Raw genomic sequence first — 96,840 nt, 5'->3', positions numbered from 1 at the left:
GCAGTGAAACCGCTCAGCGCCGATGGTAGTGTGGGGCCTCCCCATGCGAGAGTAGGTCATCGTCAGGCATTTATCCCGGAAACCCCCGTTGGCCCAGGCCAGCGGGGGTTTTTTCGTGGGCGGGTGGCGCGCCGTTTGTCGGGGACAGCTCCCGCACGGCCGCCGATTTGTTGCGCTTTGGTCGGGCACGCTCCCCCGGCGAGCCGCATTTCGTTAGAATGTCGTTTTTTCCCGACGGGGACGACCGGAATGACGATTGGCGACTTGATTCGTCTGCTGAGCGACGGCGAGTACCACTCCGGCGAACAATTGGGCGAAAAGCTCGGCGTGTCGCGCACCGCAGTGTGGAAGCAGCTCAAGAAGCTGGAATCCATGGGGCTTCAGCTCGAAGCGGTCAAAGGGGTGGGATACCGTCTGACCGCACCGTTGGACCTGCTTTCCGGCCCGGCCATCATAGAAAGGCTGCCGGCGGAGCCTCGTCATCACCTGACGCGCCTGTTCGTCGAAGACGAGCTCGTGTCGACGAACAGCTTCCTGCGCGAACGTTTCCAGCAGGGTGCCGGACATGCCGAGGTATGCTTGGCGGAGAGCCAGACCGCTGGCCGAGGCCGGCGTGGACGCGACTGGCTCTCCCCGTGGGGACGTGGCCTGGTGTTTTCGCTGGGGTGGCGTTTCGACGAGGGGGCCTCGGCGCTGGAGGGCTTGAGCCTGGCGGTCGGCGTGGTATTGGCGGAAGTGCTGGAGCAGCTTTCGGCACCGGTGGCGCTCAAATGGCCCAACGACGTCCTGCTGTGTCGAGAGCAGGGACCTGCCAAGCTGGCAGGCATACTGCTGGAGGTCAGTGGTGATGTGGCCGGTCCTTGCGAGGTGGTGATCGGCATCGGGCTCAACGTCGAGCTCCCCGACAGTCTTCGCGAGAGCGTGGATCAGCCCATCGCGGCATTGCGCGACGTAGTGCCGAGCGTCTCGCGGAATGCCCTGGCCGCCTCCTTGATCGAAGCCCTGCTGGGCATGCTGCCGCGTTTCGAGACGCATGGTTTCGAGCCATGGCGTGATGCATGGAATCGTCGCAATGCCTATGCAGGGCAGGAAATCGATGTCCACCAGGGCACGCAGGCCTATGTGGCGGTGGCCGAGGGGGTGGATGATACCGGCAACCTGCGCGTCAACGTCGACGGACAAGCCCGGCTCCTGGCCGGTGGTGAAATCAGCCTGCGCCTACGCTCATGATTCTGGACCTGGATATCGGCAATACGCTTTCCAAGTGGCGCCTGAAGGATGTCGCAAGCAGCGAGATCCGCTCACGCGGTGCCGTGTGGACGCGCGAGGAGTGGCGCCCGGGTGCCGACATACCGGACCTCGATGTGGTCGAGGCGGTACGGATATCGAGCGTGGCTCGGGCCTCGGTGCTGCGCGATACGGTGGCGCTGTTGCGTCGGCAGGTCGGCGCCGTGCATGTCGCGCGCTCGACGCCGGAGGCCCTGGGCGTCAGCTGCGGGTATGAAGAGCCCGCCCGCCTGGGGGTCGATCGCTGGATGGGAGTGCTCGCCGGCTATCAGCTGACGGGCGGTTGCTGTAGCGTCGATTGCGGCAGTGCGATCACCATGGACTTCGTGCTGCCCGGTGGCCGTCACCTGGGGGGGTACATCATTCCCGGGCTGCGCTTGATGAAGGAAAGCCTCAAGTTGGGGACGCGCAACGTGGCCATCGATCCCGACAGCGAGGCGGACGAGCTGCTGGCCCCCGGCCGCAATACCGTCGAGGCGGTCAATCACGGTATCTACATGTCAGCGGTGAGTGCCGTCAATCGTATCTACAGTGAAGTGTGCGATCGCGAGGGTGTGGCGCTACCGCTGTTGCTCACGGGCGGGGATGCACGGGTCGTGTCGCGGGGACTGCGTGTCCCTCATGCGATATGGCCCGACATGGTCTATGCAGGACTCGAAACCTGCTTCCCGATGACGGCCGCCGAGCGTGCCGGGCGACTGTCCGGTGCGCCGCCCCCGCCGCCAGCGCCGCCATTGGAAAAAGTGCGTGCCAGCCTTGCATTCTCGATGCTGCTTTGACACAATGCTGCGCGTTTCGGGCCGACGGAGTCGCGGCGAGAGAAAAAGCATTGTAAAATAAGTGCTTGACACATCTCTCAAAAGCCGTAGAATTCGTCGCCACGTTGGAGGGGTTCCCGAGTGGCCAAAGGGAGCAGACTGTAAATCTGCCGCGAAAGCTTCGAAGGTTCGAATCCTTCCCCCTCCACCAGATTTGATGCTTGATCGTCAGCCTGTGGACGCAAGCGAAGAGTGGGCAGGCGGGCATAGTTCAATGGTAGAACCTCAGCCTTCCAAGCTGATGATGCGGGTTCGATCCCCGCTGCCCGCTCCAAGTTGAATGCTCATGTAGCTCAGGGGTAGAGCACACCCTTGGTAAGGGTGAGGTCGACGGTTCAAATCCGTCCATGAGCTCCATAATTGGCGAGAGTCTCTCGCTCAGGTGTTACACAATTGGGTTGCCTTCCTAGTTGTCGTTAGCTATCATGGCGCGCGCTGTAGCAAATGCGCTGCCAGCAAGCGTCAGGTTGCAGAGTATAGGCCAGTAGCTCAATTGGCAGAGCAGCGGTCTCCAAAACCGCAGGTTGGGGGTTCGATTCCCTCCTGGCCTGCCAGCCTTCCTCAGCGCTGGTTCTTCCTTTATTCTTTCTTGTTACGCTTGCCGCGCCTTTAGGAGTCCCTTTCCATGAAACAAAGCGCCGAGGTGCAAGGGTCGCGCTACGATGTCGCCAAGTGGGCGCTCGTCGTCATTCTTGTCGTTCTGGCGGTGGCAGGCAATGCATATTTTGCCGATCAAGCGCTGCTGTATCGCGTGCTGGGCGTCGTGGCACTGGGTGTTGCCGCCGCTGCGGTCGCCTTGACCACCACCAAGGGGCGTGCCCTGGCCGAGCTGGCACGTGGTTCTCGCAAGGAGATTCGGCGCGTGGTATGGCCGACGCGCCCCGAGACCATCCAGACAACCGCCATCGTCCTGGTCGCCGTGCTGCTGGTCGGCATCATGCTGTGGCTGATCGATACGCTTCTCGGCTGGATCATGTCCGGCATCATAGGTTAGGAGTTTTCATGTCCAAGCGTTGGTACGTCGTCCACGCCTACTCCGGCTTCGAAAAGCATGTGATGCGCTCCCTGATGGAGCGCGTCAAGATGTATGGCATGGAAGACCAGTTTGGCGAAATTCTGGTGCCGACCGAAGAAGTCGTCGAGATGCGCGATGGCAAGCGCCGCAAGAGCGAGCGCAAGTTCTATCCCGGGTACGTGCTGGTCGAGATGGAAATGACCGATGCGTCCTGGCACCTGGTGAACGAAACGCCACGCGTGATGGGGTTCATCGGCGGTACGCCGGAAAAGCCGGCGCCGATCACGCAGAAGGAAGCCGATGGCATTCTGCGTCGTGTGCAGGATGGCACGGACAAGCCGCGCCCCAAGACGTTGTTCGATCCGGGCGAGACCGTGCGTGTCGTGGATGGCCCCTTTGCCGACTTCAACGGCGTCGTGGAAGAGGTCAACTACGAGAAGAGCCGTCTGCAGGTCAGTGTGCTGATCTTCGGGCGTTCCACGCCAGTGGAGCTCGAGTTCGCGCAGGTCGAGAAAGACTGAATTCAATGCGCCGGCTTTCGTGAGCCGGTGCATGTCGTGGAGGCCTCCGGGCCTCGCTGAACCGGGGAGCCGCAAGGCGCTAACACCCAACTGGAGTTAAACATGGCGAAGAAAGTACAGGCCTATATCAAGCTGCAGGTTGCAGCGGGCAAGGCCAACCCGAGTCCCCCCGTGGGCCCCGCGCTGGGTCAGCACGGCGTCAATATCATGGAGTTCTGCAAGGCGTTCAACGCCGAGACCCAGGATATCGAGCCCGGACTGCCGACACCGGTCGTCATCACGGTCTATTCCGACCGCAGCTTCACCTTCATCACCAAGACGCCGCCGGCGGCTGTGCTGTTGAAGAAGGCAGCGGGTATCAAATCCGGCTCCGGCGTGCCGAACAAGACCAAGGTCGGTACCGTGACACGCGAACAGCTGGAAGAGATCGCCAAGACCAAGGAGCCCGACTTGACGGCTTCCGACCTTGATGCGGCTGTCCGCACCATTGCAGGCAGTGCCCGTAGCATGGGCCTCAACGTGGAGGGTCTCTGATCATGGCCAAGCTTACCAAGCGCGCGCAGATGCTCCGCGAAAAGGTCGACACGTCCAAGGTCTATAACCTGGAAGACGCCGTCGCTCTGCTGTCCGAAGTGTCTACGGTCAAGTTCAAGGAATCCGTCGAAGTCTCCATCAACCTCGGCGTCGATCCGCGCAAATCCGACCAGGTCGTGCGTGGCGCTACCGTCATGCCCAACGGCACGGGCAAAGATGCCCGCGTTGCCGTCTTCGCGCAGGGCGCCGCCGCTGACGCCGCGAAGGAAGCCGGTGCCGATGTGGTCGGCATGGAAGACCTGGCCGAAGAAGTGAAGAAGGGCAACCTGGACTTCGATGTCGTGGTCGCCGCTCCCGATGCCATGCGCGTCGTCGGCCAGCTGGGTCAGATCCTCGGCCCGCGCGGCCTGATGCCGAACCCCAAGGTCGGCACCGTGACGCCCGATGTCGCCACGGCCGTCAAGAACGCCAAGGCGGGTCAGGTACGTTTCCGTACTGACAAGAACGGCATCATCCATGCTGCGATCGGCAAGGTCGATTTCGATGCCAGCGCCATCAAGGGCAACCTGGATGCACTGGTGGGCGACCTCAAGCGTCTCAAGCCCAGCACGTCCAAGGGCGTCTACTTCAAGAAAATCACCCTGTCCACTACCATGGGGCCAGGGCTGACCGTGGATCACAGCGCTTACGTGTGATTCCCGGTAACAGGCAGTAACTTTGCGGTCCCCGTGCGCGACGTCAAGGCGTGACGGCGGGGCACCGTCAAAGACCGCAGGTGCCGTGCTTCGTGCGCGAAGCCGGCTTAATCGACCTGAAAAGGTGCCTGCGCAGATGGTGTTGCCGCCAGTCTTCTGGTGAGCACCATCACCCAGGCCCCCCACCGCCGCAAGGACCGGAGGGGGGAGATGGTAACCACCGGAACGCCCGGCAGGGCTTCCGGCACGAAGGAGTGATCACTGTGCCACTAGCACTCGAAGGCAAGAAAGCGATCGTTGCCGAGGTCAGTGAAGCCGCACAAGATGCGCTCTCCGTCGTCGTTGCCGATTCTCGTGGTGTGGCTGTCAGCGCGATGACCGAATTGCGCAAGCAGGCACGCGAGAATGGCGTGCAGGTCCGTGTTGTGCGCAACACCCTGGCACGCCGCGCCCTCGAGGGCACTCCCTGGGAGTGCCTGAACGAGACCTTCTCGGGCCCGACTCTGTTGGCCTTCTCCTATGAGCACCCGGGCGCTGCCGCTCGCTTGTTCAAGGAGTTCGCCAAGAACGAGAAGGACTTCGAGGTCAAGGCGCTGGCATACGAAGGCGAGTTCATCCCGGCTTCCGAACTCGACCGCCTGGCGACGCTGCCGACTCGCGACGAAGCCATCGCCAAGCTGATGTCCGTCATGAAGGAAGCATCGGCCGGCAAGCTGGTTCGTACTCTCGCTGCGTTGCGTGACCAGAAACAGGAAGAAGCCGCCTGATCGGCGAGCCTTCCGACACTCTGGCACGAACCCTGTATCAATGAGCCCGCTGATCGCGAGGCTCCCGCAAAGTTAGGAATGTGACAATGGCACTGACTCAAGAAGACATCATCAACGCCGTCGCCGAAATGTCCGTGATGGAAGTGGCTGAACTGATTTCCGCCATGGAAGAAAAGTTCGGCGTTTCCGCTGCTGCAGCCGTCGTGGCTGGCCCGGGCGCTGGTGGTGAAGGCGAAGCTGCCGAAGAACAGACCGAATTCGACCTGGTGCTGACCGGCGCTGGCGACAAGAAGGTCAACGTCATCAAGGTGGTCCGCGAGATCACCGGGCTGGGCCTCAAGGAAGCCAAGGGTGCCGTCGACGGCGTCCCGGCGACCCTCAAGGAAGGCATGTCCAAGGAAGATGCCGAAGCAGCCAAGACCAAGCTGGAAGAAGCTGGCGCATCCGTGGAACTCAAGTAACTTCGGTGACCATGGCTCTACGCGCTGCGTAAGCTTCATGGCTGGCGGCGGGCTCTCCCGCTGCCGGCCTTTTTCTGTTGCTGCTAGCCAGAATGCCACGTGTCTGACTAGACGAATTCCGACGGCGAGCTCTTTTGGGGGCTTGCCGTCAGCGCCTGACGGGGAGTCCCTTCAGGCGGCGCCGACCACGCACCGGTCACCCAAGGTGAACAAGCTGGGGAATACAGATGGCTTACTCATACACTGAGAAAAAACGCATCCGCAAGGATTTCGGCAAACTGCCCCAAGTGATGGATGTGCCTTACCTGCTGGCCATTCAGCTTGATTCCTACTTCGACTTCCTCCAGCAGGACCGGGCGATCGAAGAACGTCTCGACGTCGGCTTGCATGCTGCTTTCAAGTCCGTGTTCCCGATCGAGAGCTTTTCCGGCAATGCCGCTCTCGAGTATGTCAGCTATCGCTTTGGCACCCCGGCGTTCGACGTCAAGGAATGCCAACTGCGTGGCGTGACCTATTCGGCGCCGCTGCGGGTCAAGGTGCGCTTGATCATCTATGACAAGGACTCGTCCACCAAGGCGATCAAGGACATCAAGGAGCAGGAAGTCTACATGGGGGAAATCCCCCTGATGACCGAGAACGGTACCTTCGTCGTCAACGGTACCGAGCGCGTCATCGTCTCCCAGCTCCATCGCTCGCCGGGTGTGTTCTTCGACCACGACAAGGGCAAGAGCCACTCGTCCGGCAAGCTGCTGTACTCCGCGCGTATCATTCCGTATCGCGGTTCCTGGCTGGATTTCGAGTTCGATCCCAAGGACAACGTCTACGTGCGTATCGACCGTCGCCGCAAGCTGCCGGCCACGGTGCTGCTGCGTGCGCTGGGCATGAGCGCCGAGGAGATCCTCGAGACATTTTTCGACACCAGCACCTTCCATATCGAGAAGTCGGGCTTCAGTGTCGAACTGGTGCCTTCGCGGCTGCGCGGTGAAACGGCCACCTTCGACATCAAGGATGGCGAGGGCAACCTCATCGTCGAGGAAGGTCGCCGGATTACCCAGAAGCACATTCGCCAGATGGAAAAAGCCGGCCTCGAGCGTCTCGACGTGCCGATGGAGTACCTGTTCGGCAAGACCCTGGCCAAGGATCAGGTCGATCCGAACACCGGCGAGCTGGTCTGCGAATGCAATACCGAGATCACCCCCGAGCTGCTCGAGAAGATCGGGCAGGCGGGGATCACGACGCTCGAGACGCTGTATACCAACGACCTCGACACGGGGCCGTTCGTCTCCGATACGTTGAAGATCGACACCACGCACTCTCAGCTCGAGGCGTTGGTCGAGATCTATCGCATGATGCGTCCCGGCGAGCCGCCCACCAAGGAAGCGGCCGAGACGCTGTTCCACAACCTGTTCTTCACCGAGGACCGTTACGACCTCTCGGGCGTCGGTCGGATGAAGTTCAATCGCCGCCTGCGCCGTGAAGGCGACACGGGCTCCGGCGTGCTCGACAACCAGGACATCCTCGATGTCATGCGCGAGCTGATCAATATCCGTAACGGCTTCGGCGAAGTCGACGATATCGATCACCTGGGCAACCGCCGCATCCGCTGCGTCGGCGAGATGGCCGAAAACCAGTTCCGCGTGGGCCTGGTGCGCGTCGAGCGTGCGGTCAAGGAGCGTCTCTCCATGGCGGAGAGCGAAGGCCTGATGCCGCAGGACCTGATCAACGCCAAGCCGGTGGCGGCCGCGGTCAAGGAGTTCTTCGGCTCCAGCCAGCTGTCGCAGTTCATGGACCAGAACAACCCGCTTTCCGAGGTCACGCACAAGCGTCGCGTGTCCGCGCTCGGGCCAGGTGGTCTGACCCGCGAACGCGCCGGTTTCGAGGTCCGCGACGTTCACGCGACCCACTATGGTCGCCTGTGTCCGATCGAGACGCCTGAAGGCCCCAACATCGGCCTGATCAACTCGTTGGCGACCTACAGTCACACCAACAGCTATGGTTTCCTCGAGACGCCGTATCGCAAGGTGGTCGACCGCCAGGTCACCGATGAGGTCGTGCATCTGTCGGCCATCGAGGAAGGCGACTTCATCATCGCCCAGGCTTCGGCCACGGTGGATGAGTCCAACAAGCTGACCGACGACCTGGTGCAGGTCCGCCACAAGGGCGAGACGACCTTCATGGCACCAGACAAGGTCACCCTGATGGACGTCTCGCCGCGTCAGGTGGTGTCCGTGGCGGCGGCGCTGATCCCGTTCCTCGAGCACGATGACGCCAACCGCGCCCTGATGGGCTCGAACATGCAGCGTCAGGCGGTGCCGACCCTGAAGGCGGAAAAGCCTCTGGTGGGGACGGGCATGGAGCGCTTCGTGGCACGCGACTCCGGTGTCTGCGCGGTAGCCCGGCGTGGCGGCGTGATCGACTCCGTCGATGCCAAGCGCATCGTGGTGCGGATCAACGAGGACGAGATCATCGGCGGCGAAGCGGGCGTCGATATCTACAACCTGACCAAGTACGTGCGCTCCAACCAGAACACGTGCATGAACCAGCGTCCGATCGTGCGTCCCGGCGATGTAGTGGCGCGCGGCGACATCCTCGCCGACGGTCCGTCCGTCGACATGGGGGACCTGGCGCTGGGTCAGAACATGCGCATGGCCTTCATGCCGTGGAATGGCTACAACTTCGAGGACTCGATTCTGATCTCGGAGCGTGTGGTCGAAGAGGACCGCTTCACCAGCATCCACATCCAGGAGCTGACCTGTGTGTCGCGTGACACCAAGCTGGGCGCCGAAGAGATCTCCTCGGACATCCCCAACGTCGGTGAGGCGGCACTCGGCAAGCTCGACGACGCGGGCATCGTCTATATCGGTGCCGAGGTCGGCGCGGGCGACATCCTGGTGGGCAAGGTCACGCCCAAGGGCGAGACCCAGCTGACGCCGGAGGAAAAGCTCCTGCGTGCGATCTTCGGCGAGAAGGCGTCCGACGTGAAGGACACCTCGCTGCGTGCGCCGACCGGGATGAAGGGTACGGTCATCGACGTGCAGGTCTTCACCCGTGACGGGGTCGAGAAGGATTCGCGTGCGCTTTCCATCGAGCAAAGCCAGCTCGACGAAGTGCGCAAGGACCTTCAGGAAACCTATCGCATCGCCGAAGAGGCGACTTTCGAGCGTCTCAAGCGCGCCCTGATCGGTCAGCCGGTCAACGGCGGGCCCAAGCTCAAGAAAGGCGACACCCTCGACGAGGCTTACCTCGACGAGCTGCCGCGCAGCCAGTGGTTCAAGCTGCGCATGCAGGACGAGTCGCTCAACGAGCTGCTGGCCCAGGCCGACGAGCAGCTGGAGAACCGTCGCAAGGAGATGGACGAGCGTTTCGAGGACAAGAAGCGCAAGTTGACTCAAGGCGATGACCTGGCGCCGGGCGTGCTCAAGATCGTCAAGGTCTACCTGGCCGTCAAGCGTCGCATCCAGTCCGGCGACAAGATGGCGGGCCGCCACGGCAACAAGGGTGTCATTTCGTCGATCATGCCGATCGAGGACATGCCGTTCGACGATAACGGCGAGCCTGTCGATGTGGTGCTCAACCCGTTGGGCGTACCGTCGCGCATGAACGTCGGTCAGATTCTCGAGACCCACCTGGGCATGGCCGCCAACGGCCTCGGGGTCAAGATCGACCGCATGCTGCGTGATGCGCGTCAGCAGCAGGTCGCCGAGATTCGTGACTTCCTGGGGCAGGTGTACAACACCGCCGAAACGCGCCAGGAGGATATCGACTCGCTCAGCGATGACGAGATCATCACGCTGGCCAAGAACCTGCGCAGCGGCGTGCCGGTCGCGACACCGGTGTTCGACGGGGCCAAGGAGCATGAGATCAAGCATCTCTTGACCCTGGCCGACCTGCCGGATTCCGGTCAGATGACGCTCTACGACGGGCGTACGGGCGATGCCTTCGATCGCCAGGTGACGGTGGGCTACATGTACATGCTCAAGCTCAACCACCTGGTCGACGACAAGATGCACGCGCGTTCCACCGGTTCGTACTCGCTGGTCACTCAGCAACCGCTGGGCGGCAAGGCGCAGTTCGGTGGCCAGCGCTTCGGCGAGATGGAGGTCTGGGCGCTGGAAGCCTACGGCGCGGCCTACACCTTGCAGGAAATGCTGACCGTCAAGTCCGACGACGTGGAAGGGCGTACCAAGATGTACAAGAACATCGTCGACGGCGACCACTCGATGCAGGCGGGCATGCCGGAATCCTTCAACGTATTGGTGAAGGAAATCCGCTCGCTGGGTATCGATATCGAGCTGGAAGGCTGAGCGTCTCACGCTGACGAATGACGGTCCGCGGGGCCTGCGGGCCCCGCTCATGACAACTCCGCTACGGAGCCGACCCCATGAAAGATTTGGTGAAAGTCCTCAAATCGCAGGCACAGTCCGAAGAATTCGACGCGATCAAGATCACGCTCGCGTCGCCGGACATGATTCGCTCGTGGTCTTACGGCGAAGTCAAGAAGCCTGAGACCATCAACTACCGTACGTTCAAGCCCGAGCGTGATGGCCTGTTCTGCGCCAAGATCTTCGGTCCGGTCAAGGATTACGAGTGCTTGTGCGGTAAGTACAAGCGCATGAAGCATCGTGGCATCATCTGCGAGAAGTGCGGCGTCGAAGTGACCAAGGCCGCCGTGCGTCGCGAGCGCATGGGGCACATCGAGCTGGCCGCCCCGGTCGCGCATATCTGGTTCCTGAAATCGCTGCCGTCGCGCATCGGCATGTTCCTCGACATGACCCTGCGTGACATCGAGCGTGTGCTGTATTTCGAAAGCTTCATGGTCATCGATCCGGGCATGACCACGCTGGAGCGCGGCCAGCTGCTCAACGACGAGCAGTATTTCGAAGCCCTCGAAGAGTTCGGCGACGACTTCGATGCCCGCATGGGTGCCGAGGCGGTTCAGGCGCTGCTCAACGACGTCGATCTCGACGAGGAAATCGAGCGCCTGCGTGAAGAGATTCCGCAGACCAACTCCGAAACCAAGATCAAGAAGCTTTCCAAGCGCTTGAAGCTGCTGGAGGCCTTCCAGAAGTCCGGAAACGATCCGGCCTGGATGATCATGGAGGTGCTGCCGGTACTGCCGCCGGACCTGCGTCCGCTGGTGCCGCTGGATGGCGGTCGTTTCGCGACCTCGGATCTCAACGATCTGTACCGTCGCGTCATCAACCGCAACAACCGCCTCAAGCGTCTGCTCGACCTCAATGCGCCGGACATCATCGTGCGCAACGAGAAGCGCATGCTGCAGGAATCCGTCGACGCATTGCTCGACAACGGTCGCCGTGGTCGTGCCATCACCGGTTCCAACAAGCGTCCGCTGAAGTCGCTCGCCGACATGATCAAGGGCAAGCAGGGTCGCTTCCGTCAGAACCTGCTGGGCAAGCGTGTCGACTATTCCGGCCGCTCGGTCATCACCGTCGGTCCGACGCTGCGTCTGCATCAGTGCGGTCTGCCCAAGAAGATGGCGCTGGAGCTGTTCAAGCCGTTCATCTACTCCAAGCTGCAGGCGGGCGGTCAGGCGTCCACCATCAAGGCGGCCAAGAAGATGGTCGAGCGCGAACTGCCGGAAGTGTGGGACATCCTCGCCGATGTCATCCGCGAGCATCCGGTGCTGCTCAACCGCGCGCCGACGCTGCACCGTCTGGGCATCCAGGCGTTCGAGCCGCTGTTGATCGAAGGCAAGGCGATTCAGCTGCACCCGCTGGTGTGTGCCGCCTACAACGCCGACTTCGACGGCGACCAGATGGCCGTTCACGTGCCGTTGACGCTGGAAGCCCAGCTCGAGTCGCGCACCCTGATGATGGCCACCAACAACGTGCTGTCGCCGGCCAACGGCGAGCCGATCATCGTGCCGTCCCAGGACGTGGTGCTTGGGCTGTACTACATGACGCGCGAGAAGATCGGGGCGCCGGGCGAAGGCATGGTGTTCTCCAACCTCGACGAAGTCGAGCGTGCATTCGGTACCCAGTCGGTGTCGCTGCATGCACGGGTGAAAGTGCGTCTGACCGAGTACGATCGCGACGAAGACGGAGGGGAGTGGACCTCGAGCACCAAGATCCATGACACCACGGTCGGGCGTGCCTTGCTGTACCGCATTCTGCCCAAGGGCATGCCGTTCGAGCTGGTCGACCAGCCGATGAAGAAGAAGGCGATCTCCGGGCTGATCAACGCCGTGTATCGCCGTTCCGGTCTCAAGGACACGGTGATCTTCGCCGACCAGTTGATGTATACCGGCTTCCGTCTGGCGACCTGGTCCGGCGCTTCGATCGGTGTCAACGACTTCGTCATCCCCGACTCGAAGAAGGAAATCGTCGACGGGGCCGAAGAGGAAGTGAAGGAAATCGAGAACCAGTTCTCCTCGGGCCTCGTGACGGCCGGCGAGAAGTACAACAAGGTCATCGATATCTGGTCCAAGGCCAACGACAAGGTGGCCAAGGCGATGATGGCGGGCATTTCCAAGGAAACCGCCATCGATCGCGAAGGCAACGAAGTCGAGCAGGACTCGTTCAACAGCGTCTTCATCATGGCGGACTCCGGGGCGCGTGGTAGCGCTGCCCAGATCCGTCAGCTGGCGGGCATGCGCGGTCTGATGGCCAAGCCGGACGGCTCGATCATCGAGACCCCGATCACCGCCAACTTCCGTGAAGGCCTGAACGTCCTGCAGTACTTCATCTCGACCCACGGCGCACGTAAGGGCCTCGCGGATACGGCGCTGAAAACCGCCAACTCCGGTTACCTGACACGTCGTCTGGTCGATGTCTCGCAGGACCTGGTCATCACCGAAGAAGACTGCGGCACCGAAGACGGTCTGACGCTGCATCCGGTGATCGAGGGCGGTGATGTCATCGTCTCGCTGGCACAGCGCGTGCTGGGTCGCGTCGTGGCCCAGGATGTCGTCGATCCGGCGACCGACGACGTGTTGATCGCGCGTGGCACGCTGCTCGATGAAGCCTGGTGTGCGCGTCTCGACACCATGGGCGTGGACGAGATCGTCGTGCGCAGCGCCATCACCTGCGAAACCGCGCATGGCGTCTGCTCGGCGTGCTACGGGCGCGATCTGGCGCGTGGCCACCAGGTCAACGTCGGTGAGGCCGTGGGCGTCATCGCCGCGCAGTCCATCGGCGAGCCGGGCACCCAGCTCACCATGCGCACGTTCCACATCGGTGGTGCGGCATCGCGTGCCTCGGCGGTGGATAGCGTGCAGGTCAAGCATGGCGGCACGGTGCGTCTGCACAACATCAAGCACGTCGAGCGCAGCGACGGCAAGCTCGTCGTCGTCTCTCGCTCCAGCGCCCTGGCCGTCGCCGACGAGCATGGTCGCGAGCGCGAGTACTACAAGCTGCCGTACGGTGCCGAGCTGTCGGTGCGTGACGGTGACATGGTCGAAGCGGGAACGCCGGTCGCCAAGTGGGATCCGCACACTCACCCGGTCGTCGCCGAGGTCGAGGGCAAGGTCCAGTTCAGCGATATGGAGGAAGGTCTGACCATCCACCGTAGCGTGGACGAGATGACCGGCCTGTCGAACATCGAGGTGATCGAAAGCGCCAGCCGTCCCGCCTCCGGGCGTGACAAGCGCCCCATGATCATGCTGCTCGACGAAAACGGCGGGCATGTCACGTTGCCGGGCTCCAACACGCCGGTTCAGTACATGCTGCCGGGCAAGGCGATCATCTCGGTCGAGAACGGCGGCCAGGTGGGCGTTGGCGAAGTCATCGCGCGCATCCCGGTGGAAGCGTCCGGCAACAAGGACATCACCGGGGGTCTCCCGCGTGTCGCGGATCTGTTCGAGGCGCGCAAGCCCAAGGAACCGGCCATCCTCGCCGAGGTCACAGGTACCATCAGCTTCGGCAAGGAAACCAAGGGCAAGCGTCGTCTGACGATCACCCCGGAAGAGGGCGATCCGCTCGAGATGCTGATCCCCAAATGGCGTCAGATCGGGGTGTTCGAGGGCGAGACCGTCGAGAAGGGCGAGGTCATCTCCGATGGTCCCAGCAACCCGCACGACATCCTGCGTCTGCTGGGCGTGGCCGAGCTGGCCAAGTACATCACCGCCGAGATTCAGGACGTCTATCGTCTGCAGGGCGTGGTGATCGATGACAAGCACATCGAGGTCATCGTGCGCCAGATGCTGCGCAAGGTAGAAATCACCGATTCCGGGGATTCTTCCTTCATCACGGGTGATCAGGTGGAGTTCGTCCGCGTGCTCGAGGAGAACCAGCGCCTGGCTCAGGAAGACAAGTTTCCGGCCAAGTACGACCGGCTGCTGCTGGGTATCACCAAGGCAAGCCTGGCCACCGAGTCGTTCATCTCCGCGGCTTCGTTCCAGGAGACCACGCGCGTGCTCACCGAGGCCGCCGTCACCGGCAAGCGCGATTATCTGCGCGGTCTCAAGGAGAACGTCGTGGTGGGTCGCCTGGTGCCGGCCGGCACGGGCCTGGCCCACCATGCCGAACGCCGCCGCCGGCGCGAGGATCCCGAGAGCACGGCCAACCCGTCGGCCTTCGACGTCGAACAGGAGCTGGGTGCCCAGCTTACCGCGTTGGATGCCGAGGACGACGACCTCTAGGTGTGACGCCGCCAGGACCGGCGCCCACGCGGCGCCGGACTTGACGCGGCTCCCCGCCAGACATTAGAATGCGCAGCCTTTAACAGTGGGGTGGGTGCGTCCTGTCGCATTGTTGAAAGGTTTGGCAACCACTGGAGTCAGCTACAGATATGGCAACGATCAATCAGCTCGTGCGCAAGCCGCGCAAGCGCCCGGTCGCCAAGAGCGACGTGCCGGCGCTGCAGTCTTGCCCGCAAAAGCGTGGGGTCTGCACCCGCGTCTACACTACTACCCCGAAGAAGCCGAACTCGGCGTTGCGTAAGGTTTGCCGTGTGCGCCTGACCAACGGCTACGAAGTGGCTTCCTACATCGGCGGTGAAGGCCACAACCTTCAGGAGCACTCCGTGGTCCTGATTCGCGGCGGTCGCGTAAAGGACTTGCCGGGTGTGCGTTATCACACCGTGCGTGGTGCTCTGGATACCTCGGGTGTTCAGAACCGTCGTCAGGGCCGTTCCAAGTACGGTACCAAGCGTCCCAAGTCTTGAGCGTAAGGCGGTCGGGAATCCATCTGTTGTCGGTCTGATAAGAGTAAGGTCGAGCGCGCGATGCGTCGTCTCGAGTTTACCTGAAGGACCCTTCGAAACGAGGGCTTATCATGCCTAGAAGAAAAGTTGTAGCCAAGCGCGAAATTCTGCCGGATCCGAAATTCGGAAGTGAGCGCCTGGCGAAGTTCATGAACCACCTGATGGTCAGCGGCAAGAAGTCTGTAGCTGAGCGTATCGTTTACGGTGCGCTGGACAAGGTTGCCGAGCGTAGTAAGGATGAGCCGCTGGAGATCTTCGACAAGGCGCTGGAAACCATCCAGCCGATGGTCGAGGTCAAGTCCCGCCGTGTCGGCGGTGCGACCTATCAGGTGCCCGTGGAGGTTCGTCCCTCACGCCGTCAGGCGCTGGCCATGCGTTGGCTGGTGGATGCGGCGCGCAGCCGTGGTGAGAAGACCATGGTGCAGCGCCTCGCTGGCGAAATGCTGGACGCCGCCGAAGGCAAGGGTGCTGCTGTGAAGAAGCGTGAAGACGTGCATCGCATGGCAGATGCCAACAAAGCCTTCTCTCACTACCGCTTCTAACCAACGGGGTATTCCAACGTGGCACGCAAGACTCCGCTTAAGCGTTACCGCAATATCGGTATCGTGGCACACGTCGACGCCGGGAAGACCACCACTACCGAGCGTGTCCTGTTCTACACTGGCCTCTCCCACAAGGTCGGCGAGGTCCATGATGGTGCCGCCACCATGGACTGGATGGAGCAGGAGCAGGAGCGTGGCATCACGATCACCTCTGCGGCAACCACCTGCTTCTGGCAGGGCATGAACAAGCAGTTCGACGAGCACCGTATCAACATCATCGATACGCCGGGACACGTTGACTTCACCATCGAGGTCGAACGTTCACTGCGTGTTCTCGACGGTGCCGTCGTCGTGCTGTGTGGTTCCTCGGGCGTTCAGCCGCAGACCGAGACCGTCTGGCGTCAGGCCAACAAGTACGAAGTGCCGCGCATGGTGTTCGTCAACAAGATGGACCGCGCCGGTGCCGACTACTTCATGGTGCTCGACCAGCTCAAGCAGAAGCTGGGCGCGAACACCGTCCCGATCCAGATCAACTGGGGCGCGGAAGATGACTTCAAAGGTGTCATCGACCTGATCCAGATGAAGGGGATCCTCTGGGACGAGGCCAATCACGGCATGAACTACGAGCTGGTCGAGATTCCCGACGAGCTCAAGGAATCCGCCGCGAAGTATCGCGAGCAGATGGTCGAGGCCGCGGCCGAGGCGTCCGAAGAGTTGATGGACAAGTATCTCGAAGAGGGTGACCTCTCCGAGGCGGACATCAAGGCTGGCTTGCGTCGCCGCACCCTGGACAACGAAATCGTTCTGGTGACGTGCGGTAGTGCGTTCAAGAACAAGGGCGTGCAGGCAGTGCTCGACGGCGTGATCGAATACATGCCGTCGCCCACCGAGGTCAAGGCCATCGAAGGTGAGCTTGACGACAAGGACGGCACCATCGCCACGCGTGAAGCTGACGACAGTGCCCCCTTTGCCGCTCTGGCCTTCAAGATCGCTACCGACCCGTTCGTGGGGACGCTGACGTTCATTCGCGTCTACTCGGGCGTGCTCAAGTCCGGCGACAGCATCTTCAACTCCGTGAAGAGCAAGAAGGAGCGCGTGGGCCGTATCGTCCAGATGCACTCCAATTCACGTGAAGAGATCAAGGAAGTCTACGCTGGCGATATCGCCGCCTGCATCGGGCTCAAGGACGTCACCACCGGTGATACCCTGTGCGACCTGAATGACAAGATCATTCTCGAGCGCATGGAGTTCCCGGATCCGGTGATCTCGGTCGCCGTCGAGCCGAAGTCCAAGCCCGACCAGGAGAAGATGGGGACTGCGCTGGGCAAGCTGGCCCAGGAAGACCCGTCCTTCCGCGTCAAGACCGACGAGGAAACCGGCCAGACGATCATCTCCGGCATGGGCGAGCTGCACCTCGACATCATCGTCGATCGCCTGCGTCGCGAGTTCAAGGTCGATGCCAACATCGGTAAGCCGCAGGTGGCCTACCGTGAGACGATTCGCGCCAGTGTCGAGCAGGAAGGCAAGTTCGTGCGTCAGTCGGGCGGTCGCGGCCAGTACGGTCACGTGCTGCTGCGCATTGAACCGCTGACGGCCGAAGACAAAGGCGAAGATGAAGACATGACCTTCAAGTTCGCCTCCGAAATCGTCGGCGGCGTGGTTCCCAAGGAATACGTGCCGGCCGTCGAGAAAGGGGCCTATGAGCAGCTGCAGAACGGGGTCATCGCGGGTTACCCGATGATTGACGTCAAGGTCACGCTGTTCGATGGTTCCTACCATGACGTGGACTCGAACGAGACTGCGTTCAAGGTTGCCTCTTCCATGGCGATCAAGGAAGGCGCACCGAAGGCCAAGGCCGTGCTGCTGGAGCCGGTGATGAAGGTCGAGGTCGTGACTCCCGAAGAGTTCATGGGGGATGTCATGGGTGACCTTAACCGCCGCCGTGGCCTCGTTCAGGGCATGGATGACTCGCCGTCCGGCAAGATCATTCGCGCCACGGTACCGCTGGCTGAGATGTTCGGTTACGCGACCGATTTGCGTTCTCAGACCCAGGGCCGCGCAAGCTACACTATGGAGTTTGCGGATTACGAAGAGGCGCCCTCCAGCGTCGTTGAAGCCGTCATCAACCAGAATGGTTAACCGTTAGCTAACGTAAAGAGGTTATAGCAGTGGCTAAGGAAAAGTTTGAACGTAATAAAGCGCACATCAACGTTGGCACCATCGGTCACGTCGACCATGGCAAGACCACGCTGACTGCGGCACTGACTCGCGTTTCCGCGGAGGTCTTCGGCGGCGACTGGCGCGAATTCGACACCATCGACAACGCACCGGAAGAGCGTGAGCGCGGTATCACCATCGCCACCGCTCACGTCGAGTACCAGTCCGAAGAGCGCCACTACGCGCACGTCGACTGCCCGGGGCACGCCGACTACGTCAAGAACATGATCACCGGTGCCGCTCAGATGGATGGCGCCATTCTGGTCTGTTCCGCAGCTGACGGCCCCATGCCGCAGACTCGCGAGCACATCCTGCTGTCTCGCCAGGTCGGCGTTCCGACCATCGTCGTGTTCCTGAACAAGGCCGACATGGTCGACGACGAAGAGCTCCTCGAGCTGGTCGAAATGGAAGTTCGTGAACTCCTCAACGAGTACGACTTCCCGGGCGACGACTGCCCGATCATCACCGGTTCCGCGCTGATGGCGCTGGAAGGCAAGGACGACAACGGCATGGGTACCACTGCCGTCGCCAACCTGATCAAGGCCCTGGATGCCTACATCCCGGAGCCGGAGCGTGCCATCGACCAGCCGTTCCTGATGCCGATCGAAGACGTGTTCTCGATCTCCGGCCGCGGTACCGTCGTGACCGGTCGTGTCGAGCGCGGTATCGTCAAGTCTGGCGAAGAAGTCGAGATCGTGGGTCTCAAGGACACTGCCAAGACGACCGTTACCGGTGTCGAGATGTTCCGCAAGCTGCTCGACGAAGGTCGTGCCGGCGAGAACATCGGCGCGCTGCTGCGCGGCACCAAGCGTGACGACGTCGAGCGTGGCCAGGTGCTGGCCAAGCCGGGCACCATCACGCCGCACACTGTCTTCGAAGCCGAAGTCTATGTGCTGTCCAAGGAAGAAGGCGGTCGTCATACGCCGTTCTTCAAGGGCTATCGTCCGCAGTTCTACTTCCGGACCACTGACGTGACCGGTACCTGCGAGCTGCCGGAAGGCGTCGAAATGGTCATGCCGGGCGACAACGTCAAGATGACCGTGACCCTGATCGCGCCGATCGCCATGGAAGACGGCCTGCGCTTCGCTGTTCGCGAAGGCGGTCGTACCGTAGGCGCCGGTGTCGTCGCCAAGATCGTCCAGTAAGGGTTTCGCCCTTCGATGATCGAAGGGGGCTCCTTTGAGGAGCCCCCTTTCTGTGCATGTTTGACAGTCACTGTCAGCCTGCCTATAATGCGCATCCTTTGAATGCGTGGGTAGACGGCTCGCGCCGTCGACATCCATTGGAGTTTAAGGCTAATGCAGAACCAGAAGATTCGCATTCGGTTGAAGGCCTTTGACCATCGCCTGATTGACCAGTCCGCGCAAGAAATCGTGGATACCGCGAAGCGCACTGGTGCACAGGTCCGTGGTCCGATCCCGCTGCCGACCAATCGCGAGCGCTATACCGTGTTGATTTCGCCGCACGTCAACAAAGATGCGCGCGATCAGTACGAGATTCGCACTCACAAGCGTGTGCTCGACATTGTCGAACCCACGGAAAAAACCGTAGACGCGCTGATGAAGCTCGATCTCGCCGCTGGCGTTGACGTGCAAATCAAGCTCGACTAACCACACTAGTCACTAGCGGCTTTCACAAGTCGCCACGCCGGGACGGCGTCACACAATGTGCTAGTGGAATGCTCTGGAAAGGGCAGCCATAGCGGGTGATAGCCCCGTACACTATAGGAGACTGAACATGACTATCGGTTTGGTCGGTAAGAAGAGCGGCATGACCCGCATCTTCACCGAGAATGGCGCCTCCGTGCCCGTAACCGTTATCGAAGTCGAGCCGAATCGCGTGACCCGCGTCAAGACCGTCGAAAGCGACGGCTACAGCGCGGTTCAGGTGACTTCGGGTTCCCGCAAGGCCAAGCATCTGACCAAGGCCGCCGCAGGCCAGTATGCCAAGTCAGGTGTCGAGGCCGGTCGTTCATTGATGGAGTTCCGCCTCGCAGAAGGCGAAGAAGCTCCGGAAGTGGGCGGCAACATCACCGTATCCCTCTTTGAAGCCGGTCAGAAAGTCGACGTGACTGGTACCTCTAAAGGCAAGGGCTTCCAGGGCGCCGTCAAGCGCTGGAATTTCCGTACCCAAGACAATGGTCACGGCAACTCGCTCGCGCACCGCGCACCGGGCTCCATCGGTCAATGCCAGACGCCGGGTCGCGTCTTCAAGGGCAAGAAGATGGCCGGTCAGCTGGGCAACGAGCGTGTCACAGTCCAGAGCCTGGAAATCGTGCGCGTCGATGCCGAGCGTAATCTGCTGCTGGTCAAGGGCGCCGTACCGGGCGCGACTGACTGCGAAGTCATCGTACGCAGTGCCGTCAAAGCTCGCTGAGGGGTATGAGACCGATGAATTTGAATCTCGCAGGTGCTGATGCCGGCACCGTCGAAGTGTCCGACGCTACCTTTGGTAAGGAGTTCAACGAGTCGCTGGTTCACCAGGTCGTGACGGCGTATTTCGCAGCCGGCCGCCAGGGTACCCGTGCTCAGAAGACTCGCTCCGAAGTGCGTGGCGGCGGCAAGAAGCCGTGGCGTCAAAAAGGCACCGGTCGTGCACGCGCCGGTACCATCCGCTCGCCGCTGTGGCGCAGTGGTGGCGTGACGTTTGCGGCGCGCCCGCAGGATTACACCCAGAAAGTCAACCGCAAGATGTACCGCGCCGCCATGCGCTCGATTCTGTCCGAGCTGGTGCGTCAGGAACGTCTGGTCGTCGTTGACAGCTTCGAGGTGGACGCCCCCAAGACCAAGCAGCTGGTTGCCAAGCTGAAGGACCTGGATCTCGAGAAAGCGCTGATCGTCACCGAAGACATCGACGAAAAGCTGTTTCTCGCCGCGCGTAACATTCCCTACGTCGACGTGGTGGATGTCGCGGCTGCCGATCCGGTGAGCCTGGTTGCCTTCGACAAGGTGCTGGTCACTGTTTCCGCTCTGCGCAAATTCGAGGAGAAGCTGGGATGAACCAGGAACGCGTATTCAAGGTTCTGCTCGGGCCTCACATGACCGAGAAGGCCGCATTTGCCGCCGAAAACAACCAGTACGTGTTCAAGGTGGCCCAGGACGCGACCAAGCCCGAGATCAAGAAGGCCGTCGAAGCGCTCTTCGAAAAGAAGGTAGCTGGCGTGCAGGTCTTGAACGTCAAGGGCAAGACCAAGCGCACGCAGCACGGTCTCGGTCTGCGCAAGGGATATCGCAAGGCGTACGTCACACTGGCGGCCGGCGAGACTCTCGAAGACTTCTCTGGCGCCGAGTAAGGCAGGAGTACGGATCATGGCAGTTGTAAAGACCAAACCCACGTCCGCCGGTCGTCGTCACGTCGTCAAAGTCGTCAGCGACGAACTCCACAAGGGCCGCCCTTATGACGGTCTGCTGGAGAAGAAGTCCAAGAGCGGCGGTCGTAACAATAACGGTCGCATCACCACGCGCCATGTGGGTGGTGGGCACCGTCAGCACTATCGTGTGGTCGACTTCAAGCGCAACAAGGATGGCATTGCCGCCACCGTCGAGCGCCTCGAGTACGACCCCAACCGTAGCGCCAACATTGCGCTACTCAAGTACCTGGACGGCGAGCGTCGTTACATCATCGCGCCCCGCGGCGTGAAGGTGGGCGACAGCCTGGAATCCGGCGTGAACGCAGCCATCAAGCGCGGTAACGCCTTGCCGCTGCGCAACATTCCGGTGGGTTCCACCGTGCACTGCATCGAGCTGAAGCCCGGCAAGGGTGCTCAGATCGCGCGTAGTGCCGGTGCCAGCGCCCAGCTGGTTGCACGTGAAGGTAACTACGCCACCGTGCGTCTGCGCTCCGGCGAGATGCGCAAGATCCTGGCGGAGTGCCGTGCCACCCTGGGTGAAGTGGGCAATTCCGAGCACAGCCTCCGTCAACTTGGCAAGGCCGGTGCGAAGCGCTGGAGAGGCGTGCGTCCGACGGTTCGCGGTGTTGCGATGAACCCGGTGGATCACCCGCATGGTGGTGGTGAAGGCCGCACTAGCGGTGGTCGTCATCCGGTGAGCCCGTGGGGTATCCCCACCAAGGGCCACAAGACCCGTAAGAACAAGCGCACCGACAAGCTGATCGTTCGTCGCCGCAAGGCCAAGTAACAGACATTAAGAGGTAACGGCTGTGCCACGTTCACTGAAGAAAGGTCCCTTTATTGACCTTCATCTGCTGAAGAAGGTTGAGACTGCAGTGGAGAAGAGCGACCGCAAACCGATCAAGACCTGGTCGCGTCGCTCCATGATCCTGCCGAACATGGTCGGGCTCACCATTGCAGTCCATAACGGGCGTCAACATGTCCCGGTGCATGTCTCCGAGGAAATGGTTGGCCACAAGCTGGGCGAATTCGCTGCCACCCGCACCTACCGCGGTCATGCGGCGGACAAGAAAGCCAAACGGTAAGCCAGAGAGGTTAGAGAGATGGAAGTCACAGCAAAGCTGCGTGGCGCTCGTTTATCCGCCCAGAAGGCCCGTTTGGTGGCTGACCTGGTGCGCGGTAAGCCGGTCGCCGAAGCACTGGATGTGTTGGCCTACTCGCCGAAGAAAGCGGCAAAGGTGGTCAAGAAAGTGCTTCAGTCCGCCATCGCGAATGCGGAAGAAAACAATGGCATGGACATCGACGAGCTGCGTGTCTCGACCATCTGCGTCGATGAGGGCATGACGCTCAAGCGCATCCAGCCTCGCGCCAAGGGCCGTGCGGATCGCATTTTGAAGCGCACTTGCCACATCACCGTCAAGGTAGCCGAGAAGTAGGAGTCGACCAGATGGGTCAGAAAGTAAATCCGACAGGTATTCGGCTAGGTATCGTCAAGGACCACCGCTCCGTCTGGTACGCTGAGCGTGGTGCTTATGCCGATAAGCTGAATAATGACCTCGAAGTGCGTCGTTTCCTGGAGCAGCGTTTGAAGAACGCCTCCGTGAGCGACATCACCATCGAGCGTCCAGCCAATAACGCACGCATCACCATTCACACTGCCCGTCCGGGCATCGTGATTGGCAAGAAGGGCGAGGATGTCGATCGCCTGCGTCGCGATGTCTCCGAGATGATGGGCGTGCCGGTTCACGTCAACATCGAAGAGGTGCGCAAGCCCGAGCTTGACGCACAGCTCGTCGCGCAGAACGTCTGCGGCCAGCTCGAACGCCGCGTGATGTTCCGTCGTGCCATGAAGCGCGCCGTACAGAACGCCATGCGCCTGGGCGCTGGCGGCATCAAGATCCAGCTGTCAGGGCGTCTTGGTGGTGCGGAAATCGCGCGTACCGAATGGTATCGCGAAGGTCGCGTGCCGCTGCATACGCTGCGCGCCGACATCGATTATGCCACTTACGAAGCGCATACCACCTACGGCGTTATCGGCGTCAAAGTGTGGGTCTTCAAGGGTGAGATCCTCGGCGGTATCGAGGAAGTGCGTGCCAAGCAGAAGCAGGCTCAGGCACCGGCGCCCAAGAAGAAAGGTTCCAGGTAAGGGGAGAGTAATCGATGTTACAACCCAAGCGTACGAAATTCCGCAAGGTGCAGAAGGGCCGTAACCGCGGCCTCGCGCATCGCGGAAGCAAGGTGAGCTTCGGCGAATATGGCCTGAAAGCCACCGGTCGCGGCCGTATCACCGCTCGCCAGATCGAAGCTGGCCGTCGTGCCATCACGCGTCACGTCAAGCGTGGCGGCAAGATCTGGATCCGTGTCTTCCCGGACAAGCCGATTACCGAGAAGCCGCTGGAAGTCCGTATGGGTAAGGGTAAGGGCTCCGTCGAGTACTGGGTCGCCCAAATCCAGCCCGGCAAGGTGCTCTACGAGATCGAAGGCGTTTCCGAGGAACTGGCTCGTGAGGCATTCGACCTGGCGGCCCAGAAGTTCCCGGTCTCCACCACCTTTGTGAAACGGACGGTGATGTGATGAAAGCCCAGGAAATTCGTGAAAAATCAGTCGAAGCGCTTCAGCAGCAGCTGCTCGAGCTCCTACGGGAGCAGTTCAACCTGCGCATGCAGAAGGCCACCGGTCAGCTGAGCCAGACCCATCTGCTCAAGCAGGTGCGTCGCGATATCGCTCGCGTTAAGACTGTGCTCAATGAGAAGGCAGGTGACTGAGATGGCTGAAGAAAACAATGCCCGTACACTGACTGGCAAGGTCGTGAGCGACAAGATGGACAAGTCCGTCGTCGTTCAGATCGAGCGCCGTGTCCGGCATCCGATTTACGACAAGTACGTGAAGCGCTCCACCAAACTGCACGCCCATGACGAGGCGAACCAGGCGCGAGTCGGCGATACGGTTTCCATCGAGGAATGCCGGCCGATCTCCAAGTTGAAGGCCTGGACGCTGGTCGAGGTGGTCGAGCAGGCCAAGGGCTGAGCGGGCCAGAGCCTTTCACCAGTGCAGTCAGTTTAGGTTTGGAGAAAACCGATGATTCAGACGCAGACAATGCTGGATGTCGCCGACAACAGCGGCGCGCGCCGGGTGCAGTGCATCAAGGTGCTGGGCGGTTCACACCGCCGTTACGCGCGTGTTGGCGACGTCATCAAAGTAACGGTCAAGGAAGCAATTCCTCGTGGCAAGGTCAAAAAAGGCCAAGTCCTCAAGGCCGTTGTTGTACGTACCAAGAGTGGTGTCCGTCGTACGGACGGTTCACTGATCCGCTTCGATGGAAATGCGGCCGTTCTGTTGCACAACGCCAACGAGCAGCCGATCGGTACCCGTATCTTCGGGCCGGTTACGCGTGAGCTTCGCAACGAGAAGTTCATGAAGATCATTTCCCTGGCGCCTGAAGTGCTGTGAGGAGCGAGGCGGATATGCGTAAGATCAAACGTGACGACGAAGTGATCGTCATTGCCGGCAAGGACAAGGGCAAGCGCGGCACGATTAAGCGCGTCCTGCAAGACGGATGCTATGTCGTGTCCGGTGTGAACATGATTAAACGTCACACCAAGCCCAACCCCATGCAAGGCAAGCAGGGGGGTATCGTCGAGCGTGAGGCCCCGATTCACGCGTCCAACGTGGCCATCTTCAATCAGGAGACCGGCAAGGCGGATCGCGTCGGCTTCCAGATTCAGGAAGACGGTACCAAGGTACGTATCTACAAGTCGACGCAAAAGCAGATCGACGCCTAACGCGAGTCGGGTAGCAAAATGGCGAACTTGAAAGAACGTTATCAAAACGAGGTGGCAGCTCAGCTCCAAGAGCAGTTCAGCTACGCCAACGTGATGCAGATCCCTCGGATCACCAAGGTGACCCTCAACATGGGCATCGGCGATGCGACCAGCGACAAGAAGCTGATCGACAATGCCATGGGCGATCTCGAGAAGTTGTCCGGCCAGCGCCCGGTGATTACCAAGGCGCGCAAGTCCATCGCGGGCTTCAAGGTCCGCGAAGGCTGGCCGATCGGCATCAAGGTGACCCTGCGAAGCGAGCGGATGTGGGACTTCCTCGATCGTCTCGTGAACATCGCGATTCCGCGTGTTCGTGACTTTCGTGGTCTGAACCCCAAGTCCTTCGACGGGCGTGGCAACTACTCCATGGGTGTGCGTGAGCAGATCATCTTTCCCGAGCTCGAATATGATAAGATTGACCGTATTCGCGGGTTGGATGTCACTATCACCACTACTGCCAACACCGATGAAGAAGGCCGTGCGCTGCTGAGCGCGCTGAACTTCCCGTTCAAGAAATAAGGGTGGGATCATGGCAAAGAAAAGCATGATTGAGCGTGAGCTCAAGCGCGCAAAGCTGGTAGACAAGTACGCGGCCAAGCGTGCCGAGCTCAAGGCCATCATCTACGACGTGAACGCTTCTGATGAAGAGCGCTTCGACGCCCAGCTGAAACTTCAGCAGTTGCCGCGCGACTCCAGCCCGGTGCGCCAGCGCAATCGCTGCCGCGTGACCGGCCGTCCGCACGGCTTCTACAACAAGTTTGGCTTGGGCCGCAACAAACTGCGTGAAGCCGCCATGCGTGGCGATGTCCCTGGGCTCAAGAAGTCCAGCTGGTAAGCCACGCGAGAATCAGGAGCGCAACGTAATGAGCATGCAAGATACTCTAGCGGATATGTTTACCCGTATCCGCAATGCGCAGATGGCCACCAAGGAGACGGTCACCATGCCGTCCTCCAACCTCAAGACCGAGGTGGCTCGCGTATTGAAGCAAGAGGGCTATATCAACGACTTCACCGTCACTGAAGGCGCCAAGCCCCAGCTGGCCGTCACCCTCAAGTATTTCGAAGGGAAGCCGGTCATCGAGCACATCCAGCGCTTTTCAAAGCCGTCCTTGCGCTCTTACAAGGGCAAGGATGCGCTGCCGAAAGTCGCGGATGGCCTGGGTATCGCGATCGTGACCACCTCCCAGGGCGTGATGACCGATCGTGCGGCGCGTCAGGCCGGTGTCGGTGGTGAAGTCATCTGCACCGTATTCTAGGAGTCTGGAATGTCCCGCGTAGCCAAATATCCGGTGAAACTGCCGAGTGGCGTCGAGGTCAAACTCGAAGCCAACAAGCTGACCGTCAAAGGTGGCCAGGGCACGCTCTCCATGACCGTGCATTCCGATGTCACCATCGGCCAGGAAGAAGGCCAACTGACGTTTAATCCGAGCGAGTCTGCCAAGAGCTGGGCGATGGTCGGTACCACCCGTGCGCTGGTGCAGAACATCGTCACCGGCGTCTCCGAAGGCTTCACCAAGTCCCTGGAGATCAACGGTGTCGGTTACCGCGCGCAAGCAAGCGGCAACACGCTCAACCTGACACTAGGCTTCTCGCACCCGGTCGAGTACAAGCTGCCTGAAGGTGTGACGGCGGAAACGCCGAAGAACACCACCATCGTGCTGAAGAGCGCGGACAAGCAGCAGCTCGGCCAGGTCGCAGCGGAAATTCGTGCCTTCCGTCCGCCCGAACCCTACAAGGGCAAGGGAATTCGGTATGGCGACGAAGAAGTCCGCCGCAAAGAAGCCAAGAAGAAGTAAGGCAGGGTTATGAACGCGAAGAAAGAAGCTCGTCTCCGTCGTGCCCGCCGCGCTCGCGCCAAGATTCGCGAGCAGGGCGTGTCTCGCTTGAGCGTCAACCGTACGCCGCGCCACATCTACGCGCAGATCATTTCGCCGGATGGTGGTCAGGTTCTGGCCAGCGCATCCACGCTCGACAAGAGCCTGCGCGAAGGATCCACGGGCAACTCGGACGCCGCCGCCAAGGTGGGCGCCCTGATTGCCGAACGCGCGAAGGAAGCGGGCATCACCGAAGTGGCTTTCGACCGTGCCGGGTTTAAGTACCACGGTCGCGTCAAGGCCCTGGCTGATGCCGCTCGTGAAGGCGGTCTGGAATTCTAAAGGGTTTTACGATGGCGAATAACGAACAGAAGGGCGGCGATCTGCAAGAGAAACTCGTGCAGGTAAACCGCGTCGCCAAGGTAGTGAAAGGTGGTCGAATCTTCGGCTTCACCGCACTCACCGTCGTTGGCGATGGCAGCGGTCGCGTCGGCTTCGGACGGGGCAAGGCACGTGAAGTGCCTGTCGCGATCCAGAAGGCGATGGACCAGGCCCGCCGCAACATGGTCAAGGTCAGCCTCAGTGGCGCCACGCTGCAGTATCCTGTGAAGGCCCGTCACGGTGCCTCCAAGGTGTTCATGCAGCCGGCGTCCGAAGGTACCGGGATCATTGCTGGCGGTGCCATGCGCTCCGTGCTCGAATTGGCAGGCGTCCATGACGTTCTCGCCAAGTGCTACGGTTCCACCAACCCGGTGAACGTGGTGCGCGCGACCATCAAAGGTCTCGCCTCCATGCAGTCTCCGGAGGACATCGCCGCCAAGCGTGGTATGTCCGTCGAAGAGATCGCGGGGTAAGGCATCATGGCATCAGCAACGATCAAGGTTACCCAGACGCGTAGCACCATCGGCATTCTGGAAAAGCACAAAGCCACCATGCGTGGCCTTGGCTTGCGCCGCATCGGTCATACGGTCGAGCTGGAAGACACCCCCGCCGTACGCGGTATGGTCAACAAGGTTAACTACCTTGTGCGCGTTGAGGGAGAGTAATCCATGAAACTCAATAACCTGAGCCCGGCACCGGGCTCCAAGCACGCTGAGAAACGCGTCGGTCGTGGTATCGGCTCCGGTCTGGGCAAGACCGGTGGCCGTGGCCACAAAGGCCAGAAGTCACGTTCCGGTGGGTCAGTGAAGCCAGGTTTCGAAGGCGGTCAGATGCCGTTGCAGCGTCGTCTGCCGAAGTACGGCTTTACCTCCGCCAAGTCACTGGTGTCCGAAGAAGTGCGTCTGGCCGAGCTGGCCAAGGTCGATGGCGAGATCGTCGACCTGGAAAGCCTGAAGAAGGCCAACGTGCTCAAGGACAACACCCAGTACGCGAAGGTGATTCTCTCCGGTGAACTGAACAAAGCAGTCACGGTCCGTGGTCTCAAGGTCACCAAGGGTGCCCGTGACGCGATCGCAGCTGCCGGTGGCAAGGTAGAGGACTAATGGCTAAGTCAGGAAACATGCCGGCCAGTGGAAGTGGTCTGAGTGAACTTTGGGCGCGTCTGCGTTTCGTGTTCATCGCCATCGTGGTGTACCGCATCGGTGCCCATATCCCGGTGCCTGGCATCAATCCTGACCAGCTCGCTGCCTTGTTCAGGGAAAATCAGGGCACCATCCTGGGCATGTTCAACATGTTCTCGGGTGGTGCGCTGTCGCGCATGAGTATTTTCGCGCTGGGGATCATGCCTTACATCTCCGCGTCGATCATCATGCAGCTCCTGACGGCGGTCTCGCCTCAGCTGGAACAGCTGAAGAAGGAAGGTGAGGCTGGCCGGCGCAAGATCAACCAGTATACGCGCTACGGCACGGTGGTGCTGGCATTGATCCAGGCGACCGGCATGGCAGTCGGTCTGGTCGGACAGGGTGTCGCCTATAGTGGCGATCTCAGCTTCTACTTCACCGCAATCGTGACGTTCGTCGCGGGTGCTGTGTTCCTCATGTGGCTGGGCGAGCAGATCACCGAGAAGGGGATTGGCAACGGCATTTCCCTTATTATCTTCGCGGGTATCGTCGCAGGCCTGCCCAGCGCCATCGGCCAGTCGTTTACACTGGCGCGCAACGATGGGGCCTGGAATATCCTGCCGCTGCTGGCGTTGGCAGTGCTTGGGATCGCTACCGTGGCCTTCGTGGTCTTCATCGAGCGCGGTCAGCGTCGCATCACGGTGAACTATCCGCGTCGTCAGGTAGGCAACAAGATGTATGCCGGGCAGAGCAGCTATCTGCCGCTGAAGGTGAACATGGCCGGCGTCATTCCGCCGATCTTCGCTTCCAGCATTCTGCTGTTCCCCGCGTCCATTGGCCAATGGGTCGGTGAAGGCCAGAACATGGCCTGGTTGCAGACGGTTTCCCAGGCGATGGGGCCGGGTCAGCCGTTGTACATCTTGCTTTTCGCCGCGGCGGTGCTATTCTTCTGCTTCTTTTACACGGCGTTGGTCTTCAACCCCAAGGATGTGGCCGACAACCTCAAGAAGTCAGGTGCATTCCTGCCGGGTATTCGCCCGGGCGAGCAGACGGCCCGCTATGTCGATAAGGTCATGACGCGTCTGACGCTTTTCGGCGCCTTGTACATCACTGCAGTCTCCCTGATGCCTCAGTTCCTCGTGGTGGCATGGCAAGTGCCCTTCTATTTCGGCGGCACTTCATTGCTCATCGTCGTGGTGGTGGTCATGGACTTCATGGCCCAGGTGCAGTCGCACCTGATGTCCAATCAGTATGAGTCGGTGATGAAAAAGTCCAACCTGAAAGGCTATGGCAGCGGCGGCATCCTGCGCTAAACGAGCCCCGCTAGGTTTTTTGGAGAGAACGATGAAAGTTCGAGCTTCCGTCAAGAAAATGTGCCGTAACTGCAAGATCATTCGGCGCAATGGCGCGATTCGTGTCATCTGTACCGAGCCGCGGCATAAACAGCGTCAGGGCTGAGCCCGCGCTGAATTAAAAGCGGGTGTAGGTGTACCCCTTGTCTCCCCGGAGACAAAGGGGTATGCTATTGCGCCCTTTATGGACGACTAAACGAGCAAGCCGCTCAACATTCGGAGTAAGCTGATGGCCCGTATTGCAGGCGTCAATATCCCGGACAACAAGCATGCGGCGATCTCGCTGACCTACATCTTCGGGATTGGCCGCACACGTGCGCAGGAAATCTGCGCCGCTACCGGCATCGCGCCGACCGCGAAAGTACAGGATCTCTCCGCCGAAGAGGTGGATACCCTGCGTAACGAAGTCGGCAAGTATACCGTTGAAGGCGACCTTCGCCGTGACACGACGCTGAACATCAAGCGTCTCATGGACCTGGGTTGCTATCGTGGTCTGCGCCATCGTCGTGGTCTTCCGCTGCGTGGTCAGCGTACCAAGACCAACGCGCGTACCCGCAAGGGTCCGCGTAAGCCGATTCGCAAATAACACGCACGTTCTGGCGTTAAGACAGGAATAGACATCAACATGGCTAACCCGCGTAGTAACCGTAAAAAGGTGAAAAAGCAGGTAGTGGATGCGGTTGCCCACATCCATGCCTCTTTTAACAACACGATCGTGACGATCACAGACCGCCAGGGCAACGCCCTTTCCTGGGCGACTGCCGGTGGTTCGGGTTTTCGTGGTTCTCGCAAGAGCACCCCGTTCGCTGCTCAAGTGGCAAGCGAACGTGCAGCGACCGCTGCAGCCGAGTATGGTGTGAAAAACGTCGACGTGCTGGTCAAGGGCCCCGGTCCCGGCCGTGAATCCGCCGTGCGTGCGCTCAATGCCGCGGGTTTCCGTGTGCAGAGCATCACCGACGCGACGCCCGTTCCCCATAACGGCTGCCGTCCGCCGAAGAAACGCCGCGTTTAAGGAGACAGATTCATGGCACGTTATATTGGACCGAAGTGCAAACTGTCTCGTCGTGAAGGCACCGACCTCTTCCTGAAGAGCGGTGTCACTCCCTTCGAGAAAAAGTGCAAATCCGAGCAGATCCCGGGTGTCCACGGCCAGCGCCGTCAGCGTCTTTCCGACTACGGCTTGCAGCTTCGCGAGAAGCAGAAAGTGCGCCGCATGTATGGCGTACTCGAGAAGCAGTTCCGCAACTACTACAAGGAAGCCGCTCGTCTCAAGGGCGCGACCGGTGAGTTGTTGCTGCAGCTTCTCGAATCCCGACTGGACAATGTCGTCTACCGTATGGGCTTCGGCTCAACGCGCTCCGAAGCGCGTCAGCTGGTCAGCCACAAGGCAATTGCCGTGAATGGCCGTACCGTCAACGTGGCTTCCTATCAGGTCAAGCCCGGTGACGTGGTGTCCGTTCGTGAAAAGGCCAAGAACCAGGCGCGTATTCAAAATGCCCTGGGGATCGCCGCCAACCGTGGCGATGTGGCTTGGATCGACGTCGACTCCAAGAAGATGGAAGGCACTTTCAAGGCTGTCCCGGAACGCGGCGACCTGTCTGCCGACATCAACGAAAACCTGATCGTCGAGCTGTACTCGAAGTAATCGTGCAGCCATTGCGCGATGCCGCCAGGCCCCATGCCAGGGCCTGGTTTCGAGTACCGAGTATCCGTTTGGCAGCCTGAAAGGTGTTCTTATGCAGCGTTCAGTGACAGAGTTTCTCCGTCCTCGCGACATCAAGGTCGAAGAGATCAACGCGAATCATGCGAAGATCGTGCTCGAGCCGTTCGAGCGTGGTTTCGGCCATACCCTGGGGAATGCTCTGCGTCGCATCCTGCTGTCTTCCATGCCCGGTTGCGCCGTTGTGGAAGCGGAGATTGAGGGCGTTCTGCACGAGTACAGCGCCATCGAGGGCGTCCAAGAGGACGTCATCGAGATTCTCCTGAACCTCAAGGACGTTGCCGTCAAGATGCACGGTAACCGTGACGAGGTGGTTCTGGCGCTGAGCAAGCAGGGGCCGAGCGTGGTCACCGCTGGCGATATCGCCGTCGATCATGACGTCGAAATCGTCAACCCGGATCACGTCATCGCGCACCTCAACGACAGCGGCGAGCTGAAAATGCAGCTCAAGGTGGTTCGCGGTCGTGGCTACGAGCCGGCGGATACCCGTGCTTCCGAGGAAGACGAATCGCGTGCGATCGGCCGCCTCCAGTTGGATGCGACCTTCAGCCCGGTACGTCGTGTGTCCTACTCCGTGGAAGCCGCGCGTGTCGAGCAGCGTACCGACCTCGATAAGCTGATTATCGACTTGGAAACCGACGGCACCCTGGACCCGGAAGAAGCGATTCGCCGCAGTGCGACCATCCTGCAAGAGCAGCTGGCCGCGTTCGTCGACCTCGAAGCCGATAAGGAACAGGAAGTCGAAGAAGAAGAGGATCAGATCGATCCGATTCTGCTGCGCCCCGTAGACGATCTCGAGTTGACCGTCCGCAGCGCCAACTGCCTGAAGGCCGAGAATATCTATTATATCGGTGATCTGATTCAGCGTACCGAAGTGGAGCTGTTGAAGACCCCGAACCTCGGCAAGAAATCCTTGAATGAAATCAAGGACGTTCTGGCAGCGCGCGGTCTTTCCCTCGGCATGCGGCTGGAAAATTGGCCGCCGGCGAGCCTGAAGGACGACAAGGCCTCTGCGTGAGTGCCGACTCGAGTCCCAGTTTGGTAAGGAATTTCAACCATGCGTCATCGTAAGAGTGGTCGTCACCTCAATCGTACGAGCTCGCATCGCCATGCCATGTTCAAGAACATGTGCGTGTCGCTGGTCGAGCACGAAGTCATCAAGACTACCCTGCCCAAGGCCAAGGAACTGCGTCGTCATATCGAGCCGCTGATCACCCTGGCCAAGCAGGACAGCGTCGCCAACCGCCGTCTGGCCTTCAACCGTACCCGCTCGAAGGAAGCGGTCGGCAAGCTCTTCAATGAGCTGGGCCCGCGTTACGTCGAGCGTCCGGGCGGCTATGTGCGTATTCTCAAGTGCGGTTTCCGCGCTGGTGACAATGCGCCGATGGCTTATGTCGAGCTGGTCGACCGTCCGGTCGTCGAAGAAGCCGCCGAAGAGTAATCTTCGCCAGGCTTTGCCATCTCGGCACGAGAAAACCGGCCCCATGGGCCGGTTTTTTTATGCCTGTCGAAAGCGTGCAGCGTTCAGGTCTCGAGCGTGCTTGGGGTGCGTGCCTTGTTCGCTGGCGCCGTGCGCTTGTCCAGCAAGGGCTTGAGAAAGCGCCCGGTGTGGGACTGCTCGAGCTTGGCCACCTGTTCCGGGGTGCCCTCGGCAATGATGCGGCCACCGCCTGAGCCTCCCTCGGGGCCAAGGTCGATCAACCAGTCCGCCGTCTTGATGACATCGAGGTTGTGTTCGATGACCACGACGGTATTGCCATGGTCGCGCAGGCGGTGCAGGACCCCCAGCAGTTGCCGAATATCCTCGAAATGCAGCCCGGTGGTGGGCTCGTCGAGAATGTAGAGCGTCTTGCCGGTGTCGCGCTTGGCGAGCTCGCGGGCGAGCTTGACGCGCTGCGCTTCGCCGCCGGAAAGCGTGGTCGCGCTCTGCCCAAGGCGAACGTAGGACAAGCCCACGTCCATCAACGTCTGCAGGCGCCGGGCGATCGCCGGGACCGGGCTGAAGAATTCCAGGGCCTCCTCGATGGTCATCTCGAGTACCTCGTGGATGTTCTTGCCCTTGTAGTGGATCTCCAGCGTCTCGCGGTTGTAGCGTTTTCCCTGGCACACGTCGCAGGGCACGTAGATGTCGGGCAGGAAGTGCATCTCGACCTTGATCATGCCCTCGCCCTGGCAGGCTTCGCAGCGCCCGCCCTTGACGTTGAAGCTGAAACGCCCCGGCTTGTAGCCGCGCGAGCGTGCTTCCTGGGTGCCTGCGAAGAGCTCGCGTATGGGCGTGAAGATGCCGGTATAGGTGGCCGGGTTGGACCGCGGCGTACGCCCGATCGGACTCTGGTCGATGTCGATGACCTTGTCGAGCAGATCCAGCCCCTCGATGTGCCGGTAGGGGGCGGGTGTCAGTGACGTGGCGCGATTGAGTTCGCGGGTGGCTACCGGCATCAACGTGGAGTTGATCAGTGTCGACTTGCCCGAGCCCGACACGCCGGTGACGCAGACGAACAGCCCCAGGGGCAGTTCGAGCGTCACGTTCTGCAGGTTGTTGCCGTTGGCGCCGGTGAGTCGCAGCATCTTTTCCGGATTGCCCGGGATCCGATGGGGCGGGATCTCGATGCGCCGCTGGTCGGAGAGGTACTGGCCGGTCAGCGATTCCTCGCTCTGCTCGATCTGCTGGGGCGTGCCCTGTGCGACGATGCGTCCCCCGTGCACGCCGGCCCCGGGCCCGATGTCGAGCACATGGTCGGCGGCACGGATGGCGTCTTCGTCGTGCTCGACGACGATGACCGTGTTGCCCAGGTCGCGCAGGCGTTCGAGCGTCTTGAGCAGGCGGTCGTTATCGCGCTGATGAAGACCGATGGACGGCTCGTCGAGAATGTACATGACCCCGACCAGGCCCGCACCGATCTGACTGGCCAGGCGAATGCGCTGGGCTTCGCCCCCCGACAGGGTGTCGGCACTGCGTTCCAGGGTCAGGTAGTCGAGCCCCACATTGACCAGGAATTCCAGCCGTGAGTGGATCTCGTGCACGATCTTGACGGCGATCTCGCCCTTGCGTCCCGACAGCTCGAGTGTCGCGAAATACTGCCAGGCCTCGCCGATCGGCAGGTGTGCCACCTCGGGCAGCGGGCGGCCGTCGACATAGACATGGCGCGCCTCCTTGCGCAACCGAGTCCCCTCGCAGGAGGGACAGGGCTGCACGGCCAGGTACTTGGCCAGGTCTTCGCGCACCATGCTCGATTCGGTTTCGCGATAGCGCCGTTCCATGTTGGGCAGGACACCCTCGAAAGCATGCTCGCGGGTGACCTTGCGGCCCCGGTCGTTGACGTAGCTGAAGGTGATCTGGTCATGACCGCTGCCGCGCAGCACCACCTCGCGCTCGTGCCGCGCGAGATCCTGCCATGGGGTCTCGAGCTTGAAGCGATAATGCTCGGCGACTGCCTGCAGCTGGTTGAAGTAATACACGCTGCGCCGGTCCCAGCCCTTGATGGCACCTTCTGCCAGAGACAGTTCGGGATGGCTGATCAGCTTGTCGGGATCGAAGTACTGACGCACGCCGAGGCCGTCGCAGGTCGGGCAGGCGCCGGCGGGATTGTTGAACGAGAACAGCCGCGGCTCGAGCTCGGCGATCGAATAGCCGCATACCGGGCAGGCGAAGCGTGCCGAGAACACGATGTCGTCGCGTTCGCCGTCCATGTCATGGACGACGGCGATACCGTCGGCCAGACCGAGCGCGGTCTCGAAGGACTCGGCAAGACGCTGAGCGAGTCCGTCGCGGACCTTGACGCGGTCGACCACCACGCTGATGTCGTGCTTCTTGTTCTTCTCGAGCGGTCCGAGCTCGTCGAGCTCGACGGCCTGGCCATCGGCCATGGCGCGGACATAACCCTGAGCGCGCAGCTCGGTCAGCAGTTGCTGGTGCTCGCCCTTGCGCCCGCTGACCACCGGTGCCAGCAACATCAGCTTGCTGCCCTCGGGCAGCGCCAGCACCTGGTCGACCATTTGCGAGACGGTCTGTGCCTCGAGGTCGATGCCGTGCTCGGGACAGCGCGGCGTCCCGGCGCGTGCGTAGAGCAGGCGAAGATAGTCGTAGATCTCGGTGATCGTGCCCACGGTCGAGCGCGGGTTGTGCGAGGTCGACTTCTGTTCGATGGAAATCGCCGGCGACAGCCCTTCGATGTGGTCGACATCGGGCTTTTCCATCATCGACAGGAATTGGCGGGCGTAAGTGGAGAGCGATTCCACGTAGCGCCGTTGTCCCTCGGCGTAGAGGGTGTCGAAGGCCAACGACGATTTGCCGGAACCGGACAAGCCGGTCACGACGATCAGCTTGTTACGCGGAAGTTCGACGTCGATGTTCTGCAAGTTGTGGGTGCGCGCACCCCTGACCAGAATTCTGTCCATGCCCACCTCGTGCCGGTTGCGCCGTGGCGGTGGCGCGGTCAAAGGATCGATTATAGAGCGTGCAACGGAGTCCGGGCAAAGCGCGTCCTTTCCTTGACGGGGACGCAGTCGGTAAAATGCGCATGAAAGGCGCCTCCCCACTCGCGATGCGCCGGCTTGTCTGTTCGTCACGGTCCGCTCCTGCGAGCCCTTCGGACCGATTTCGGTATCGAACGTTTCTTTTCCTCAACGACGCGACTCAATCATGTCTTCATCTCTACTTCGTACCGAGCGGCGCGCCATTTTCGGCCTCGCCAGCTTATACGCCACGCGCATGCTCGGTCTGTTCATGGTATTACCGGTCCTGGCGGTCTATGCCGAGGACCTGGATGGCGCCACGCCCCTGCTGGTGGGCATGGCGTTGGGCGGTTACGGTCTGACGCAGGCGATTCTGCAGATTCCCTTCGGGCTCATGTCGGATCGCTTCGGCCGCAAGCTCATCATCAGCGTGGGATTGCTCCTGTTTCTGCTGGGCAGCGTGATCGCGGCGCAGGCGACCTCGATCGGCTGGGTCATCGCCGGCCGCTGTCTGCAAGGCAGCGGCGCGGTCGCCGGTGCGATCATGGCGTTGCTCGCCGACCAGACGCGGGAGGAAGTCCGCACGGCGGCGATGGCGACCATCGGGCTGTCCATCGGTATCGCCTTCGGCGTGGCGATGGTCGTGGGTCCCCTGGTCGCCGACCCTTTCGGCCTGGCCGGCGTGTTCTGGTTCACGGCCGTGCTGGCGGTGGTCGGTCTGCTGGTGCTGTGGCGTCTGGTGCCGCGGGCGCCACGCTTGATGGCACACCGTGACGTCGGACTCGATCGCACGCAGTTGCGCGCGATGCTCGCGCGGCATGATCTGCTGCGGCTGGATTTCTCGATTTTCGCACTGCATGCCATTCTCACCGCCTGCTTCGTGGCCGTGCCCTTCCGGCTGGAAGCCCTGGGCATCGCCCCGGCACACCATGGCTGGGTCTATTTGCCGATCATGGCACTGGCCTTCGTGGGCATGGTTCCGCTGGTGATCGTGGCCGAGAAATACCGCAAGATGAAACCCACCTTTCTCGGGGCAGTGGCCTGGCTGACCCTCTGTCTGGCCGGGCTGGTGGAGTTTTCCGACGGCCGCTGGAGCCTGTTTGCCCTGCTCTGGGGCTTCTTCGTGGCATTCAACCTGCTCGAGGCGACGCTGCCGTCGATGATCAGCAAGCTGGCACCGGCGGGTGCCAAGGGCACGGCGATGGGCGTGTACTCCACCAGCCAGTTCCTGGGGGCGTTCCTGGGCGGCACCGCGGGCGGTTTCCTCTCGCAGCACTACGGGCTGAGTGCCGTCTTTCTGGGCGCCGCCCTGCTGGGTGCGGTATGGTTGGCGATTGTCTGGAAGATGCCGGCACCCCGCCATCTCTCGAGCGAGATCGTCGCCCTGGACGAGCGCTCCCTGGGCACAGTGGATACACTGATGGACCGCTTCGCCGCCGTGGCCGGTGTCGAGGATGTCATGGTAGTGCCCGACGAGCGTGTCGCCTACCTCAAGGTCGACCGGCAGCGGCTGGACGCGGAGGCGCTGGCCCGCGTTCTGGGTACCGAACCGGATCACAAGCGCGCCTGACGACGGGCGCTTAACTATTTCAAGGAGACTCACATGGCTCGCGGCGTCAACAAGGTCATTCTGATCGGCAACCTCGGTCAGGACCCGGAAGTTCGCTTTCTTCCCTCCGGCAACCCGGTATGCAATCTGCGTATCGCGACCACCGACTCGTGGACCGACCGCCAGAGCGGTCAGCGTCAGGAGCGTACCGAATGGCACACGGTGGTGATGTTCAACAAGCTGGCGGAAATCGCCCAGCAGTACGTGAAGAAAGGCTCGCGCATCTATATCGAAGGCCGCCTGCAGACGCGCAAGTGGCAGGGGCAGGACGGTCAGGATCGCTATTCCACCGAAATCGTCGCCAATGACATGCAGATGCTCGATTCGCGCAGTGGACAGGGAGGCGACTACGCCCAGCCCTCGCAAGGCGCGCCTCAGCAAGGCATGGGCCAGCCCGGTGGCGCGCCCCAGCAGGGAGGCGGCTACGGTCAGCCTCAGGGCGGTCCGCCGCCGCAGCAGCGTCCCCAGCAGCAGCCGCCGCAACAGGGCGGGCAGCAGGACAATTATGGTGCTCCCAATCCGGGCAACTTCGATGACTTTGACGACGAGATTCCGTTCTGAGTCGATCGTCTAGCGCTTGAGTCCCAGACGTTTGGCCAGGCGATGCAGGTTGCCGCTGTCGGTGCGCAAGGCACGGGCGGTGGCGGCCCAGTTGCCGTCGTGTGTGTCCAGCGCGCGGGCGATATGCTGACGCTGGAAGGCCTCGACTGCCTCGCGTAATGGCATGGAAGGGGCTGCCTCGGTCGCGGTGACGACGTTCGCGTCCGCCGGACGCGGTATCGGTGCCTCGCTCGAAGGCAGCTCCAGGTGGTGCGTGGCGATGCGAACCACGGCATCGCGGCGCGCGTGCCGTGTATCTCGGGGGCGCTCGCCGAAGGCGCGCAGCGCGGCACGCCCCAGCGTATGCTCCAGCTCGCGGATGTTGCCTGGCCAGTGCCAGGCCAGCAGGGCGCGCTCGGCCTCGGGCTCCAGGCGCAGGTTGGCGACCCCCAGGCGGATGCGGTTGTCCTCCAGAAAGCCCCCGGCCAGCAACAGTACGTCGTCGCGACGCTCGCAGAGTGGCGGCACACGCAAGGGGAAGACGCTCAGGCGGTGATAGAGGTCTTCCCGAAAGCGTCCGGCGGCGACCTCCTGGTCGAGCGCACGGTTGGTGACCGCGATGACCCGCACGTTGACGCGCTGGGGCGTTTCGCTGCCCAGCGGCTGAATCTCCCCCTCCTGCAGCACGCGTAACAGCTTGGGCTGCATGGTCAACGGCAATTCCCCGATTTCATCGAGCATCAGTGTGCCTTCGTGAGCCATGGCGAAGTGGCCGCGATGATCGCGTACGGCACCGGAAAACGCGCCGCGCCGATGCCCGAAAAGTTCGCTCTCGATCAGAGCCTCGGGCAGAGCCGCGCAGTTGACGCGTACCAGCGGTCCTTTGCGGCGCGAGGAAAGCGCATGCACTCGCCGGGCGAGCCGCTCCTTGCCGACCCCCGTCTCCCCGTGGAGCAATACGCTCATGTCGGTCGGCGCGACCAGCGCCAGGCTCTCGTCCAGTTGTCGCATGGCGGGACTGTGCCAGGCCGGCTCGCTGTGTCGAGGCGCGTCATGATCGAAGGTCTGGTCGAGCGCCTGGTTGAGACGCGAGCGGGTGTCGCTGAGCTGCTGGGCGAGCCGCAGGCAGGTCGCCATCAGGCCTGCCGCGGCGAGCAATTCGTCGTCATCGATGGCGGCCAGGCAACCGGGCGTCAGTGCGTCCAGCGTCAGCATGCCGAGCAGGCGGTCACCGTCGCGCAGGGCGACCCCCATGCAGTCGTGCACGTGACTCGAGGCGTCATCGAGCAGTCCATCGAAGGGATCGGGCAGCGTCGAGTCGAGAGGGAAACGGCACACGCCGGGATGGGCGGCGATCGCAGCCAGGCGCGGGTGTGCGTCCAGGGCGAAACGCCGGCCGCGGACCTCGTCGTCGAGCCCGAGCACCGCGACGGGCTGCAGGCCGTCGTCATGCGCGACCATCAGCGTGCTGGCATCGGCAGGGTAGCTGCCGACCAGTGCCGCCAGGAGCCGGGCCCAGCGTTCAGGGAGCGGGTCACGAGAATGGCCGGCGCTGAGGTCGGCGAGCAAGTCGCGCAGGGTATGCAGAAACGCTGTCATTTTCACACTCTTTCGGTGAATAGTGTCACATGGACAGGCTTTGTCGATGTCATTCTGACATCTGTCGTGCCCGGGGCAAGCCGAGGTGGCGGGCAGCGACGGAGTGGACAGGACATGAGCCCGCCTGTGACAAGGCCTGCAAGGCGAAGGCGTGGCACGATGTCGCGGTGGCGGCGCGCCGGGCCAGCTTGGCACTCTGCTTGCGATAGAGGGAATGCATCTTGTGCAGAACCTTTATCCAAGGAGTCGTCATGCTTACATCCGCCCAGGAATCCGTCATTGCTGCCACCACGCCCGTCGTCGCCGAACACATCGAGGCCATCGCGCAGCGCTTCTATCCGCTGATGTTCGCGCGCTATCCGGAAGTGAAGACGCTGTTCAACGCCACTCATCAGCATACGGGCGGACAGCCCCGGGCCCTGGCGGGCGCCGTCGTCGGCTATGTCCAGCTGCGCCACACGCCGCAGCGCCTCGACGAAGTGCTGGGCATCATCGTCGACAAGCATGTCTCGCTGGGCATACGGCCCGAGCACTATCCGATCGTCGGCGAATGCCTGATGGCGGCGATCGGCGAGGTGTTGGGCGATGCGGTGACGGACGAGGTCGCCGATGCCTGGGGGGCGCTATACGAGGAACTGGCGGGCTTGCTGATCGAGAAGGAAGCCCGCCGCTATCGCGACTTCGCCGCGCAGCCGGGGGGCTGGGAAGGTACGCGGACCTTCCGTATCGCCGCCAAGCGCCCCGAAAGCGCCGTGATCACCTCCTTCGTGCTGGCGCCGGTGGACGGCGGCCCCGTCGCCGCGCATCGCCCTGGGCAATACATCGGCTTCAAGCTGACGATCGACGGCGAGATCGTGCATCGCCACTATAGCCTGTCAGCCTCGCCCGACGGGGAGACCTACCGCGTATCCATCAAGCGCGAGGAGGGGGGCAAGGTCAGCCGCCATTTCCATGATCGCCTGGCCGAGGGCGATACGCTGGAGCTGTTGCCGCCGGCCGGCCATCTGACGCTGGACGAGGGCACATCGCCGGTGATGTTGATCAGCGCGGGCGTCGGCCAGACCCCGATGGTGCCGCTGGCACGGCAGGCGCTCGCCGCCGGGCGCCGGGTGGTCTATCTGCACGCCGCGCGCGATGGGGCGGTGCATGCCTTCGCGGACGAACTGGCGCGACTCGAGGCGGATTACCCGGCGTTGCTGGAGGTGATCACCGTATATTCGCAGCCACGGGCGGAAGATGCACCGACGCACGGCGGTCATGTGGACGCCAACCTGCTGTCGCGCTATCTGCCGCGCGACGCCCAGTGCTACCTGGTCGGGCCGGCGGGGTTCATGCGCAACATGGAGGCTGCGCTGAGCGCGCTCGGTGTCGCGGCCAGCCGGCGGCATCATGAGTTCTTCGGGCCCGCCGAGCCGTTGGACAGCGCCGCCTGAGAAGGCCGCGCTCCTGAACGCCACGCCAGCCGGCGTGGCGTTTTGCATGGTGGCGAGTGTCTCAGGGCGCGGGACGATACGCACATGGAGGCATGCCACGCAGGCCGGGTTCGGTCACGAACAGTGAGCCTGCCTTGGGTTCGTTATCGCGGCCCACGGCTGCGGTGGTAACATACAGGCGTGACAGGTCGTCGCCGCCGAAGGTGCAGCAGGTCACGCGCGAGGCAGGCACCTCGATGTGCCGGTCGCGCGTGCCGTCAGGCCGGAAGCGTGTCACGCGGCCGCCGTCCCAGTGGGCGATCCACAGGCCGCCCTCGGTGTCGCAGGTCATGCCATCGGGATAGCCGTCCGCCTCGCCGAAGCGCAGATGCACCCGCTTGTCGCTCAGGGTGCCGTCGGTGTGCCGTGTGAAGGCATACACGGTGCGCGCGGGGCTGTCCGTATGGTACAGCGTCTGGCCGTCCGGGCTGATCGCGGGGCCGTTGGTCACGGTATAGGGCGTGTCGAGTGTCTGCAGGCCGCCGGCATCGAATCGCCAGAGGGCGCCGCTGGCGTGGCGTTCCGCGTCATCCATGGTGCCGAACCATAGACGTCCTTCCGGATCGGCCTTGCCGTCGTTGAGGCGTTGTCCGGGGCGATCGGCGACCGGATGCGCCAGGGTCTCGAGCACGTGTGGGCCGCCTTCATCCAGTTGCAGGCGGACCAGGCGCGAGCGCAGGCCGGCGACGAAGCCGCCGTCATGGTGGGGGGCCAGCCAGCAGCAGGCTTCCTCGAGCGACCAGCAGTGCGTGGTGTCGTCGTCGGGCATGTAGGCCATCAGCCGGGCGCCGAGGATGTCGACGAATACCAGGGCCTGCAGTTCGCTGGACCAGAGCGGGCCTTCACCCAGTTGAGCGCGGCCATCCCACGCTTGGCGCACGGCGAGTGTCATGGAGCGTTCTCCTTGTCATGTCTCGACGCGCCGGGCGTGCGCGTCCTGTCGGCGGGAATGAGGATGACAGACAATGCGACGATGGGCGAGTATGTGCCCCTGCCGACGGCATTGCCGGCGAATCGAAACGACAAGCATGCGAGAGGAGAGACCGTGAAGCTGTTGCTGGCGGATGCGGGACACTGTTTGAGCCTCGCCCTGGCGCGCGAGGCGAACCGGCGCCGGGATACCGAGTTGGTCATCGTCGAAGGGACGCAGGTCACGGCTCGGATACTGGCCGAGGCGAAGCCGGATGCCTTGATCGTGCCCCCGCTGGCGGCCCCGGCGCGGCTGGCGCCCGCCGAGGTCATGGCGCATGCCGATGCGGTCGAGGCCAATCTCGAGTTGTGCCGCGAGTACGGCGTGCCGCTGGTGTGGTGCGTCTCCGACGAACTGTACGAGGACGGCGGCGATGGGACGCTCGACGAGCATGTCACGCCCGCGCCCCGTGACGAGAGCTTGAAGCGCTTGATCGTGGCCGGCGACAGCGTCCGTCAGCGCTTGCCGCGGCATCTCATCGTGCGTCTGGGACCTTTGTTCGCGCTCGAGGGCGCGCATGCCTGGCTTCCCGGGCTGATCGACACCCTGCTGGCCGGGGAGACGGTGCGTGCCGCAGAGGACGTCATCCTGTGTCCGACCTCGGCGGACGCCGTGGCCATGGCGCTGATCGGCATGTTGCAGCAGCAAGGGTGCGGGGCCGAGGCATGGGGAGCCTACCATCTGGCGGGCACCGAGCCGGTCAGCCCCTATACCTTCGCCTCCGTGGTGCGTACCCAGCTTGCCACCCATCTGGAACGCCAGGGGCGCGACCTGACGCTGGGGACCTTGCAGGCCCTGCATCATCACCATGATCACCCCTTGCGGCGCGTGCTCAACTGCCGTCGCGTGCTGGATGCCTTCGGCATACATCAGAAGCCATGGCGGCTCGAGCTGAGCCGGATGCTGGACGACTGGTGTCGGCTGCACGACAAGGAGGCGGCGACATGAATGTGCTGCGCAGCGTGTTGTTCTACGCCGGTTATTTTCTGGCCTTGCTGGTCAGTGGCCTATGCCTGCTGCCGATCGCACCCCTGGTCCCGCTGTTTTCGCGGTTTCGACTCCTCAACCTGCATAACCGCTTCATTCTGCGCTGGTTCGCGATCGCCTGCGGGGTCCGCTACCACGTCAGGGGGCGCGAGAACGTGCCGGAAGGCCCTTGCGTCGTGCTGGCCAATCACCAGAGCGAATGGGAAACCCTGTTTCTGCAACTGCTCAAGGTGCCCATCTGCACGGTGCTCAAGCGCGAGCTGCTCAATCTGCCGGTCTTCGGGTGGGGGTTGCGCTTGATCAAGCCCATCGCGCTGGATCGCTCGCGGCCGTCGCGGGCCATGCGCATGGTACTGGAGCAGGGCATGCAGCGGTTGTCGGAGGGGCTCTCGGTGCTCATCTTCCCGGAAGGCACTCGTGTGGCGCCGGGGCAGCGCAAGCGCTACAACAAGAGCGGCGTGGTGATCGCCTGTCGCGCCGGCGTGCCGGTCCTCCCGGTGGCTCACAACGCCGGCGAGCACTGGCCGGGCAAGCATTGGGTCAAGAAGCCGGGACATCTGAATGTGGTCGTGGGCGCGCCGATCGAGACGCAGGGGCGCTCGACCGAGGACGTGCTGGCCGAGGTGGAGCACTGGATCGAGGCGCAACTCACCGAGATATCGGCGGTACCGCGCCCCGCCGCCGAGGGGGAGGCTGCCAAGGTTCCCGCTTGATGGCCACGCGGCGAGATCCCGCGGATGATCAAACGCAAGGGGCGCCTCTCGAGAGGCGCCCCTTGGCATTACGCGACCGCAAGCGGTATGGCGCCGATCAGTCCCGGTAGCGTTGCAGGACCAGACAGGCGTTGGTGCCGCCGAACCCGAAGCTGTTGGACAGCACGCGCTCGATGGCGGCGTCGTCGCGCCGCGTTTTCACGATATCGAAGCCCTGCGCGGCATCGTCGAGTTCGTCGATGTTGGCCGATGCGGCGATGAAGGCGTGCTCCATCATCAACAACGAGTAGATGGTTTCCTGCACGCCGGTGGCCCCCAGCGAGTGGCCGGTCAGCGACTTGGTGGAGCTCATGGCCGGCGTGGTGTCGCCGAACACTTCGCGTATCGCCTTGAGTTCGGCGATGTCGCCTACGGGCGTGGACGTGCCATGGGTGTTGATGTAGTCGATGGGGCCGTCCACTGTCGCCATGGCCTGGCGCATGCAGCGGGCGGCGCCTTCACCGGACGGTGCGACCATGTCGTAGCCGTCGGACGTGGCGCCGTAGCCCACGATCTCGGCGTAGATCTTGGCGCCGCGTGCCTTGGCGTGCTCCAGCTCCTCGAGAACGAGCATGCCGCCGCCGCCGGCGATGACGAAGCCATCGCGCGAGGCGTCGTAAGGGCGTGATGCCGTCTCGGGGGAATCATTGTAACTGGTCGACAGCGCACCCATGGCATCGAACAGGCAGGACAGCGTCCAGTGCTCTTCCTCGCCGCCGCCGGCGAAGACCACGTCCTGCTTGCCGAGCTGAATCTGCTCGACGGCACTGCCGATGCAGTGAGCCGAGGTGGCGCAGGCGGAGGAAATCGAGTAGTTGACGCCCTTGATCTTGAAGGGCGTCGCCAGGCAGGCGGACACGGTGCTGCCCATGGTGCGCGTGACGCGATACGGCCCGACCCGACGCAGCCCCTTTTCGCGCAGCACGTCGGCGGCCTCGACCTGGTTGGCGCTGCTCGCGCCGCCGGAGCCGGCGATCAGGCCGGTGCGTTCGCTGGATATGTCACTCTCTTCGAGTCCCGCGTCGCGGATGGCCTGGTCCATGGAGACATAGGCGAAGGCCGCCGCGTCGCCCATGAAGCGGCGTAGCTTGCGGTCGATCAAGGTATCGAGATCGATGTCGACCACGCCGGCCACGTGGCTGCGGAATCCGCGTTCGGCGTATTCGTCCTTGAAGCGAATACCCGAGCGTCCGTTGCGCAGCGCGTCCAGTACCTGTTGCTGGTCGTTGCCCAGGCAGGACACGATGCCCAGGCCGGTGACTACCACTCGTCGCATGGAAGCCTCCCGATCAGAAGTTCGCAGTGGAGGTAAACAGGCCGACGCGCAAATCGTTGGCCTGATAGATTTCACGACCGTCCACGGAGACGGTGCCGTCGGCAATGCCCAGGATCAGGCGGCGCGTGATTACCCGTTTCATGTGGATATGATAGGTAACCTTGTTGGCATCCGGCAGGATCTGGCCCGAGAACTTGACTTCGCCACAGCCGAGCGCGCGTCCGCGTCCGGGGTGACCCAGCCAGCCCAGATGGAAACCGACCAGCTGCCACATGGCATCCAGGCCGAGGCATCCGGGCATGACGGGGTCGCCGGGAAAGTGGCAGTCGAAGAACCACAGGTCCGGGTGGATGTCGAGTTCGGCGATGAGCTCGCCCTTGCCGTAATGGCCGCCTTCTTCGCAGATGCGGACGACACGGTCGAGCATCAGCATGTTGGGAGCCGGCAGTTGTGCATTACCGGGGCCGAAGAGTTCGCCCTGGCTGCATTGCAGCAGCTCCTCACGCTCAAAAGAGTGTTGCTTGGTCACTGAGTCGTTCCGAGAGTCGAAATTGTGGTGCGTCGCAGAGCACGGACGCCCTAGTCTACTGGCAGTGCCGGATGAATGCACGCCGAGCCAGCCTACCGGGCGCGCTCATCGGGTGCAATCCGCGGATGGGTGCGGGTTGCGCCCATCGCAAGAGAAGGGGCATGATGCCTGCAATTCAACGAACCTCCATTTGATTCGAGCCGATAACACGCCATGTGGTCCGTCTTCACGCTCAACCGTCCCCTGGTCTGGACGGGCATTGCCGCCATGGCTTCCATGAGCCTCTTGCCGACGCTGATGTTGCGAATGGCGGCATTGGTCGTGGTGCTGGTGGGAGGATGGGACGCCTGGCGGCAAATCCGTCTGGAAGCGACGCGTCGTCGCTTGACCGAGACGGCCCTCACCTTGTCGCCCGATGGCGTGTTGATCTCCAACGCCCAGAACCGTATCCAGGCGGTGAACCCGGCCTTCACGCAGATCACCGGTTACAGCGTCGACGAGATTCGCGGCCTCGACCCTTCGGTACTGTCGTCCGGACGCCACGACAAGGCCTTCTACGAACGATACTGGCAGACCCTCAATGCCACCGGGCAGTGGGAGGGCGAGGTCTGGAATCAGCGCAAGCATGGCGACGAGTTCCCCGAGTGGTTGCGGGTGCACGCCGTGACCGATGCCAAGGGACGCGTGACGCACTACGTGGGGCTGTTTACCGACATCAGCCGCCACAAGGCGCGGGAGCAGGATCTTCAGCGCATCGGCTTCGAGGACCCGTTGACCGGGCTGCCCAATCGGCGGCGCTTGCACGACTTGCTGGCATCACGCCTGCAGCGCCTGCGGGCGGGGGAGGAGCTGGACATCGCGCTCATCGATATCGACGGCTTCAAGGCGGTCAACGATGCCATGGGCGTCGACAAGGGGGACCGTCTGCTGTCGCGTTTCGGTCAGCGGCTCGCGGCCTTCGTCGCCGGGGGCGTGGTGGGACGCCTGGGGGGCGACGAGTTCATGGCCATCCGCACCACGACCTTCGATGATCACGAGCAATGGGTGGAGGAACTGCGGGGACACCTCAGCGAGCCCTTCGAGATCGGCGAGACGCCGCTGCGCCTGGGGCTCACCATCGGCAGTTGCCGGTCCCCCGACGATGGCCGCGATGCCGGGGTCCTGTTCCAGCGGCTGGAGTCGGCGCTGTATGCCGCCAAGCGTCATGGGCGCAACCACAGCCGTCGCTTTCGTCCCTCGCTGGAGGTGGAAGGCGATCCGCAGCTCGAACTGCTCAACGAATTGCGCCAGGCGCTGGCGCATGGCACGCAACTGGAGCTTTTCTACCAGACACAGCACTATCTCGACGATGGACGGCTGGCCGGGATGGAAGCCCTGCTGCGCTGGTACCATCCGACACAGGGCATGATTTCGCCGGCCAGCTTCATTCCCCTGGCCGAGCGTCACGGGTTGATGAGCGCGCTGGGCGACTGGGTGATCGAGCGCGCCTGCGCCCAGGTGGCGGCCTGGCGCCAGCAGGGGGTGTCGTTCGTGCCGGTGTGGATCAACATCTCCGCGGTGCAGCTCATCCAGGGCGACCTCGAGGCCAAGCTGTCCGCCAGTCTGGCCAAGTATCACGTGCCGGCCGCCATGCTGGGGCTGGAGCTGACCGAATCGGTACTGCTCGACGAGCGGGCCGGGGATATCTCGGCGCGACTCGTCGCTCTGCGCGACAAGGGCCATCCGATCGCCATCGACGATTTCGGTACCGGCTATTCCTCGATGGCGTATCTCAAGCAACTGCCGGTGGACAAGCTGAAACTCGACCGGGCCTTCGTGCGGGCCCTGCCCGAGGACAGTGCCGACGCGGCGATCACCTCGGCGGTACTGGCCATGGCGCGGGGGCTGGAGCTGGACGTGGTCGCCGAGGGCGTGGAAACCGAGGAGCAGCGTGACTTCCTCCTGGCCCAGGGGTGCGCCATGGTACAGGGCTTCCTCTATGCGCGCCCCGAGCGGGTTGCCGATGTCGAGGCGCGCCTCAGGCGCGACGCCGAAGTGTCGCTGCCCTGAACGCCAGCCAGCCGCACAGGCTACCCCACACCAGGGCTTGTACCGCCACCGCCCAGGGCGCCAGCGTGACCTCCGCCAGACGTGCCCCGCCGAGATAGGAACTGGGGCCACCCAGCACACCGCCCAGCACGGCCAGCCATGGGTGTGACCAGAGCCAGGCCAGCGAGTGGTGGATGGTGGTCGCGAAGAGCGGCCAGAGCAGCCACAACCACAGCGGGAGTCCCGCGCTCCCGGTAAACCGCATGCCTCCTGCGTAGGTCAGGGCGCCGTCCACGAGGGCGCCGAGCAGCGCGAAGCCCATCAGCCAGCGCCATTCGCCGGGTCGCCCCAGCCATGCCAGGTGGAGTGTCACGATCACGCCGACCGCAGGGATCGCCCACGAGGTCCCCCCGAGCACGCAGGCCAGCCAGCCGACTTGAAACGCCAGGGCGTTGATGACCTTGCCGAGCATGGCTCAGAGCGCGCCGGTGAGCGGCGCGCGACGGTTGCCCGGCTTGGCCAGCAACCATTGCGAGGTGCCGATGGTACGTTCCAGAAAGCCGCCTTCGCAGTAGCACAGATAGTAACGCCACATGCGCATGAAGCGTTCGTCGTAGCCCAGTTCGCCGATGCGCTCGAGGCTGGCCTCGAAACGCTGGCGCCACTCGCGCAGCGTGCGCGCGTAGTGGGCCCCGATCTCGTCGAGGTCGAGCACGTTGAGCTGGGTACGCCGTGTCATGCTGTCGAGCATTGCCTGATGCGAAGGCAGGAAACCGCCGGGAAAGATGTAGCGCTTGATGAAGTCGACATCGCGCTTGGCGGCGGCATAGCGCTGGTCACGGATGGTGATGGCCTGGATCAGGGCCAGGCCGTCGTCCTTCAGCAGTCGGTCGACGGTGGCCAGATAGGTATCCAGATACTGGTGTCCCACGGCCTCGATCATTTCCACCGAGACCAGGCGGTCGTAGCGTCCCTCCAGCGCGCGATAATCCTGCTTGAGCAGCGTGATGCGGTCCTCGAGACCGGCCTCGCGGATACGTCGAGCGGTATGCGCGTATTGCGCCTCGGAAATGGTCGTGGTGGTGACATGGCAGCCGCGAGTGCGCGCTGCATAGAGCGCCAGCCCGCCCCAGCCCGTGCCGATTTCCAGTACGTGATGCTCGGGACCGATATCGAGCTTGTCGAGGATGACGTCCAGCTTGTAGGTGGAGGCGTCTTCCAGACTGGCATCTGCGTGGGGGAAGATCGCGCTTGAGTAGAGCCAATGCTCGCGGTCGAGGAAGGTCTCGAACAGGTCATTGCCCAGGTCGTAGTGCGCCGCGATGTGCCGCCTGGCACGTGCGGTGGTGTTGCGACGCAGTGCGTTGAGGGCGCTCAGCGCGCTCTGGGCCAGTCGCGCGGGGCCTTTTTCCAGGCCGCCGTTGACGTGTTCCAGGTTGCGCGCCAGCAGGCGGATCAGCGTGACCAGGTCGTCGCATGTCCAGAGCCCGTCCATGTAGGCTTCGCCCGCGCCGACGCTGCCGCCCAGGGCAACGCGTCGCCACGCACGTGGATCGTGGATGCGAAGCCGGGCCGTCAAGGGGCCACCCCGCCCGAGACGGTGCGTGCAGCCGTCCTCTTCGACGATCAGCACGCCACCGTCGAGCGTGGCGAGCTGCTGCAGCAGGCGGGGCTTGAGCCAGCGTGTGAGACGGGCATCGAGCGAGCGCCCTGGGCTGGTGTCGGAGTGTGTCATCGTCACGGCGATTTCTCCTCGCGACGTGGGTGCGAAAAAAGCGGGACACGTTTGCACCACAGGCGCACGGCCTCGAAGTGGATGGCGGCCAGTGTCTTGAGGCTCATCCAGGGCGCTCGCGCCAGGGCCGCAAGCCAGGCACGCCGGCCGGCCGGCGCAAACGTCAATGTCAGGGTGGCGTCGAAGTGACGCGTGGCGTCGCGCCAGACATCCATGTGCATCGAGAGGTGCGCGCCGGGGGTGTTGAAGCGCCAGCGGTAGCGCATGTCCATGGGGTTGAACGGCGAGACGTGCAGTGCCTTGTCGAAGTGCGCAGCGTGGACATGGCGTGTCGGTGTCACGCGACTGGCATAGACCTGGCGTTCCCGCCATGGCGTGTTGGTTACCTCGCCGAGGATCGCGCACAGGCGTTCCTCGCGATCATAGGCGTAGTACAGCGTGATGGGATTGAATCCCACACCGCAGAGACGCAACTGCGTGAGCATTCGAATGGGACCGTCGGGGAGCTCGCCGAGCTCTGCATGGAGCCGCTGACGAACCGCCGTCTTGAGCGGCAGTCGGGCAGGACCCAGATAGTCCTCGCGACGAAAGCGGGCCAGGGCCATGCGTCGAGCGCTGAACCCGGGCAATGCATCGAACAGGGCGGGCAGTTCGTCGAGATCCAGCCACGCCATCCACATGCGGTAGGTGAAGGCATGCGGGCGAGGCGTGAAACGCCGATGACGAAGCGTGCCCCAGGCCACGCGGCTATGCGTGACGGGGTGCCGGACGTGTGCCTCCTGGCTCATGCCGGTTCCTCGGTCTGCTCGGTGTACGGAACGGAGGTCGTCGCGGGTGCGCCGGGTTCGTCGCAGCCCAGTGCTCGGGCGACTCGCAGGGCGCTCCAGACGCCATCCTCATGAAAGCCATGACGCCAGTATGCGCCGCAGAAATGAGTGCGCCGGTGCGTCCCGGAAATTTCCGCATGGCGCCGTTGCGCGGCGGCGCCGGCCACCGTGAAGCGTGGGTGACGGTAGGTGAAGCGACGCAGCATGCAGTCGGGGTCGATGACCTCGCTGTCGTTGAGCGTCACGCAAAACGGTGTCTCGCTCGTCAGGCGTTGCAGGCGGTTCATGTCGTAGGTCACCGACACGCGCGCGTCGTCGGCGCGGCCGTCGATACGGTAGTTCCAGCTCGCGCGGGCGCGCTGTCGGCGCGGCAGCAGGCGGGTATCGGTATGCAGCACGACCTGGTTGTCCTGGTACGGCAGGGCCTCGAGGATCTCGCGCTCCGCGGCACTGGGCGCGGCGAGCATCGCCAGGGCCTGATCGCTGTGGCAGGCGAGTACCACCTGGTCGAAGCGCTCTTGGCCGCGTGGCGTGGTCAGCGTCACGCCCCTGGCATCGCGCACGATGTGCCATACCGGGCTCGCAAGCCTGATGTTGGCGGCATAGGACGATGTCAGCGGAGCGATGTACTGCCTTGAGCCGCCGGGCAGCGTGTACCACTGCGGGCGATTGTTCACCGACAGCAGGCCGTGATGATGAAAGAAGCGCACGAAGGAGGCGAGCGGGAAATGGGCCATGTCGTGCTCGCTGGCGGACCAGATGGCGGCGCCCATGGGCAGCAGGTAGCGGCGCTGGAAGTCCAGGCCATAGCCCCCGCGTGTGAGGTACTCGCCCAGCGTCAGGGTGCTCGGCAGGGCATCGCGCTCCAGGTCGCGTACCGCCTGGCGGTTGAAGCGCAGGATATCGCGCAGCATGGCGTAGAAACGCGGCCGGAGCAGATTGCGACGCTGCGCGAACAGAGTGTTCAGCGTGTGGCCGTTGTATTCGAAATCCTCGTTGACGGCATGCACCGAGAAGCTCATTTCGGTGGGCTGCATCGGAACGCCCAGATGCGCCAGCAGGCGCTGGAAATGCGGATAGGTGCGATCGTTGAAGACGATGAAGCCGGTATCGATCGCATGCTGATGGCCGTTTACCTCGACATCGACGGTGGCGGTGTGTCCCCCAAGGCGCTCGTTGGCCTCGAACAGCGTGACCGCATGGCGCTGGGCGAGATAGTGCGCGCAGGCCATGCCCGAGATGCCGCCGCCGACCACGGCGATGCGTGAACGGGGAGTGCTCATGAGCGGCCCTCCGTATCGGCATTGCGCGTGAGCCGCAGCCCCAGGCGGTGGCGTAGTACGGGCGGCAGTATGCCCGCCAGCTTGACCAGCCAGGTGAAGCGACGCGGGAAGTGAATGTCCAGCGAGCGTTTTTCCAGGCCGCGCAGAATCGCTTCCACGGCCTCGTCGACCTCGACGCGCATGGGCATGGGAAAGTCGTTGCGCTCGGTCAGCGGCGTGCGCACGAAACCGGGGTGGATAAGGCTGACGTCGATTCCTTCCGCCGCCAGGTCGAGGCGCAGGGACGCGAGGAAATAGCTGATCGCGGCCTTGGAGGCCCCATAGGCTTCGGCACGCGGCAGCGGAAAATACGCCGAGGCACTGGAAACGGCCGCCAGCTGAGGGCGCCGGTGCGCGTCTCGAGCCCGACGGAGCAGCGGCAGGGCGGCATCCACGGCATACAGGGTGCCGTGCAGGTTGGTGGTCAACACGCGCTCGACGAGATCGATATCGAAGTGACGTGCATCCAGATACTCACAGGTGCCGGCATTGAGCAGGGCCAGCTCGAGTCCGCCAAAGACGGCCGCGATACGCTCTCCGGCCTCGCGGACCGAGGCCCGGTCGGTGAGGTCGGCGGGGACTACCAGCGCATTATCGAAGGGCGCCGCGAGGGCTTCCAGGGCGTCTCGCCGGCGCGCTGTCAGGGCCACGCGGTGTCCGTCTTGCAACAGCCGCTTGGCCAAGGCTTCGCCGATACCGGACGTGGCGCCGGTCAGCCAGATACGTTGGGGTGCCGCCAGTGGGGTTGCCATGGGCTCTCCTCCAGATACCTCGCGCATGGGGCACGGGATGCCTAGCGCGAATGGCGCGCCGGGTCCACGCGCCGCTTGAGCCAGCGAATCATCGTTCCGAGCAGGGGAACGTGTTCATAGAGCATTGCACCGGCGTCGAAATGGTCTCGATGCCGGCAGATCCGATCACCGCGAAACGTCAGCTGCGAGCACCCCGAGATGCACACCGTTCGCCCGCGGGCGAGCCGGGGATGCGCCAGATGCAGCGTCCAGACCAGCAACGCATCGTCGCCCTCGCGAAAACGCTGCGTTACTTCGAACCGGCATGTCTGGACATTGGCCAGCATGTCCTCGTAGTAACGCATCAGGGGAGCGCGGCCCTCGATGTGATGTAACGGGTCGGTGAATTCCACATCTTCAGTGTAGAGGTTTTCGAGGGATCTTGTACACCTCTTGTCTAATTTTTCAAAGACACGGCAAAAGGTCGCCAGTGCGGTGTCTTGGCTCATGTTGCCCCCGTGGCTGGATAAAGTGTCAGTGAAACAAGTGTTCGCTCAGCTCGACAGCGACTTGAACGCGTCCAGGGCGCGCTGTCGGGCCGCCTTGTGGTCGACGATGGGGAGGGTGTAGCCGGTGTCGCGACGTTGCGCTTCGCTGGGGAAGAAGCGCGACTTGACGGCAAGGGGAGCCAGCTCGGGAAGCCAGTGCGCGATGAAGCGGCCCTCGGGATCGAAGCGTTCCGCCTGGGTGGTGGGATTGAAGATTCGAAAATATGGCGCGGCATCGGTACCGGTGGAGGCAGCCCATTGCCAGCCGCCGTTGTTGGAAGCGAAGTCGCCGTCGACGAGATGTCGCATGAAAAAGGCTTCGCCGCGCCGCCAGTCGATCAGCAGGTGCTTGGACAAGAACATTGCCGTCACCATGCGCAGGCGATTGTGCATCCACCCGCACTGGACGAGCTGGCGCATCGCGGCATCGACCAGCGGATACCCCGTACGCCCTTCGCACCAGGCGCGAAAGCCGGCATCGTCGTCGCGCCATGCCAGGTCGCGGGTATGCGGTTGAAACGGACGATGGCGGCTGATGTCGGGAAAGCTGGCGGCGATATGCAGGTAGAATTCGCGCCATATCAGCTCGTTGGCCCAGGCCGTGAGACCGGCATCGCCATCGGCCAGATGGCCGTCGTTGTCGCTCATGACCGCCTGCAGGCACTGGCGATGCGAGAGCATGCCCAGCGCCAGGTATGGCGAGAGCTCGCTGGTACCGGGCAGCGCCGGGAAATCGCGCTGGCGTCGGTAGTGGCGTCCACGGAAGCGCAGAAAACGTTCGAGACGGTCGCCGGCTTCCTCCTGGCCCGCCGGCCAGCGTGACGCGTCGAGCGGTGTGTCGCACGCGTCGGGAAGCTCGCGAGAGGGGGGCGGGTCGGCTTCGATGGCGAGCCTGGTCTGCGGTGCCGGTGCGTGCGTCAGGGCGAGGCGGTGCCCTTCGAGCTGACGATGCCAGGCCTTGGCGAAAGGCGTGAACACGCTGTAAGGCTCGCCCTTGCCCGTGAGCAACTCGCCCGGTGCATAGGCCACGGCATCGGTATGTCCGGTCACCGCGATTCCGGCATCGTGGAAGGCGCGCTCCACCGCTGCGTCCCGGCGTCGTTCGTTGAGCGGATACTCGCGGTTGAAATGCAGAGCGGTCACACCGTGTTGATGCGCCAGTTTCAGCAGGGCATCGGGGGCTTCGTCGTAGGTCTCGATGCGGCGCTGCAACAGGGGAATGTTGAGGCCCGAGAGGTGTTCGCGAAGCGCGGCCACGCCGCGCAGCCAGAAGTCGATCTTGTTGGCGCCGTGATCGTGCCGCTGCCATTGGGGAATGCTGGTCAGAAACACGGCGATGACCGGACCGCGTTCGGCGGCGGCGCTCAGCGCTCGGTTGTCGAGAGTCCGCAGGTCGCTGCGGAACCAGACCATCTGCAAGTCGGACATGCCAATTTTCCTGACGCGGTGGTACGAATCAGCGGCCCAGCAGCCCGTGCAAGCGGCTGAGCGCGGCGGGCAGGTCGTCACCCAGCGACGCGACCTGGGTGTTTTCCAGCTCCGCCTCCCGGATGCGCGTCACCGGTCCGACCAGGCACAGGGGAACATCGAGCTGTTCGCCCAGACGCGGCAACTGACGACGAATGAGGTCGCTGCGTTCGGCATGGCCGCTGGTCATCACCAGGGCATCCACCTTGAAGCGTTCCGCGGCAAGCGCCAGCTCGTTGATCGGCAAGTCGGTTTCCAGCCATTCGACACGAAAGCCCGATGCCGAAGCGGCGAGGGCGAGCAGCAGCGTGCGCAGCAGATCGCGCTCTTCAGGCAGGCGCACCAGCAGTAGTCGGGCGCCCCCCGTCACGTGGTTGGCGTGATAGAGGCGCATGCCGATTCGGGTGCGCAGGAAGCTTTCCAGCTGACGCCGCTGCAGTTCGGCACCGAACTGGTCGCTCCAGCGCTCCTCGAGTCGATCGACCACCGGCTGCCACAGCTCGGCGATGCACACGCTGGTGGGATAAAGCGCCATGCTGCGATTGAAGAGCGTCTCCAGCAATTCGCCATCCAGCGTGTCGACGGCCTGGAGCAACTGCTGCCGCTGACTCTCCCAGTCGCTGATGTCGGGAGGCGGCGCATCGTTGGCCGCCGGTTCGGACTGCTCGAGCAGGTCGCGTACCTGGCTGACGGGAACGCCGCGATTGAGCCATTGCAGGATACGCTCGACGCGTTGTATGTCCTCGCGTGCATAGAGGCGGTGCCCCTTGGGGGTGCGCTGCGGACGAATCAGGCCGTAGCGCCGCTCCCAGGCGCGCAAGGTCACGGAATTGACGCCGGTCAGCCGAGAGACCTCGCGGATCGGATACAACGGTGCGCTAGCCGGATCCATCGCCTGTTCACTCATGCGCTTAGGTTCCTCCTGTGAATCATGCCCCGATACGGATGGTCGCCAACGGTTGGCTGTGTCGTGGTGTCGGGGGACAAGGACAATCGGTGACATGACACCCACGCCGCCGGGCGGCGGCGCGTATTGTGCCCGCTACTCGCGGCGACGTCACCTGATGCCCGCCCGTTCAGCATGGGGTATGAAGTTGTACGTCGCAAGCGTTCTGTACAATTTCTATCACGTATCCTCATGCGCCGGCACGGGCGGTCACGATGCCTGCCAGGGCCTCGACGAAGGCGGGGTGCTGACCGACCGGGTCGAGAAGCGTCAGCGTGGCGTCGGGATATTGCGTGCGCAGCGCATCGAGTTGCGCGGGCACGTCCTGGCGCAGGTGACGCCCGGCGGCGAAGAACAGCGGCAGGATATCGATGCGCCGATGCCCCTGGGCGTGGCACTCGGCGACCCGCGTTTCCAGCGAGGGTTCGCTGAGCTCCATGTAGGCGACGACTGCCGGGGTCTCGAGGCGTGCTTGCAAGTCGCTTTCGAGCGCCTCGAAGGGCGCGCGCCAGCGCGCGTCGCTGGAGCCATGGGCGAGTAGGATCAAGGCGTGGCTCATTGAGCAACCTCCTGTCAGACGGTTCGTGACGACGGCGCATGAGTGACACCGCCTGGCGGCGCCCGCGTGGTGAATGGCCATGAGCTATGCTTTTCAACCGGGCCGTCGCGTGCTTACCTGGACAACTCTACCAAATTGTACAACGGTCGTATAATACGTATTCGGAGAGTCAATATGCGCATCTTGATCACGGGCGGCAGCGGCTTCGTCGGGCGCCCGCTGTGCCGACGCCTTCACGACGCCGGCCACGAGCTGCTGGTGGTGTCGCGCTCACCGTCGCGCGCGAAGGCGCTGCTTCCCGACGGGACCGAGGTCCGCGATTCGGTATTGGCGTTCGTGGACCGTGCGCCGGAGGCGATCATCAACCTCGCGGGCGAGCCCATTGCCGACAAGCGCTGGAGCGCTGCGCAAAAGCGTCGCCTGATCGACTCGCGCTTGACCGTCACGCGTGATCTGGTGACCTTGTGCGAGCGTCTGGACACGCCGCCGCGAGTGATGATCTCCGGTTCGGCGATGGGGTATTACGGGGACCAGGGCGATCGCGACGTGACCGAGCAGACGCCGCCTCAGGAGGAGTTCGCGCACCGTCTTTGCGCCGAGTGGGAGTCGGCGGCACTGGCGGCCGAGCCGCTGGGGGTGAGAGTGGTACTGCTGCGTACCGGGCTGGTGCTGGATGCCGGTGGCGGTACCCTGGCCAAGTTGCTGTTGCCGTTTCGTCTCGGGCTGGGCGGACGGCTGGGCAGCGGACGCCAGTACATGCCGTGGATCCACCGCGAGGATTGGGTGAGCATCGCGCTCTTCCTGCTCGAGCGCGACGACCTCGCAGGACCGTTCAATGCCTCGGCGCCCCATCCGGTGACCAATGCCGATTTCACCCGTGCCTTGGCGCGCCACCTGCATCGTCCCGCGGTGATGGCGGTGCCCGCCGGGGTCCTGCGGCTGGCCCTGGGAGAGATGTCGCGCTTGCTGCTGACCGGGGCACGCATGCGCCCCGCACGCCTGGAGGCGGCGGGGTTCGGGTTTCAATATCCGACGCTGGACAGCGCCCTGAAGGCGATTCTCGGCCGCTGACGCGAGGCGTCGCGGCGCCCTTCATTCAGGCGGGTCGACGGTCACCACCACGCGGACCGCGTCGAGGCGCAGGCGTGTGGCGTCGATGGCCGTGTCCAGCTCGCGGCGTTCGTGGGCGAGGGCCTCGATTTCCGCGTCGCGTACCGCCGGGTTGTGACGTGCGAGGGCCTTGAGACGCGCAAGCTCGGTGTCCAGCGTGTCACGCATGTGCGTCTGCGCGGCTTCGATGATGCTCGGCAGTTCGTTCTCTGCCTCGTCCTCGGCCCGCGTCAACAGGTCGCGCAACTGCGCGTGACGCGACTTGATCAGGTCCCGGGCGACCGCCTTCTTGACCTTCTGAAGGTTTTTCGCCAGCCCGCCGAAGGAGACCTTCTGGGTCAGGTTGGCGCCGGACTCGTCGAGCAGCAGGCGCACCGCCGTCGGCGGCAGGAAGCGCCCCACGTTCAGGTGTCTGGGCGCCGGACAGTGGGTGCGGAACACCAGTTCGGCCATCAGTCGTCCGCCCGGAATCGCCGGGTGCTGAAGCAGCGCCAATGCGGTGTTGCCAAGCGTGCCGTCGAGGATGCGCTCCATCATCTCGCGGACCAGAGGGTGCTCCCAGGACAAGCGCTGCACATCGTCGCGGGCCAGGGCGCGCTGCCGGTCGAAGGTGGCCGAGAAGCCTTCCTCGCCTTTGACCAGTCCCGGCAAGCCGTCGAGCATGTGGGGCCCGGCCAGCAGGTGCTGAATGTCGCCGCCCAGATCGCGACTTTCGACGCCGAATACGTCCAGCGCCTTGTCGACATAACGCGGCAGTGCGGGGTCGTCGTCGAGCTCGCGAATCGCCTCGGTGATGGCCTGGGCGCGCGCCGGCCGACAGGCGTTCCACTCCAGCAGCCGGTCGCGGCCGGCCTCGTGCGCGGCGAGGCGGCTTTCGAAGAAGCGTCGCGTGTCGGCAATGACCTCGGCGAGCGCGTCGTCATCCAGCAGGGCATCGGCCACGCTGTCGCCGAAAGCGTCGTAGAGTTCGCTGCCGATGCCGTGCGGGGCGTCGAAGGCGCGCATGCCCTCGTCGTACCAGCGCAGCAAGCGCTCGCCGGGGCTGTCCTCGAAGACCGGCACATGAATCTCGATGGCGTGCTGCTGGCCGATACGGTCGAGGCGGCCGATGCGTTGTTCGAGCTGGTCGGGATGCGCCGGCAAGTCGAACATCACCAGATGCCGGCAGAACTGGAAATTGCGTCCCTCGGAGCCGATCTCCGAGCACACCAGTACCTGGCACCCGTCTTCCTCGTCGGCGAAGGCCGCCGCGGCACGGTCGCGTTCGATGAGCGTCAGGCCCTCATGGAAGACCGGTGCCTGGACTCCGCCCAGTACGCGCAGTGCCTCGCTGAGATCGCTGGCGGTCTCGCGGTCGTGGGCGATGACTAGCATCTTGTCGCGCCCCACTTCGGTCAGGCGCTCCAGCAGCCAGGTCACGCGCGGATCTATCTGCCACCAGGGCTCGGCGTTGAGTGCGGTGTCGCCCGGCGAGGCATCGCATTGCGCGCGATACATGGCATCCGGATACAGCAGCACCTCGGGATGGTCGAGGCCGGTGGTGATCAGCAGGTCGTCGAGGTAGTCCATGTCGCGATCCAGCTTGCGCAACTCGCGGCGATAGCTGGACGGCGGCGCCAGGCGAGTGACGTGCAGGTGGCGTTCGGGAAAGCCGGCGACATGGCGACGGCTGTTGCGGAACATCACCCGGCCGGTCCCGTGACGGTCGAGCAACTGCTCGCGTAGCTGGCGGCGTGCGCTGTCGCGCTGGGTGTCGTCGCTTTCCGGGTCGATCAGCGTGTCGAGCAGTGCCTGGCTGTCCGCGTCGTCGATGACCGCGCCCACGCTATCGCGGTCCGCGGCATCGCCGGGCAGGCGCTCGAGGGCGTCCACCGCCTCCGCGACCCGGGCGTAGCCCGTTTCTTCGGCCTCGAAGGCCGCCAGGCTGGTATAGCGCTCGGGGTCGAGCAGACGCAGGCGGGCGAAATGGCTGGCAAGCCCCATCTGCTCGGGCGTGGCGGTGAGCAGCAGCACGCCGTCGATGGCATGCGCCAGCTGCTCGACGCAGGCATAGCCGGGGCCGCTGGCCTCGGGGCTCCAGTCGAGATGATGCGCCTCGTCGACGATCAGCAAGTCCCAGTCGCAGGCCTGGGCCTGGGTCTGGCGGTGTGGGTTGGCGAATAGCCACTGCTGGCTGGCGAGCACCAGCTGGGCGCTTTCGAAGGGGTTGCCCGTACTGTGCTGGCTCTGTTGCTCGTCAAGCAGCGTGAAATGCAGCGAGAAACGGCGCAGCATTTCCACCAGCCACTGGTGGGTCAGGCTGTCCGGCACCAGAATCAGCGCACGCTCGGCACGACCGGTGATCAGCAGGCGGTGCAGGATCAGACCCGCCTCGATGGTCTTGCCCAGGCCCACTTCGTCGGCCAGCAGCACGCGCGGGGCATGGCGACGGGAGACTTCGTCGGCGATGTACAGCTGGTGCGGGATGAGGTCCACCCGCGGGCCTGCCAGGCCGTTCGCCGGGTGTTGAGCGATGCGGTGATAGTGGTGCAGGGTGCGGTAACGCAGCTCGAACCAGTCGTTGCGGTCGACCTGACCGGTCAGCAGGCGGTCCCGCGCTTGCTGGAAGCGCATGCTGTCGGCGAGGCGGCTTTCGGGAAGCTCTTCGTATTCGCCGTCCGCCGTCTCGACGACATAGATCAGCAGCCCCTTGGCCTCCTTGGTGTCGTCGACGGTCAGCGTGCGGCCGTCGGCGGCTTCTATCCGGTCGCCGGCGCCGAATACCACGCGGGTCAGCGGTGCCTGGCGAACGCTGTAGGTGCGCGTTTCCTGACTGGCGGCAAAGAGAACGGTCACGCTTCGGAAATCGCAGCTCAGGATCGTGCCCAGCCCCAGTTCGGCTTCGCCGTCACTGACCCAGCGCTGGCCCGGAATGAATTCGCTCATGATGCCTCGGGATGAAGATGAAACGGTATGTGGCGTGCCGCCCGCGAGGGAGCATGCAGGGCGGCGGGCGCGGTATTCTACCGGAAAGCGGCCAAGGGCTTAACAGGCGATTGTGCTTTCAGGGCAATGCCGCCAGCCAGGCCTCGAGAGTCGCCGTGGCGAGCGGTCCCGAACGGATGTTGCGGAGTCGACCGTGGGCGTCGAGGTAGACGGTCAACGGCAGGTCGGGCATGCCGAAATAGGCCTGCAGGCGCTGCTCCGGGTCTTGCAGGTTATGCGCGAACCCCATGTCCTGAGCATCGAGGAAGCGTGCGGCCTGCAACAGGGATTGGCCTTCATTGACCGTTATCACGCGCACCTGGTCGGCGACCGCATTGACGCGTGCCAATGCCTGGCGGCACGCGTGGCAATCGCTGCGCCACAGCACCACGATGAGCGGTGACGATGTGGAGAGGGTCTCGAGCGATACCGCATCGCCGTCGAGGGCGTTCAGCGACAAGGGCGGCAGGTGCGATGGAGGAGGTTCGCCGGCCAGAGGGTGCCAGGCGTTCAGGCCCCACCATAGTACGGCGCAGGTCGCGAGCACGCCCGATGCCCGGGTCAGATAGCGCGGCGGCAGGCGGCGCAGACAGCCCAGCGTCCAGGTCCCCGCACCCAGCAGGGCGCCCAAAGGGTGATACCCGGACTGCCAGCGCATGACGGCCTCGAGAGGGGCTTCGCGATAGGCCTCGCCGTGCAGTGCGATGTCGGCCAGGCGGGCGCCGAGCAGGGCGCCGAGTAACGCGCCGGTCAACCACAGGCGGCGGCGTGGCGGTGGCAGGCGGACCAGGTGGCCGAGCGCGAGCAGTGCCACGGCGGCGCTCGCCGCGTAGAGATGCGCTGGCGGCAAGGACAGTGGACCAAGCGTGAAAGCGGTCATGGGCCTCCTCATGACGAAGCTGCTCTTGGAGTCGCTGCCGTCTCATGCACGGCGACGGGCCTTGGCACGTTACACTAAAGCGGAGCGCGTCGCCCGGGGCGGCGTGAACGTCGGCAAGCACTCGGGTGTCGCGGCGAGACGTGATGGCAGGCGGCGCAAGCGTGGAATGATCAATCAACAGGAGCAGGCATGGTGAATTCGCGCCATGGAGTCGATGGGCTACGGGCGGTGGCCATCGCCAGTCAGGCGGTGGGGTTCATTCTGATCATCGCGCTGGAGACGTGGCTGGGGGATGCGGCACGCGTGTGGCAGGGCGTCACGCTGGCGGCAATGCTGGTCGCGGCCAGCGGCGTTGCGCTGGTGCGGCGCTATCGTCGCAACCGCCAGCGCAGGGCGATGGACGAGCGCCTGCGCCGCGCGGAGGAAAGCGACCCCTGACGCCGCAACCTCATACCACCAGCCCCTGGAGGCCAAGCGGTTGGCAGCGGCGTGGGTCGAGCGCCAGAAGCATCAATTGCCAGCCGCCGGGCAATGGCATGATCAGGACGCGCCAGGCACAACCGCGGGAGGCGCTGGGCCGGTCGCGCGAGGCTTCCAGACAGCGTGCTCCCTGCGCCATCAGCGTGGGGGCGAGGCGTTCGAATTCCGCGTTGTCGGCTTCCAGGCGCAGGGTGCCGGGGAGCGCGCCGGGCGTGGCCTCCAGCCACAGCACCTGGCTGTCATGGCGTTCGTGGCGTAGTTCGAGGCAGGCCCCGTGCGCCGTGTGCAGCAGGATCGTCAGCCCGAGATGGCGCTGCAAGGCCTCGAGCATCGGCGCAAGCTGCGCGACATGAAGCGTGGCGGGTTCCGGCGATAGACGTTGCATGGCGCGTCCTCCAGCGATCGCGACTCTCGCTTCTCAGTATGGAAGCTGCTGCCATGCGCGAAAGCGGTGCGTGCCTATGGTGGGGATGGTGCCAGACTATCGAGTCCGGCACCCGTGCTCGGGGCACTCCTGTTCAGGGCACTTCCCTGTGCCGTTTGCGTCCCTGCCCGCTCACCGTGACGCCTGCAGCGCGACGTTTCGATAATCCAGGTCAAGGAAATGGCGATCAGTGCATGTCGCCGAACGCAAAAACGCCCACGTGGCCGAGGCCATGACGTGGGCGTTTTCAGAATTCCGTGGTCGGAGTAGCAGGATTCGAACCTACGACCTCTGCCTCCCGAAGGCAGCGCTCTACCAAGCTGAGCTATACTCCGTTCGCGTCGGTGGTGCCGACTCGACGGGGCTGCATTATACGCATCCGCGGCGCGCGCGCAACCCCTTTGCGTCGGTGCCGCGTCAGGTCTGGCGCTCGACGGCGAGGTGCGCGAGCGCGGCCATGCTGTCGCGGTAGCGGCTTTCGGGCAGCAGTTCGAGTTGCGCCAGGGCGCGGTCGGCCATTTCCTCGGCGCGACGCCGGGTATAGTCCAGCGCGCCGGTGTCGTGCACGATCGCCAGTACCTCGTCGAGGTGGTCGAGCCCGCCCTGACGAATGGCCTGGCGGACGACGCTGACCTGCTCGGCGTTGCCGTTCGCCATGGCATGGATGAGCGGCAGCGTGGGCTTGCCTTCGGCGAGGTCGTCGCCGACGTTCTTGCCCATGGCGTCGGCGTCGCCCTGATAGTCGAGGAGGTCGTCGACGAGCTGGAATGCCAGCCCGAGATAACGCCCATAGAGCTTGAGCGCTTCTTCCTGGGCGGGGGTCGCCTCGGCGAGTACCGCGCCGCTGTGGCTGGCGGCCTCGAAGAGCATCGCTGTCTTGCCCTGAATGGTGTCGAAGTAGGCTGCCTCGTCGATATCGGGGTTGCCGATATTGGTCAGCTGCAGCACCTCGCCCTCGGCGATCACGCAGGTGGCGCCGGAGAGGATCTCCATCACGCGCATCGAGCCGACCTCGACCATCATCTGAAACGAGCGCGAATACAGGAAGTCGCCGACCAGCACCGAAGGCGCGTTGCCCCAGGCGTCGTTGGCGGTGGCCTTGCCGCGACGTAGATGCGATTCGTCGACGACATCGTCGTGCAGCAGCGTCGAGGTATGCATGAACTCGATCAGCGTGGCCAGGGTCACGTGGCGATCGCCGGGGTAGTTCAGCGAGCGCGCCGCCAGCAGCACGAGGAGGGGACGCAGCCGTTTGCCGCCACTTTCGATGATGTAGCGGCCAATGGTCTCGACGAGCGGAACTCGCGAAGCCAGTTGGGCGAGGATGGTGCGATCGACGGCGGCGAAATCATCCGCGACCGCCGCATGGAGGGGCGATGCGTTAGGCTGCATGGGTCGGCTTGTCGCAATAAGGGGGTTGGGCCGCCTCATTGCGGCCTTGGGCTCGGGCTATGCTAGGGGGCCCCCCGTGGGGCGTCAAGGCGCATGCCGTGGGCCGTCGCGCGTGGCGTGAAAGACACTTGCCGGGCACTGGAGAGTATCGCTATAATACGCGGCTCGACTCATCATGCTCCCTGTCAGATGGCTGCCGGAAGGGGCGCCACTCGCCGCAGGCCGATGAAGAGCGCAATCCCGATGAGTGCTGGAGAGTGACATGTACGCAGTTATCAAAAGCGGTGGCAAGCAGTACCGCGTTCAGGAAGGCCAGACCCTGAAGCTCGAGAAGCTGGAAGTGGCCACGGGTGAAACCCTGGAACTCGACCAGGTATTGCTGGTCGCCGATGACGACGACGTCAAGGTCGGCGCGCCGCTGGTCGAAGGTGCCAAGGTGACGGCGGAAGTCGTCTCCCACGGGCGCGGCGAAAAGGTGAAGATCATCAAGTTCCGTCGCCGTAAGCACCAGATGCGTCGTCAGGGCCACCGTCAGTGGTTCACCGAAGTTAAGATCACCGGAATTTCCGCGTAAGCGATATTCCCCGATAGCGCGAGGTATTTGCAATGGCTCATAAAAAGGCTGCCGGTAGTTCTCGTAACGGTCGCGACAGTGAATCCAAACGCCTAGGTGTCAAGCTGTTCGGTGGCCAGGCGGCGACCGCCGGCAACATCATCGTTCGTCAGCGTGGCACCAAGTTCCACGCAGGCAGCGGTGTCGGCATCGGCAAGGATCACACCCTGTTCGCTCTGAACGACGGCGTGATCAAGTTCGAGACCAAGGGTCCGAAAAACCGCAAGTTCGTGAGTGTCGTCTCCGCCTGAGACCACCGCGAACGATGAAGGAAAAGGCCCCGCCCAGGCGGGGCCTTTTCGTATTGGGCGGCCGTGGCCGCCGGGAGAGTGTCCATGCAGTTCGTCGACGAAGCCTCGATCATCGTGGAGGCCGGCAAGGGTGGCAATGGCTGCCTGAGTTTCCGGCGCGAGAAGTACGTTCCCAAGGGCGGGCCGGACGGCGGCGACGGTGGGCACGGCGGCAGCGTCTACCTGATCGGTGACGAATCCCTCAATACGCTGATCGACTTCAAGTATCAGCGCTTCTACAAGGCACCCAACGGTCAGCCGGGACAAGGGCGCCAGATGAGCGGTCGCAACGGCGAGGACCTGCACGTCAAGGTGCCGGTGGGGACCACGGTGATCGACGAGGACACCCTCGAGGTGATCGCCGACGTGACCGAGGCCGGCCAGGTCGTGCTCGTGGCCCAGGCGGGCCGCCGTGGACTGGGGAACATCCATTTCAAGTCCTCCACCAACCGGGCGCCGCGCAAGACCACGCCGGGCACCGAGGGGGAGCGTCGCAACCTGCGCTTCGAAATGAAGGTGATGGCCGACGTGGGCCTGCTGGGTGTGCCCAATGCCGGCAAGTCGACCCTGATTCGTGCCGTCTCGGCGGCCAAGCCCAAGGTGGCCAACTACCCCTTCACCACGCTGGTACCCAATCTCGGCGTGGTCAAGCTGGGGACCCACGAGCACTTCGTGATGGCCGACGTGCCTGGCTTGATCGAGGGAGCCTCGGATGGCGCAGGCCTGGGCTTGCGCTTTCTCAAGCACCTGACCCGGACACGGTTGCTGCTGCACGTGGTCGATGTGGCGCCGTTCGACGAGAGCGACCCCGTGGACAGCGCGCGTGCCATCGCGCATGAACTCGAGCAGTTTTCCGCCACGCTGGCCGAACGGCCGCGCTGGCTGGTGCTCAACAAGCTCGACCTGCTCCCCGAGGAGGAGCGCCAGTCGACGGTCGACGACATCGTCGAGCGGCTGGCGTGGTCGGGGCCGGTCTACAAGATCTCCGCCATCAGTGGCGATGGCACCCAGGCCCTGGTGCAGGCGGCGCACCGCTGGTTGACGGAGCAGCGCCAACTGGAAGCAGAAGACGAGACGGCCTTCGAGCATGAGCGCGAGATGCGTCGACGCATGGAAGACGAAGCCGTGGCGCGTGCCGAGGCGCGCATGTCCCGCAAGCGCAAGCCGGCCGAGGACGATGACGACGATTTCGACGAAGACGATTACGACGTCGAAGTGGAGTACGCGCCGTGATGTGGCCGCAAGGAGACGTGAACCGGTGAGCGAATCGCAGTCGGCAAGCCGCGATGCCCTGCGTCGGGCGCGGCGTGTCGTGGTCAAGATCGGAAGTGCGTTGCTGACCAACGATGGGCGTGGCCTCGATGCCGATGCCATCGGCGAATGGGTCGATCAGATCGCCGCCCTGCATGCGCGGGGCATCGAGGTCGTGCTGGTGTCGTCCGGTGCCGTGGCCGAGGGCATGGCGCGCCTGGGGTGGGTGACGCGTCCCTCGGCGGTGCATGAATTGCAGGCGGCGGCGGCGGTAGGGCAATCCGGCCTGTCGCAGTGTTACGAGGAACATTTCGCGCGGCATGGCCTGCGCAGTGCGCAGGTCCTGTTGACCCACGACGACCTTTCCAACCGCAAGCGATATCTCAATGCGCGTTCGGCGCTGCGCTCGCTGGTGGCGCTGCGCGTGGTGCCGGTGATCAATGAAAACGACACCGTGGTCACCGACGAGATTCGCTTCGGCGACAACGATACGCTGGGCGCGCTGGTGGCCAATCTGCTCGAGGCGGATGCCCTCGTCCTGCTGACCGATCAGGAAGGCTTGTTCGACGCCGATCCTCGTCACGACCCCGAGGCGCGCCTGATTGCCGAGGGGCGTGCCGATGACCCGGCGCTGGCCGCGGTCGCCGGTGACGGCGGTGCCCTGGGGCGTGGCGGGATGGCGACCAAGGTCCGTGCGGCGCGTCTGGCCGCTCGCTCCGGCGCGCTGACGGCGATCGCCAGCGGGCGTCAGTCGGAGGTGCTCACGCGGCTGATGCAAGGCGAGACGCTGGGCACGCTGTTGATGCCCGATCACGCTCCCCTGGCGGCCCGCAAGCGGTGGCTGGCCGGGCAGCTTCAGGTGCGCGGCACCCTGGTGCTGGATGCCGGCGCGGTCAAGGTGCTGCGCGAGCATGGCTCCAGCTTGCTGCCGGTGGGCGTGCGTCGTGTCGAGGGCGAGTTCAAGCGCGGCGACATGCTGGTCTGCGTGGACGAGCAAGGCCAGCGCATCGCCAAGGGGCTGGTCAATTACGGCAGCGACGAAGCGCGGCGCATCATGGGGCAGCCCAGCCGGCGCATCGAGGAGCTGCTGGGGTACATGGAGTCGCCGGAACTCATTCATCGCGACAACCTGGTCATCGTGTGAGCGGCGGTCGGCGGGCATGTCTCGAAAGGCGCGACCTGTAGCCGTTGTCGCGGGGAGCATGCTAGAATGCCGCATCCTCTCAGACATGGCCCGTTGATGGGGCGCTGCGCGAGTGGCGGTCCCGATATGGCCGATCCGCGTGAGGTCTTAAAAACGTCACGCGAATCAATTTCTTACAGAACATGACTGTCAACATCTCCAAGGAGTAGACGGTGGCGAACACCAAACAGGCCCAAAAACGCGCCCGCCAGGCGGAGCAGCGTCGTCAGCACAATGCCAGCCAACGCAGCATGGTGCGCACCTATATCAAGCGTGTCATCAAGGCCATCCAGGGCGGCGATCATGCCCAGGCCATGACCGAGTTCAAGGCGGCCCAGCCGGTCATCGACCGCATTGCCGACAAGGACGCGATCTCCAAGAAGAAAGCAGCGCGCATCAAGAGCCGTTTGAACAAGCGAATCAAGGCCCTGGCTGCCTGAAGCCGGGACCTGGCGGCAACGCGTGAAAAAACCGGCTTCGGCCGGTTTTTTTGTAGGTGACGATCGGGCTCGACCCGGCAAACGGACAGCGGGGTGGACGGTGACGGCTAGGCAATCGCAAGCGACGCCTGAGGACGGCGAGTCGGCGGGGCCGGCGAGCGGCGGTCTGTTGCGCTCGGGGCTGGTGGTCAGCACGATGACCATGCTATCGCGCGTGCTGGGGCTGGCGCGCGACGTGGTGATCGCGACCCTGTTCGGTGCGGGGAGCGGTGCCGATGCGTTCTTCGTCGCCTTCAAGATTCCCAACTTCATGCGCCGCCTGTTCGCCGAGGGCGCCTTCAACCAGGCGTTCATTCCGGTGCTGTCCGAATATGCCACTCAGCGAACCCGTGAAGAGGTGCGCGAGCTGCTCGACGCGGTGGCGGGCAGTCTCGGCGTGGTGCTGGCGCTGATCAGCGCCGTGGCGATGCTGATCGCGCCGTGGCTGGTGTGGCTGTTCGCGCCGGGATTCAGCGCCGATCCCGGCAAGCTGGCGTTGACCGCCGACATGCTGCGCCTGACATTCCCCTATCTGTGGTTGATTTCGCTCACCGCCTTTGCCGGCAGCGTGCTCAACACCTGGAACCGGTTCGCCGTCCCGGCGTTCACGCCGGTGCTGCTCAATCTGTCGCTGATCGGGGCCGCTCTGGGACTGACGCCCTGGATGCAGGACCCCTCGATGGCCCTGGCCTGGGGTGTGCTGATCGCCGGGGTCGTCCAGTTGGGCTTCCAGGTACCGTTCCTGGCACGGCTGGGACTGATGCCGAGGCCGTGGCCGAACTTTCGCCACCCCGGGGTGCGCCGCATCCTGACACTGATGGCGCCGGCGCTGTTTGCGGTCTCGGTCTCGCAGATCAACCTGCTGCTGGATACCGTGCTGGCATCGCTGCTGGCGTCGGGCAGCGTGTCCTGGCTGTACTACTCGGATCGCCTGGTGGAGTTGCCGCTGGGGGTGTTTGGCGTGGCCCTGGGCACGGTGATCCTGCCGGCGCTCTCCAAGCGGCACGCCGAGCAGTCGCCTGAGCATTTCGCGAAGATGCTCGACTGGGCGCTGCGCGCGGTGCTGTTGATCGGGTTGCCCGCGGGCCTGGCCCTGATACTGCTGGCCGAGCCATTGCTGGTGAGCCTGTTTCATTACGGGGCGATGACCGACCACGACATCGTGATGGCGGCGCGCAGCTTGCGAGCCTATGCGCTGGGGCTGCTGCCCTTCATGCTCATCAAGGTGCTGGCGCCCGGCTATTTCGCCCGCCAGGATACCAAGACGCCGGTCAAGATCGGTGTTTTCGCCATGCTCGCCAACATGGTCTTCAATCTGTTGCTGATCTGGCCGTTGGCGCATGCCGGCCTGGCGCTGGCCACGGCACTCTCGGCGTGCTTCAACGCCGGTTTGCTGGGCTGGGGGCTCAAGCGGCGCGGCGTGTTGCAATTCCAACCGGGCTGGGGCCGCTACGCACTGACGCTCGGCGGTGGCTGCGTGGTCATGGGGGGCGGCCTGTGGTGGCTGGCCCCCGAGTGGCATGTCTGGCTCGACTGGGGCGTTTGGCAGCGAGCCGCGACCTTGCTGGGGCTGACCCTGGGCGGCGCGGTGGTCTATTTTGGGTGGCTGGCGCTATGCGGCGTGCGGCTCAGGCATTTCCGCCTGCGTGGCTAAGAGCGGGGCGGGCATGGCTGTCAGCCGTGGCCCCCTTGGTTATAATCGGACGTTTTACCGGCATATGAACGGCACATGGAACTGATCAGAGGACTGCACAATCTGCGCGAGGCGGGCCCTTGCGTGGCGACGATCGGCAACTTCGACGGCGTGCATCGTGGCCATCAGGCGATCCTCGATCAGCTCAAGAGTCGCGCCAGGGCGCTGGGGCTGCCGGTGGCGGTGGTGGTGTTCGAGCCCCAGCCGCGTGAGTATTTCGCCGGTCAGCAGGCGCCGCCTCGCCTGAGCCGCTTGCGTGACAAGGTCGAGCTGCTCGCCGCACATGGTGCCGATCGCATCCTGTGCCTGCCTTTCAATGCAGCCTTGAGGCGCTTGACCGCCGATGAGTTCATCGAGCGCGTGCTGATCCAGGGCCTGGGCGTCAAGCACCTGGTCGTGGGGGATGACTTCCGCTTCGGCTGCGACCGGGCGGGAGATTTCGCGCTGCTGCAGCGGGTGGGCGAGCGCCGCGGGTTCGGGGTCGAGCACACCCGCACCTTCGTGCTCGACGACGAGCGGGTATCGAGCACCCGCGTGCGCACGCTGCTGGCCAGTGGCAATTTTGCCCAGGCCGCGCGGATGCTGGGGCGTCCGTATCAACTGACGGGGCGCGTGGTCGCGGACCGGCAACTGGGGCGCACCATCGGCGTGCCGACCGCCAACCTGCCCCTGGCGGCGCGTCCTCTGGCCCTGCGTGGTATCTATGCCTGCGTCACGCGCTTGCCGGATGGTCGCGAGCTGACGGGCGCGGCCAACATCGGATGGCGACCGACGGTCGGCAGCACGCGGCCGGTGCTGGAGGTCCATCTGTTCGACTTCGATGGCGACCTCTATGGCCAGCGCCTGACGGTCGTGCCTTGCGCGCGGCTGCGTGGCGAGGTCAATTTCGCGGGGCTGGATGCCCTGACACGCCAGATTCACGCCGATCTGGCGCAGGCGCGGCACTATTTTCGGACGGCGACGCCGCTCGACGCTGCCGCACTCGGGTTACCGTGTCACTCGACTGGCTGGACACTTCCGCTGGCCTCGGCGCCCCTGGCGCCCGAGCCTTCGACTTCCGACTCCTCGGCCGGCGCTGGTCCGGCCGCCCAAGACGATGGCTGACCTTCCGCTATGAGCGATTACAAGCACACACTGAATCTGCCCGAAACCGATTTCCCCATGCGCGGCATGCTGCCCAAGCGTGAGCCGGGGCGGGTGTCGCAATGGCAGGACATGAACCTGTATCAGCGGCTACGCGACGCCCGTGCCGGCCGCGAGGTCTTCGTCCTGCACGACGGCCCTCCCTATGCCAACGGCAGCATTCATATCGGCCACGCCGTCAACAAGATTCTCAAGGACATCGTCGTCAAGTCGAAGTCGCTGGCAGGGTATGACGCGCCCTACGTGCCCGGCTGGGACTGCCATGGGCTGCCCATCGAACACAAGGTGGAAACCACCCATGGCAAGCACCTCGAGGCGGACGAGGCGCGGGGACTGTGTCGCGAGTACGCGGGTGCCCAGATCGAGGGGCAGAAGACCGATTTCGTGCGTCTGGGCGTGGTCGGCGACTGGGAGAATCCCTACCGCACCATGGATTTCGCCAACGAGGCCGGCGAGATTCGCGCCCTGGCCAAGATGGTCGAGGGCGGCTATGTCTTCAAGGGCCTGAAGCCGGTCAACTGGTGCTTCGACTGCGGCTCGGCCCTGGCCGAGGCGGAAGTCGAATATGCCGACAAGAAGTCCGATGCCATCGATGTCGCCTTCGCTGCCGCCGAGCCCGAGGCGCTGGCGTCGGCGTTCGGCCTGGCCTCTCTCGACAAGCCGGCGGCCATCGTGATCTGGACCACCACGCCGTGGACCATTCCCGCCAACCAGGCGCTGAACGTGCACCCCGACTTCACCTATGCCCTGGTGGATACCGGCGAGCGACTGCTGGTGCTTGCCGAGGAACTGGTCGAAAGCTGCCTGACGCGCTACGGTCTCGAGGGCGATGTCGTGGCCACCGCGGCGGGCGCGTCGCTGGAGTTCATCACCTTCCGCCACCCGTTCTACGAGCGCGTGGCCCCGGTCTACCTCGCCGATTACGTGACCGTGGAGGAAGGCAGCACGGGGATCGTCCACTCGGCGCCGTCCTACGGCCTGGATGACTTCATGACCTGCCGCGAGCACGGCATGAGCTTCGACGACATGCTCAACCCCGTGCAGGGCAATGGCGTATACCGCGACGACCTGCCGTTGTTCGGCGGGCAGATGATCTGGAAGGCCAACCCCCACATCGTCGACACGCTGCGCGAGGTCAACGCGCTGATGGCGCATACGCCGATCACGCACAGCTACATGCACTGCTGGCGCCACAAGACGCCGGTCATCTACCGTGCCACGGCGCAATGGTTCGTGGGCATGGACCGCGAGGACGACCAGGGACGTACCCTGCGCCAGCGTGCGCTGGATGGCGTCGAGGCGACCCAGTTCATCCCCGCTTGGGGCAAGGCGCGCCTGCATTCGATGATCGCCAATCGTCCCGACTGGTGCATCTCGCGCCAGCGTAACTGGGGGGTGCCGATCCCGTTCTTCCTGCACAAGCAGACCGGGGAGTGGCATCCGCGTACCGTCGAGCTGATGGAAGATGTCGCCAGGCGCGTCGAAGCCGAGGGCATCGATGCCTGGTTTCGTCTCGACGCCCGCGAGTTGCTGGGCGACGAGGCCGACCAGTACGACAAGGTCACCGATACGCTGGATGTCTGGTTCGATTCCGGTACCACGCACCGCCATGTGATGCGTGGCTCGCACCCGATGGGACACGACCAGGGGCCGCGTGCCGACCTGTATCTCGAAGGCTCCGACCAGCATCGCGGCTGGTTCCATTCGTCGCTGCTGACCGGATGCGCCATCGACGGCCATGCGCCCTACAAGGCGCTGCTGACGCACGGTTTCACCGTCGACGAAAAGGGACGCAAGATGTCCAAGTCGATGGGCAACGTCATCGCGCCTCAGCAGGTGATGGACAAGCTGGGCGCCGATATCCTGCGCCTGTGGGTCGCGTCCACCGATTACTCCGGCGAAATGGCGGTCTCCGACGAGATCCTCAAGCGTACCGCCGACGTCTACCGGCGCATTCGCAACACCTCGCGCTTCCTGCTGGCCAATCTCAACGGCTTCGCTCCCGAGCGCGATGCCGTGGCCTTCGAGGACATGCTGGCGCTGGACCAGTGGGTGGTGGATCGCGCGGCGCAGTTGCAAGCCCGTATCCAGGGCGCCTACGCGGAGTATCGGTTCCGCGATGTCTACCAGCAGGTGCACGATTTCTGCGCCCACGAGCTGGGCGGTTTCTACCTGGATGTCATCAAGGATCGTCAGTACACCACCCAGGCCGATTCCCGCGCGCGGCGCAGCTGCCAGACGGCGCTCTATCACGTGGTCGAGGCGTTGGTACGCTGGGTCGCCCCGATCCTGTCCTTCACCGCCGAGGAAATCTACGAGGTCATCCCGGGAACGCGTGGCGACAGCGTGCTGCTGGAAGAATACTATCCGCACCTGGCGACGCTGGAGGCGAATGCCGCCATGGGGCGTGAGTTCTGGTCGCGGGTGCTGACGGTCAAGCAGGCGGTCAACAAGTGCCTGGAAGACGCCCGCAATGCCAAGGTAGTGCGCAACAGCCTGGCCGCCGAGGTGACGCTATACGCAGACGACAGCCTGCGCGAGACCCTGACGCAGCTCGGCGAGGAGTTGCGTTTCGTGCTGCTCACCAGCGAGGTGCACCTGGCATCGCTGGAGGACGCCGGCAGCGCGCAGGCCGAGGCCAGCGAGCTCGAAGGGCTCAAGGTGGCCGTCGTGGCCAGCCCGCATGCCAAGTGCGAGCGTTGCTGGCATCATCGCGCGGACGTGGGCACGCATGCCGCCGATCCGAACCTGTGCGGCCGGTGCCTGAGCAACTTGCCCGAAGGGCCCGGCGAAACGCGTCACTATGCATGATGCAAGGCTGGGCATGATACCGATACCAGCCCGGGATGATGCGAGGCCCGGGGGCATGGGGCCCGCATCTACCGTTTCGTCGCCGGCCCCGGGCCGGCCTAGCCATGAGAGGCCCGCATGAACGACGCTTCAACGTCTGAAAAAATCGCGGCAGCACCTGCCATGCGCCGTCCGCTGCGCTGGCTGTGGCTGGCCTTGCTGGTCGTCGTCCTCGATCTGGGCAGCAAGTTCGTGGCCAGCGCCTACCTGGTGTACGGCCAGCCGGTCGAGGTACTGCCGGTGTTCAACTTGACCCTCTTGCACAATACCGGCGCGGCGTTCAGTTTCCTGGCCGAGCATGCCGGTTGGCAACGGTGGCTGTTCGCGGCCATCGCCATCGGTGTGAGCATCGGCCTGACCGTGTGGCTGACGCGTCTCAAGGCGCATGAGCGGCTCTCGGCCATTGCCATCGTGCTGGTCATCGGCGGAGCGCTGGGCAACCTGTATGACCGTCTGGTGCACGGCTATGTGGTCGACTTTCTGTCGTTCCACTGGCAAGACTATTACTTTCCCGCCTTTAACTTGGCGGACACCGCCATCACCTTGGGGGCCATGGGCCTGATTCTGGCATCCCTGCGCGATGACCGGCGAAACACGACGCAAAAAGAGACGCCTCATGAGTGACTACCGTATCGACGACGGGATGGAAGTGACCCTGCATTTCACCGTCAAGCTGGAAGATGACACGGTGATCGATTCCACCCGCGAGAAAGAGGCCGCGACGTTCCAGGTCGGCGACGGCAATCTGCCGCCGGGCTTCGAGGCGCCGCTCAAGGGGATGACCGGGGGCGAGAGCGGTCGTTTCACCATCACGCCGGAGCACGGCTTCGGTCAGCACAATCCCCAGAACGTGCAGCGTCTGCCGCGCGACCAGTTCGAGGACGAACTCGAGGTGGGGACGGTGATGTCCTTCACCGATCCCGGGGGCGGCGAGTTGCCCGGCGTGATCGCCGACATCGACGAGCGTCATGTCGATGTGGACTTCAATCACCCGCTGGCGGGGCGTACCCTGATCTTCGAGGTGGAAGTGATCGATGTCCGCCCGGCCACGACCCATTAAGCTTTGACGGGCGTCCGTCGCCCATCGACACGATGCCGCCGTGCATCGAGGCAAGGTAAGCATGCAAATCAAGCTGGCCAATCCACGCGGTTTCTGCGCTGGCGTCGACCGCGCCATCGAGATCGTCAATCGTGCGCTCGACGTCTTCGGGCCGCCCATCTACGTACGTCATGAAGTCGTGCACAACCGCTTCGTGGTGGACAGCCTGCGCGAGCGCGGGGCGGTGTTCGTCGAGGAGCTGCATGAAGTGCCCGATGACGTGATCGTCATCTTCTCCGCCCACGGGGTCTCGCGCGCGGTGCAGCAGGAAGCCGAGCGGCGTGGCCTGCGCATCTTCGACGCCACCTGTCCGCTGGTCACCAAGGTGCACATGGAAGTCCTGCGCTACGCCAAGCGGGGCCAGGAATGCGTGCTCATCGGGCATGCCGGCCATCCCGAGGTCGAAGGCACCATGGGCCGCTACGATACCTCGTTCGGCGGGCAGATCTATCTGGTCGAGGACGAGGCGGATGTGGAGAACCTCGAGGTCAACGGCCCCGACCGGTTGGCGTTCGTCACCCAGACCACGCTCTCCATGGATGACACCTCGCGGGTCATCGATGCCCTGCGCGCCAAGTTTCCGCAGATCGACGGGCCGCGCAAGGATGACATCTGCTATGCCACCCAGAATCGTCAGGACGCGGTGCGCGGGCTGGCCAGCGAGAGCGATCTGGTGCTGGTGGTGGGCAGCCCCAACAGTTCCAACTCCAATCGCTTGCGTGAATTGGCCGAGCGCACCGGCACACCGGCATACCTGATCGATAACGCCGAGCAGATCCGTCCCGAATGGCTGACCGACGTGAGCGCCATCGGCATCACGGCCGGCGCCAGCGCGCCGGAGGTACTCGTGCAGGCGGTCATCGAGCGACTCCAGTCACTGGGCGCCGAGGCACCCGACGAGCTTGCCGGACAAGCGGAAAACATCACCTTCTCCATGCCCCAGGAGCTGCGCGAGCGCGTCATCGCCAGCGAGTGATCCCGCGCGAGACGCCCGATGCGAGCTCGGGCGTGTCGCGGCGTGCGTTACAATTGGTTGCAAAATACGCTACATTGGAGGGGCGCTTGGGGCCTCTCTCCCTGCCGCGTGCGCGATACTCCGTTCCAACCATCAGGAAGCCGTACGTGCCGCATCTTGCTTGCCGCATTCGCCGCGTTCCGAACGTGCGCGGCTTCTCCCTTCTCGAACTGCTTATCGTACTGGTGATCTTCGCGATCCTGGCGAGCATGACGCTGCCCAGCTTTCAGCGCCTGCAATATCGCCAGCAATTGGTTTCGGCGAGCAATGAACTGGTGGCGGCGCTGCGTCTGGCGCGCGGCGAGGCCATCATGCGCGAGGCCGATGTCACGCTGTGTGCGAGCGCTGATGGCGCGTCATGCGGGGGCAAGGGATGGACGCAGGGCTGGCTGTTGCAGGCCGCTTCCGATGATGACAAAAAGGATACGATCGTCGTTCATCAAGCGTTACCCCCGCGACTCGACATCGCTGATAACCCCTCGCCACCTGCCAGCGTAAGCTTCGATGAACTTGGATATCCCGGTGGTGGCACCGAGTGGCGCCTCAGCCATGCGGCATTGCCGGACGGCACCTCACGCCAGGTGTGCCTGGAGGTGACCGGACGGGCCTATGTCGCCGAGCCGGGCGCGGGGTGTGGCTCATGATGGCACCGCCGCTGCAGTCTTCGCCCCATGCCCAGCGCGGCTTCGGTCTGATCGAAGTGCTGGTGGCGCTGACCATTCTCTCCATCGGCATGCTGGGGCTCGCCGCGATGCAGCTCACCTCCTTGCAGGCCGCTCGTGAAAGTCTCGATACGACAATCGCCACCATCATGGTCCGGGACATGAACGAGCGTGCCTGGGCGCAGCAGGATGAGGCTTGTAAGACCCTTTTGAGTCAGTGGCAGAAGGATGTCGCCCAGGTGGGCGGTCTTCCCTCTCCCGATGGAAGTGGAGGAGAGACCGGCAATAATGGCCTTTATGACCTCAAGGTCACTTGGCAGGGGCGTGAAGAGCCGAATAGTGAAGAGGATGCTTCCCCGCACGTACATTTGGTGGCCTTCCTGCCATGCAAGGGGGGATAGGATGAATCACCAACATCGCCAACGAGGCTTCACGCTGATCGAAATGATGATCAGCATGTTTCTAGGTTTGATCATCCTCGTGGGTACTGTGTCGGCATACCAGGCTATAAGCGGTCTTCGCGAGCAGCGGGACACGATTAACACACTGCAAAACGACCTGCTTTTCGTGCATCAATCAATGTCGCGTGCGGTGGCCATGGCCAGAGATATCGAGGTGACCGAAGAAGGCGCGGCGTTGACGGTCACGCCGTTCGCGTTACCGGTGAGTGCTACGCCTGCCGGATGTCGCAAAAGCGGCGATTCGAACTGGACATGGAGTGTCGATTCCAGCCAGGGGGTGACGTCGCTCGATTGCAATGGCAGTCAGATTTTGACGCTTGCCACGCCAGGCGTGACAAGCGTCGCATTCGACACCTCGGGGATCTGCAGTGCCGCTACGACTCCCTGTGTGCGGGTCACACTGAACTATGCCCCTTGCCGCGATCTTCAGAACTGTACCGTCAGGACATTGCGCTATCACTTGAGCTCACGCTACACGGGTCAGTCCGAGGGAGGCGCGGATGCATCCTAGAGAAAACGGCTTCGTGCTCGTCATCGGTCTCGCGCTTCTGACCATCGCCACGGGCATGGTCGTGGCTGGCATGTCACTGGGCCGTTACCAGGAGCGCCAAGCAGGGCATTACCTGCGGACCAGCGATGCCCAATTAGGGGCCGACGAGGCATTTCTGCATCTCTTGCGCGGCGATATGCAATGGGCACGTGACATACGGCAGTACGTGAATGATCAACTGATGCCCAATGCGGAGAATGGCACTACCTGGAAGCCAGGCGTGGATGACATGTCCACGACACCGTGGAGAGATCGCAGTGCTCTCTCGCCGAGCCAGTACACTCGTCCCATGGTTGAAAGCGTCGAAAAGCTCGACGAGGACACAGTTCGAGTCACTTTCTCGGGAAGCAACTGGGTCGACGGCAATGATCAGAATGTCGGCTTTTCGAGTTTCCAGGCCGAGTTCAATGTCGGAGGCGGCGATGAGGCCGGCGGTGCCTACCGTGAGGTCCTGCTCGGCTGCGAGGGGGTGTCCCTCAGCGGCAGCGGTCGGATCGACAGCTACGATTCTCGCAAGGGGCGCTATGGTGCCAACCTGGGCGGAGGCGAGTACAACCGCGATGGAACGCAGGGGCTGGTGTCGACGAATGCCGACGAAAACGGCAACGTGACGCTCAGCGGATCGTCGCCGATCTACGGCCGGGTGCGTGCCACGGGTAACGTCACGGCCAGTGGGTCGGCGTCGATCCATGGCGACATCCAGGCCAATGGCGATGTCGTCATCAGCGGGGGCGGTTCCAGCATTTTGGGCAATGTCGCTTCTCGCCAGGCGGTGCGCTTGACCAGTAGTGGCCGCATACAGGGGGATGTCGCGGCGAACACGGAAATCGTCACCGGCAACTGGAGTTCGCGCATCGAGGGCAGCGCCACTGCGCCGGTCGTGCGCACGACGAGTAATCGCGACGTGACCGAGCAGGTGGGCGGAAGCATCGAGCGAGCGTCCCCTGGCGTGGGGACGGTGGCGACATCGAGCTGCGATGCCTTCACGACACGGGAAGGCGCGACCATCGGCGAGCTGGCCGATGCTCTCTCGCCCTATGCCTCGTCGGGGAGGCTGGCGATCGGCGGCGGCAATCAGACGTATACCTTGACGCCTAATGGTCTTCAGGTGCCGTCCGATCGTAATAACAACAGTGTACCCAACCCCGAACGCTACCGGGTTACACGCGACGTTACGGTCGCTGGCGTTTTTCCCGAGCCCACCAATGTACTGGTGCTGGATAGCTTCTCGCTGGGCGGCAGTGCCAACTTCATCGTCGATGGCGGCGATATGACGCTCTACGTCAAGGGCGGTATCGATATAGGCGGCGGCGCTTCGTTCAGTGTCGCCGAGGGCAGTTCGCTGAAGATCGTCACCTCGGGGCGTTTCAATCTCCCAAGCGGCCTCGATGTCGCCTCCGACAGCCCGACCGATGACGAGGGCAATCCGGTTCTGTCCATTTACTCGACCTATGACGATGGTGGCGCCAGCGGCTGGAATGCCGGCGTCAATATCAGCGGCAGTTCCACCTTCAAGGGCACCATTTTCGCGCCGTACAGCACCGTCAATGTCGGCGGGAGCGGGGCACTTTTCGGCGCCGTGAAAGGTCGGCGCGTCGAGGTGTCCGGCAGCGGCGACATCCATTACGACGAGGCACTGATGGAGTCGAGCGTGGGCACCGGGGATGGCGGTACGGATGGTGGCGTCGGCGGTGGCGACTGGACGCTGGAGGGGCTCTCGTATGGCGCCGATGACTGAATCAGCGCGCACAGGCGGCATCGCCTTCCGGGAGTCGTTCAATGCGTACGCGTCCGCCACGGCTCAACACGATGCGGCGCGCGGGTGTCGTGGCCGTCGCCGTGCACAGGTAGAAACTGCCGATCTGGAAGCTGCCCGAAGCGCGCAGCGAATAACCGTTTGGCGCGTAGCGCACGTAGCGTCGCAAGGGCTGATTGGCGCGTAGCCGCAGCCCGTTCGCGAGCCCGCCGCCGGCACGCAAGGTCGGCTCCGAGGGCCCTTGTCGACCATCGTCGTCGCGATCGGCGAACACGCGCCAGCCCTGCTCCCATCCGTTTTCTTCACTCACCAGCATGACCGGCACGCCCTGGCGTATGGCTTCGCTACGGGTGTAATACAGGGCCTGGTAGAGCGCGTGGCTGGCAGCCTGCAGGCGCTGCTCGCGTAGCAGTTTCCCCATCGCGGGCATGCCCTGGGTGGTCAGCAAGCCAAGGATGACGATGAGCACGAGCAGTTCGAGTAATGTCATGCCGCGTTGCATGCCGTTCATCGGGTGCCCTACTATTGTTAAGACTTTACTTATATATTTGAAAAAGGCATCCATCAATCGGGCAACGGGCATGGAACGAACGCAAAGGGCACGCAGGCTTCCGCGCGCATGGCATGGCTTCAGCCTGATCGAAGTCCTGGTCACGCTGTTCATTCTGTCGTTCGGCATGCTGGGGCTGGCGGCCACTCAGGCTCAGGCATTGCAGGCCCAGCGCCGAGCCGATAACGAATCCCAGGCGGTACAGCGCGCCGCGGCCATGCTCGAGCGCTTGCGTATCGATCGCCGGGGCGCGGTCGCCGGAAAGTACGACTTGCCGTGCAGCGATACGCCTGCGAAGGCCGCCTCGCAGCAGGTACGCACCTGGCTGGCGGGGCTTCGCCTCGTCTTGCCGCAGGCGCAAGGCTGCATCGCGGTGGCGGGCGATGAAGAGGTGGCGACGGCAACGGTACGGATCATGTGGCATGCGCATCGCGATACATGGGAGCAGGACGACGATACGCGTGAGTACCGCCTGCAAACGCGTCTCTGAGCGAGGGTCGTCGGGCGGCGGTCGCCGTCAGCATGGCGTGTCGCTGGTCGAGCTGATGGTGAGCCTGGCCATCGGCATGCTGGTACTGGTCGGTGTCGTCGATCTGTTCCTTGCCTATCAGCATCAGTACCGCATGCAGACGCAACTGGCCCAGATGCAGGAAAGCGGCCGGTTCGTCACCGATGTGCTGACCCGGGAACTGCGCAAGGCAGGCTATGCACCACGTGGGCTGACAGAGGCGTTCCCCGCGACCGCTCATTTTGCCGCGAAGGCCAGCGTGACGGGCAGCAACGACAGCATACAAGTCCGCTACTATGGCAGCGCCGACGGCACCATGCAGGATTGCCTGGGCGCAAGGCTTGGGCGTGGCGACGCGTCGCGCGCCCGGTTTGCCTTGCGCGAAGACGGCGGGCTGACCTGTGCGGTGGACGACACCCCGCCCCAGCCTCTGGACGCGCTCGTCGTGGATCTGGCGCTGCGTTACTTCGTGGCGGATGGCTGGCGACGCGCTGCCCAGGTGAACGACTGGACGAAGGTGACGGGTGTCAGCGCCGAGTTGCTCGTGGCCTCGCCGCAGGATGGACTCGTCGACACAGCGTCCTCCTATGTCTTCGACGGCGAGAGAGTGACGGCACCGGATCACCGCCTGTATCGCGTCTATACCACGGCGGTGGCGCTTCGCAACGCCTTGCACCCGCACGAGGAGGGGGCGTCATGAGCACCGTCGTGCCGCTGTCGCAGCGCGGGATGACGCTGGTCATCGCGCTCGTCCTGCTGATGGCGATGACGGCGCTGGCCGTTTCCGGGCTGCAAGGGGCGGTATTGCAGGAGCGCATGGCGCGTAATCTCATGGACCGCCAAGTGGCGTTCCAGGCCGCGGAGGCCGCACTCGAGGAAGGCGAGTGGCGGTTGCGCCATGCGGCCGTCACGCTGCCCGACGCGGCGGGAGAATGCACGGCACGTGACTGCCTGGCCGAGCGTACGCAACGTGCCGTGCAGTGGTCGGCCGAGCGCTGGCGACGCGATGGGCTGGCATATGGCGATAGCGGTGCCCCGCTACCGGCGGGGGTCAGCGAGCCGCCGCGAGTCACGATCGCCGTGCTGGAAAGCCGGTGCCCCGAGTCGGGGCCCTCGTGCCGGGTGGTATTCGGCGTGACGGCCTTCGCGTGGGGGCAACGCGCGGTGACGCATGCGGTGCTCACGCGCCGCGTGACGCTGGATGTTGCGCGCAAGACGGCCCAGGCACTGGCTCAAGCTGATGCGCAGGATGCCGATAACGACGCTACGCAGGTGGTCCGTCCGGCGGCGTCGCGGGCCGCGTGGCGTGCGATCATGCGTTGAGCGTCATGTTTTCGCCATCACTGGAGGCTGTTCGATGCGTCGAACCCGCGGTTTTACCCTGATCGAGCTGATGATCGTCATGGTCATCATCGGCATCCTGGCGGCGATCGCCATTCCCGCGTACACCGAGCATGTGCGCAAGGCGCAGCGGGCCGATGCCCAGGCCACGCTGATGCAGCTGGCGTACTGGATGGAGCGTCAGTACACGCAAAACAGTATTTACGATACCGATGCCACATTGCCGGAGTCGATGACAGGCGCAAAAGACCCTGAGAGGGTGTACAAATTCGAGTCCCTACCTAATCCCGATAAAAATAAGGGGGACGGGTTTCTGCTGAAGGCCACACGTATCAATAGCCAAAGCGGGGATCAATGTGGCGTGCTGAAGTTGTACGATACCGGGCAAAAACAGCCAGAAAAATGCTGGTGACACATTGAGAGTCAAGCAATGGCAGGCGCTGCCTTGCTGAGCGTCGCATGATAGATTGCGGGTTTCGCCAGCCAAGAACGAGTGTCCCTGTGAGTGAATTCTTGATCGTCGGGGGCGGCGTCATCGGCATGATGACGGCCCTGCAACTCGCCGATGCCGGCCGCCGCGTCACCCTGCTCGAGCGCGGCGAGTGCGGCCGTGAGGCCTCCTGGGCCGGCGGTGGCATCGTCTCCCCGTTGTATCCCTGGCGCTACAGCGCGCCGATTTCCACGTTGTCGCGTTATTCCGAAGGGGCCTACCCCGAGTTGTCGCTGCGCCTGCTGGAGGAAACCGGCATCGACCCCGAATACCGCCAGCGGGGGCTCTTGTACCTGCGTGTCGACGATGAAGAGCGGGCGCTCGACTGGGCGCGCCAGGAAGGCAAGCCCCTGCAGCGGGTCGGGCCGGAGACGATCTACGCCAAGGAGCCCAATGCCGCGCCGGGCGTCGAGTCGGCTCTGTGGATGCCGACCCTGGGCAGCATCCGCAATCCGCGCCTGTGTCGCGCGTTGCGTGCCCGCTTGCAGGCGATGCCCAACGTGGCGCTGCGCGAGCACGTCGATGTCGAGGAACTGGTGGCATCGGCGGGACGCATCCAGGGGGTGCGCACCTCGGCGGGACACGAAACGGCCGAATGCGTGGTGGTATGTGGCGGTGCCTGGGCCAGCCAGCTGCTGGCGAGCGTCGATGTGGCGCTGCCCGTGCGCCCGGTGCGCGGGCAGATGATCCTGTTCAAGGCGCCGCCGGGGCTGGTCGAGCGCGTGGTGTTGAAAGATGGTCGCTATGTGATTCCCCGGGGCGATGGGCGTGTCGTCGCCGGTTCCACGCTCGAAGAGGTAGGATTCGACAAGCGTACCACCGAGGCCGCCAAGGGCTCGCTCTATGACAGCGCGCTGTCCATCGTGCCGGGGCTGGCCGACTGCTCGGTGGAACATCACTGGGCGGGGTTGCGCCCCGGCTCGCCGGATGGGGTGCCCCGCATCGGTGCGGTACCGGGCGTCGAGGGCCTTTGGGTCAATGCCGGACACTATCGCAATGGCCTGGTGCTGGCGCCGGCGTCGACGCGCCTGCTGGCCGATCAGTTGCTGCAACGCACACCGGTCGTCGACCCTGCCCCTTATCGACTGGGCACCTGACGGCGGCACTTTTTGCCAGCGGGCCGGCCTTGCGTGACAATGCCGATATGCGGTCGTTAACACGGCCTGACTCCCTGCCAATCGCAATGAGAGAGGCGCTTTTCGCTCATGCAAGACCTGACTCTGGTGATGGCCCAGCTCGACCCGCTGGTGGGCGATATCCCCGGCAATACCGCGCAGGCCATTGAAGCCGTGCGCGAAGCGCGCATCGAACACCGTGCCGACGTGGTGGTCTTCCCTGAACTGTTTCTGACCGGCTATCCCCCGGAAGACCTGTTGTTCCGCGAGTCGATGGAGTCGCGGCTCGAGCAGGCCCGCGAGCAGATGGCGCGCAAGGTGGCGCGCGACGTGATGGTGATCATCGGCTATCCGGGCAAGCGCGATGGGCGGCTACACAATCTCGCCGGCGTGCTGTACGACGGTGAATGGCTCGGCGAGTATGCCAAGCAGGCACTGCCCAATTACCAGGTGTTCGACGAACAGCGGTATTTCGCGCCGGGCGCGTCGCCGCTGGTCATCGAACACCGTGGCGCCAGGCTCGGCGTGTTGATCTGCGAGGACCTGTGGGACGGCGGGCCGGTGGCCCAGAGCGTCGATGCCGGTGCCGATATCGTGGTCACGCTCAATGCCTCGCCCTATCACCGCGACAAGCCGCTGGAACGGGAGCGCCTGTTCGCCGAGCGTGCTCGGGCGGTGACGCGCCCCGTGGTCTATCTCAACCAGGTCGGCGGCCAGGACGAGCTGGTCTTCGACGGAGGCTCCCTGGTGCTCGACGCCAGCGGCCAGGTCGCGGTACGTGCGCCGTTCTGGGAAGTGGGCCTGATGCCGGTACGCTTCACCGACGCCTCGGGTGCCTGGCAACCCGAGGCGGGTGAGTGCGAGCCGCTGTTGAGCTCGGAGGAGAGTCTCTATTGCGCGCTGGTCACCGGGCTGCGCGATTACGTCAACAAGAATCGCTTTCAGGGCGTGGTGCTGGGACTTTCCGGCGGTATCGACTCGGCACTGTCGCTGGCCATCGCGGTCGACGCCCTGGGGCCCGAGCGTGTCCAGGCGGTGATGATGCCCTATCACTACACGGCGGATATCTCCAAGGCGGATGCGGCGGCGCAGGCCGAGCTGCTCGGGGTGCATTACGAGGTCATGCCGATCGCGCCGATGGTGGAGGCCTTCACCGATACGCTGCGCGAGAGCTTCGCCGGAACCGAGCGCGATACCACCGAGGAAAACCTGCAGTCGCGTTGTCGCGGCGTGCTGTTGATGGCGCTCTCCAACAAGAAAGGACTGATGGTGCTGAGCACCGGCAACAAGAGCGAGATGGCCGTGGGTTATGCCACGCTCTATGGCGACATGGTGGGCGGCTACAATGCGCTCAAGGATGTCTACAAGACATGGGTGTACCGTCTGGCCAAATGGCGCAATGCCCAGGCACCGGCCATTCCCGAGCGCGTCATCACGCGTCCGCCCTCCGCCGAGCTGGCCCCGGACCAGGCGGATAGCGATTCGCTGCCTGCCTATGACGAACTGGACGCGATCCTCGAGCGCTACATCGAGGGCGACATGAGCGCCGAGGCGATCATCGATGCCGGTTTCGCCAGCGAGGATGTCTACAAGGTCGTGAAGCTGGTCGACCGCTCCGAGTACAAGCGGCGTCAGGCGCCGGTGGGCGTGCGGGTGACGGTGCGTGGCTTCGGGCGCGACCGTCGCTATCCCATCGTCAATGGCTGGGCGCCGGGGGAGTGATCCCGGTATCCGGCGACGCAGCATGAAAGACGCCCCCGCCGGCATGAGCGGCGGGGGCGTCTAGCCTGCGGCCTGATAGAGCGGTTCGCGTCCGAACGCTCGACGCCGGCTGTCAGTCGTTCAGCGTCAATGGTTCGGCGTCGACGTGCTCGGGCTCGAAGGTGTTGCCATCGAGACGTGCATTGTCGGGATCGTTCTTGATCAGCGTCTGCAGGACGGTACGCGCGCGATCACGCATGTCCAGCCCCAGGTAGCCTTCGACCATGACGGCGAGGGCATCGCGCGTGGCAGGGGTCTGCGGATAGTGCTGGAGTACCCACTCGCCACGGTTGATGGCCGCCAGGTAGGCGCCCTTGCGCAGGTAGAAGTCGGCGACCTGCAGCTCGTGACGCGAGAGGACGTTGCGCAGGTAGACGATGCGCTGGCGGGCGTCGGCCGCATAGGGGCTGTCCGGAAAACGGCGGACCAGCTCGCCGAAGTCGACGTTGGCGTCGCGCGTGGCGCCCAGATCGCGCTTGGAGATGTCGATCAGCTCGAGCCCTTCGAGACTGAAACGGCCGGCTTGATAGGCCGCGAGCCCGCGCATGTAGTAGGCGTAGTCGACCTGGGCGTGGTCGGGATGCAAGCGGATGAAACGGCTGGCGGCGGCGCGTGCCTGTTCCCAGTCTTCGGTCTGGTAATACGCGTAGATCAGCTCCAGTTGAGCCTGCTCGGCGTAGCGTCCGAAGGGGTAGCGTGTGTCCAGCGCTTCGAGGCGTGTCACGGCCGTGCTGTACCGCCCGGCATCGAGCGCCGATTGCGCTTGCTGGTAGAGCTCCTGCTCTTGCAGGTCCGGTGCCGGCTCGTTGCTGGCGCAACCGGCGAGCAGCGCGCCGCTCAGTAGCAACGCACCGAACGTGCCAAGTGAAGGGAGTCGCATCGTCATCCTCGTTCAACCAATACGGGGCGGCCGTGCTAGAATCCGCCAGTTCGGAGTCACTATAAAGCAAACGCCCCCAGTGGCGAAATGGAACCGAGCATTGCCATGGCAGATACCGTGCAGCGAGAAGAACGCGTCCCCGACACCATGATCGGCCTGCGCCTGGATCAAGCCGCCGCCGAGCTGTTCGCGGACTTCTCCCGCGAGCGTCTCAAGGCCTGGATCAAGTCGGGCGCATTGACCCGGGACGGCGCGCCTGCGCGGCCCAAGGACAAGCTGTTCGGTGGCGAGCGGCTGACGCTCGAGGCCACGCTCGAGGAAGACACGCGCTTCGCACCGCAGGCCATGGCGCTGTCGATCGTCCACGAAGACGACGATGTTCTGGTCATCGACAAGCCCGCGGGGCTGGTCGTGCATCCGGCCGCCGGCAATCCCGATGGCACCTTGCTCAATGCCTTGCTGCACCATGCGCCGGGACAGATGCAACTGCCCCGTGCCGGGATCGTGCATCGTCTCGACAAGGACACCACCGGCCTGATGGTGGTTGCCAAGACGCTGGCTGCGCATGCCTCGCTGGTCGAGCAGTTGCAGGCACGTACGGTATCGCGTGAGTACGATGCCGTGGTGACCGGCAGGATGACGGCCGGTGGCAGTGTCGATGCACCGATCGGCCGCCATCCCAAGGATCGCAAGCGCCAGGCGGTCACCCCGTCGGGCAAGCCGGCGGTGACGCATTACCGCGTGGTGGAGCGCTTTCCCGCTCACACCCATGTGCGCTGCCGGCTCGAAACCGGGCGCACCCACCAGATTCGCGTGCATATGGCGCATCGGCGCTTTCCGCTGATCGGCGATCCGGTCTATGCCGGGCGCCTCAAGATGCCGGCCGGCGCCACCGACGCACTGAAGGACGTGCTGCGTCATTTTCCGCGTCAGGCGCTGCATGCTCGCAAACTGGTCTTCGTGCATCCCGGCACGGGCGAGACGCTGACGTTTCGCGCGCCCTTGCCCGACGATATGCTGATGTTGCTGGATTTCCTGCGCGATGCAGCCGACACGCCGACCTGAGTGAGCCTGTCATGAGCGAACGCCCCACCCTGATCTTGCCCGACTGGCCGGCGCCGAGCACGGTCGGCGCATTCGTGACCACGCGCGAGAGCGGGCCCAGCCAGGGCGCTTTCGCGTCCTTCAACCCGGCGGATCACGTCGGCGACGATCCCGTCACGGTCGAGGCCTGTCGCCGTCGCTTGAGCGCCGAACTCGACGACGAGCGTCCCTTGCTGTGGCTGGAACAAGTGCACGGGGCCAACGTGCAGCAGGAGTATCGTGCCGACTTTGCCGAGCACGCGCCGCGTGCGGATGCCTCGGTGGCCTTCGATACCGGCCATGCCTGCGTGGTGCTGACGGCCGATTGCCTGCCGGTCTTCTTCTGCGACCGTCAGGGTACCCGGGTGGGCGTGGCGCACGCCGGCTGGCGGAGTCTGGCCGGCGGCGTGCTGGAGGCCAGTGTTGCTGCGCTGGGCGTGGCGCCGGACGACCTCATGGCCTGGCTGGGGCCGGCGATCTCCAAGGCGCAGTTCGAGGTGGGTGCCGAGGTGTTCGATACGTTCGTGGCCGTGCAGCCGGAAGCGGAAAGCGCCTTCGAGCCCAGTCCCTATCGGCTCGGCCATTACATGGCGGACCTCTATCGCCTGGCGAGGCTGCGTCTCGAACGTCTGGGCGTCGGCCATATCGGCGGGGGGCACTTCTGTACCGCCTGCGAACCGCGCTTCTATTCCCACCGCCGCGACGACGGCAACACCGGCCGCATGGCCAGCGTGATCTGGCTGCGCTAGCGCCGTCCGCCTCCTTTCGCGCTGGCGGAACGTTTTTTGCACGCCAGTGACTTGAAACGCCTCCAGCATACCTCCATTGATGATGTCAACATGAAATGACTTGGCGGCGCGCGCCGGTGCGCCGCATTGGAGGAGGGTTCGATGCGAATCGATCGAATGACCAGCAAGCTGCAGAACGCCCTGGCCGAGGCACAATCCCTGGCAGTGGGGCGCAGTCACAATCAGCTCGATCCCGGGCATGTGCTGATGGCGCTCGTCGAAGCGCAGGAAAGCGGCATCAAGGGACTGGTGCAGAAGGCCGGCGGCGATACCGCGCGGCTGCGCGACGGCCTGTCCCAATACCTCGATGGCTTGCCCAGTGTCGGCCAGTTCGATGGCAATGTGACCATGGGGCAGGAACTGGCGCGGCTGTTCAACTTCGCCGATCGCGAAGCGCAGAAACGTGGCGACCAATACATCGCCAGCGAGCTGGTGGTGCTGGCGGCATTGGAAATGAAAAGCGCCATCAGCAAGGTGCTCCAGCAGGCCGGTCTGGATGTCCAGTCCGTGCGGAGTGCCATCGACAGTCTGCGCGGAGGCAGCAAGGTGGATGATGCCTCGGCCGAGGAGAGCCGCGAGGCCCTGGACAAGTACACCACCGACCTGACCCAGCGAGCCGGAGAGGGCAAGCTCGATCCGGTGATCGGCCGTGACGACGAGATACGCCGCACGATCCAGGTGCTGCAGCGGCGTACCAAGAACAATCCGGTATTGATCGGCGAGCCCGGTGTGGGCAAGACCGCCATCGTCGAGGGGCTGGCGCAGCGCATCGTCAATGGCGAGGTGCCCGAGGGCCTCAAGGACAAGCGTGTGCTGGCGCTGGACATGGGCTCGTTGCTGGCTGGCGCCAAGTACCGGGGCGAGTTCGAGGAACGCCTCAAGGCCGTGCTCGGGGAGCTGGCCAAGGAGGAGGGGCGTGTCATCCTGTTCGTCGATGAGCTGCATACCATGGTCGGCGCCGGCAAGGCCGAGGGCGCGATGGACGCCGGCAACATGCTCAAGCCGGCATTGGCGCGGGGCGAATTGCACTGCGTCGGGGCCACTACGCTGGACGAATATCGTCAGCACATCGAGAAGGATGCGGCACTCGAACGGCGTTTCCAGAAAGTCCTGGTCGACGAGCCCAGCGAAGAAGACACCGTGGCGATCCTGCGTGGCCTCAAGGAGCGTTACGAGGTCCATCATGGTGTCGATATCACCGATGGCGCCATCATCGCCGCGGCCAAGCTGTCGACCCGCTACATCACCGATCGTCAGTTGCCCGACAAGGCCATCGACCTGATCGACGAGGCGGCCTCCCGGATCCGCATGGAACTCGACTCCATGCCCGAGGAGATGGACCGTCTCGACCGGCGGCTGATTCAGCTCAAGATGGAGCGCGAAGCGCTGAAGAAGGAGACCGACGAGGCCACCAAGAAGCGCCTCGACTCGCTCGAAGCGCAGATCGAGTCGCTAGAGCGCGAGTACGCCGACCTCGAAGAGGTGTGGAAAGCCGAGAAGGCCAGCATCCAGGGGGCGGCACAGTTCAAGGCGGAGCTCGAGCAGGCGCGTATCGATCTCGAGGCGGCACGCCGTCAGGGGGATCTGGGCCGCATGTCCGAGCTGCAATACGGGGTGATTCCCAAGCTCGAGAAGCAGATCGCCGAGGCGAGCGAGCAGGAAACCGATACCGCCAAGCATCAGCTGCTGCGTTCCAACGTCACCGAAGAGGAGATCGCCGAGGTGGTCTCTCGCTGGACGGGGATTCCGGTGTCCAAGATGCTTGAAGGCGAACGCGACAAATTGCTGCGCATGGAAGAGGCGCTGCACGAGCGCGTGATCGGGCAAGATGAGGCGGTGACCGCCGTGGCCAATGCCGTGCGGCGTTCGCGGGCGGGACTCGCCGATCCGGGACGTCCCAATGGGTCCTTCCTGTTCCTGGGGCCCACCGGGGTAGGCAAGACCGAGCTGTGCAAGTCGCTCGCCAGCTTCCTCTTCGATACCGAGGAGGCCATGGTGCGCATCGACATGTCCGAGTTCATGGAGAAGCATTCCGTGGCGCGGCTGATCGGGGCGCCGCCGGGCTATGTGGGATACGAAGAAGGCGGTTACCTGACCGAAGCGGTACGCCGCAAGCCTTACTCCGTGCTGCTGCTCGACGAGGTCGAGAAGGCGCACGCGGATGTCTTCAATATCCTGCTCCAGGTGCTCGAGGACGGCCGTCTCACCGATGGACAGGGGCGCACGGTGGATTTCCGCAATACGGTGATCGTGATGACCTCCAACCTGGGATCGGACATCATTCAGCGCATGGGCGGCGACGATGCCGATTATGGCGCGATGCGCGATGCCGTCATGGGAGTCGTGGGCGATCATTTCCGTCCGGAGCTGATCAACCGCATCGACGAAGTGGTGGTGTTCCACGCACTGGGCCAGGAGCAGATCCAGTCCATTGCCGGCATCCAGCTCGAACGCCTCAAGGCGCGTCTCGCCGAGCGCGAGATCCGTCTCGAGGTCAGCGACGATGCCCTGGCACAATTGGCGGTGGTCGGCTTCGATCCGGTATTCGGTGCGCGTCCGCTCAAGCGTGCCATCCAGAGCCGGATCGAAAACCCGCTGGCGCAGGAGCTGCTCGCCGGCAACTTTGCGGCGGGCGATACCATCAAGGTGACGGCCGAGGATGGTCATCTGGCCTTTGCCAAGTAAAGCTGGCGCTCGCCAGTGCCGGAAAAGCCCGCCCCTTCGGGGGCGGGTTTTTTTCATGCCGCTATGCGGGCGCTGCAACGCAGCAGCAGCGCGCGTTCAGGACGCTGTCCCGGCGGTCAGGCGCTTTTGAATGTCCTCCAGCGATACGCCCTTGGTCTCGGGCATCAACAAGGCCACGAACAGTACCTGCAGGACCATCATCACCGCGAAGAAAGCGAAGACCGGACCGCCACTGAAGGCGCCCAGCACCCAAGGGGTGACCAGGGTGATGGCGGCGGCGAAGAACCAGTGGGTGAAGCTGCCCAGCGACTGGCCTCGCGCGCGTTCCCGGTTGGGGAAGATTTCCGAAATGAAGACCCAGATGACGGTGCCCTGGCTGATACCGTGGGCGGCCACGAACACGCAAAGCTGCAAGGGAATCAGTGCCCCGCCCAGGTCGTCGGTGAAGAAGGCATGCGAAATGATCGACAGCGAGACCAGGTAGCCCGCCGAGCCTATGTACATCAACGTACGCCTGCCCAGGCGGTCGATCAGGGCGATGCCCAGCATGGTGAAAAGCACCATGATCAGACCGATGCCGGCGGTCGATAACAGTGCCGCGTTGCTGCCCAGCTCGGCGGATTCGAGGATGCGGGGCGCGTAGTACAGCACGAAGTTGATGCCAGTGAACTGGTTGAAGAACGCCATCAGGAAGGCCAGCAGGATAGGCAGTCGGTAACGCTTCGAGAAGAACCGGCTGCGAGCCTGCTGGTCGCGCTCATCGGCGCTGCGGATCTCGGCGATCTGCCGGTCGGTATCGACCTCGGGATCGATCTGTCGCAGCACATGGGCCGCAGCGGCGTCGTCGTTGCGGTTGAGGACCAGCCAGCGTGGACTGCGTGGCACCAGGAAGACCAGCAGGGTGTAGACGAGCGCGGGCAGCGCCTCGATACCCACCATCCAGCGCCAGGCGTCGGCGTCCAGCAGGGCCCCGAGGGTGGCATTGGAGACATAGGCCATGAAGATGCCGAACACCACGTTGAATTGGTACAGGGCGACGAGCTGGCCGCGTCGCTCGGCGGGCGCGATCTCGGAAATGTAGGCGGGAGCGGCGACGGTCGACATGCCCACGCCGAAGCCGCCGATCAACCGGAAGGCCGAGAACCAAAGAGGGTCGGTCGCCAGCGCCGAGCCGATGGCCGACACCAGGTACAGCACGCCGATGATCAGCAGGGTGGGGCGTCGCCCCAGCCGGTCGGTCGGCCAGTTGCCGAAGAGGGCCCCGATCACCGTCCCCCACAGAGCCATCGACATGATGAACAGGCCATGCTGCAGGTCGCTGAGGCCCCAGAGCGTCTGGATGGGTTTGTCCGCGCCGGAGATGACGGCGGTATCGAAGCCGAACAGGAAGCCGGCCATGGCCACAAAGAGCGACCATTTGAGGATGTTGGACATGAGGTGGCTCTCCGTGTCGGTAGCTGCAGTCCGCGTCCATTGGAATGGTGCTGAATCGAATCACCGTTAGTCAGTACAGCATCTCGGGTAAGTGCGTGACCACTCATGCAGTGTGCAACTTTAGTCGCGACTCATGCGCATCCGGGGCGTCGATACCCCTCTCCCTGCCGTCCTTCCGGTGGCTGACGGTTGACAGTCCCGTGACGCTATTGGAATCTTGAAGGTTCCTGATTGCGGGCGCGGCCTCGACCGGGCGATCCCCGACTTGTCGCGTGAAGGGTAGGTGTCAACCTCTACCCGCCTGTCGAAGGACATTCCGGGCACGGGCTAACCGCCTTGTCCGGCCACCCCCGACGCAGCGATCCGTTGCGAATAGAGTGCAGGCCCTATCCGGGCCGAAGGACGCCAGGGCATGGCATCAGGTGCCGGCGCAGCCGGCAGCGGCGTACCGCCGCATCGACACTTCGTCGTCCGTAACGTGACGGCGAAATGGCACTCGCTATCTCCAGGGGAGAACTACCAGTGGAATTGCTTTCCGGCGCCGATATGATCGCCCGCTTCCTGCAGGATGAGGGCGTCGAGCGTATCTATGGCTATCCCGGCGGCGCGGCGTTGCACATCTATGACGCGCTGTTTCGCCAGGACAAGGTCAAACACATTCTGGTTCGCCATGAGCAGGCCGCCACCCACGCCGCCGATGGCTATGCCCGTGCCTCGGGCAAGCCGGGCACGGTGCTGGTCACGTCCGGCCCCGGGGCGACCAATGCCGTGACCGGCATTGCCACCGCCTACATGGACTCGATTCCCATGGTCGTGCTGTGTGGCCAGGTGGCCAGCCACCTGATCGGTGAAGACGCCTTCCAGGAAACCGATATCGTGGGCGTGACACGGCCCATCGTGAAGCACAGCTTCGCCATCAAGCATCCCTCGGAAATTCCCGAGGTGCTCAAGAAGGCCTATTACCTCGCCTCGACCGGTCGTCCCGGGCCGGTGGTCGTGGACATTCCCAAGGATATGACGGCGCCCACCGAGCGTTATGAGTACGTCTATCCGAAGAAGGTCAAGATTCGCTCCTACAACCCGGTCACGCGGGGGCACAGCGGCCAGATCAAGAAGGCCGTGGACATGATGCTCAAGGCACGGCGCCCGGTGTTCTATACCGGGGGTGGCATCGTCACCAGCGGCGCCAGCGAGAACCTGACCGCACTGGTGCGTCGCCTGGGCTTCCCGATCACCACCACGCTGATGGGGATCGGCGCCTATCCGCAGACCGATGCGCAATCGCTGAGCTGGCTGGGCATGCATGGCAGCTACGAGGCCAACATGGCCATGCACCATGCCGATCTGATCATCGCCATCGGCGCGCGCTTCGATGATCGCGTGACCAACAATACGTCCAAGTTCTGCCCCACCGCCAAGATCGTGCACGTGGATATCGACCCCAGCTCGATTTCCAAGACGGTGCGCGCCGATGTGCCGATCGTGGGGCCGGCAGACAGCGTGATCAATGAGATGATCAGCCTGCTGCAAGGTCGTGAAATGGCCAATGCGGAAGCCCTACCGGAGTGGTGGGCGACCATCGACGGCTGGCGCGCCGAGCGCGAGGGCAAGCTCTACGAGCCGTCCCAGCCGGGCGAACGCCTCAAACCGCAGGAGGTCGTCGAGGCGGTGTATCACATCACGCGCGGCGAGGCGTTCGTGACCACCGACGTCGGCCAGCACCAGATGTTCGCGGCACAGTACTACAAGTTCGACAAGCCCAACCGCTGGATCACGTCCGGGGGCCTGGGCACGATGGGCTTCGGGTTTCCGGCGGCGATGGGCATCAAGCAGAATTTCCCCGACGACATCGTCGTCTGCTTCACGGGGGAAGGCAGCTTTCAGATGATGATGCAGGAGTTGTCGACCTGTAAGCAGTTCGGCACCGGAGTGAAGATCATCAATCTCAACAACGGGTCGCTGGGCATGGTGCGCCAGTGGCAGGATCTCAACTACAAGTCGCGGCATGCGCATTCCTACATGGAATCGCTGCCGGATTTCCACAAGTTGATCGAAGCCTACGGCTTCACGGCGCTCAAGGTGGAACGCCACGACCAGCTCGACGCGGCACTGGAACGCATGTTCGCCGACAACGACGAACTGGTGTTCCTGGATGTCGATGTCGATCCTCGTGAACACGTCTACCCGATGCAGGTGCCTTTGGGCGCCATGCGTGACATGCTGCTTTCGAAGACGGAGCGGACCTGATGCGCCACATCATCTCGATCCTGCTGGAAAACGAACCCGGCGCCCTGTCCCGCGTGGTGGGCCTGTTTTCGCAGCGCAACTTCAACATCGAAACCCTCAACGTCGCGCCGACCGAGGACCCGACGCTGTCGCGGCTGACGGTGACCACGGTGGGCGACGATCGCGTGATCGAGCAGATCACCAAGCACCTCAACAAGCTCATCGATGTGGTCAAGCTCGTCGACTTGACCGAGGGCAACCACATCGAGCGAGAGCTGATGCTGGTCAAGGTGAAGGCGCTGGGGGCGAGTCGCGACGAGGTCAAGCGGACGGTGGACATCTTCCGTGCCCAGATCGTCGACGTCACGCCGAGCGTCTACACGGTCCAGATCACCGGCGATGCCGGCAAGCTGGATGCCTTCGTCCAGGCCATGGCGCCGATCGGTATTCTCGAGGTCGCACGTACCGGGGTATCCGGCATTTCGCGTGGCGACAAGGTGCTCAGCCTCTAGGCCCGGGCGCCATCTCGAGCCATGCAGCACCAAGGCCGCTCTTCGGAGCGGCCTTTTTGCATTCCAACCGGGGGCTACTGGATCTGCGACCAAAGCGCCTTGACCAAGGGATTGCGAAGCTTTTTCTCGGTCACGCAAAGGCCGACCTCGTAAGGCGTCAAGCCGGGTTCGACGTCGAGAACCTGTATCCGCTCGGCCAAGGGACTGTTGTCGACCACGATCTGCGGCACCACGCCGACGCCGAAGCCCAGCCCGACCATGCTGACGATGGCCTCGTTGCCCGCGACCTGGGCGTAGATGTGAGGCTTGATGCCCAATTGCCGGAACCAGGCGTCCGTGCGGTCACGGGCGAGCCCCGATTCGGACAGGATCATCGGGATGCTGCCCCAGCTCTCCGCTTCCGTGGTTGCGGTGAGGGTGGCCAGCCATTGCGGCATGTCACGCGGGGCGATGAACAGCAGCGGCGAGGTGGCGATCGGCTTGAACGCCAGGTGCGCGGGCAGTGTCTCGGGCCGCGCCGTGATGGACATGTCCTCTTCGCCGCTGAGCACGCGCGATACCGCGCTGGCGGGATCGCCGGTATGCAGCTTGAGCTCGATACGGGGGTGACGCAGACGAAACTCGCTGAGCAACTCGTAGAGAAAGCTGTAGCTGGCGGTCACCGAGCAGTAGATGCTGATTTCCCCGGCGAGCTGGCGACTCTCCGCCATCAGGGAGTGCCGCAGCACGTCCCATTGCTCCAGGGCGTCGCGTGCATAACGCTGGAACAGTCGGCCTTCATGGGTCAGGCGAACGCTGCGGTTGTCCCGCTCGAACAGTGTCACGCCGAGCTGCGTCTCCAACTGGCGGATGGTGCGGCTCAATGTCGAGGGGCTGACATGGCAGGCTTCGCTGGAGCGACCGAAATGCAAGGTCTCGGCGAGGCTGAGGAACTGCTGATAGGGGCGTGTATCCATGGCGGCATCATTTCAATTTCCGGCATACGGTATTGCAAATATAGCGTTTTACGCAACGCATGGCCTGGCGTAAGGTGGCATCAAAGCGTCGCGATAGACGACGCTACGGCGGAAAGCCATCAACGCTGACACTTCACACGTTTCTTCTTCGATATCTGGAGTACGACATGCGCGTTTATTACGACAAAGATTGCGACCTCTCGCTGATCCAGGCGAAGAACGTCACCATCGTGGGCTATGGCTCCCAGGGGCATGCTCATGCGCATAACCTCAAGGAGTCCGGCGTCGACGTCACCGTGGCACTGCGTCCGGGGTCTTCGTCGGTGGCCAAGGCCGAAGCGGCCGGCTTCAAGGTCGCTTCCGTTCCTGACGCCTGCAAGACCGCCGACGTGCTGATGCTGCTGGCGCCGGACGAGAACCAGAAAGCCATCTACGAGCAGGACATCGCGCCCAACCTTAAGCAAGGCGCGACGCTGGCTTTCGCGCATGGCTTCAATATCCACTACAACCAGGTGACGCCGCGCGCGGATCTGGACGTGATCATGATCGCGCCCAAGGCGCCGGGTCACACGGTTCGCTCCGAGTTCGTGCGGGGCGCAGGCGTTCCGGACCTGATCGCCGTGCAGCAGGATGCCACGGGGCAGGCCAAGGAACTGGCACTGTCGTACGCCGCCGGCGTGGGTGGCGGTCGTAGCGGCATCATCGAAACGACCTTCAAGGATGAAACGGAAACCGATCTGTTCGGCGAGCAGGCGGTGCTGTGCGGTGGCGCGGTCGAGCTGGTCAAGGCCGGTTTCGAGACACTGACCGAGGCCGGGTACGAGCCCGAGATGGCCTACTTCGAGTGTCTGCACGAGCTCAAGTTGATCGTCGACCTGATGTACGAAGGCGGCATCGCCAACATGAACTACTCCATCTCCAACAATGCGGAGTACGGCGAGTACGTGACGGGCCCGGAAGTCATCAACGAGCAGTCGCGGGAAGCCATGCGCAATGCCCTGAAGCGCATCCAGAATGGTGAATACGCCAAGATGTTCATCAGCGAAGGCAACAGCAACTATCCGTCGATGCACGCGCGTCGTCGCCTGAACGCCGAGCATCCCGTCGAGCAGGTCGGCGAGAAGCTGCGCGGCATGATGCCCTGGATCGCGGCGAATCAGCTGGTCGACAAGAGCAAGAACTGAGCGTCCTGAAACGGACGGCATGAAACGGGCGCGACCACTGGTCGCGCCCGTTTGCGTTTTCGGTCGTCAATGGTCCCGACTGTCGACTAGGCTGGCAGTATGTAGAATAGCGGTACGCTCATCACGAGCGCCCCATGGCAACGGATGACTTTTTTATGACGCAAGAACCGCGCACGCCGGAATCGTCCAAGGACGCTGACGCCGAGAACGTTTCGGCCGAGAGTTCGGAGCTTCATGACGAAGACGAGATCATTGAGGAAACCATCGAAAACGGGAAGCGCGTGCGTCGGCGGGGCATTTACCTGTTGCCGAACCTGTTCACGCTTTCGGCGCTGTTCTCCGGGTTCTTCTCCATCATCGCGGCCATGAACGGCAATTTTTCCGGGGCCGCCATCGCGATCTTCGTGGCGATGGTGCTCGATGGTCTCGATGGGCGCGTGGCGAGGATGACCAATACGCAAAGTGCCTTCGGCGCCGAGTTCGACAGCCTGGCCGACATGGTCTCGTTCGGTGTGGCGCCCGCGCTGGTGGCGTTCTCCTGGATACTGCAGGATGTCGGCAAGATTGGCTGGATCGCGGCATTCATCTTCGTCTCCGGCGCTGCGCTGCGCTTGGCGCGCTTCAACGTGCAGATAGGCAGCACCGACAAGAAGTGGTTCGTGGGATTGCCGAGTCCTTCCGCGGCCGCGCTCGTCGCGGGGTGCGTATGGACGCTGCATAAATTCGATGCCGACGCGCTGGGCTTCAAGCTGTTCATCGCCTTCGTCGTGGCGGCAGCGGGTGTCTTGATGGTCAGCAACGTCCGCTACCACAGTTTCAAGGAAGTCGACTTCAAGGGCCCGGTGCCTTTCGTTGTGCTGCTCGCCATCGTGCTTGCGTTCGTGGTCATCTCGCTTGAGCCGTCGCTCATGCTGCTGATCCTGTTCGGCTGCTACGTGGTCTCCGGACCGTTGTTCGCCCTCATGCGCAAGATGCGCTGAAGGTCTCGCGAGCGGTCGAGTTATCCACACGCCGTTGGCGAGGCGGTACGACCGGCGGGTGTGGATAACATCATGAGCGCAGGAGACGAAAAACCCCTTGCGTTCACGGCGGCGGATCCGTAA

The 96,840-nt window shown here is 63.7% G+C and carries 100 protein-coding genes and 5 tRNA genes; 82 read left to right on the top strand and 23 right to left on the bottom strand.

Going from position 1 to position 96,840, the window contains the following annotated elements; genetic code table 11:
- Positions 1-249 precede the first annotated feature (249 nt).
- The 46 genes from ABGX75_RS06980 (at position 250) to rplQ (ending at position 33,018) form a co-directional block, all read left to right on the top strand.
- Complete coding sequence (locus ABGX75_RS06980; RefSeq protein WP_347410927.1) at positions 250-1,230, top strand: biotin--[acetyl-CoA-carboxylase] ligase; 981 nt, start codon at positions 250-252, stop codon at positions 1,228-1,230.
- Positions 1,227-2,066: a type III pantothenate kinase gene (locus ABGX75_RS06975; protein ID WP_011505715.1), complete on the top strand. Its 840-nt coding sequence runs from the start codon at positions 1,227-1,229 to the stop codon at positions 2,064-2,066. The genes ABGX75_RS06980 and ABGX75_RS06975 overlap by 4 nt, the downstream gene beginning before the upstream one ends.
- Positions 2,067-2,172: 106 nt before the next feature.
- Positions 2,173-2,256 (top strand) — tRNA-Tyr (locus tag ABGX75_RS06970).
- A 49-nt stretch (positions 2,257-2,305) separates the two neighbouring features.
- A tRNA-Gly gene (locus tag ABGX75_RS06965) sits at positions 2,306-2,379 on the top strand.
- Positions 2,380-2,387: 8 nt separating this feature from the next.
- Positions 2,388-2,462 (top strand) — tRNA-Thr (locus ABGX75_RS06960).
- A 121-nt stretch (positions 2,463-2,583) separates the two neighbouring features.
- Positions 2,584-2,659, top strand: a tRNA-Trp gene (locus ABGX75_RS06955).
- Positions 2,660-2,730: 71 nt separating this feature from the next.
- Positions 2,731-3,099: a preprotein translocase subunit SecE gene (gene secE / locus ABGX75_RS06950; protein ID WP_011505716.1), complete on the top strand. Its 369-nt coding sequence runs from the start codon at positions 2,731-2,733 to the stop codon at positions 3,097-3,099.
- A gap of 8 nt (positions 3,100-3,107) precedes the next feature.
- Positions 3,108-3,641 (top strand): transcription termination/antitermination protein NusG, encoded by a 534-nt coding sequence (gene nusG / locus ABGX75_RS06945; RefSeq protein ID WP_011505717.1) that lies wholly within the window; start codon positions 3,108-3,110, stop codon positions 3,639-3,641.
- A 102-nt stretch (positions 3,642-3,743) separates the two neighbouring features.
- Positions 3,744-4,175 carry a 50S ribosomal protein L11 gene (gene rplK / locus ABGX75_RS06940; protein ID WP_011505718.1) on the top strand — a complete coding sequence of 144 codons (432 nt, stop codon included), beginning with the start codon at positions 3,744-3,746 and terminating at the stop codon, positions 4,173-4,175.
- Positions 4,176-4,177: 2 nt separating this feature from the next.
- Positions 4,178-4,870, top strand: coding sequence for a 50S ribosomal protein L1 (gene rplA, locus ABGX75_RS06935; protein WP_011505719.1), 693 nt, complete (start codon positions 4,178-4,180; stop codon positions 4,868-4,870).
- A gap of 263 nt (positions 4,871-5,133) precedes the next feature.
- The gene (gene rplJ / locus ABGX75_RS06930; RefSeq protein ID WP_011505720.1) at positions 5,134-5,637 is read left to right on the top strand and encodes a 50S ribosomal protein L10; all 504 of its coding nucleotides are present in this window, start codon (positions 5,134-5,136) and stop codon (positions 5,635-5,637) included.
- An 86-nt stretch (positions 5,638-5,723) separates the two neighbouring features.
- Complete coding sequence (gene rplL, locus ABGX75_RS06925) at positions 5,724-6,098, top strand: 50S ribosomal protein L7/L12 (protein ID WP_011505721.1); 375 nt, start codon at positions 5,724-5,726, stop codon at positions 6,096-6,098.
- A gap of 227 nt (positions 6,099-6,325) precedes the next feature.
- Positions 6,326-10,402: a DNA-directed RNA polymerase subunit beta gene (gene rpoB, locus ABGX75_RS06920; RefSeq protein ID WP_035415397.1), complete on the top strand. Its 4,077-nt coding sequence runs from the start codon at positions 6,326-6,328 to the stop codon at positions 10,400-10,402.
- Between the two features lie 77 nt (positions 10,403-10,479).
- Positions 10,480-14,697, top strand: a complete 4,218-nt coding sequence (gene rpoC / locus ABGX75_RS06915) for a DNA-directed RNA polymerase subunit beta' (RefSeq protein WP_011505723.1) — start codon at positions 10,480-10,482, stop codon at positions 14,695-14,697.
- Between the two features lie 149 nt (positions 14,698-14,846).
- Entirely contained in the window at positions 14,847-15,221 is a 375-nt protein-coding gene (gene rpsL / locus ABGX75_RS06910) for a 30S ribosomal protein S12 (protein WP_011505724.1), read from the top strand.
- Between the two features lie 110 nt (positions 15,222-15,331).
- Positions 15,332-15,802, top strand: coding sequence for a 30S ribosomal protein S7 (rpsG, locus tag ABGX75_RS06905; RefSeq protein ID WP_011505725.1), 471 nt, complete (start codon positions 15,332-15,334; stop codon positions 15,800-15,802).
- 18 nt (positions 15,803-15,820) lie between these two features.
- Positions 15,821-17,941 (top strand): elongation factor G, encoded by a 2,121-nt coding sequence (gene fusA / locus ABGX75_RS06900; RefSeq protein WP_011505726.1) that lies wholly within the window; start codon positions 15,821-15,823, stop codon positions 17,939-17,941.
- Positions 17,942-17,970: 29 nt separating this feature from the next.
- Positions 17,971-19,164: an elongation factor Tu gene (gene tuf / locus ABGX75_RS06895; RefSeq protein ID WP_011505727.1), complete on the top strand. Its 1,194-nt coding sequence runs from the start codon at positions 17,971-17,973 to the stop codon at positions 19,162-19,164.
- A gap of 153 nt (positions 19,165-19,317) precedes the next feature.
- The gene (rpsJ, locus tag ABGX75_RS06890; protein WP_011505728.1) at positions 19,318-19,629 is read left to right on the top strand and encodes a 30S ribosomal protein S10; all 312 of its coding nucleotides are present in this window, start codon (positions 19,318-19,320) and stop codon (positions 19,627-19,629) included.
- Positions 19,630-19,756: 127 nt separating this feature from the next.
- Positions 19,757-20,395 carry a 50S ribosomal protein L3 gene (gene rplC / locus ABGX75_RS06885; protein ID WP_011505729.1) on the top strand — a complete coding sequence of 213 codons (639 nt, stop codon included), beginning with the start codon at positions 19,757-19,759 and terminating at the stop codon, positions 20,393-20,395.
- Between the two features lie 14 nt (positions 20,396-20,409).
- Entirely contained in the window at positions 20,410-21,018 is a 609-nt protein-coding gene (rplD, locus tag ABGX75_RS06880; protein ID WP_011505730.1) for a 50S ribosomal protein L4, read from the top strand.
- The gene (gene rplW / locus ABGX75_RS06875; protein WP_011505731.1) at positions 21,015-21,311 is read left to right on the top strand and encodes a 50S ribosomal protein L23; all 297 of its coding nucleotides are present in this window, start codon (positions 21,015-21,017) and stop codon (positions 21,309-21,311) included. Before rplD ends, rplW begins: the two co-directional genes overlap by 4 nt.
- A gap of 16 nt (positions 21,312-21,327) precedes the next feature.
- Positions 21,328-22,155, top strand: coding sequence for a 50S ribosomal protein L2 (rplB, locus tag ABGX75_RS06870; protein ID WP_011505732.1), 828 nt, complete (start codon positions 21,328-21,330; stop codon positions 22,153-22,155).
- Between the two features lie 22 nt (positions 22,156-22,177).
- Entirely contained in the window at positions 22,178-22,453 is a 276-nt protein-coding gene (rpsS, locus tag ABGX75_RS06865) for a 30S ribosomal protein S19 (RefSeq protein WP_011505733.1), read from the top strand.
- 18 nt (positions 22,454-22,471) lie between these two features.
- A complete protein-coding gene (gene rplV, locus ABGX75_RS06860; protein WP_011505734.1) occupies positions 22,472-22,804 on the top strand; it encodes a 50S ribosomal protein L22 in 333 nt (110 codons plus the stop codon).
- A gap of 11 nt (positions 22,805-22,815) precedes the next feature.
- The gene (gene rpsC, locus ABGX75_RS06855) at positions 22,816-23,514 is read left to right on the top strand and encodes a 30S ribosomal protein S3 (protein ID WP_011505735.1); all 699 of its coding nucleotides are present in this window, start codon (positions 22,816-22,818) and stop codon (positions 23,512-23,514) included.
- Between the two features lie 14 nt (positions 23,515-23,528).
- Entirely contained in the window at positions 23,529-23,942 is a 414-nt protein-coding gene (rplP, locus tag ABGX75_RS06850; protein ID WP_011505736.1) for a 50S ribosomal protein L16, read from the top strand.
- The gene (rpmC, locus tag ABGX75_RS06845; RefSeq protein WP_011505737.1) at positions 23,942-24,133 is read left to right on the top strand and encodes a 50S ribosomal protein L29; all 192 of its coding nucleotides are present in this window, start codon (positions 23,942-23,944) and stop codon (positions 24,131-24,133) included. Before rplP ends, rpmC begins: the two co-directional genes overlap by 1 nt.
- 1 nt (position 24,134) lies before the next feature.
- Positions 24,135-24,395, top strand: a complete 261-nt coding sequence (rpsQ, locus tag ABGX75_RS06840) for a 30S ribosomal protein S17 (RefSeq protein ID WP_011505738.1) — start codon at positions 24,135-24,137, stop codon at positions 24,393-24,395.
- A gap of 51 nt (positions 24,396-24,446) precedes the next feature.
- Entirely contained in the window at positions 24,447-24,818 is a 372-nt protein-coding gene (gene rplN, locus ABGX75_RS06835) for a 50S ribosomal protein L14 (RefSeq protein ID WP_011505739.1), read from the top strand.
- 14 nt (positions 24,819-24,832) lie between these two features.
- Positions 24,833-25,150 (top strand): 50S ribosomal protein L24, encoded by a 318-nt coding sequence (gene rplX / locus ABGX75_RS06830; RefSeq protein WP_011505740.1) that lies wholly within the window; start codon positions 24,833-24,835, stop codon positions 25,148-25,150.
- Between the two features lie 18 nt (positions 25,151-25,168).
- Positions 25,169-25,708: a 50S ribosomal protein L5 gene (gene rplE, locus ABGX75_RS06825; protein WP_011505741.1), complete on the top strand. Its 540-nt coding sequence runs from the start codon at positions 25,169-25,171 to the stop codon at positions 25,706-25,708.
- Positions 25,709-25,718: 10 nt separating this feature from the next.
- The gene (gene rpsN, locus ABGX75_RS06820) at positions 25,719-26,024 is read left to right on the top strand and encodes a 30S ribosomal protein S14 (protein ID WP_011505742.1); all 306 of its coding nucleotides are present in this window, start codon (positions 25,719-25,721) and stop codon (positions 26,022-26,024) included.
- 28 nt (positions 26,025-26,052) lie between these two features.
- Positions 26,053-26,445 (top strand): 30S ribosomal protein S8, encoded by a 393-nt coding sequence (rpsH, locus tag ABGX75_RS06815; protein WP_011505743.1) that lies wholly within the window; start codon positions 26,053-26,055, stop codon positions 26,443-26,445.
- Positions 26,446-26,454: 9 nt separating this feature from the next.
- The gene (rplF, locus tag ABGX75_RS06810; protein ID WP_011505744.1) at positions 26,455-26,985 is read left to right on the top strand and encodes a 50S ribosomal protein L6; all 531 of its coding nucleotides are present in this window, start codon (positions 26,455-26,457) and stop codon (positions 26,983-26,985) included.
- 9 nt (positions 26,986-26,994) lie between these two features.
- Positions 26,995-27,345, top strand: a complete 351-nt coding sequence (gene rplR, locus ABGX75_RS06805) for a 50S ribosomal protein L18 (RefSeq protein WP_011505745.1) — start codon at positions 26,995-26,997, stop codon at positions 27,343-27,345.
- Positions 27,346-27,356: 11 nt separating this feature from the next.
- On the top strand, positions 27,357-27,857 hold the full coding sequence (rpsE, locus tag ABGX75_RS06800) for a 30S ribosomal protein S5 (RefSeq protein ID WP_011505746.1): 501 nt from the start codon (positions 27,357-27,359) through the stop codon (positions 27,855-27,857).
- A 6-nt stretch (positions 27,858-27,863) separates the two neighbouring features.
- A complete protein-coding gene (rpmD, locus tag ABGX75_RS06795) occupies positions 27,864-28,049 on the top strand; it encodes a 50S ribosomal protein L30 (protein WP_011505747.1) in 186 nt (61 codons plus the stop codon).
- Between the two features lie 3 nt (positions 28,050-28,052).
- Positions 28,053-28,487 carry a 50S ribosomal protein L15 gene (rplO, locus tag ABGX75_RS06790; RefSeq protein WP_011505748.1) on the top strand — a complete coding sequence of 145 codons (435 nt, stop codon included), beginning with the start codon at positions 28,053-28,055 and terminating at the stop codon, positions 28,485-28,487.
- Entirely contained in the window at positions 28,487-29,818 is a 1,332-nt protein-coding gene (secY, locus tag ABGX75_RS06785; RefSeq protein WP_011505749.1) for a preprotein translocase subunit SecY, read from the top strand. Before rplO ends, secY begins: the two co-directional genes overlap by 1 nt.
- 31 nt (positions 29,819-29,849) lie before the next feature.
- Positions 29,850-29,963, top strand: a complete 114-nt coding sequence (rpmJ, locus tag ABGX75_RS06780) for a 50S ribosomal protein L36 (protein ID WP_072824384.1) — start codon at positions 29,850-29,852, stop codon at positions 29,961-29,963.
- Positions 29,964-30,086: 123 nt separating this feature from the next.
- Positions 30,087-30,443, top strand: a complete 357-nt coding sequence (rpsM, locus tag ABGX75_RS06775; protein ID WP_011505751.1) for a 30S ribosomal protein S13 — start codon at positions 30,087-30,089, stop codon at positions 30,441-30,443.
- A 39-nt stretch (positions 30,444-30,482) separates the two neighbouring features.
- On the top strand, positions 30,483-30,869 hold the full coding sequence (gene rpsK / locus ABGX75_RS06770) for a 30S ribosomal protein S11 (protein ID WP_011505752.1): 387 nt from the start codon (positions 30,483-30,485) through the stop codon (positions 30,867-30,869).
- Positions 30,870-30,881: 12 nt separating this feature from the next.
- A complete protein-coding gene (rpsD, locus tag ABGX75_RS06765) occupies positions 30,882-31,502 on the top strand; it encodes a 30S ribosomal protein S4 (protein ID WP_011505753.1) in 621 nt (206 codons plus the stop codon).
- 91 nt (positions 31,503-31,593) lie between these two features.
- A complete protein-coding gene (gene rpoA, locus ABGX75_RS06760) occupies positions 31,594-32,595 on the top strand; it encodes a DNA-directed RNA polymerase subunit alpha (protein ID WP_011505754.1) in 1,002 nt (333 codons plus the stop codon).
- A 39-nt stretch (positions 32,596-32,634) separates the two neighbouring features.
- Complete coding sequence (gene rplQ, locus ABGX75_RS06755; RefSeq protein ID WP_011505755.1) at positions 32,635-33,018, top strand: 50S ribosomal protein L17; 384 nt, start codon at positions 32,635-32,637, stop codon at positions 33,016-33,018.
- A gap of 83 nt (positions 33,019-33,101) precedes the next feature.
- Here rplQ and uvrA read toward each other — a convergent pair whose 3' ends face one another.
- Positions 33,102-35,975 carry an excinuclease ABC subunit UvrA gene (gene uvrA, locus ABGX75_RS06750; RefSeq protein ID WP_347410926.1) on the bottom strand — a complete coding sequence of 958 codons (2,874 nt, stop codon included), beginning with the start codon at positions 35,973-35,975 and terminating at the stop codon, positions 33,102-33,104.
- A 244-nt stretch (positions 35,976-36,219) separates the two neighbouring features.
- Here uvrA and ABGX75_RS06745 point away from each other — a divergent pair, with 244 nt between their 5' ends.
- Together ABGX75_RS06745 and ssb are read left to right on the top strand one after the other, a co-directional pair.
- On the top strand, positions 36,220-37,602 hold the full coding sequence (locus ABGX75_RS06745; protein WP_347410925.1) for an MFS transporter: 1,383 nt from the start codon (positions 36,220-36,222) through the stop codon (positions 37,600-37,602).
- A 33-nt stretch (positions 37,603-37,635) separates the two neighbouring features.
- Entirely contained in the window at positions 37,636-38,202 is a 567-nt protein-coding gene (gene ssb / locus ABGX75_RS06740; protein WP_011505758.1) for a single-stranded DNA-binding protein, read from the top strand.
- Between the two features lie 9 nt (positions 38,203-38,211).
- Here ssb and norR read toward each other — a convergent pair whose 3' ends face one another.
- Positions 38,212-39,780, bottom strand: coding sequence for a nitric oxide reductase transcriptional regulator NorR (gene norR, locus ABGX75_RS06735; RefSeq protein ID WP_347410924.1), 1,569 nt, complete (start codon positions 39,778-39,780; stop codon positions 38,212-38,214).
- 251 nt (positions 39,781-40,031) lie between these two features.
- On the opposite strand from norR, the gene hmpA reads away from it, so the two are divergent.
- Positions 40,032-41,213 (top strand): NO-inducible flavohemoprotein, encoded by a 1,182-nt coding sequence (hmpA, locus tag ABGX75_RS06730; protein WP_035415377.1) that lies wholly within the window; start codon positions 40,032-40,034, stop codon positions 41,211-41,213.
- A gap of 61 nt (positions 41,214-41,274) precedes the next feature.
- Here the strand turns inward: hmpA and ABGX75_RS06725 are convergent, their stop codons facing one another.
- The gene (locus ABGX75_RS06725) at positions 41,275-42,144 is read right to left on the bottom strand and encodes an SMP-30/gluconolactonase/LRE family protein (protein WP_128689790.1); all 870 of its coding nucleotides are present in this window, start codon (positions 42,142-42,144) and stop codon (positions 41,275-41,277) included.
- Between the two features lie 153 nt (positions 42,145-42,297).
- Here ABGX75_RS06725 and ABGX75_RS06720 point away from each other — a divergent pair, with 153 nt between their 5' ends.
- Together ABGX75_RS06720 and ABGX75_RS06715 are read left to right on the top strand one after the other, a co-directional pair.
- Positions 42,298-43,170, top strand: coding sequence for a sugar nucleotide-binding protein (locus tag ABGX75_RS06720; protein ID WP_043558899.1), 873 nt, complete (start codon positions 42,298-42,300; stop codon positions 43,168-43,170).
- Positions 43,167-43,922 carry a lysophospholipid acyltransferase family protein gene (locus ABGX75_RS06715; RefSeq protein WP_347410923.1) on the top strand — a complete coding sequence of 252 codons (756 nt, stop codon included), beginning with the start codon at positions 43,167-43,169 and terminating at the stop codon, positions 43,920-43,922. The genes ABGX75_RS06720 and ABGX75_RS06715 overlap by 4 nt, the downstream gene beginning before the upstream one ends.
- 97 nt (positions 43,923-44,019) lie before the next feature.
- On the opposite strand, the gene fabB is transcribed toward ABGX75_RS06715, so the two are convergent.
- Together fabB and fabA are read right to left on the bottom strand one after the other, a co-directional pair.
- Positions 44,020-45,237 (bottom strand): beta-ketoacyl-ACP synthase I, encoded by a 1,218-nt coding sequence (gene fabB, locus ABGX75_RS06710; protein WP_011505764.1) that lies wholly within the window; start codon positions 45,235-45,237, stop codon positions 44,020-44,022.
- A 13-nt stretch (positions 45,238-45,250) separates the two neighbouring features.
- Entirely contained in the window at positions 45,251-45,766 is a 516-nt protein-coding gene (fabA, locus tag ABGX75_RS06705) for a 3-hydroxyacyl-[acyl-carrier-protein] dehydratase FabA (RefSeq protein WP_011505765.1), read from the bottom strand.
- Positions 45,767-45,979: 213 nt separating this feature from the next.
- On the opposite strand from fabA, the gene ABGX75_RS06700 reads away from it, so the two are divergent.
- Positions 45,980-47,815 (top strand): GGDEF domain-containing phosphodiesterase, encoded by a 1,836-nt coding sequence (locus tag ABGX75_RS06700; RefSeq protein WP_011505766.1) that lies wholly within the window; start codon positions 45,980-45,982, stop codon positions 47,813-47,815.
- Here ABGX75_RS06700 and ABGX75_RS06695 read toward each other — a convergent pair.
- The 9 genes from ABGX75_RS06695 to ABGX75_RS06655 form a co-directional block, all read right to left on the bottom strand.
- On the bottom strand, positions 47,784-48,266 hold the full coding sequence (locus tag ABGX75_RS06695; RefSeq protein WP_011505767.1) for a DUF2878 domain-containing protein: 483 nt from the start codon (positions 48,264-48,266) through the stop codon (positions 47,784-47,786). The genes ABGX75_RS06700 and ABGX75_RS06695 overlap by 32 nt on opposite strands.
- A 3-nt stretch (positions 48,267-48,269) precedes the next feature.
- Entirely contained in the window at positions 48,270-49,529 is a 1,260-nt protein-coding gene (locus ABGX75_RS06690) for a cyclopropane-fatty-acyl-phospholipid synthase family protein (protein WP_287125109.1), read from the bottom strand.
- A gap of 2 nt (positions 49,530-49,531) precedes the next feature.
- Entirely contained in the window at positions 49,532-50,317 is a 786-nt protein-coding gene (locus tag ABGX75_RS06685) for a DUF1365 domain-containing protein (protein ID WP_287125106.1), read from the bottom strand.
- Entirely contained in the window at positions 50,314-51,639 is a 1,326-nt protein-coding gene (locus tag ABGX75_RS06680) for an FAD-dependent oxidoreductase (RefSeq protein ID WP_347410922.1), read from the bottom strand. Before ABGX75_RS06680 ends, ABGX75_RS06685 begins: the two co-directional genes overlap by 4 nt.
- Positions 51,636-52,430 carry an SDR family NAD(P)-dependent oxidoreductase gene (locus ABGX75_RS06675; RefSeq protein WP_011505771.1) on the bottom strand — a complete coding sequence of 265 codons (795 nt, stop codon included), beginning with the start codon at positions 52,428-52,430 and terminating at the stop codon, positions 51,636-51,638. Before ABGX75_RS06675 ends, ABGX75_RS06680 begins: the two co-directional genes overlap by 4 nt.
- 41 nt (positions 52,431-52,471) lie before the next feature.
- Positions 52,472-52,918, bottom strand: coding sequence for a nuclear transport factor 2 family protein (locus ABGX75_RS06670; RefSeq protein WP_011505772.1), 447 nt, complete (start codon positions 52,916-52,918; stop codon positions 52,472-52,474).
- Positions 52,919-52,963: 45 nt separating this feature from the next.
- A complete protein-coding gene (gene phrB, locus ABGX75_RS06665; protein ID WP_347410921.1) occupies positions 52,964-54,385 on the bottom strand; it encodes a deoxyribodipyrimidine photo-lyase in 1,422 nt (473 codons plus the stop codon).
- A gap of 28 nt (positions 54,386-54,413) precedes the next feature.
- Entirely contained in the window at positions 54,414-55,331 is a 918-nt protein-coding gene (locus tag ABGX75_RS06660; protein ID WP_347410920.1) for a MerR family transcriptional regulator, read from the bottom strand.
- Between the two features lie 229 nt (positions 55,332-55,560).
- Positions 55,561-55,929, bottom strand: a complete 369-nt coding sequence (locus tag ABGX75_RS06655; protein ID WP_011505775.1) for a CbiX/SirB N-terminal domain-containing protein — start codon at positions 55,927-55,929, stop codon at positions 55,561-55,563.
- 174 nt (positions 55,930-56,103) lie between these two features.
- Here ABGX75_RS06655 and ABGX75_RS06650 point away from each other — a divergent pair, with 174 nt between their 5' ends.
- Complete coding sequence (locus ABGX75_RS06650; protein WP_011505776.1) at positions 56,104-57,000, top strand: TIGR01777 family oxidoreductase; 897 nt, start codon at positions 56,104-56,106, stop codon at positions 56,998-57,000.
- A gap of 21 nt (positions 57,001-57,021) precedes the next feature.
- Here ABGX75_RS06650 and rapA read toward each other — a convergent pair whose 3' ends face one another.
- Both rapA and ABGX75_RS06640 read right to left on the bottom strand, forming a co-directional pair.
- Positions 57,022-59,964, bottom strand: a complete 2,943-nt coding sequence (rapA, locus tag ABGX75_RS06645) for an RNA polymerase-associated protein RapA (RefSeq protein ID WP_179153635.1) — start codon at positions 59,962-59,964, stop codon at positions 57,022-57,024.
- A 118-nt stretch (positions 59,965-60,082) separates the two neighbouring features.
- Positions 60,083-60,883 (bottom strand): TlpA disulfide reductase family protein, encoded by an 801-nt coding sequence (locus ABGX75_RS06640; RefSeq protein WP_347410919.1) that lies wholly within the window; start codon positions 60,881-60,883, stop codon positions 60,083-60,085.
- A 189-nt stretch (positions 60,884-61,072) separates the two neighbouring features.
- On the opposite strand from ABGX75_RS06640, the gene ABGX75_RS06635 reads away from it, so the two are divergent.
- Positions 61,073-61,321 carry a hypothetical protein gene (locus ABGX75_RS06635; RefSeq protein ID WP_011505779.1) on the top strand — a complete coding sequence of 83 codons (249 nt, stop codon included), beginning with the start codon at positions 61,073-61,075 and terminating at the stop codon, positions 61,319-61,321.
- 10 nt (positions 61,322-61,331) lie between these two features.
- On the opposite strand, the gene ABGX75_RS06630 is transcribed toward ABGX75_RS06635, so the two are convergent.
- From ABGX75_RS06630 to ispB, 3 genes are all read right to left on the bottom strand, one after another.
- Positions 61,332-61,748, bottom strand: a complete 417-nt coding sequence (locus ABGX75_RS06630; protein WP_011505780.1) for a hypothetical protein — start codon at positions 61,746-61,748, stop codon at positions 61,332-61,334.
- Positions 61,749-62,045: 297 nt separating this feature from the next.
- Positions 62,046-62,122, bottom strand: a tRNA-Pro gene (locus ABGX75_RS06625).
- An 82-nt stretch (positions 62,123-62,204) separates the two neighbouring features.
- Positions 62,205-63,179, bottom strand: a complete 975-nt coding sequence (gene ispB, locus ABGX75_RS06620) for an octaprenyl diphosphate synthase (RefSeq protein WP_035415339.1) — start codon at positions 63,177-63,179, stop codon at positions 62,205-62,207.
- A gap of 262 nt (positions 63,180-63,441) precedes the next feature.
- Here ispB and rplU point away from each other — a divergent pair, with 262 nt between their 5' ends.
- The 15 genes from rplU to ABGX75_RS06545 all read left to right on the top strand — a co-directional run bounded on the left by rplU (position 63,442) and on the right by ABGX75_RS06545 (position 78,206).
- Complete coding sequence (rplU, locus tag ABGX75_RS06615) at positions 63,442-63,753, top strand: 50S ribosomal protein L21 (RefSeq protein ID WP_011505782.1); 312 nt, start codon at positions 63,442-63,444, stop codon at positions 63,751-63,753.
- 32 nt (positions 63,754-63,785) lie between these two features.
- A complete protein-coding gene (gene rpmA / locus ABGX75_RS06610) occupies positions 63,786-64,043 on the top strand; it encodes a 50S ribosomal protein L27 (protein ID WP_011505783.1) in 258 nt (85 codons plus the stop codon).
- Between the two features lie 84 nt (positions 64,044-64,127).
- A complete protein-coding gene (gene cgtA / locus ABGX75_RS06605) occupies positions 64,128-65,315 on the top strand; it encodes an Obg family GTPase CgtA (RefSeq protein WP_035415338.1) in 1,188 nt (395 codons plus the stop codon).
- 25 nt (positions 65,316-65,340) lie between these two features.
- Positions 65,341-66,477: a glutamate 5-kinase gene (proB, locus tag ABGX75_RS06600; protein ID WP_224114640.1), complete on the top strand. Its 1,137-nt coding sequence runs from the start codon at positions 65,341-65,343 to the stop codon at positions 66,475-66,477.
- Between the two features lie 212 nt (positions 66,478-66,689).
- Positions 66,690-66,956: a 30S ribosomal protein S20 gene (gene rpsT / locus ABGX75_RS06595; RefSeq protein WP_011505786.1), complete on the top strand. Its 267-nt coding sequence runs from the start codon at positions 66,690-66,692 to the stop codon at positions 66,954-66,956.
- A gap of 100 nt (positions 66,957-67,056) precedes the next feature.
- Positions 67,057-68,649, top strand: a complete 1,593-nt coding sequence (gene murJ, locus ABGX75_RS06590) for a murein biosynthesis integral membrane protein MurJ (protein WP_035415336.1) — start codon at positions 67,057-67,059, stop codon at positions 68,647-68,649.
- A 75-nt stretch (positions 68,650-68,724) separates the two neighbouring features.
- Entirely contained in the window at positions 68,725-69,792 is a 1,068-nt protein-coding gene (gene ribF / locus ABGX75_RS06585; RefSeq protein WP_011505788.1) for a bifunctional riboflavin kinase/FAD synthetase, read from the top strand.
- A gap of 9 nt (positions 69,793-69,801) precedes the next feature.
- Complete coding sequence (gene ileS, locus ABGX75_RS06580) at positions 69,802-72,642, top strand: isoleucine--tRNA ligase (RefSeq protein WP_224114642.1); 2,841 nt, start codon at positions 69,802-69,804, stop codon at positions 72,640-72,642.
- Positions 72,643-72,759: 117 nt separating this feature from the next.
- Complete coding sequence (gene lspA / locus ABGX75_RS06575; RefSeq protein WP_011505790.1) at positions 72,760-73,305, top strand: signal peptidase II; 546 nt, start codon at positions 72,760-72,762, stop codon at positions 73,303-73,305.
- Positions 73,298-73,741 (top strand): FKBP-type peptidyl-prolyl cis-trans isomerase, encoded by a 444-nt coding sequence (gene fkpB, locus ABGX75_RS06570; RefSeq protein ID WP_011505791.1) that lies wholly within the window; start codon positions 73,298-73,300, stop codon positions 73,739-73,741. The genes lspA and fkpB overlap by 8 nt, the downstream gene beginning before the upstream one ends.
- Before the next feature lie 61 nt (positions 73,742-73,802).
- Positions 73,803-74,756, top strand: coding sequence for a 4-hydroxy-3-methylbut-2-enyl diphosphate reductase (gene ispH / locus ABGX75_RS06565; RefSeq protein WP_287125097.1), 954 nt, complete (start codon positions 73,803-73,805; stop codon positions 74,754-74,756).
- An 86-nt stretch (positions 74,757-74,842) separates the two neighbouring features.
- A complete protein-coding gene (locus tag ABGX75_RS06560) occupies positions 74,843-75,439 on the top strand; it encodes a GspH/FimT family pseudopilin (protein ID WP_347410918.1) in 597 nt (198 codons plus the stop codon).
- Positions 75,436-75,858, top strand: a complete 423-nt coding sequence (pilV, locus tag ABGX75_RS06555) for a type IV pilus modification protein PilV (RefSeq protein ID WP_179153629.1) — start codon at positions 75,436-75,438, stop codon at positions 75,856-75,858. The genes ABGX75_RS06560 and pilV (ABGX75_RS06555) overlap by 4 nt, the downstream gene beginning before the upstream one ends.
- 1 nt (position 75,859) lies before the next feature.
- Positions 75,860-76,429, top strand: a complete 570-nt coding sequence (locus ABGX75_RS06550) for a type II secretion system protein (RefSeq protein ID WP_179153628.1) — start codon at positions 75,860-75,862, stop codon at positions 76,427-76,429.
- Complete coding sequence (locus tag ABGX75_RS06545; protein WP_287125096.1) at positions 76,419-78,206, top strand: polymer-forming cytoskeletal protein; 1,788 nt, start codon at positions 76,419-76,421, stop codon at positions 78,204-78,206. Before ABGX75_RS06550 ends, ABGX75_RS06545 begins: the two co-directional genes overlap by 11 nt.
- Position 78,207: 1 nt before the next feature.
- On the opposite strand, the gene ABGX75_RS06540 is transcribed toward ABGX75_RS06545, so the two are convergent.
- A complete protein-coding gene (locus tag ABGX75_RS06540; protein WP_287125095.1) occupies positions 78,208-78,714 on the bottom strand; it encodes a GspH/FimT family protein in 507 nt (168 codons plus the stop codon).
- A 91-nt stretch (positions 78,715-78,805) separates the two neighbouring features.
- Here ABGX75_RS06540 and pilV (ABGX75_RS06535) point away from each other — a divergent pair, with 91 nt between their 5' ends.
- The 6 genes from pilV (ABGX75_RS06535) to ABGX75_RS06510 all read left to right on the top strand — a co-directional run bounded on the left by pilV (ABGX75_RS06535) (position 78,806) and on the right by ABGX75_RS06510 (position 83,950).
- Entirely contained in the window at positions 78,806-79,264 is a 459-nt protein-coding gene (pilV, locus tag ABGX75_RS06535; RefSeq protein ID WP_287125094.1) for a type IV pilus modification protein PilV, read from the top strand.
- Positions 79,236-79,982, top strand: coding sequence for a PilW family protein (locus ABGX75_RS06530; RefSeq protein ID WP_179153625.1), 747 nt, complete (start codon positions 79,236-79,238; stop codon positions 79,980-79,982). Before pilV (ABGX75_RS06535) ends, ABGX75_RS06530 begins: the two co-directional genes overlap by 29 nt.
- Positions 79,979-80,605 (top strand): PilX N-terminal domain-containing pilus assembly protein, encoded by a 627-nt coding sequence (locus ABGX75_RS06525; protein WP_287125093.1) that lies wholly within the window; start codon positions 79,979-79,981, stop codon positions 80,603-80,605. Before ABGX75_RS06530 ends, ABGX75_RS06525 begins: the two co-directional genes overlap by 4 nt.
- A 34-nt stretch (positions 80,606-80,639) precedes the next feature.
- Positions 80,640-81,035 (top strand): type IV pilin protein, encoded by a 396-nt coding sequence (locus ABGX75_RS06520; protein ID WP_011505801.1) that lies wholly within the window; start codon positions 80,640-80,642, stop codon positions 81,033-81,035.
- An 89-nt stretch (positions 81,036-81,124) separates the two neighbouring features.
- A complete protein-coding gene (thiO, locus tag ABGX75_RS06515) occupies positions 81,125-82,210 on the top strand; it encodes a glycine oxidase ThiO (protein WP_287125092.1) in 1,086 nt (361 codons plus the stop codon).
- Between the two features lie 108 nt (positions 82,211-82,318).
- Positions 82,319-83,950, top strand: coding sequence for an NAD+ synthase (locus ABGX75_RS06510; protein WP_035415315.1), 1,632 nt, complete (start codon positions 82,319-82,321; stop codon positions 83,948-83,950).
- 112 nt (positions 83,951-84,062) lie between these two features.
- On the opposite strand, the gene ABGX75_RS06505 is transcribed toward ABGX75_RS06510, so the two are convergent.
- Positions 84,063-84,869 (bottom strand): outer membrane protein assembly factor BamD, encoded by an 807-nt coding sequence (locus ABGX75_RS06505; RefSeq protein WP_011505804.1) that lies wholly within the window; start codon positions 84,867-84,869, stop codon positions 84,063-84,065.
- A gap of 105 nt (positions 84,870-84,974) precedes the next feature.
- Here ABGX75_RS06505 and rluD point away from each other — a divergent pair, with 105 nt between their 5' ends.
- From rluD to clpB, 3 genes are all read left to right on the top strand, one after another.
- Entirely contained in the window at positions 84,975-85,934 is a 960-nt protein-coding gene (gene rluD / locus ABGX75_RS06500) for a 23S rRNA pseudouridine(1911/1915/1917) synthase RluD (protein ID WP_347410917.1), read from the top strand.
- Between the two features lie 11 nt (positions 85,935-85,945).
- Positions 85,946-86,701 (top strand): peptidoglycan editing factor PgeF, encoded by a 756-nt coding sequence (gene pgeF / locus ABGX75_RS06495; protein WP_011505806.1) that lies wholly within the window; start codon positions 85,946-85,948, stop codon positions 86,699-86,701.
- Between the two features lie 141 nt (positions 86,702-86,842).
- The gene (gene clpB, locus ABGX75_RS06490) at positions 86,843-89,425 is read left to right on the top strand and encodes an ATP-dependent chaperone ClpB (protein WP_035415312.1); all 2,583 of its coding nucleotides are present in this window, start codon (positions 86,843-86,845) and stop codon (positions 89,423-89,425) included.
- Positions 89,426-89,521: 96 nt separating this feature from the next.
- Here clpB and ABGX75_RS06485 read toward each other — a convergent pair whose 3' ends face one another.
- Positions 89,522-90,859, bottom strand: a complete 1,338-nt coding sequence (locus ABGX75_RS06485) for a sugar porter family MFS transporter (RefSeq protein WP_224114654.1) — start codon at positions 90,857-90,859, stop codon at positions 89,522-89,524.
- A gap of 522 nt (positions 90,860-91,381) precedes the next feature.
- Between ABGX75_RS06485 and ABGX75_RS06480 the strand changes: the two genes are divergently transcribed.
- Positions 91,382-93,106: an acetolactate synthase 3 large subunit gene (locus ABGX75_RS06480; protein WP_035415308.1), complete on the top strand. Its 1,725-nt coding sequence runs from the start codon at positions 91,382-91,384 to the stop codon at positions 93,104-93,106.
- Positions 93,106-93,597: an acetolactate synthase small subunit gene (ilvN, locus tag ABGX75_RS06475; RefSeq protein WP_011505810.1), complete on the top strand. Its 492-nt coding sequence runs from the start codon at positions 93,106-93,108 to the stop codon at positions 93,595-93,597. The genes ABGX75_RS06480 and ilvN overlap by 1 nt, the downstream gene beginning before the upstream one ends.
- Positions 93,598-93,671: 74 nt before the next feature.
- Here the strand turns inward: ilvN and ilvY are convergent, their stop codons facing one another.
- Positions 93,672-94,553: an HTH-type transcriptional activator IlvY gene (gene ilvY / locus ABGX75_RS06470; RefSeq protein WP_011505811.1), complete on the bottom strand. Its 882-nt coding sequence runs from the start codon at positions 94,551-94,553 to the stop codon at positions 93,672-93,674.
- Positions 94,554-94,720: 167 nt separating this feature from the next.
- Between ilvY and ilvC the strand changes: the two genes are divergently transcribed.
- Together ilvC and pssA are read left to right on the top strand one after the other, a co-directional pair.
- Positions 94,721-95,737 carry a ketol-acid reductoisomerase gene (gene ilvC / locus ABGX75_RS06465; RefSeq protein ID WP_011505812.1) on the top strand — a complete coding sequence of 339 codons (1,017 nt, stop codon included), beginning with the start codon at positions 94,721-94,723 and terminating at the stop codon, positions 95,735-95,737.
- A 155-nt stretch (positions 95,738-95,892) separates the two neighbouring features.
- Positions 95,893-96,717, top strand: a complete 825-nt coding sequence (gene pssA / locus ABGX75_RS06460) for a CDP-diacylglycerol--serine O-phosphatidyltransferase (protein WP_011505813.1) — start codon at positions 95,893-95,895, stop codon at positions 96,715-96,717.
- Positions 96,718-96,840: the final 123 nt, after the last annotated feature.

The organism is Chromohalobacter sp. (assembly GCF_039830575.1).
GTDB lineage: Bacteria > Pseudomonadota > Gammaproteobacteria > Pseudomonadales > Halomonadaceae > Chromohalobacter > Chromohalobacter israelensis.
The sequence above is the reverse complement of the archived record's forward strand: the minus strand, read 5'-3'. Positions and strand labels throughout refer to the sequence as shown.

What these genes read in the sequence shown, in the direction of transcription:
- rplV (WP_011505734.1), top strand. Translation starts at nt 22,472, where the DNA reads ATGGAAGTCACAGCAAAGCTGCGTGGCGCTCGTTTATCCGCCCAGAAG.
- rplE (WP_011505741.1), top strand. Translation starts at nt 25,169, where the DNA reads ATGGCGAACTTGAAAGAACGTTATCAAAACGAGGTGGCAGCTCAGCTC.
- clpB (WP_035415312.1), top strand. Translation starts at nt 86,843, where the DNA reads ATGCGAATCGATCGAATGACCAGCAAGCTGCAGAACGCCCTGGCCGAG.
- rpmA (WP_011505783.1), top strand. Translation starts at nt 63,786, where the DNA reads ATGGCTCATAAAAAGGCTGCCGGTAGTTCTCGTAACGGTCGCGACAGT.
- hmpA (WP_035415377.1), top strand. Translation starts at nt 40,032, where the DNA reads ATGCTTACATCCGCCCAGGAATCCGTCATTGCTGCCACCACGCCCGTC.
- rplF (WP_011505744.1), top strand. Translation starts at nt 26,455, where the DNA reads ATGTCCCGCGTAGCCAAATATCCGGTGAAACTGCCGAGTGGCGTCGAG.
- rplN (WP_011505739.1), top strand. Translation starts at nt 24,447, where the DNA reads ATGATTCAGACGCAGACAATGCTGGATGTCGCCGACAACAGCGGCGCG.
- ABGX75_RS06650 (WP_011505776.1), top strand. Translation starts at nt 56,104, where the DNA reads ATGCGCATCTTGATCACGGGCGGCAGCGGCTTCGTCGGGCGCCCGCTG.
- cgtA (WP_035415338.1), top strand. Translation starts at nt 64,128, where the DNA reads ATGCAGTTCGTCGACGAAGCCTCGATCATCGTGGAGGCCGGCAAGGGT.
- pssA (WP_011505813.1), top strand. Translation starts at nt 95,893, where the DNA reads ATGACGCAAGAACCGCGCACGCCGGAATCGTCCAAGGACGCTGACGCC.
- ilvN (WP_011505810.1), top strand. Translation starts at nt 93,106, where the DNA reads ATGCGCCACATCATCTCGATCCTGCTGGAAAACGAACCCGGCGCCCTG.
- ABGX75_RS06505 (WP_011505804.1), bottom strand. Translation starts at nt 84,869, where the DNA reads ATGCGACTCCCTTCACTTGGCACGTTCGGTGCGTTGCTACTGAGCGGC.
- rplU (WP_011505782.1), top strand. Translation starts at nt 63,442, where the DNA reads ATGTACGCAGTTATCAAAAGCGGTGGCAAGCAGTACCGCGTTCAGGAA.
- rpmJ (WP_072824384.1), top strand. Translation starts at nt 29,850, where the DNA reads ATGAAAGTTCGAGCTTCCGTCAAGAAAATGTGCCGTAACTGCAAGATC.
- rplO (WP_011505748.1), top strand. Translation starts at nt 28,053, where the DNA reads ATGAAACTCAATAACCTGAGCCCGGCACCGGGCTCCAAGCACGCTGAG.
- rpsJ (WP_011505728.1), top strand. Translation starts at nt 19,318, where the DNA reads ATGCAGAACCAGAAGATTCGCATTCGGTTGAAGGCCTTTGACCATCGC.
- rplC (WP_011505729.1), top strand. Translation starts at nt 19,757, where the DNA reads ATGACTATCGGTTTGGTCGGTAAGAAGAGCGGCATGACCCGCATCTTC.
- ssb (WP_011505758.1), top strand. Translation starts at nt 37,636, where the DNA reads ATGGCTCGCGGCGTCAACAAGGTCATTCTGATCGGCAACCTCGGTCAG.
- ABGX75_RS06715 (WP_347410923.1), top strand. Translation starts at nt 43,167, where the DNA reads ATGAATGTGCTGCGCAGCGTGTTGTTCTACGCCGGTTATTTTCTGGCC.
- rplQ (WP_011505755.1), top strand. Translation starts at nt 32,635, where the DNA reads ATGCGTCATCGTAAGAGTGGTCGTCACCTCAATCGTACGAGCTCGCAT.
- rpsL (WP_011505724.1), top strand. Translation starts at nt 14,847, where the DNA reads ATGGCAACGATCAATCAGCTCGTGCGCAAGCCGCGCAAGCGCCCGGTC.
- rapA (WP_179153635.1), bottom strand. Translation starts at nt 59,964, where the DNA reads ATGAGCGAATTCATTCCGGGCCAGCGCTGGGTCAGTGACGGCGAAGCC.
- ABGX75_RS06655 (WP_011505775.1), bottom strand. Translation starts at nt 55,929, where the DNA reads ATGAGCCACGCCTTGATCCTACTCGCCCATGGCTCCAGCGACGCGCGC.
- ABGX75_RS06975 (WP_011505715.1), top strand. Translation starts at nt 1,227, where the DNA reads ATGATTCTGGACCTGGATATCGGCAATACGCTTTCCAAGTGGCGCCTG.
- rplB (WP_011505732.1), top strand. Translation starts at nt 21,328, where the DNA reads ATGGCAGTTGTAAAGACCAAACCCACGTCCGCCGGTCGTCGTCACGTC.
- pilV (WP_287125094.1), top strand. Translation starts at nt 78,806, where the DNA reads ATGGAACGAACGCAAAGGGCACGCAGGCTTCCGCGCGCATGGCATGGC.
- uvrA (WP_347410926.1), bottom strand. Translation starts at nt 35,975, where the DNA reads ATGGACAGAATTCTGGTCAGGGGTGCGCGCACCCACAACTTGCAGAAC.
- rpsK (WP_011505752.1), top strand. Translation starts at nt 30,483, where the DNA reads ATGGCTAACCCGCGTAGTAACCGTAAAAAGGTGAAAAAGCAGGTAGTG.
- ABGX75_RS06680 (WP_347410922.1), bottom strand. Translation starts at nt 51,639, where the DNA reads ATGAGCACTCCCCGTTCACGCATCGCCGTGGTCGGCGGCGGCATCTCG.
- ABGX75_RS06725 (WP_128689790.1), bottom strand. Translation starts at nt 42,144, where the DNA reads ATGACACTCGCCGTGCGCCAAGCGTGGGATGGCCGCGCTCAACTGGGT.
- rpmC (WP_011505737.1), top strand. Translation starts at nt 23,942, where the DNA reads ATGAAAGCCCAGGAAATTCGTGAAAAATCAGTCGAAGCGCTTCAGCAG.
- rpoA (WP_011505754.1), top strand. Translation starts at nt 31,594, where the DNA reads ATGCAGCGTTCAGTGACAGAGTTTCTCCGTCCTCGCGACATCAAGGTC.
- rplR (WP_011505745.1), top strand. Translation starts at nt 26,995, where the DNA reads ATGAACGCGAAGAAAGAAGCTCGTCTCCGTCGTGCCCGCCGCGCTCGC.
- pilV (WP_179153629.1), top strand. Translation starts at nt 75,436, where the DNA reads ATGATGGCACCGCCGCTGCAGTCTTCGCCCCATGCCCAGCGCGGCTTC.
- ilvC (WP_011505812.1), top strand. Translation starts at nt 94,721, where the DNA reads ATGCGCGTTTATTACGACAAAGATTGCGACCTCTCGCTGATCCAGGCG.
- ABGX75_RS06660 (WP_347410920.1), bottom strand. Translation starts at nt 55,331, where the DNA reads ATGAGTGAACAGGCGATGGATCCGGCTAGCGCACCGTTGTATCCGATC.
- ileS (WP_224114642.1), top strand. Translation starts at nt 69,802, where the DNA reads ATGAGCGATTACAAGCACACACTGAATCTGCCCGAAACCGATTTCCCC.
- fkpB (WP_011505791.1), top strand. Translation starts at nt 73,298, where the DNA reads ATGAGTGACTACCGTATCGACGACGGGATGGAAGTGACCCTGCATTTC.
- ABGX75_RS06980 (WP_347410927.1), top strand. Translation starts at nt 250, where the DNA reads ATGACGATTGGCGACTTGATTCGTCTGCTGAGCGACGGCGAGTACCAC.
- ABGX75_RS06550 (WP_179153628.1), top strand. Translation starts at nt 75,860, where the DNA reads ATGAATCACCAACATCGCCAACGAGGCTTCACGCTGATCGAAATGATG.
- rpsE (WP_011505746.1), top strand. Translation starts at nt 27,357, where the DNA reads ATGGCGAATAACGAACAGAAGGGCGGCGATCTGCAAGAGAAACTCGTG.
- rpoB (WP_035415397.1), top strand. Translation starts at nt 6,326, where the DNA reads ATGGCTTACTCATACACTGAGAAAAAACGCATCCGCAAGGATTTCGGC.
- ABGX75_RS06545 (WP_287125096.1), top strand. Translation starts at nt 76,419, where the DNA reads ATGCATCCTAGAGAAAACGGCTTCGTGCTCGTCATCGGTCTCGCGCTT.
- rplL (WP_011505721.1), top strand. Translation starts at nt 5,724, where the DNA reads ATGGCACTGACTCAAGAAGACATCATCAACGCCGTCGCCGAAATGTCC.
- ABGX75_RS06690 (WP_287125109.1), bottom strand. Translation starts at nt 49,529, where the DNA reads ATGACACACTCCGACACCAGCCCAGGGCGCTCGCTCGATGCCCGTCTC.
- ABGX75_RS06695 (WP_011505767.1), bottom strand. Translation starts at nt 48,266, where the DNA reads ATGCTCGGCAAGGTCATCAACGCCCTGGCGTTTCAAGTCGGCTGGCTG.
- rpsH (WP_011505743.1), top strand. Translation starts at nt 26,053, where the DNA reads ATGAGCATGCAAGATACTCTAGCGGATATGTTTACCCGTATCCGCAAT.
- secE (WP_011505716.1), top strand. Translation starts at nt 2,731, where the DNA reads ATGAAACAAAGCGCCGAGGTGCAAGGGTCGCGCTACGATGTCGCCAAG.
- ABGX75_RS06525 (WP_287125093.1), top strand. Translation starts at nt 79,979, where the DNA reads ATGAGCACCGTCGTGCCGCTGTCGCAGCGCGGGATGACGCTGGTCATC.
- rpoC (WP_011505723.1), top strand. Translation starts at nt 10,480, where the DNA reads ATGAAAGATTTGGTGAAAGTCCTCAAATCGCAGGCACAGTCCGAAGAA.
- ABGX75_RS06520 (WP_011505801.1), top strand. Translation starts at nt 80,640, where the DNA reads ATGCGTCGAACCCGCGGTTTTACCCTGATCGAGCTGATGATCGTCATG.
- rpsC (WP_011505735.1), top strand. Translation starts at nt 22,816, where the DNA reads ATGGGTCAGAAAGTAAATCCGACAGGTATTCGGCTAGGTATCGTCAAG.
- ABGX75_RS06485 (WP_224114654.1), bottom strand. Translation starts at nt 90,859, where the DNA reads ATGTCCAACATCCTCAAATGGTCGCTCTTTGTGGCCATGGCCGGCTTC.
- ABGX75_RS06675 (WP_011505771.1), bottom strand. Translation starts at nt 52,430, where the DNA reads ATGGCAACCCCACTGGCGGCACCCCAACGTATCTGGCTGACCGGCGCC.
- ABGX75_RS06540 (WP_287125095.1), bottom strand. Translation starts at nt 78,714, where the DNA reads ATGACATTACTCGAACTGCTCGTGCTCATCGTCATCCTTGGCTTGCTG.
- rplD (WP_011505730.1), top strand. Translation starts at nt 20,410, where the DNA reads ATGAATTTGAATCTCGCAGGTGCTGATGCCGGCACCGTCGAAGTGTCC.
- rpsD (WP_011505753.1), top strand. Translation starts at nt 30,882, where the DNA reads ATGGCACGTTATATTGGACCGAAGTGCAAACTGTCTCGTCGTGAAGGC.
- rplA (WP_011505719.1), top strand. Translation starts at nt 4,178, where the DNA reads ATGGCCAAGCTTACCAAGCGCGCGCAGATGCTCCGCGAAAAGGTCGAC.
- lspA (WP_011505790.1), top strand. Translation starts at nt 72,760, where the DNA reads ATGAACGACGCTTCAACGTCTGAAAAAATCGCGGCAGCACCTGCCATG.
- ABGX75_RS06670 (WP_011505772.1), bottom strand. Translation starts at nt 52,918, where the DNA reads ATGAGCCAAGACACCGCACTGGCGACCTTTTGCCGTGTCTTTGAAAAA.
- pgeF (WP_011505806.1), top strand. Translation starts at nt 85,946, where the DNA reads ATGAGCGAACGCCCCACCCTGATCTTGCCCGACTGGCCGGCGCCGAGC.
- norR (WP_347410924.1), bottom strand. Translation starts at nt 39,780, where the DNA reads ATGACAGCGTTTCTGCATACCCTGCGCGACTTGCTCGCCGACCTCAGC.
- ispB (WP_035415339.1), bottom strand. Translation starts at nt 63,179, where the DNA reads ATGCAGCCTAACGCATCGCCCCTCCATGCGGCGGTCGCGGATGATTTC.
- ABGX75_RS06635 (WP_011505779.1), top strand. Translation starts at nt 61,073, where the DNA reads ATGGTGAATTCGCGCCATGGAGTCGATGGGCTACGGGCGGTGGCCATC.
- ilvY (WP_011505811.1), bottom strand. Translation starts at nt 94,553, where the DNA reads ATGGATACACGCCCCTATCAGCAGTTCCTCAGCCTCGCCGAGACCTTG.
- rplP (WP_011505736.1), top strand. Translation starts at nt 23,529, where the DNA reads ATGTTACAACCCAAGCGTACGAAATTCCGCAAGGTGCAGAAGGGCCGT.
- rplW (WP_011505731.1), top strand. Translation starts at nt 21,015, where the DNA reads ATGAACCAGGAACGCGTATTCAAGGTTCTGCTCGGGCCTCACATGACC.
- rplK (WP_011505718.1), top strand. Translation starts at nt 3,744, where the DNA reads ATGGCGAAGAAAGTACAGGCCTATATCAAGCTGCAGGTTGCAGCGGGC.
- rplX (WP_011505740.1), top strand. Translation starts at nt 24,833, where the DNA reads ATGCGTAAGATCAAACGTGACGACGAAGTGATCGTCATTGCCGGCAAG.
- ABGX75_RS06700 (WP_011505766.1), top strand. Translation starts at nt 45,980, where the DNA reads ATGTGGTCCGTCTTCACGCTCAACCGTCCCCTGGTCTGGACGGGCATT.
- ABGX75_RS06640 (WP_347410919.1), bottom strand. Translation starts at nt 60,883, where the DNA reads ATGACCGCTTTCACGCTTGGTCCACTGTCCTTGCCGCCAGCGCATCTC.
- fabB (WP_011505764.1), bottom strand. Translation starts at nt 45,237, where the DNA reads ATGCGACGAGTGGTAGTCACCGGCCTGGGCATCGTGTCCTGCCTGGGC.
- rluD (WP_347410917.1), top strand. Translation starts at nt 84,975, where the DNA reads ATGGCAGATACCGTGCAGCGAGAAGAACGCGTCCCCGACACCATGATC.
- ABGX75_RS06510 (WP_035415315.1), top strand. Translation starts at nt 82,319, where the DNA reads ATGCAAGACCTGACTCTGGTGATGGCCCAGCTCGACCCGCTGGTGGGC.
- ABGX75_RS06745 (WP_347410925.1), top strand. Translation starts at nt 36,220, where the DNA reads ATGTCTTCATCTCTACTTCGTACCGAGCGGCGCGCCATTTTCGGCCTC.
- rpsN (WP_011505742.1), top strand. Translation starts at nt 25,719, where the DNA reads ATGGCAAAGAAAAGCATGATTGAGCGTGAGCTCAAGCGCGCAAAGCTG.
- ispH (WP_287125097.1), top strand. Translation starts at nt 73,803, where the DNA reads ATGCAAATCAAGCTGGCCAATCCACGCGGTTTCTGCGCTGGCGTCGAC.
- rpmD (WP_011505747.1), top strand. Translation starts at nt 27,864, where the DNA reads ATGGCATCAGCAACGATCAAGGTTACCCAGACGCGTAGCACCATCGGC.
- ABGX75_RS06630 (WP_011505780.1), bottom strand. Translation starts at nt 61,748, where the DNA reads ATGCAACGTCTATCGCCGGAACCCGCCACGCTTCATGTCGCGCAGCTT.
- ABGX75_RS06685 (WP_287125106.1), bottom strand. Translation starts at nt 50,317, where the DNA reads ATGAGCCAGGAGGCACACGTCCGGCACCCCGTCACGCATAGCCGCGTG.
- nusG (WP_011505717.1), top strand. Translation starts at nt 3,108, where the DNA reads ATGTCCAAGCGTTGGTACGTCGTCCACGCCTACTCCGGCTTCGAAAAG.
- rpsM (WP_011505751.1), top strand. Translation starts at nt 30,087, where the DNA reads ATGGCCCGTATTGCAGGCGTCAATATCCCGGACAACAAGCATGCGGCG.
- rpsG (WP_011505725.1), top strand. Translation starts at nt 15,332, where the DNA reads ATGCCTAGAAGAAAAGTTGTAGCCAAGCGCGAAATTCTGCCGGATCCG.
- ribF (WP_011505788.1), top strand. Translation starts at nt 68,725, where the DNA reads ATGGAACTGATCAGAGGACTGCACAATCTGCGCGAGGCGGGCCCTTGC.
- phrB (WP_347410921.1), bottom strand. Translation starts at nt 54,385, where the DNA reads ATGTCCGACTTGCAGATGGTCTGGTTCCGCAGCGACCTGCGGACTCTC.
- secY (WP_011505749.1), top strand. Translation starts at nt 28,487, where the DNA reads ATGGCTAAGTCAGGAAACATGCCGGCCAGTGGAAGTGGTCTGAGTGAA.
- rpsQ (WP_011505738.1), top strand. Translation starts at nt 24,135, where the DNA reads ATGGCTGAAGAAAACAATGCCCGTACACTGACTGGCAAGGTCGTGAGC.